The organism is Phytoactinopolyspora limicola, from assembly GCF_011320225.1.
In the GTDB taxonomy this organism is placed as follows: domain Bacteria; phylum Actinomycetota; class Actinomycetes; order Jiangellales; family Jiangellaceae; genus Phytoactinopolyspora; species Phytoactinopolyspora limicola.
The window spans coordinates 872,094-986,911 of the sequence record NZ_JAAOEN010000001.1 but is presented as its reverse complement, the minus strand read 5'-3'; the positions used below and the strand labels follow the sequence as shown (position 1 = coordinate 986,911).

Below are 114,818 nucleotides of genomic sequence, written 5' to 3'. Positions count from 1 at the left end.
GGCGATCCGGCTACGGCCCCATCCCTTTTCCGTCGTCGGCCCGGAGAATGCGAAACCCGGGATTGATGGGATGACTAGGTGGAACGCCATAGACGGGTCGCCACCGTGTGCCCGCGGGTCGGTGAGCGGTCCGATGACGTCGAGGAACTCGACGATGGAACCCGGCCAGCCGTGGGTGAGGATCAGCGGGAAGGCGTCCGGCTCGGGAGACCGGACGTGGAGGAAGTGCACGTTCTGGCCGTCGATCTCGGTGGTGAACTGCGGGTAGGAGTTCAACGTGGCTTCCCACTCGCGCCAGTTGTATCCGTCCTTCCAGTAGTCCACCAGCCGGCGCACGAACTCGACCGGGACACCGTAGTCCCAGCCGGCATCGGGGAGTTCCTGGGTGAGGCGGGTGCGGACCAGCCGGCTCTGGAGGTCGTCGAGTTCGTCCTGCGGGATGTTGATGGTGAAGGGGTGGATCTGCGCGGAGGCGGTGATGTGCTGGGGAGTAGCCGTGGAGTTCGTCATGTGAAGAACGGTAGAAGCCATTGCGGCAAGGTTCTTTCCGCAATAGCTGGCATTCTTGAAGAATGTTGGAAACATCGGCTCGGCTACTCCGGTTGCTGTCACTCTTACAGGCCCGGCGGGAGTGGACCGGTTCGCAACTGGCTACCCGGCTGGGCGTGAGTGCCCGCACCATCCGCAACGACGTGGAGAAGCTGCGCTCGCTCGGCTATCCGGTGAACGCCGCCCCCGGAGCGTCCGGTGGGTACCACCTCGGGGCCGGCGCCGACCTGCCCCCGCTGCTTCTCGACGACGAAGAGGCTGTCGCGGTGGCTATCGGGCTGCGCACGGCGGCCGGCGGCGCGGTCGACGGCATCGAGGAGACGTCGGTACGGGCGTTGGCCAAACTCGAGCAGGTGCTGCCGTCGCGGCTGCGCCGTCGAGTGAACGCGCTGCAGAGTCAGACCGTCGCAGTCCCATACGACCAGCCCGCCCCGGTGGTGAACGCGGAGGTCCTGGCCGCCATCTCACTCGCCTGCCGGGACCACGAGCGGCTCCGATTCGGTTACCAGAGCCACGGCGGGGAGGCGACCAGCCGGTCGGTGGAGCCATATCGGTTGGTTCGGTGGGGCCGTCGTTGGTACCTCGTCGCTTGGGACCTGGCCCGCGCCGACTGGCGCACGTTCCGGGTCGACCGGATCACCAGCTGCCATCCCGTCAGCGCTCGGTTCATGCCTCGTGACCTTCCCGACGACGATCTAGCCGCCTACGTCGCGCGGCAGGTGTCCGTCGCACCCCGCCGATATCAAGCCACGTTCCGCCTACATGCATCGGTCGAGCAGATGCGGGCTCGGCTGCCGGCCGCCGTCGGGACACTGGAAGAGATCGACGCGTCGACCTGCCTACTGCGCAGCGGCAACGATTCCCTCGACGAACTCGCCGTGCACATCGGGATGGCCGGTGTCGACTTCGAGGTCCTCGAACCACCCGAGCTGATCGACCACGTCCGTACGCTGGCAGAACGCTACAGTCGGGCAACCCGATCCGGGGATGCGCGGTGAGGGGCGGCTACACCTGGCGGCGGACGTTCTCGAAGGGCGAAGCTGCGCCGCACACCGGCGTCACGGCTTGCGGGCGATCCCAGCCCAGTAGTATGCGGCGTTCGGGTCGGCCGGCGGTTCCCCGTCCGGACGCCACCCCAGCACCGGCACGACACCTGGGTCGACGACGTCGAGTCCGGCGAAGAGCGACCCTTCGATATCCACCTTGCTGCGGCTGGCGAGGGTGATGCCAGCCTGCCCGGCGGCGGCCGCCGCGGCGTCGAACGCCGCGCGGTCGAAGTCGGCGCTCGGATGGGTGATGGCCAGGTAGCTCCCGGACGGTAGCGCGTCCAGCAGAGTCGACACCCACCGCTGGGGCTGCTCGGCGTCGGTGAAGTACATGAGGATAGCCACCATGATCAGGCCCACCGGCTGGCTCAAGTCGAGGGTCTTCGCCAGCGCCGGATGCTCCAGGATGGCTTCGGGCTCGCGCAGGTCGCCCAGGATGAATTCGGTCCGGCCCTCCGGTGTGCTCGTCATCAGGGCTCGAGCGTGGGTCAGCACCAGGGGGTCGTGATCGACGTAAAGGATCCGGCAGTCGGGTGCGACCTTCTGGGCCACCTCGTGAACGTTACCGGCGGTGGGAATGCCGGTGCCGATGTCGAGGAACTGGCGGACGCCGGCCTCGGCCGTCAGGTAGTGCACAGCGCGGCCGAGGAACGCCCGGTTGGCGCGGGCCATAGCCGGCAGAGTCGGGATCACCTCGATCATCGCCTCGCCGAGGGCCCGATCGGCTGGAAAGTTGTCTTTGCCGCCGAGCCAGTAGTCGTAGACGCGGGCCGAGTGGGCGACGGATACGTCGATGTCCGGGCGGGATGGGTCTAACGACATGGTGAGACGTCCTGTTCCTGCGGGGCTTCACAAATACCGTGGACACATATACAAGCAGACGAACCGCGCCAAACCAAGATCAGATCGTCCGGTATCGCATCGCCACCTCCCGGTGATCGTCGCCGGTTTCCGGTCGCTCTAGCGCCAGTTTTGGGTTCGACGAACGGCGGGGAGCGACGCGAAAGCAGCAACGATCACCGAGGGTGACCCTCCACGGCCGGACGGGCGGAACTCAAGCGGTTGATGGAGCCGGCGGATATCCGGCCCGCGACACCCGCACGGCGTGCCGCAGGACGTCGCGGGTTCGGGGGTCGTCCATCGACAGACCCAGCTCCACGGCGACGAGGTCGACGACGTGGTCTTCACGCCGGTTCAGTCCGTCCGACTCGACCCAACGGGCCAGCCCGGAAAGCTCCCGACAGGTGTAGTCGGAAAGCTCGCGACCCGCACCTATGGACGGCCGTGCACCTACACGTCGCGGACCCGTAGCCGTGAGGCCGGCCGCATCCGATAGACCGTCGGCCGGCTCACCGTCGACCTCGCCGCCGTCGACCTCGCCGCCGACGACCTCGCCGCCGACGACGTCGGACCCGCCGGAGGCTGAACCGGCGACAAGCTCACCGTCGCCGGCAGCACCGCTGTTCACGTCAGCCTCGTGGGTTGCCTCTCCAGTGTTGGGCGGCACCACTGCGGCAGTCGGTTCCAGTTCGGCTTCCTCCGGCATCCCGGCCACGACGTCAGCCTCGGCCGCCGCCACCGCCCAGTCATAGGCGTCCGCTGCCGCAACCGCGTCTTCGTACGCTCGGACCAACCGCTTTCCCTCGTTCTCCGGATCGGCCGACCACGCCGCCGCCCATACCCGGTGCACGCTCCACCCCAGCCGCTCGAGCTGAGCTGGCCGGATCCGCTCACGTTCCCGCGCCGGCCGGGCGGCCGCTCCTCCTGGCGAATCGGTCTCGACGGCCAGCACATACCGGTCTTGGCGGGTGGGGTGCCGGGCCGCGACTGCCACACCGCCCGGCCCGCCGTAGCCGACCTCGACCACTGCACCGGCCTGCCGTAGGCGATGGGCGATCGCCTCGGCCAAAGCATCCGCCGATGGCGCCGGCCCGTCCGGGACGACCCGGGCGCCGCTTTCGACGTACGTCAAGAACTCGCCGAGCGCCTGCGCACCCGGAGTGGTGAGCCGGCGCGGGCTGAGGTCGTCAGCGCCGAACGTCGACACTACGGTCAGGCGTTCCCGCGCTCGAGTGGACGCTGAGACCAACCGGCGTTCTCCACCGGGCCGGCCCAGCGCACCGAAGCGGTAGAGGATACGGCCGTCCACCGACCGTCCGTAGCCGAGGCTGAGGATGATGGCGTCTCGGACGTCGCCGGCCGCACGTTCGACGTCCTTGACGAAGAACGGCTCAGCACGGTCTTCACGCAGTAGCGGAGCGACGTCTGGCGCGCGGACCAGGCTGCGCCGCAGCGCCGCGTCGAGCCGCTCGGCATGCCGCGGCCCCAGAGTGACGATCCCCAGGCTCTCGTGCGGGCGGTTGCGCAGGTGCTGCAGCACCAGTTCGACGACGCGCTTGACCTCCGCGGACGAGCTGTCGACGGGGTCGTCGCCGCCGGCCGGCGCGTCCACCAGGTCGAGGAGGACCCGCTCGTTGCCCCCGGCGCCGGGGACGGTCACGAGCCGGTTGGCGTAACCTGCCTGGACGGCGAAGCCCACCAGGCGGTCGTCGCGGAACCGGTGTTGTCCGTGGAGGTGGCGGGTTGGCAGCACCGGCCGTAGGACCTCGGCCACTGACGCCGGCGGGTCTCCGGCCCACGGTCCTTCCAACTCGTCCGGATCCGGCGCCGGCTCGAACGCCGTGGTAAACGCGGGCAGTGCTACGTCGTCGTCGGCGATCACCACGACGCGGCTGCCCCGGGCGATCGCCGGGACCGCCTGGGCCACGGTCAGCCGGGCGGCGTCCTCGATGATCACCACGTCGAACAGCGGGCGGGGTGGCAGGATCCGGGCCACGTCCAATGGCGACATCATCCAGCACGGCACCGCGGCCAGGGCGACATCCGGCGCGGTCTCGAGCAAGGTCTTCGGTGCGGATGCCGCGTCCAGGGCACCGCCGACGGCACCGGCCAGAACCTCGGCCTGCCCTTCGTAGTCTTCGCAGACCGCGGCGAAACGTTCCGCTCGTGCGCTGCGGACCCGCGTCGCTGCCGCCAACACGTCGGCGACGTCGGCGCCACGGAACTCCTCGATGGCACGCCGGTGCGCGGCGTCGTCGAAGCGGCTCAACGCGGCGTCGGTGGCCTTCCACTCGTCGAGTAGCGATGCGAGCCACGCATATTCCAGCACCTGCTCGACACCGTCGGGGCGGGTCTTTCGCCGCCGCAAGTCGGCCAGCAGCTCGTCGAGACCAGCCGCGGACAGTTTGGCTTCTAGTTTGAGCAATCGGGGCATCGCCCGGAGATGCCGCTCGTCCGCGGCCAGGGCGGCCAAGCGTCGGCCGACCTCGACGAATGGTAGTCCTTCCAAGCCCTGGGTACGCGGGTTCGCCGCAGCCAGTACCCCAAGGCGGCGACGGACCGTGGTGACCGCTTCGGCCGCACGGGGCAGATACTCGCCGGTGCGCGGAGGCCGGCCGTCGCGGGACCATTTCTTCCAGCGGGTGAGCTGATCGGACGCCTCGACCAAGGCGGCGTGTACGGACTCCCGGTGCTGCCGGCCGTACCGACCGGACAGCTCAGCGGCACGTCGGCGGAGCCGCCGGCGAGCCAGGAACCCGGGGCGGCCGGCGCCCTCCGATGTGCCCGTGCGGGTACCGGTGGCCGCGGCGAGGTCAGCCAGGGGCTCCGACCAGATCCCGGGGCCGAATATCTTGAGTGTGCGCTCGACGGACAGGAGCAGGTCGACCACGTCGGCGCATTCTTCGACTGAATTCGGCCCGGTCAGCCCCACCTCGACCGCCGCGCGCGTAGCCAGGTCGCGCAGCTGGCCCAGGTGGGTGTCGCGCAGCCCGACCACCGTCATTCCGAGTGAGTCGGCGGTGTCGGCACTTGGGATGTCCGAGCCATACCAGGGCGAGCCGTCTTCGGTGAGGGTCAACCCTTCCAGCTGGGCGTATTCGAGCAGAGCTGACGTGACGTCGGCGAGGCCAGTCTCACCCTGGATGGCCCCGGTTGGGATCCGCACCGACGTGCGTGCACGCTGAGGCGCGGTAGCGGTACGGACCAGCGCCTGGTAGGCGCTGATGCCACCCGGCTGCCGGTTGCGGTGCATGGCGTCGCGGTAAGCGTCGAGTTCTGCGGCCAACTGGCCGGCGTCGGGAGCGCCCGGTGGCGGGTGACCAGGTTCGATAGCGTCCTGGTCGAGCGCCTCGCGTAGCTCACGTGCGGTCTCGGTGACGTGGCGGACCGCCTCGGTCGACGACGTTACGCCGGCGTCGAGGAGCACGTCGTCCAAGCCAGCGGCCGCAAGCCGGGTGGCGATATCGCCGAGGGCGGCCCGCTTCTGCCCAACGATCAGGACCTTCTGACCGCGGCCGACGAGTTCGGCGACCATCCCGGCCACGACCTGTGTGCGCCCGCTGCCGGGCGGGGCGTCGACCAGAAGGTGCCCACCACCGGCTACGGCCGAGATCACCTCGCGCTGGTGTATATCGGTGTCGAAGGCGAGGTAGCGCGGCTGGTCGGTGGTGAGCGTCGCGCCGAGGCGGGCTCCGGCTTTCTCGTCGCCGGCCAGCGCTGCCACGACGTCATGCTGCCCAAGCTCCGCGCTGAGGTCTTCGATGTCTCGGCTGAGCAGAAGCGGCGCGGTGGCGAAGGTGGCGAGCACGGCTCGATGCGCGATGGAGAAACCGTCGACGACGTGCGCCGGCGCGAACTCACGTAGCCGCTCGACCACTGTCGGATACTTCAGGTGCCCCGAGTGATCGCGGAGGTCGTCGGCCTGGAAGCGCAGACCGAGCTGGGCGTCCAGGGCATGCAACAGCACCGGGTTGACGATGGACTCGTCGGCGACACTAATGACGAAGTCGGTCTCCGCGGGGTCGCGGGCGACCACCGTGGCCTGCCGCAACAGTACGGGAGCGGTGGGCCGGTGAGCGACGAACGGGTTCGACCAGGTGGCGACGCCGATGGCGAGCAGGCACGCGCCGATGCCGCGTTCTTCGGCCAGCTCCCGAGCCTTGTCCCGGATCGCGCGGATCGAGCGCAGCGCGGAGCTGCGCAGCGGCTCGTGAGGAAACAGCTTGGACAGCGCGACCTGGTCACCCTCCATCAAGAGGCGGCGCGCTTCCGGATCAGCGGCGGCAAGATCGAGCGTGCCGACCTTGAGATCCCGGAACGAAAGCAGCGGGTCGCGCCCACCGAGGGCGGCAAGCTCGTCCTTCCACCGCTGCACCACCTCGACGACACCTTCGCTCTGACTCGCGCTCACTCCGTCGAGAGTAGTTCAGAGACTCGCGGGAGCCACGCAGACAAGCCGGGGAGGCCGACGAAACCGGTGATCATCAGGACTTTCCCGTCCCCTCGGCGCACCCCGGGGTCAGGCCATGGGGAAGGGACGGTCATGTCCTGGCAAACCCGATGCCGACCGGCGTAGCCTTCGACGTGAACTTCGGTCCGGATCGGATCCGTCCCCCCGTCCACCCGTCCGCCCTGCGACACGGCCATGACCACCGGGGCACTGGACATAGGCGACGGACAGGCTAGAGTGGCGCGGCGTGACGGGGTATCACTACTCCGGCGTCCTTCGGTGCCGGACCTTCGCAGTCTGTGAGGAGTCTTGGTGAAACTACTCGAGGAAGTCAGCACAGCGCCGACTCCACGACCGTCGGGCAAGCGAGTCGTCGTGACGATGACCGCGACGCTGCTCCTCGTCATCGCCGCCACCTATTTCGGTTACACCATGCTGACGGGTCCCGGCTCCGAGGCGGACGAGAACGCGCCGGTGACGATGAGCGTCTGGGTAGAGGAGGCCAGCGCGGCCTGCCACACCGTCGCCGAGGAACACCCCGTCCTCACCCAAGGCGACGACACTCGGGTCGACAGCGACAACGTCGTCCGAGTCGCCGCCGGCGTCCAGTCGCTCGACGCGAGGATCAACGACCTCTCGCCGCTGGCCGATACCGCCGACCAGAACGCGGTCGAGCCGATCATCGCGCTGGGTGCTCCCGCCCGAGACGCATGGAACGCCATTGAGGCCGACGACGCTGGATCCGCCGACGATCGCGCCGACGCGTCCCAGTTGACCAGTACTTTCGTGAACGGCTTGGTCGAGTTGGGCGCCGAATGCGGCGTCCTCGACTAAGCCAGTGACGAACATTCAGCACAGCCGCACAGGGCCAGCTGACCGGCCCACTCGTATCGATGTGATCGCCGATGCGACTGGTCCGTCCCAGGACTAGTACCCTGTACGAGCGCGCCGACGGCGGGCCTTCCCGGCCGTCGGGCGACCAACGGCCCCCGTAGCTCAGGGGATAGAGCATCCGCCTCCTAAGCGGAGTGCCGCAGGTTCGAATCCTGCCGGGGGCACCCACCCCGTTCCCGTGATCGTTGGCTTTTGACTACCGGATCCGGTAGTCAAAAGCCAACGATCACGGGTGTGGGGCTACCGTTCTCGTCGCTGTTCATTCCGGGATCGACAGCGTGTCCAGATGTGGCCAGACGGTGTTGGCGAAGTTGTAGCCGTTGGTGGCATCCCAGTTGATCGACCAGGTCATCGCACCACGGATGCCGGGATAGGTGGTGGGCGGCGTGAATCGTCCACACCTGATGCCGGATTCGAGGCAGTCAAGTGCTGCGTTGACCACCGCGGGATTCACGTACCCCCCGCCGGCTGCGGATCGCGTGGCTGGTAGCCCCAGACCAACCTGTTCGGGTGCCAACCCATTCTCGAGTTGGAGGCAGGCGAGCGCCGCGATGAACTCCACACTGCCCTGTGCATAGACGTTGCCGTCGCAGCCGTTCATCGTGCCCGAGTTGTAGTACTGGGTGTTCACCACGGTCAGGATGTCGCTGATGCTCAACGCGAGGCGGAAGTAGCTGCTGGTGGGAAACTGCATGTCCAGTGTTTGCGGGGCCATGGCGATCACGAGGTCCGGCCCGACCCGGTTGGACAATTGCCGCAGCGCCGATTCCAGATGGGTCGGGCTGATGCCGTGTTCGAGGTCGATGTCGACTCCGTCGAAGCCGTATTCCTGCATGAGCGCGTGGAGACTGTCGGCGAAGTTGTTGGCCCGTTGTTGGGTGTCGACGCGGACATTCCCGGCTTCACCACCAACGGAGAGGATCACCGCGGTGCCCTGGTTCTGCAGGTGCCGGATGTCGGCGATGAGGTCCGCGTCGGTGTAGCCGCCCAGGGCGTCCGAGACCTCATGAGAAACGGAGAACTCGACGCCGCCGGGGACGACGGGATCCTCCGTGCCGAAGGCGACGGCGACGAGGTTGTATTCACTCGGTATGTCCGCGAGCGGAATAACCGTGGAGTTGTTGTTGAAGTTGTGCCAGTAACCGGTGAGCAGCCGATCAGGTAATCCGTCACCAGGGGGTGTAGGCGTGGGAGTAGGCGTAGGGGTCGGCGTCGGTGTTGGTGTGGGCGTCGGAGTTGGCGTCGGCCCGCCCCCGTTTCCGGCGGGTGTCACCGAGATCGCCGATACCGTCGCGTAGTTGGCCCCACCACTGATGGTGAACCCCACCGACAACTGCCCACCCGTCGCTGACGCCTCGAACGAGCGGTCACACGCCCTCGCCGCTCCGCATTCGGCGAAGATGTCGAATCTGCGCAGCACAGTATTGCCGTCGACGTCGACGTCGAACACGCGTTGCCCTGGAGCGTTGGCCCAATCCTCGACCATCTTGACCGTTATCAGGTAGTCGCCGTCGGGCACGTCGAAGGTATATCCGGCGCCCGCGGCGAACAGGTTGTAGCTCTGGTACAACGCGTCGTCGTTGGTACCGGAGACCGGCGACGACATAGTTCCCGAGCCGAAGACGAGGCCGTGTCCCCAGCCTCCAGGGGAGTGCGGTTGATCAGCTGACCAGACCAGCCCGCCGGTGTCGGTGTACGCCCCGCCGTTCGCGTTGACGTGGACGGATGTGTCGCTGCTGGGGTCGGCGGACCCCTGCGCTGCCGAGACGAGGGCGCTGGATGCCAGCACACCCCCCGCGGCCACAGCGGCTACGACGACCGACGTCGTGGCCTTGCTCAGGAACGGACGGTTCTGGCCCAGGTTGGAAGAAGTGGGAGCGGCGGGTCTGTTCATGGCGGGTCCTCACTGGCCGGCTTGGTTCTGAACTGCGGCGATCCGGGCAGTCGGCCGAGCGGCCAGCGAAGCCGGACCTCGTAGCGGGGAGACTTCTCATCTCTTATTCGGACTATCAAGACCCGGCGAAGGCGGCGACGCCTTCCCAGGAGAATACTTATTCAAGAAGGTTTCTTAACAGATACGACATCGTGGCGCAGCGATGTCGATGTGTCAAGACTCGTGTTTACACCGGGCGATGACGGTAGTCGCGCCACGCGTCGCTCTCTCCAGGCCACTAAACCCGTGCCGCGAATCGACCCGGACCGCCCTTAACACCCGCTGATTCTGCAGGTCAGGCACCTATGACCGAGGGACAACACAGGAAGCCGCCCATCCGAGCGGGCCAAGTTTCAGCGGTCGGGCTGGACAAGGACCTCGAACGCCGTATCCACGGTCTCCTCCGCGACGTACAGATGAAACCCCATCCGCAACCTGCCCCGCCGGACCGAGGCGCGTACGCCTGCTCGATCCAAGCGGGCAAGGACATCGTCGGGTGTGTCGACGGCCACGCTGACGACAGGGCTCGGCAGATCTCCTTCGACGACCGGCAGACCGGCATCCGCGAGCCGCGCCCGAAGCCTCCCGGCCAGCCGGAGAGCGTGCTCCTCCCGGGCCGCGACGGGAACGCCACCGAGGAATTCGAGGCCGGCCCGCGCGCCGATCCAGCTCAACCACGCCGGAGATTGATCGAGCCGGGCCGCTCCGCTGAACGGAAGCAGCGGCGGCCCGTAGGAGCCGATGGCGGCCGTATCCGCCATTCCATACGGGCTGGGCTGCATCGGAACATCGTCGGTCAGGTCCGGCCGGATGATGCCATAACCCGTACCTCGTGGTGCGAGCAGACCCTTGTATCCCGCCGCCACCATCGCGGCGGGTCGGTCAACGGGGACGTCGAGCGCGATCACGCCGAGGGATTGGGTCGCATCCACGATCAGCTCAGCGCCGACGTCATCACAGGCACGCAGCAACGCGGGCAGGTCGATCCGCGAGCCGTCGTGGGAACTGACGGTGGATGCGACCACGGCGGAGACATCGCGCTCCAGGGCGTCGGTGAAGGTCGCCGCGCCGTACGGGCCGTCAACCCAGCGAACCCGATCCTCGCCGTACGCCTGCATCGCCGGCAGCAGCAGGGAGCGGAACTCACTGCGATGGGCCAGCAGGACGCCACCTCGCCGAGCCAGCTGGGCACTCACATAGGACACCGCCGGGACCACCGAGGGAATCAACGCCACGTTCTGCTCGGCGGCCCCCACCTCCGATGCGATCAACGCCCGGCAGTGCTCGTACGTCGCGTCCCAATCCTCGAACCTGGCCGTGGCCGCCGACCACGAGCTCAGCGCCTGCTCGATCGCGGCCACCACACCCTTCGGGGGGATCCCCATGGAAGGTGTGTTCAGATAACCCGCGGCTGTCGTGGAGAAGGCCCGCTGGGCCCGCCGGATGGGGTCATCCATTGATCAGCTCGGGTATCCACATGGTCAGCGCCGGAACGAACATGAGCAGGAGCACGACCACCGCGCCCACCGCGAAGTACGGCACCAGATCCTTGGTGACCTGTTCCATCCGGATCTTCGCCAGATGGCAGGAGATGAACAACGTGGTGCCGATCGGCGGGGTGAAGAGCCCGAGCGCCAGGGTGCACAGCATGACGATGCCGAAGTGCACCGGATCCATCCCGAGTTCGAGGGCGATCGGGAAGAAGATCGGGATGAAGATGAACAGGTTCGGCACCAGATCCATCACCGCACCGGCCACCAGCAGGATCAGCACCAGAGCGACCTTGATGCCCCAGTCGGGTAGCCCCATTCCCAGCAGCGCGTCGGAGATCAGCTGTGGAACCCGCTCGCTGATCAGGACATAACTGAAGATCGTCGAGGTGCAGACGATGAGCATGATCACCGTGGTGCCGTACGCCGCCCCCTTCACGGCCCGCACCAAACCGCGCAGACTCAGCGTCCGGTAGATGACGAAAGACACCAGGAACGCGTACACCGCCGCGATGGCCGCGGCTTCCGTGGGAGTGGCAACGCCGGCGACGATCACGTAGATCAGCACGATCGGCAGCAGTAGCGCCCAGAACGCGCGCCGCGCACCAACGATGAACTCCTTGAACGTCGGGCGGTCCCCACGGGGATACCCACGGCGCAGCGAGATCACGATGGTCAGCGCCAAGTAGGCCAGCCCGATCAGGATCCCGGGGATGATCCCGGCCAGGAACATGTCGGCTACCGATAGGTCGGCCAGCCAGGCGATAATGATCATCGTGCTGCTCGGCGGGATGATGATCCCCACCACCGAGCTCGACGCGTTGATAGCGGCCGCGAAGGACGCGCTGTAACCCTTGCGCTTCATCTCCGGGATCAGCACGCTACCCACTGACGACGCGTCCGCGACCGACGAACCCGACACACCGGCCATCCCCATGCTGGTCACCACCGAGACGCAGCCGAGGCCTCCGGGTAGTCGGCGGACGCCGGCATGGATCACATCGATGATCCGTTGGGCTATTCGCCCCTCGACCATCAAATTGCCCATGAAGATGAAGAACGGTACGGCGAGGAACGCGAACGACTGCGTGTTAGAGAGAAAGCGCTGCGCCACGATCTCCAGGGGCACACCCTCCACCAGGATGTAGAGCAGGGCGGAGGACCCCATGGCGAAGGCCACCGGCATACCCAGGGCGATGAGTACGAAGAAGGTGGCGATCATGATCCAGATCATTCGACACCTCCGACGGCGCCCTCGGCACGCTGGGCGAGTTCACTGTCATCCGTAGATTTACGCAGGTGAGGGAAGAACAGATCAACGACGATCTGCACCAGTAACACCCCGCAGATGCCGACGAACGCCACGGCCACCGATCCGTTCAGCCAGCTGGTCGAGATCTGCAGGGCGGGCAGCCTCTGGTCGGCCAGGGCAGTTGTGAGTTGCAAGCTCGAGTACGCCAAAAAGCCGGCGAAGACCAGCATCAGCACCTTCATCGCCGCCTCGACCAGCCGTTCGGCCAGTGCCGGCAGTTTGGAGCGGAAGTACGTCACCGCGATGTTGTCCTGCCGATGAGTCACCGCGATCGCGGCCAGGAAGACCAGCCAGGCGAAGATCAGGCCGGACATCTCCGTCGTCGACCGGATCGGCAGGTCGAAGGCATAACGGCTCACGACCGCGGCGGTCACGACGCACGTGAGGGCCACCATCAGCAGACCGGCGATCGTGGCGAACACTTCGACGATCCGGTCGACCAGGCGCAGCAACGATTCCATAGAACACTCGCTTCACGTCCGGCGCAGCAGCGCCGCGAAGGGGTATCCGGCTCAGGGTTCCGAGCAGGGCGTTATTCGTTCCCGGCCCGGTAGTCTTCGACGAAGTCGCGCGCCTCTTGGATCTTCTCCGGGGCGACGATCTGCTCGAATTTACTGAGGGCCGGCTCGACGGCGGCCCGGAACGCTTCCAGGTCGGCATCCTCGACGATCTCGTCGAACTCCGGGCTTAGCGTGTCGAGCATGTCCTCGTGGTTGTTCTGGGTCAGTTCCCGCGACACCGCCTGAGCCTCGTCAGCCGCGTTCTGGACGATGTCCTGGAGTTCGGCATCGAGATCGTCCCAGACGTCGGGGTTCATGATGAAGTTGACGTGGTAGTAGAAGATGTTGAGCAGGGTCAGGTAGTCCTGGACCTCGTGGAAGTTCGTCTCGTAGATGGCGTCCAACGGGTTGAACTGGCCGTCGACGACGCCCTGTTGCAGCGCCGGATACACCTCGGTGAACGGCAGCGTGCTGACATTGGCGCCCAGCGCCTCGAATGTGGCGATGGAGGTCGGTTCCTCGGGGCTACGCATAGCGACGCCCTGGAAGTCCTCGGGTGTATGGATCGCCCGAACGTTGTTGGTGACCTGGGCGAAACCGAGGTCGTGGTACGAGAGCACCTTGTAGCCCTGCTCCTCGGCCAGCTCTTTCCACTCCTCCCCGACGGGGCCGTCGAGAAGGGCGTACGCCTCGTCGAAGCTCTCCACCACAAACGGCAGCGTCATGATCCCGTACTCGGGCACGATGTTCTGCATGCTGCCGCCGCCGGCCATCTGCAGGTCTAGGCTGCCGGTCTTGATGCCGTTGAGCATCTCCTGTTCACTGCCCAGTGCCTCCGCGGGGAAGATCTCGACGGAGATGCGGCCGCCGCTCTCCTCCTCCACGACCTCTTTGAACTTCTCGGCGGCGGCGCCACGCACCGAGCTCTCGTTGGTGTTGAAGCCCAGCCGCCAGGAGTAGGACTCGCCGCCGTCGCCGGAGCCGTCGTCATCGGAGCCGCCACAGGCCGGCACGGCCACGAGTGCGGCCAGAGCGCCAGCAACCACGAATAACCGCGTCCGGTGGTGGTTCCGAGACGTGCGCATTGATCCTCCTAGAGCTTTCTCACGGGTTCAGCGGACTTCCGAAACCCAAACACATGGTCTAGCCATAGTCAACAGATTGTTAGCTCTATCCCAGCAACACGGAACGTGACGAAGTCAACAGCCTACGAATTGATGATCTCATCGGCCTCTGCGGCTGGTTCAGCAAAAGCACAGCTCAGAGGCTCAACAATGCGCACCGTGAATAGCTACTCCGCACGTGGGACACACTTGATGGTTGTCTAGCCAAACTAGACCTGGGGAGCCTATTGTCTAGTCCTAGTCCACTTAGTCCCACTCATCTAGAACTACATGGAGTCGCGATCTTGGACGTCCTGGAGCTCACCCACACCCTGGTCGCCATCGATTCTCAGAACCCGGGGGTCGGGGAGCGGGAGATCGTGGCACATCTTGGTGACCTCTGCGCCACGTTCGGGCTGCCGGCCCGGGTCGTCGAGCCAGTCAGCGGCCGCCCGAATCTCATCGTCACCGTGGACCGTGGTCCTGGTCGGCATCTCGCCTTGTCGGGGCATGTCGACACCAAACCGGTCGGGGATACCCGCGAGCAGTGGCGCACCGACCCGTTCGAGCTCACCGTCGTCGACGGGGACGCCTACGGCCTGGGTTCGTCGGACATGAAGGGTGCCGTCGCCGCGATGCTGCTGGCGCTGCGCCGCTTCGCGGAGAGCGGCCCCTCCGGCAGCCTCTCTCTGGTCCTGACCGCCGACGAAGAGCAGGGATCCGCCGCGGGCGCGCAGGCACTCACCACCGGCACGAGCCTGCCGGAGATCGACGCTATGGTGATCTGCGAGCCGAGCGGGATCAGCGAACCCTGGGAAGCGATACATCTGGTCTCCCGCGGCATCTGCTGCTTCGAGATCGACATCTGGACCACCCAAGGCCACAGCGGGTTGTCACCAGCGCTGGGCCGCAATGCCATCCTGGTCGCCGCCGACGTGCTCCACGCATTCGAGTCGTTCCAGCCAACGGTGTCCGAACCGGGGCGGGTGCCGTGCGAGGTCACCGTGAACCCTGGGATGTTGATCGAGGGCGGGGTAGCATTCGGCACCTGGCCGGGGCTCTGCACCGTGGGAGTAGAGCTGCGGCTTGCCCCTGGCATGGACCGCGATACTGTCCGTGCCGAGATCGAGGGTTTGGTGAAGCAGACGGTGGGAGGCGCCGCGCGGGTGGACGTGCGTTACCGACCGGGATCCCTCGGCTGGATGCCGGCCGTAGAACTTGATCCCGGGCACGAAATCGTGGCTGCCAGCCAACGTGCCGCCGGCCGGGTACTCGGCCGCGAACTCCCGGTGCGCGGCTATCCCGGAGGTACCGACGCCTCCTACTTCATGCGCGATGCCGGGATCCCCACCGTGACCAGCCTGGGACCTGGCTGGTTGAGTGTGGCGCACGGCCCCAACGAGCGGGTCGGCGTTGACCAGCTGTCCCAGGCAGTCGACCTCTACGAGGTGCTCGCCGACGAGTACCTGCGAGGCAGGGTGCCGTGACGACGGCGACCCCGGGCGACAACTCCGCCGGATCGGACCAGGACACCCTGGCGACCGGCGACACGGAGAGTCCGGCGCCCAAGTATCTAGCGATCGCCGCCGAACTCGCCGACCGCTACCGTGCACTACCCTCGGGCACCCAGCTTCCAACCGAGAAGGAGTTGGCCGCCGAGTTCGGCGTGAGCCGGATGACAGTCCGGCACGCCCTCCAGCGTCTCGGCGAGCTCATGGTGGTCACGCGGTTACGCGGCCGAGGAACGTTCGTGCAACACCTGATCGTCGCCAAGGATCAGAACCTGACGTCGTTCACCGAGGACATGAAGACACGAGGCGTGGTTCCCTCCACCCGCCTGGTGGCCCTCGAGGAAGTCGAAGCAGCACTCGACGTCACCGGTGAGCTCGGCCTTCCCCCCGGCACCCGGATGGTACGGGCACAGCGGCTGCGGTTCGGTGGCGACGAAGCGATCTGTCACGAAACCGTGCACCTGCCCGGGGCGCTCGCCGCCCAGCTCAAGGCCCAGGACTACGAATCGTCGCTGCACGGCGCACTGCGGAACATCGGAACCGCGCCCGTCATCGCTACCCGGCGCACCTCAGCCATCGCCCTACCGTCCCACGTGGCCAGACTCTTGCAAGTCCCGGTTGGTTCACCCGCGTTGCGGGTGGTCCATGTCTTCCGGGACGAACATGCGACACCGCTCTATGTGGCGGAGTCGTACTACCGGGCGGACCGGTATGAAATCGTCACGACGATCCGACGGGATCGACCGTGACAGGTCGGCACCCGCCTGTTCGCCCACCCATCTCCGAGCAACCAGGAAGGACATCGAACCAATGACCAAGAAGGCCCTCGTCATCCCCACCCTGCCCGCTCCGGCCGGACCCTACAGCCAGGTCGTCGAGGCCGGCGGTTTCGTTTACACGGCAGGCTTCGGGCCGCAGGACCCACAGACCGGTGCGGTACCGGAGGGAATCGCGGCTCAAACCGAGCAGGTGCTCAACAACCTCCAGACCGCCCTGGAGGCAGTGGGGCTGTCCCTCGACGACGTGGTGAAGACAACGGTGCACTTGGAGCACCTGGCGCGAGACTTCGCCGACTACAACCGGGTGTACGAGCAGCGCTTCTCCAAGCCGTACCCGGTGCGCACCACGGTCGGCAGCACACTGGCCAACATTCTGGTCGAGATCGACGCCGTCGCCGTCAAACCGTGAGCGGGCGGGACAACCACCGCTGGGGTCCGGTACCGGAGGTCTTCGGTCACCGTCCGCCACCCGGGACACCGCTGTTAGGGGGCGCGTTCGACTCTCCGGTGATGGCGGTGCGCGCGAACGCCGTCCTGCACAACGTGGCGACCATGGCCCAGTACTGCCGGGATCGCGGAGTGGAGCTGGCGCCGCACGGCAAAACCACTATGTCCCCGGAGTTGTTTCGCCTTCAGATCGAGGCCGGCGCGTGGGGAATCACCGCCGCCACCGGAGCCCACGTTTACACCTACCGGCAGTACGGGGTGTCGCGGATCTTCCTGGCGAACCAGTTGGTCGATCCCGTGGCGATCCGTTTCGTGGCCAGCGAGCTGGCTGCCGATCCGGAGTTCGAGCTGATCTGCTACGTCGACTCGATCGACGGCGTCGACATCCTGGAGCGCGAACTGACGGCCAGCGGTGCCGAACCGACACGTCTCGACGTCGTTGTCGAGCTAGGTGTGCCCGCGGGCCGGACCGGTTGCCGGAGCGGCGCGGAAGCGCTGAAGATCGCCCAGCACGTCGCCACATCACCACACCTGCGGCTACGGGGCGTATCGGGATACGAAGGCGCGGTCGGAGGTGGTCGGTCGGAGGAAGGTGTGCGCGCCGTGGCCGCTTATTGCGCTGAGGTCCGTCGTACCGCCGAACGTATCGCCGACGAAGGTCTCCTGACCACCGAGCGTCCAGGCCTGCTCAGTGCTGGCGGCAGTCTGCTCTACGACCTCGTGGTCGACTCTTTTGCCGGTGCGTCGTTGGCCGGCCGGCCGGCTCAGGTGCTGTTGCGAAGTGGCGCCTACGTCACTCATGATCACGGCATATACCAGCAGATCTCACCGTTCGAGCAGGCCGGCTCCGCGTATCGGTTCGAGCCCGCTCTCCAGCTGTGGGGGCGGGTGTTGTCCCGTCCCGAGCCCGAACTCGCCGTCGTGGACTTCGGCCGCCGTGACGCCCCGTTCGACCAGGGGTACCCCATCCCGCTGGAGGTGCGGGCCGCCGACGGGTCGGGAGGTGAGCCGGCCACTGACCTGACCGTGACGCAGCTGAACGATCAGCATGCGTTCGTGCAGGTGCCCGCCGATCGCCGGCTCTCGCCGGGTAGCTGGCTGGGCTGCGGCATCTCGCACCCGTGCACCGCCTTCGACAAATGGCGCACCATGCTGGTCGTGGATGACGACGAGACGGTGATCGGGGGGATCGAGACCCATTTCTAGTGCCCTGCGCATCGCGGCTGGCTCGGACACGCTCTACTTCCGGGCCTGAGGTTGGGTGAAGGCAGCATTCCGGGCGGTCATCCGGCCGTTACTTCCAGGGGGATCGATCCCATTCCGCGGCGAGCATGGCGTAGACGAGTTCTTCACCCCAGGCCCCTTTGAAGATCTCGTTGCCGACGAAGTGGGCTTCCTTGCGTAACCCGAGGCGCTCCATGACCCGCTGCGACGCGGTGTTGCGCGCGTCGCAGCGGCCGATGATGCGATGCAGCTTCAAGCGCTCGAACCCGAGCCGCAGCATCTCGACCGCGGCCTCGGTGGCATACCCCTGACCGCTGTAGGACGGGTGCAGGACATAGCCGAACTCGCCCTGCTGATGCTGCCGGCTCAGCCACGTGAGCACCGTGTACCCGATGACCGTGCCATCGAGTTCGATGGCCGGGATCAGGGTGTCGCCCTGGTTGCGTAGCGCCGTCTTCGTCTGCCGGGCGGCGAGTTCGCGGGTGTTGTCCTCCGGGCTGCGTGGCTCGTTGTACAGGTATCGGGCCACGTCCTCCCGGGACTCGAAGGCGAACATGTCGGTTTCGTCGCTGGTGGTGAACGGACGTAGGACGAGTCGTTTGGTCTCGATCGGCTGGAGGTGGTCGATCATCCACATTCCTTTTACCCGGTTGGTCCCGTGGAGCTGCGCTGCCGTGCGCGAAATGCCGCAGCCTTGACCCGATTCTGACACGCAGTGGAGCAGAACCTTCGAGCACCGTTACGGGAGGTGTCGACGAACACGCGGTCACACGACGGAGCTGTACACACCCCTAACCGCTCGAACATCGGGTTACCCAGGACGACCGCCAGGGCGGTCGCCATCGGTGCTGCCCAACTGGTAGCCCACGCGGCATCGATAGCGTGAAAGTGCAGGTGCCAGGGTTCGTGGTCGTGCCGGGTCAGGACGGGCGCCGCACGAGTCTCGCGAAGCAGCGTGTTGACGTACTCACATGCGTCGTCGACACGTCCGTCGTCAACAGCGACGAAGACCTGGCGCAGCCGCAAGGCGTACTCACGTAATTCTTCGACGTCGGTGTCGGAAACGTCGGGTACCCGGTTGGAGCCGCGCGGGAGTAGATCCGCTCGGACCTGGCCGGTGATGTCAGCCGCGTCATACTGGCGGCCGCGGGCATAACCCGGGGTCAGCAGGTTGACGACACGCACCGCCGACATCACCACATCACTCGTGTGACTGTCGAAGTCCACTTGACCAGTTACACCCCCTCATCTAGGCTCGTCACTGGCATTAGATTAATCGACAGTGACGGAGTCGCGTCATGGAACGTCCCACCAATCAGACGACGGTACCGGCTCACACCGCGGCCACCTGGCTACAACGGTGGGACGCACAACAGGAGTTCTATATCGCCGACCGGGAGGAACGCTTCGCGGTGATCGCGGACGTCGTCACCCACGTGGTGGCCAGCGTCGACCACCCCGTCGTCGTCGACCTCGGTTGTGGACCAGGCTCGCTGGCCGCGCGGCTACACGAACGCCTACCCAGGGCCACCATCATCGGCGTCGACGCCGACCCGCTCCTCCTCGGATTGGCCCGCACCCACTACGGCGACACCATCGAGTGGGTCGACGGCGACCTCGCCGGCTCCACTTGGCACCATCACCTGCCACCCACCATCCATGCGGCCGTGTCCACCACCGCACTGCACTGGCTGAGCCGCCACCACGTCGCCGAACTCTACCGATTCCTCGGCACCACGCTCGCACCCGGTGGTGCGCTGGTCAACGGTGACCACCTGGGGCACGACGACCAACGGATGAACACACTGGGCACGCACGTCCGCGACCAACGCGCACAGCGGGCCGGAGTACGGGAGAACGAGCAGTGGGACACCTGGTGGGACGCCGCCCTCGCCGACCCCGAGCTCGCCGAACTAAACCGAGTTCGCGCCACTCGACTAGCGACGAGGGCCGCAGCGGACGGCACCACCACTGGTGACGAGACGGCCGACGGGCACACCCACCACGGCAACGGGCTCAGCGTCGAAGGACACACCCGCCTGCTACATGCCGCTGGCTTCGGCAGTGTCGCACCGGTCTGGCAGGTGGGCGACGACCACGTCCTCGTCGCCATCCGGTAGCCGACCAGCACGTCCGGGCATAAGCCGCGGCGCGCCCGAACCGTTCCGGCCCAGCTTGTCTCCGGGGTTGATCAGCTCACACTGCTCGAACGACAAGCAGCCACACCCGATGCACTCGGTAAAGAGGTCGCGCATCCTCTGGAGTTGCTTGATACGGGCGTCGAGGATGTCACTCCAGCATGACGACGCCTGCACCCAAAACTCGCGGGTGGGAGCGGCGCCTTCGAGCATGGCCAGCACTCCGCCGATGTCGGCGAGCGGAACCCCGACCCTCTGTGATGCCCGGATGAAGGCCACTCGACGCAACGTCGCTCGGTTGTACCGGCGCTGATTGCCCGAGGTGCGCTCGCTACTGATGAGCCCTTGCCGTTCATAGAAACGCAACGCCGACGCGGGGACGCCACTACGCTCCGACAGCTCGCCGATGGTCAAGACCTCGGCATCCGCGGGAACAGATGTCATGCCGATCACACTACTTGACCTCAACCTATGTTGAAGTCAGAGGCTGGGAACAGCTGGCCCGTCGTGGGCCCGCCGTCGGCCGGGCCGAAACCACGGTTGGTCGACATCGACGAAACCTTCACGGAGGCATCCATGTCCGTCCCCGGCACCATCCTCGTCACCGGCGCCACCGGTCACGTCGGCCGACACGTCGTCACCGGCCTCGTCGCAGCCGGCGCCGACGTCCGCGCCGTCGTGCGCCATCCTGAACGCGCCCAACTTCCCACCGGCGTCGACGTCGTTCCCGGCGATCTCACCCAACCCGACACACTTGACACGGCGCTCGACGGGGTCGGGTCCATCTTCCTCATCTGGCCACTGCTCTCGGCCGACGCCGCACCACCAACCGTTGCCCGGCTCACCAAAGCCGCCCGCCGCGTCGTCTTCCTCTCCGCACTCGAGGACGCGGCCAACCAACGCCCGACCGGCTTCTGGGGCGAGGTCGAGGAACTCATCGAACAATCCGGCGTCGAATGGACTTTCCTGCGTGCCTCCGGCTTCACCTCCAACACCCTCGAATGGGCTCAAAGCATCCGCACCGACGGTGTGGTGCGGGCCCCCTACGGCGCCGCCCGTCGTTCCCTCGTCCACGAAGCCGACCTCGCGGCGGTGGCCGTCCATGCCCTGCTCGAGGACCATCATGTGGGCCGGGCTTATCCGCTGACCGGGCCGGAACACATCAGCCAGGTCGAACAGGTGCGCACCATCGGCGAGGCGATCGGCCGTCCAGTGCGGTGGGAAGAGATGTCCCGCGACGCCGCCGAACGCCAGTATCTCGCCGAATGGGGCGACCCGGAGTTCGTCCAGGCGGCCCTCGACGCGTGGGCCTCCATGGTGGAGAATCCGGAACCGCTCACCAACGAGATCGAGGCCGTGACCGGCGCACCGGCGCGCACGTACCGCCAATGGGCCGTCGAACACGCTGCCGCCTTCCGCTGACCCGTTGTGCACCTGATCTCCGTTTGTGCACCTGATCTCCGCTTGTGCGCCTGATCGTTTTTGTGGCGACGATCAGATGCGCCGCGCGTGGGCGATTGCGAGGCAACGGCCGACCGGTGTGCATCTGATCACGTCTCATCATGCGGATGGCGGACGATCAGATGCACGACGGACCGAGATCCGGTGGCTTATGCATCTGATCGTGGCCACCTCGTCGGGGGGAGCCGTTGTCGGAGCTTTGGGCGCACGGGTATGCGGACGACGACGGCGAGCGCATGTGCGGTCCGCCGGTGGGTGTACGGCGGCTGTAGAGACCTCCGGGGGGGGAGCACCCGGCACCACCGACAAGCGGCAGAGCGCCCAGCGGATCCGCGACGATGTGGAACACGGACGAATGATCAGATGCGCTACCGGACGTCATCCAACGGTTGGCGCATCTGATCGCCAAGCGTTCCACATCGCATCCACATCGTGGCGACGATCAGACGCCGCAACCGCCCGTCGGCGCTGGACGTCGCCATCCCCCTGCACCTGATCGTCGCCACAAAAACGATCAGGCGCACAAACGGAGATCAGGTGCACAACCGGGGGTGGGGGCGGAGCGCTAACGTAGGTCAGGTGCGGGTAGCGACGTGGAACGTGAATTCGGCCAAGCAACGGCAACCCCGCCTGTTGACATGGCTTCAACAACGCCAGCCGGACGTGGTGTGCCTCCAGGAGACCAAACTCGCCGACGACGCCTTCGCCACCATGTTCGGCGAACCGTTGGCCGAGTTGGGGTACACCTTCGCCCACCACGGAGAACCACGCTGGAATGGGGTGGCGATCTTGTCTCGGGTCGGGCTCGACGACGTCGTACCCGGACTTGAGGGGGCTCCGGGTTTTCCCCATCCGGAGGCCCGGGCGCTGGCTGCGACCTGTGCCGGGGTCCGCGTCCATTCGATGTATGTGCCCAACGGCCGGGAGCCCGACTCCGATCATTACCACTACAAGCTGGCCTGGCTCGACGCTCTGCGCGCCACTGTGCAGGCCGGGCCGGCCGATGCACTGGTGTGTGGTGACGTCAACATCGCCCCGACCGACGCCGACGTGTTCGATCCGGAGGCTTACGCCGGGCAGACCCACGTCACGGCGCCCGAGCGTGAGCATTTGGCCGCCTTGCGGGGCGTCGGCCTGCACGATGTCATCCGCGAGCGCTGGCCCGACGAGCGGATCTTCACGTACTGGGACTACCGCGCCGGCATGTTCCACAAGGATCTCGGCATGCGGATCGACCTGATTCTGGCCACTACCCCGGTTTCGGCGCGGGTGGCCGCGGCATGGGTGGATCGGCAGGCCCGGAAGGGTACCGGTCCGAGCGACCACGCCCCGGTGATCGTCGACCTCGACACCGCCCCGGACGGCGACATCGGGCCGGTGGTTCCGCCGCCGTCGGCACCAGCGGCACAGCGCGGGTCGGTGAAGCTGCCCCAGGCCCGGTGAACGGTGACCTACCCCAATGAACGGCGACCCGGGGGTGGTTCATCCGCTGCTCCACATGATGCTCGCGGCAGCCGACGGCCGGTTCCCGCCGGTGGACGGCGCGGTAGAGGTGGTGCCACCTCCGGCCGGCGGGTTGGAGTGTTCGGTGGCGTTCACCGGGCACGCGGTTGTTGCCACCGCCCTGTCTCCCACCATGGTCGCGGACCAGCACCCGGATGGCTTTGGCGGCTCTCTGAGTCCGGATTTCCTGCGCTGGCTGGCCGGTGGCGGCGGAGAAGTCGGCACGATCGACGTCACCCTCGTCGCCACGGGTACTGGCGGTGGTGGTCCTCCCGAGCGGCACGATGCCGTCAGCCACCCACGGGTACGGCACGCCGCCCGGCTGCGCACCGGGGTCCGGGTCTTCGGTGACGAACGTGGCGTCGTGACGGTCGCGGCCGGCCTGGCGGGCCGCCGAGAGTTGAGCGTCGAAGCAGTACACGACGGGCAAGGCCGCGGCTGGGGACGTTCGCTGCTCGCCGACTCCCTCGGCCTCGTCCCGGCCGGTGAGGTGGTCTTCGCGGCGGTGTCACCGGGTAATGCCCGTTCGTTGCGGGCCTTCCTCAGCGTCGGATTCCAACCAGTCGGCAGTGAGGTGATCCTCCGCCCGCGCCGAAGAGTACGCTCCCGTGCCGCCGACGTCCGGTTCCCGGGTGCTACGCACCACACACCGCCTCAGCGGTAACCCGTGGGATCCGCCGGCAACCCGCGATCTTGCACTTCGACGAGGTAACGCCAGGCGTCGGGCTGACTGCCGTCCACATCGGTGAATCCGTACTCACGAGCGAGCTGACCGCTGGACAACGACTGTCCGGACCAGCGCGCCACGTCGGGGTCGGCCGCCAGCGCGGCGACGGCCCGGCCGACGAAGGCGGGGGTCTCCGAGATACCGAAATGTGGCACCCTCTCCAGTGCGTCGCGCCAGGTGGTCTCAGTGACGCCGAACGCGTCGAGCATCATCTCCGAACGCAGCCAGCCCGGAGTCAACGCTACGGCGGTGCCGCCGAGTGGCGCTAGCTCCTGCGCCTGGGAATACGCCATACGCAGCACTGATGCCTTGGCGAGGTCGTAGAAGAAGGTGGCGCGGTAGTTGGCCGCGTTGTATTCCGCCGTCCCATCGGTGACCTCGACGACGAGCGCCCCGGGGTTCCGGATGAGCAGTGGAAGCGCATAGTGGCTGGTAATGATGTGGGTGTCGATGGCCAACCGGAGTAGGCGGAACCCGTCGTCCAGTGAGTGTTCCCAGAGCCGGTCGGTCCAGCTGAACAACTTCTCGCCGCCCCAGATATCGTTGACCAGGATGTCGAGGCGGGCGTGGGTGTGGTCGATGCGTTCGATGAGCTCGTGCACCTGATCACGTTCGAGGTGGTCTACCGGCACCGCGATGCCTGTTCCGCCGGCCGCGGTGACGAGTTCGGCGGTCTCTTCGATGGTCTCGGGGCGGTCCAGCTCCGAACGTTGCCGGCGGGTGCTGCGGCCCGTCGCGTACACCGTGGCCCCGGCGGCACCGAGTTCGACCGCGATGCCCCGGCCGGCACCTCGGGTGGCTCCGGCGACCAGGGCGACCTTACCTGCCAGTGGTTGTGTCATGCCCCGACGCTACCCACCTATTCTTGCCACCCTGTGTCAGCTATTCGGGGAATTCTTCTCGGGCCTCCCCGCTACCGCGGACCACCCGACTCCGCACACACGCATCACCCGGACACTGGTCACCGGGATACTGGTCACCCGGACACTGGTCACCCAGATACTGGTGCTTCCCGGCGCTACCGCCGGGGCAACGTCACCGGGCCTCGGTGTGGCTTTCGCGTTCGCGGAGCGACCCGGCCGGAGGAGGGATGGTTCCATGCCCCGTTCCGCCCACAACACCGCCCCGCCCGATCACGCCGAGGTCGTCATCATCGGCGGCGGGGTGATGGGCGCCAGCATCGCGTTCCATCTTGTGGAAGCCGGCATCACCGACGTCGTCCTCGTCGAGCGGGACGAACTGGCCAGCGGCAGCTCGGGTAAACCCATCGGCGGGGTTCGTGCCCAGTTCTCCGATCCGCTCAACATCGAGTTGGGCGCGCGAAGTCTGACCGCCTACGCGGACTTTCCGCACCGCCCCGGCCACGACATCGGACTGAGCCAGGTCGGCTATCTCTTCCTCCTGACCACCAACGATCAAGTGACGGCTTTCGAGGACAGCATCGCCGTCCAGCGCCGGATCGGAGTACCAGCCCGCTTGATCGACGCGGACGAGGCCCGGGGCCTATGCCCGTTGATCGCCACCGACGGGATACTCGCCGCCGCCTTCTCTCCCGACGACGGGCATGCGCGGCCTACCCGGGTGATCGATGGCTACACGAGTGCGGCAGTCGGGCAAGGTGCGACGATCGTCACCGGTACCGCGGTGACCGGTATGGACATCCGCGGCGAGCGGGTCACCCAGGTCCACACCAGTGGTGGCACCATCAGCTGCGCTGCGGTGATCTGCGCCGGTGGAGCGTGGTCGGCCGCCCTCGGCGAGATGGCCGGCGTGCATCTGCCGGTCCGGCCGGTCCGCCGACAGGTCGGTATCACCGCGCCGCTGCGTCCGGCACCACCCACCATTCCGTTCACCATCGACACCGGATCGACGGGCTATTTTCACAACGCCGACGACGACACACTCCTCATCGGGCTCGCCGACCCACGCGAAGAGCCGGGGTTCGACACCACATGGACATCGGACTGGCTGACACCGTTCCGCGCGGTGATGTCCGATCGTGCACCGGCGCTGGCCGAGGTGGTGGTTACGTCTGGCTGGGCGGGCCTCTACGAGATCACCCCAGATCACAACGCCCTTATCGGCCGGGCCGACAGCCCGGAGAACTTCCTCTACGCCACCGGCTTCTCCGGGCACGGGTTTCTGCAGGCGCCGGCGGTCGGCGAGGTGGTTCGCGATCTCTATATGGACCGCGTGCCGGTGGTCGACGTCGGCCCCCTTGATGCCGGGCGGTTCGCCGCGGGGCGCACCGGTCGGCCGGAGCGGCACGTCGTGTGAAGACGGCCTACCAGCTGACGAGCCCACAACGCCTACGAGCTGACCGGACCAGGGGTGGTCGCCTCCGGACCGTCGTCGGCAGCTTCAACACCGGACGCCCCGTTCGCGGCGATGCCCTGCCGGGCCAGTGGTGTGGACAGCACCATGGAACTCGACGGCCGACCGTAGACCCCCAGGCGGTCGATGAGTGCCTCGAACGTCTCCATCGACTCGGCGACCACTTTGAGAATGCTGCACACGTCGCCGGTGACCCGATGGATCTCCTGGACCTCCGGCCATTGGCGTACGTCCGGGTCGCGTAACACGCAGCGCGGGCCGTAGCAGGACAGCCGGATGAAGGCGGTGATCACCCAGCCGACGGCACCGGGGTCGATGTGGGCGTGGTATCCGGTGATGACGCCGCTCTCCTCGAGCCGCCTGGCCCGTTCGGCGACGGCGGGCGGCGACAGATGTACTCGGCGCGAGACCTCGTTGTACGAGAGCCGCGCGTTGTCCTGAAGCTCCCGCAGAATGGCCCAGTCCATCTCGTCGACCATCAGTCCACCTTTCGTTCATCAAGTCCCGACGACGATACGCCATTCGATGCCCACCAGATATAGGCGAACACCGTTCGATCTGCATTCCCTTTTGCTGTCTTGGATAGCGATGATGGTGTCGAGTGCAGGGCACTGCCTTCCACGTGACACTCACGTGGCCACCGCGCTGAACCAGGGAGGGGAGAGCGCATGGATACCACCCACAGTCGGCCCGCCCTCCGGCCGGCGTCGGAACAGGAACGCGTCGAACGGGCCGCAGCTACCGGCGGCGCTCCCACCCTGGAGTTCACCGGCGATGTCCCCTACGACGCCTACGTCCACGCCAGCACGTTGCACAGCCTGCAGCAGACCATGACCGACGACCCCGGCGAGATGTCGTTCTTGATGATCTCGCAGGTCATGGAGCTGTACTTCAAGCTCATCTGTTTCGAGCTCCGTGCCGCACAGGGCGAACTCCGCTCCGACCGCACGTGGAACGCGGCGGCCGCGCTGGATCGAGCCACCCGGCACCTCGCCTCGCTCACCGCGAGCTGGCAGAGCTTGACCTGGATGAGTCCGGTCGACTTCAACCGGTTCCGCGACATGCTGGGAGAAGGTTCGGGTTTCCAGTCGGCGATGTACCGCCACCTGGAGTTTCTGCTGGGGTTGAAGACGGCGTCGCTGGTCCGCCCGTTCAAACGGCAGCCCGACGTCCATGCCGAGCTGACCGAAACGCTCGAACAGCCGAGTGTCTGGGACGACACCATCGCGCTGCTCGCCCGGCAGGGGCACGACATCCCGGCCGAGCACGTCGACCGCGACGTCACAGCCGACTACCAGCCGCACCCGGCCGTCGAGGCCGCCTGGGTGGCCATCTACCAGGACGACACCCCCGGTCAGCCATTGCGGATGCTCGGAGAGTCGCTCACCGAGGTGGCCGAGCAGTTCAACGAGTGGCGGCACCAGCACCTGCGGGCCGTGCACCGGACCATGGGCGCCAAGGCGGGATCCGGCGGGTCGGACGGACTGCGGTGGCTGGAACGTAGCCTGGCCCGCCCGGTGTTCCCCGAGTTGTGGTCGGCCCGCACCAGGATGTGACGTATCCCCTTATGGCAGCAACAACGGAGTAGGTGAATCGATGACGGCAGCGCCGACGACGGGCCCCGACGCCACCACCGAGCAGGCGGCGCTCGACGCCGACGGGTCCGATCCGGGCTGGCGTGAGCTATTCGTGGTGCCGCCCGCGGAAGGGGGGCCGTATCCGCAGGCGGCTTATCTCGTTGGCAATTCCCTGGGGTTGCAGCCCGTGGCGACCCGAGCGGATATTCTCGCGGACCTGGACTCGTGGGGGCGGTTCGGCGTCGAAGGGTTCTTCGACGGGGAACGGCCCTGGCAGTCTTACCCGCAGCGGTTCGCCGCGTCGATGGCCGGCCTGATCGGGGCCGGTCCGGCCGAGACGGTCATCATGAACAGTCTGACGGTGAACCTGCACCTGATGATGGCGTCCTTCTACCGTCCGCGGGGCGAGCGGGTGCGGATCGTCGTCGAGGACAACACGTTCCCGTCGGACAGCTACGCGGTTCGCAGCCAGGCCCGGTGGCACGGGTTGGACCCCGACGATGCCGTCGTCCGGCTACGGCCTCGCCCGGGGGAACACCATCTGCGCACCGATGACGTGGTGGACCTGCTCAGGCGCGAGGGGCCGACGGTGGCGCTCGTGCTGCTCGGCGCGGTCAACTATCACAGCGGGCAGCTCATGGACATCCCGGCGATCACCCGCGCCACCCGCGAGGCCGGCGCCGTCTCCGGCTGGGATCTCGCCCACGCCGCCGGAAATATCCCGCTCCAGCTACACGACTGGGACGTCGACTTCGCCGTCTGGTGTATGTACAAGTACCTCAACTCCGGCCCCGGTGCACCGGGGGGAGCGTTCGTCCACGAGCGACACGTGGACGATCCCGCCATGCCACGGTTGGAGGGGTGGTGGGGCACCGACGCCGCGGTGCGGTTCCGCATGGACGCCATCCCTCAGCCGCCGCCCACCGCCGACGCCTGGCAGGTCTCTACCCCGTCGGCCCTGGGACTCAGCCCGATGCGAGCCGCCCTGGACCTCTTCGAGACGGTGGGGATGACCACCCTCCGGGAACGGAGCATCCGGCTGACCGGCTACCTGGAGCGCGTTCTCGACGACATCGCGGCCTCGCGTCCGCTGACGGTGATCACCCCACGCGATCCGCAGCAGCGAGGCTGCCAGCTATCGGTCCGGATCGACCAGGGGGATGCGGGTGAGGTTGCCCGGCGGTTGCGGCACGAGCACGGCGTGATCACCGACTTCCGAGAGCCAGATATCGTGCGGGCCGCCCCGGTGCCGCTCTACTCGACGTACCACGATTGCTGGCGCTTCGCGGACGCCCTCACCCGCCTCCTCCCATGATCATGAACACTTTGCCGTGCGATAGCACGGCAAAGTGTTCATGATCAGCGGGTGGGGTTGAAGCTGAGGCTGACGCCGCCCCGGTCGCCCGCCCCGGACCCCGGCCACCGGCTGGTCACCACCTTGGAACGGGTGAAGAAGTGCACCCCGTCGGTGCCGTAGGCATGGGAGTCGCCGAACAACGACGACTTCCAGCCACCGAACGAGTAGTACGCCACCGGGACCGGGATCGGTACGTTGACCCCCACCATGCCGACCTCCACCTCACTCTGGAAACGGCGGGCTGCGCCGCCGTCGTTGGTGAAGATCGCCGTGCCGTTGCCGTACTGGTTCCGGTTCACCAGCTCGAGTGCGTCGTCGTAGGAGTCGGCCCGGACAACCGAGAGCACGGGCCCGAAGATCTCGTCGGTGTAGATAGACATCTCGGGGGTGACCCGGTCGAACAGGCTCGGCCCCAGCCAGAACCCGCCGTCGGCGCCATCGATCGGGTACTGGCGCCCATCCACCACCAATTCGGCGCCCGCTGCCACGCCGGCATCGAGGTACGACGCCACCCGGTCCCGGTGCTCGGCGGTGATCAACGGGCCCATGTCACAGGATCGTCGGCCGTCGCCAACACGGAGCCCGGCCATCCGCTCCCTGATCTTGTGGATCAGGGGGTCCGCCACCGGTTCGACGGCCACCAATGCGCTGATCGCCATACACCGTTCGCCCGCCGAACCGAACCCGGCGTTGACGGCCGCGTCCGCCGCGAGATCGAGATCGGCATCCGGCAAGACCACCATGTGGTTCTTCGCCCCGCCGAGGGCTTGGACCCGCTTTCCGTGCCTGGTGGCGGTCTCGTAGACATACCGCGCCACCGGGGTGGAGCCGACGAACGACACCGCTTTCACGTCGTCGTGCTCCAGCAGCCGGTCGACGGCTTCTTTGTCGCCATGGACGACGTTGAACACACCCTCCGGCAGCCCGGCCTCGGCCCACAGCCGGGCGATCAGCAGGCTGGCCGACGGATCCTTCTCGCTCGGTTTGAGCACGACGGGGTTGCCGCAGGCGATGGCGATCGGGACGAACCACAACGGCACCATCGCCGGAAAGTTGAACGGCGAGATGACAGCGACGACACCCAGCGGCTGCCGCAGCGAATACACGTCCAGGTTGGTCGAGGCGTTCTCGCTGAACCCACCCTTGAGCAGGTGCGGGATGCCACATGCGAACTCTGCCACCTCGAGGCCGCGCTGTACTTCGCCGGCGGCGTCGGACAACACCTTGCCGTGCTCGGCGGTAATCGCGGCGGCGACGTCGTCGGTGTTCTGGGCGAGGAGCTCACGGAAGCGGAACAGCACCGCGGCCCGTTTGGTCAGCGACGCGCGCCGCCAGTCGGCGGCTGCCCGGGAAGCCGCCGCCACCACCTCGTCGACGTCGGCCGCGGACGCCAGTGCCACCGTGCCGGAGACCTCACCCGTGGCAGGGTCGTGCACCGTACCCGTCCGGGTGGAGGTGCCGTCCCAGGGTTTGCCTCCAGCCCAGTGCGGGATGGTGATGCGGGCGTTCTGGTCGGTCGGGTGATTCATCGGTTCAGCTCCCCGTCGGCGTGCTCGATGGCGGTCAGCAACATCCGCAGCCCTTCTTCGGTCTCGCCATCGGTGAGGGTCATGGGCGGGGCCAGTCGGATGACGTTTCCGTGCAAACCTCCCTTGCCGACCAGCAGGCCCGCCGCCTTGGCGGCTTCCAGTACCGCGGTGGCCGCGCGCGGGGACGGCCGCGTCGTGCCCGGCTCCACCAGCTCGATCCCGAGCATGAGGCCCTTTCCGCGGACATCTCCGACAATGGCGTGCCGCTCGGCCGCCTCGTGCAGCGCCGCGAGCAGTTGACCACCCTGCTTGGCGGCATTGGCCTGAAGATCGTGGTCGAGGACGTACTCGAGCGTGGCGCGGGCACCCGCCGCGGAGAGCGGGTTGCCGCCGAACGTCGAGATGGAGTTCGCGCTGACGCTGTCGATCAGGTCTCCGCGGGCGACCACGCCGCCGATCGACAAGCCGTTGCCCAGCCCCTTCGCGAACGTCATCACGTCCGGCACCACACCGTGGGCTTGAATACCCCAGAAGTGTTCGCCGGTGCGGCCCCATCCGGTCTGGACCTCGTCCGAGATCAGCGGGATGCCGTACTCGTCGAGCACCGCTTTGAAGGCGCCGAACAACCCGTCCGGCGGCATGGCGAAGCCACCAACACCCTGGACCGGCTCGACGATCATGCAAGCGACGTCGCCTGCGGTGGCGGTCTCGATCACGTCCCGGAGGTCTTCGGTACAAGCCCGGATGTACGCCGCGTCGTCGAGCTCGCGGAAGGGGCTTCGGTATCGGTAGCCACCGTGGACGTAGCTGACGTTGATCGGGCTCAGACTGGACGCCGACCATCCGCGGTTGCCGGTGATCGCCATGGTGGCGAAGGCACGACCGTGGTAGGAGTTGCGTAGCGCCAGGACTTGGTGTGAACGGCGGGCCTGGGTGGTGAACAGCAGCGCGGCTTCGTTCGCCTCGGTTCCGCTGGTGGTGAAGAACACCTTCGCATCCGGGATTCCCGACAACTCGGCGATCCGCTCGGCCAGCCGCACCTGTTCGCGGATCAGGTAGAGGGTGGACGTGTGCAGGATGCCGGTATCGACTTGGCGTCGGATGGCGTCGCTGATCTCCGCGATGTCGTAACCGACCGCGTTGGTGAGGATCCCGGCGAAGAAGTCCAGGTAGGTCCGGCCGTCGGCGTCGGTGACGTGGCGGCCCGAACCACGGACGATCTCGATCGGCTCGTCATAGTAGAGCGCCATCCATGCGGGTAATACCGCCCGATGCCGCTCCAGCAGCGTCTCATCAGCCATGTCGTGCCACGCCCTTCCTCACCACGCGTCGTCGAGTGTCTCCATGCAAGTACTCACCCGCCACTTCCGGTACCGACGGATCGTAAGGATTTCGACGAGTATCCTTATGGTCCGTAAACCAACCGGAGATGCCATGCTGCCCACGATCGGCGAGGTCCTCGCCCTGCCCGCCATGCGCAGAGGCGCCCCCACCGTCGTCGCCGGACGCGCCGGTCTGGCTAACCACGTCCGGTGGGCGCATTCGGCCGAGCTGTCCGACATCGCCCACCTGTTGCGCGGCGGCGAACTTCTCATGACCACCGGCATCGCCCTGCCGGGCGCGGATACCGAACTCGCCGCATACGCAAACGAGCTGGCGACCGTCGGCGTCAGTGGGCTCGTGGTAGAGCTGGGCCGCCGGTGGAGTACGGCGCTGCCACCCGCACTTGTCGCCGCCTGCGACGCCGCTGGCCTCCCACTCGTCACGCTCAGCCGCGAAGTCGCGTTCGTCACCATCACCCAGGCCGTCGGGGAGCTCGTCGTCGACGCTCAGCTCGACGAGCTACGGACCACCGAACGTGTCCACGAGACCTTCACCGAGCTCAGCGTCGCCGGTGCCGGCATCGACGAGATCCTCGCCGAGGTTGCCCGGATCTCCGGGCTGCCGGTTGTCCTCGAGTCGATCCGGCACCAGGTCCTCGGGTACGACGCAGCGGACGAACCCGCCCGCGAGGTCCTCGCCGGCTGGGCCCGTCGCTCACGAGCCGTCGAGTCCACCCGTCGCTCCACGTACCACCAGGCCGAAGGGTGGCTGGTGACCACCGTCGGAGCACGTGGCGACGATTGGGGGCGGCTCGTGCTGGTCTCCCCCGAGCCGCCGCCACGCCGCCATCTGGTGCTGTTGGAACGGGCCGCGTCGGCGCTGGCGCTGCATCGGCTGCTGGCCCGAGACCGGGAGAGCCTGGAACGCCAGACCCACCGGACCCTACTGTCCGCCCTGACCGCCGCAGCACCGGAACCCAGCATGATCGAGCGGTGCGCCGACGCCGGAGTCCCGCTCAACGATCGCCTGCTCGTTGGCCTGACCGTCCTGCCGCATGCCCGAGGGGGCGAGCTCACGGCCACCGTGGCGGCGCAGGAACTCGTGCGCGATCTGGCCGAGGCAACCGCCAGTGCGGCTCGCTCGGCCCGGATCCCAGCACTCGTCGCTGTTGCCGGAGACGACACCGTGAGCTGCCTTCTCTCGCTGCCACCTGAGCAACCGGACCGGCCGCCGGTCGACCGGCTCGCCGCCGAGGTCCACCGCGCGGCGGCTGAATTGCCGCATGGCCTACCCGTCCTGGTCGCGGCCGGGACGCCGGTGGAAGGGCCCGGGCAGGCCTGGCGCACCCTCACCGAGGCCCGCCACGTCGGATCCGCGGCCGCACGCTCGCCCGCTCACCGGCCCTGTCACCGGCTCAACGACGTCCATCTCCGTGGCCTCCTACACGTACTCGGCGACGACGATCGCCTGGCCGCCTTCACCGAACGCGAACTCGGCGCCCTGGTCACCTACGACGAGGAGCATGGCGGCGCGCTGCTCGCATCGTTGCGCACCTTCGTCGACCACGGTGGCAACAAGACGGCCGCCGCGGCCGCGTCACATCTGTCCCGGCCGGCCTACTACGAGCGGTTGACTAGGGTGGAACGGATCCTCGACGTCGATCTGTCCGACCCGGAGACGATGACCTCGCTGCATGTCGCGCTCCTTGCCCGGGACATCCTCGCGGCCGGCTGACCGGCGCCGTGTTCTCGCTACGGCCAATCAGCCGTGTTCTCGCTGCCGGCAGTCACTCGACCCCGGTGGCCTCCGGGGTGGACCGAGCCAGCGCGGCCAGCACGTCCAGCGCACGAGTCAGCGTCTCGACCGGCGGAGCGGCAACGGCCAGGCGGACCGCGTTCGGGGCGTGCCCCGGGCCGACGGTGAAGGCGGCAGCTGGGGTGATCGCGATCCCGCGCCGAGCCGCGGCCGCCACGAACGTCTCCGCCCGCCACGGCTCCGGAAGCCGCCACCAGCAGTGGTAGGCACGGGGGTCGGCCTGGACGGTGAATCCAGCCAACCGGTCCGCGGTGATGCGCTGGCGGGTTGCGGCGTCGCGCTGTTTGGCCGCCTGCACCGTCGCGGCCGTGCCGTCGTTGACCCATTCGACGGAAGCGTCGAGGGCGAACCGCTGGGCCAGCCAGCCACCCGACCGCAACGCCGCCGCGACCCGCTCGGTGAGCCACGGCGGGGTGATGGTGAACCCGACCGTCAGCCCCGGAGCCAACCGCTTCGACAAGCTGTCGACGACGATCGTGCGTTCCGGTATCCGATGCGCCAGGGGCGGCTGGTCGTCCCGGAGGAAGCCGTAGATCGCGTCCTCGATCACCACCAGGTCCAAGCGTGCCAAGGTTGCGGCGAGTTCGACCTGACGCCCTTCCGGCATGGTGCGGCCCAGTGGGTTGTGGAGGGTCGGCTGAACGTAGACGGCGCGCAGCGGGGTAGCACGATGGGCGGCTGCCAAGGCGGCTGGATCCAACCCGTCGTCGTCGACGGCGATCGGCACCAGCGTGACCCCCAGGCGGGCAGCGATACCTTTGACCATGGGATACGTCAGCTCTTCGACGCCGAGCCGCTGTCCTGTGGGGACGAGTGCGGCGATCGTCGCGGCGATCGCTTGCCGACCGTTCCCGGCGAAGAGAATGTGGTCGGGCTCCGGCGCCCAGTCCGGCCGGGCCAACAGCGCCGCCGCCGCTTCTCGCGCGGCGGGTGTACCCCCGGCGGCACCGGGCCACAGACTGGTGGCCAGTGTGGCAGGGTGCAACATCCGGGTCAGGCTGGCCGCGATCAAGCCGGCCTGCTCGGGCAATACCGAGAAGTTCAGTTCCAGATCTACCTCGACTCGGGCCGGTTCGGCCAGCGCCACGTCCGGCTCCGGGGCACCCGCCCGGACGAACGTGCCCCGACCGACCTCGCCGACCACTAGTCCACGCCGGATCAACTCACCGTAGACCCGCGCTGCCGTCGAGCTGGCGATGCCATGCTGCCGGGCGAACCGCCGCTGCGGCGGAAGCTGGTCTCCGGGCCCCAGCCGGCCGGCGGCGATGTCAGCGGCGACGGTGTCCGCGACCAGGCGGTAGTCAGGCATCTCTGGCTCCACTGGACATAATTGCTCCGAGTGCATTATGACTATTGCACCGAGCATATTGCACCGAATAGCATCGGTGCGTCAATCCCGCGTACACCTCCAAGGCGGCACTCGTGAGCACAGCCCTCGTCGGTGGCATCACCCTCGGATATGACGACCACGGCGCCGGACCACCGTTGGTCCTGGTCCACGGCCACCCGTTCGACCGGACGATGTGGCGCCCCCAGGTGGAGCACTTCGCCCGAGCCGGCTGGCGGGTCATCACGCCCGATCTGCGCGGCTACGGACAGAGCACGGTGCAGCCGGGTGTCACCACCCTGGATACGTTCGCCGGTGACATCGACCGCCTACTGAACTGGTTGGGTGTCGACGGAGTCATCCTTGGCGGGCTGTCGATGGGCGGACAGATCGTCATGGACTTCTACCGCCAGTTCCCCGACCGGATCCGGGGCCTGATCCTCGCGGCCACATCGGCCCACGCCGAGAGCGATGCCGGCCGCCAATCCCGCCGCGAGACCGCTGAACGGCTGCTGCGCGACGGAATGGACGGCTACGCCGACGAGATCCTGCCCGGAATGATCACCCCGCGGACCATCACCCACCAGCCCGACGTCGCCACCCACGTCATGACGATGATGCGCCAGACCTCCCCGGCCGGTGCGGCGGCCGCACTGCGCGGCCGAGCCGAACGGCCCGACTACCTCGCCACACTCGCCACAGTGGCGGTACCTGCCCTGGTCATCGTCGGGACCGACGACGCATTCACCCCGCTCGGCGACGCACGAACCATCCACCGTCAGATACCCCACAGCACACTTGAGATCATCGAAGGAGCGGGCCACCTGCCGAACCTCGAACGCCCAACAACGTTCAACGCGGTGCTACAGCGCTTCCTCGAGGCACTACCCGCCGCTACCACACCACCAGGGGGTACAACGTGAATACCGCCGAGACGACGGTTCTCGTCACCGGCGCCAGCTCCGGCTTCGGGCTGGCCACCGTCCGACGTTTTGCCACCGCGGGAGCGAGAGTCATCGCCGCCGCCCGTCGGCGAGACCGCATCGCCGCGGCGGCGGCGGAACTAGGGCCGCGGGTACTCGCCCTGCCCCTCGACGTCCGGGACCCTGTTGCCGTGGAGCAGGCGATCAACGGCCTGCCGGACGAGTTCGCCCAGATCGACGTGCTGGTCAACAACGCGGGCCTGGCCAAAGGGCTCGAACCCGCACACCAGACGGATCTGGACCATTGGGAGCAGATGGTCGACACGAACTGCAAGGGCCTCATGTACTGCACCCGCGCGGCGCTCCCGGGTATGGTCGCCCGCGGGCACGGCCACGTCGTCAACGTGGGCTCGATTGCCGGCAGCTATCCGTATCCTGGGGGCAATGTCTATGGCGCCACGAAGGCGTTCGTGCACCAGTTCAGCCTCAACTTGCGCAGTGATCTGCATGGCACCGGAGTCCGCGTCACGTGTGTGGAGCCTGGCCTGAGCAGCGGAACCGAGTTCTCCACGGTCCGGTTCGACGGCGATCAACAGCATGCCGACGCCGTGTATGACGGTACGCAGCCGCTGGATGCGGCGGATGTCGCCGAGGCGGTGTACTGGGCGGCATCCCAGCCGGCCCACGTCAACATCAACGTCATCGAGCTGATGCCGACGGTGCAGAGTTTCGCGCCGTTCCAGGTGCACCGTCCCAACGCCCGGTGATTCGGGTGGGGCCGCTTCAGACGACCTGGCTGCGCCGCTCGAGCAGCACGGTGTCGCGCCACTCCCCACGGTGGCGGGTGATGCGCTCGCGGATACCAAGAGTGCGGAATCCGGCCGAGTGATGGAGGGCGAGGCCGGCGCGATTGTCCGGGAACGTCGACGTCTGCAGCGTCCACAGTCCCGCATCGTCAGCCGCCGTCACCTGCCGGTACACCAGTGCACGGCCAACACCACGCCCCCGGAAGGCAGCGTCGACGTAGACCGACGTCTCCGCCACACCGGAGTAACTCTCTCGGCTGGACATCGGGCTAGCCGCCGCCCAGCCGACGACGTGCCCGTCGACCTCGGCCACCCAGCGGTGATCGGGCAACCACCGGGCGTCCAAAGCGGGACGCTCGGCGACGTCGGCGTCGAAGGTCGCCTCACCCGCCGCGACGCCGGCGGCATACAGACGGACGACTACCCGCCAGTCGCGGTCCTCGAGTGCGCGCACCGTCACGTCGGCCGGAATGTCGTCGGGGCAGCAGGGCCGGGGAAGCAGAACTCCCATCACGACATCGGCGGCATGTGGCAGCCCGGTGCAGCACGCGGCGTTGACCGTGACCAGAGTGGTGGTGCCCTCCTTGCGGAGCAGCACGAAACCCACGTCGGCCAGCTTGCGGAGATGATGTGAGCAGGTGGACTGGCTGATGCGCAGCCGGTCGGCCAGCTCGCCGACGGTGATCGGGCCAGGCGCGGTAGCTACCGCGTGCAGCATCCGCACCCGGCTGGGTTCGGCCAGGCACGCGAACCAGTCGGCATAGGTGGCGGCTTCGGAGTCCGGCAACAGCTCCGGCTCACGCGCAGCCCGCACGGTTGTGGTCATGTCCCTATCATCGACGTTCTTCGATGGTTGCGTCAATCGACGGTCATCGATAAACTCGGCGGAGTTAATCGACGTGCATCGATAAAGGAGCCCACATGGCCACCGACGCGCTACCGGTCGTTGTTGTAGGTGCCGGCCCTATCGGCCTCGCCGCCGCCGCTCACCTGCTGGAACGGGGCATCGAGCCCCTGGTTCTCGAATCCGGCGACCACGCGGGCGACGCCGTGACAGCGTGGAACCACGTCCGCCTGTTCTCCCGGTGGTCGGAGCTGATCGACCAGGCTGCCGCCCGCCTCCTCGGCCCGACGTCGTGGCGGCAGCCCGACCCGAACCATCACCCCACCGGCGAGGAATGGGCGGGTGAATACCTGGCTCCCCTTGCGGCCGCACTCGGCGATCGAGTCCGGTTCGGCCACCGGGTCATCGGCGTGGCCCGTCGCGGCCGCGACCGCATCGTCGACGCCGGCCGAGACACCGAACCGCTGACCATCCACGTCCACACACCCTCCGGTGAGGTCCGGTTCACCGCCCGGGGTGTCATCGACGCGTCCGGTACCTGGAGCACCCCCAACCCGCTGGGCGGCGACGGCCTACCCGCCACTGGCGAACGCGCCGCGGCAGATCACATCACCTACCGGGTCCCGGATCTCACCGACCCACAAGAGCTCAACCGTTACGCCGGGCGGCGGATCGCCGTCGCCGGAAGCGGGCACTCCGCGCTGACCGCACTGGTGGCACTGGCCGGCCTGGCCGAAGACCACCCCGGAACCGAGATCACCTGGGTACTACGGCGTGGCGACGTCGGACAGGTCTTCGGGGGCGGCGATGCCGACCAGCTTCCGGCGCGAGGTGCCCTCGGCCAGCGGGCCAAGGCCGCTGCCACCGCCGGTTATGTGCGGACCGTCACCGGGTTCCGCACCGCCGCCGTCGAACGCCAGCTCGATGGCCGCTTGATCCTCGAATCGTTCGACGGGCACCGCCTCGAGCCCGTCGACGAGGTCGTCGCGCTCACTGGGTTCCGGCCCGATCTATCCTGGCTCTCGGAGATCAGACTCGATCTCGACCCGGTGCTGCAATCCACCCGTGCGCTCGCGCCCCTCATCGACCCCAACGTCCACTCCTGTGGCACCGTCTACCCGCACGGCGCACGTGAACTGGCCCAACCCGAACCCGGCGTCTACGTGATCGGCATGAAGAGTTATGGTCGCGCCCCGACGTTCCTCGCGCTCACCGGCTACGAGCAGGCCCGCTCCGTCGTGGCTGCGCTCGCCGGCGACCACGAGTCCGCGGCCCGGGTCGAACTGACCCTGCCCGACACCGGCGTGTGCGGCGGTTCCGGCCTGTTCGAGGAGTCGGCGGCCAGCGCCTGCGAGACCAGTGACACCTCCGCGGAGACCGGCTGCTGCGGTCCTGCCGACGTGGAGCTGACGCTGAGCGTGCCCAGCCGGCAGTAACCCGCGGGACGGCGTCCGCTCACCACGCGCGTATCGTGAATCCGGATCACACGTGGTGCGGGCGCCGGTCGGTGAGCAGGTCAGGAGCGCCCGGCTGACCAAGCCGAGGAGCTGATGACACCGGATGAGAGACGGGCCGCCCGCTGGTAGCTGGCTGCTCGTCGTCGCCATCGTCATCGTCAGTCTCAACCTGCGCGGCGCCATCGTGGCGGTTGCTCCCGTCCTCGAAGACATCCAGCGTGACCTGCACGTATCAGCTGGATCGGCCGGCTTGCTGACGTCCATTCCGGTCCTGTGCTTCGCTGTGGTGTCTCCACTCGTGGGCCTCCTGGCGCGCCGCATCAGTCTCGACGTGGCCATCGCGGCGAGTCTGGTCGTGCTGGGTGTCGGGATCGCGGTGCGCCCGTGGGCCGGTTTCGGCCTCCTGGCGGCCGGGACGGTCCTGATCGGCGCGGCCATCGCGGTGGGGAACGTCCTGCTCCCGGTGATCATCCGACGGGACTTCCCCAATCGCCCCGGGCCATTGCTGTCGGCGGCAACCACCTCGCTGATCGTCAGCGCCACGCTGCCAGCCGTGTTGACCGCACCACTGGCCGCGGTCGTTGGCTGGCGGTGGGCGCTGGCCGTCTGGGCGGCGTTCGTCGCGGTGGCGCTGGCGGTCTGGCTCGCCGCGACGCGACCGGCGGGCCACGCCAGCCAGGCCCGGTCCGCTCCTGGAGCCGGTGCCCGTGCCGGGCATCCACCTACTCGGGTCTGGCGTAGCTACGCCGCATGGGAGCTGGGCTTGTTCTTCGGCCTCCAGTCTTTCCTGTTCTACGCCTCCACCGCGTGGCTGCCCACCATGCTCAAAGACCGGGCCGGTCTCGACGCCACCGCCGCGGGCACCGCGTTGTCGTTGTTCCAGCTGCTGGGTATCGCGGGGGCCATCGCCGTTCCGGTGTTGATCCGGCGGCGCGAGGCACGGTATGCGGTCGCCGTGGCGTTGGCCGCGTTGTGGTTCGTGTTCTTCGGCGGGTTGCTCGTGGCTCCGCAGGCGTGGCCAGTCCTCTGCGCGTTGGGCGGCATCACTCAGGGTGGCTGCCTGGCCATGGGGCTGAGCCTCATCGCGATCCGCTCATCCAGCAGCGATGCCGCACGGCGGGTCTCGGCGATGGTCCAGACGGTCGCCTACTGTCTCAGCGCACCCGGCCCAGTGCTGATCGGCACCGCGTCCTCCGGCTCCGGCTCGTGGACCGCCCCACTAGCCGTGCTCGTGGTGCTCTCGTTGGCCTGCGGCGTTCTTGGGGTCCGGGCTGCCTCGCCACGGCTGATCAGCTGATCGACCGGCGCGGACGCACCGGAGCGGCCAGTGGCCGGTCAAAGATCAGGTGGGTCTGCGCGTGCCCCACCTCCGGCCGCGTCGCAAGCTGCTCCATGATGATTCGCTGCAGGTCAGCGCTATCCGCGACGGCCACATGGAGGAAGAAGTCCTCCGGCCCCGAAACGTTGTACAGCGCCAGCGTCTCCGGCAGGGTCAGCACCGCGGCGGTGAACGCGTCAACCAGGTCTCGACGGTGCGGGCGGAGCCGAATGGCGATGAACGCGTGCAGCCCGCGACCGATGGCGGCAGGGTCGACCACGGCTTTGATCCCCGTGATGACACCGGCTGAACGTAGCCGCCGGACCCGTTCATGACATGACGACGTCGACAGCCCCACCTCGTCGGCCAACGCCTTGTTCGTGATCGACGCGTCATCCTGGAGGATGGTGAGAATCCGCCAATCGACCGGATCGAGATGCTGTACTTCAGGCATGTTCCGGATGATATCCGGTGAAGATTGCGACACCCCGGATACCTGGAGCACGATCTGTCCGTGCTACGTCAGACCGGCCACGTGCTCCCCCATCACCCGGGGACGGACAGCCGCAGGGGCCCCCGGTGATCGACCTCCAACGCTGGCTGGCCTTCGTCGGCGTGTTGCTCGTCATCCTGTGTACACCGGGACCGGACTTCCTAGTGGTCCTACGCCATTCCCTCGAGCACAGCCGAGCGGGATACCGTGCCGTTGCCGGCATCATTACCGGCCTCGGCGCACACACCGCCATCGCGGTAGCGGGTATCACCGCCGCCGTCGCCGCCCACCCCTCGGCCCTCGCCGCCGTCCGCGGAGCTGGCGCCACGTACCTGGCCTGGCTTGGCATCGGTGCGCTGCGCAGCTTCCTGACCCACCGGCGCGAACCCCACCCGGTTGGCGCACCCGGCGCAGCGGCGACCACCCTGCCGCCACCACCGGCGGGCGGACGCCCGTACCGCACCGGCTTGCTCACCAACCTGCTCAACCCCAAGGCGGTCCTCTTCTTCGTCGGGCTCCTGCCTCAGTTCCTGGATTCCGGCGGCAATGTGCCCACGCAGGTCCTGCTCCTCGCCGCCACCACCATGGCTCTCGCAGCCGGGTGGCTGTGCGCCCTCGTCCGGGTGATCAACCGGCTACATGGCCCGCTGACCCGTCCCCGGATCCGGCGCGCCCTGGATGGGGTCACCGCGGTTGCCTTCTTCGCTCTGGCGCTGTCGGTGGCTTGGTGACGCGCGAGAGGCTGGACTACTCGTCCGCTGAGGCTGGCTATGGTAGGCGCAGAAGCGCCTGCACGGGCAGATGATCCGAGGGGAAACGGCCGTTGAGCGAGAACGGATTGATCCCGGCCACCTCGGATTCGATCCCGGGAGCAGCCAGAATCCAGTCGATCCGGTCACCACCGACCCGTGGCGGTGCGTACCCACCATAGGTGGCATAAGCCGGGGTTCGGCGCTCGGCGGCGGCCGGCCAGGTGTCGGTTAGCCCAGCCGACTCCGTCAACATCTGGTACGGCTCGCTGGCCTCGGCGGCGGTATTGAAATCACCGGTCAGAATCACCGGCATCGGCGCCATCAGCGAGATGAGTTCGGTCAGCTGCGCCGCCGCCTGCTGCCGCGCCGCAGCCGAGTCATTGTCCAGATGGGTGTTGACCACCACTAGCTCACCTGCGCCGCCGACCCGGAAGCGGACCCAGGTGGCCATGCGAGGAAGGACATTGCCCCACGTCGTCGAACCAATAACGGCTGGTGTGCTGGACAGCCACACATGGTTGTACTCGACCGGGGTTAACCGCCGGGCGTCGTAGAACACCGCGGCATACTCGCCACGGCTGCCGCCTTCACGCCCCAGCCCGATCCATTCATAACCCTCTGGAAGGTCCGCTGCTACGTCCGTCACCTGGCCGAACAGGCCTTCCTGAGTACCGATGACACACGGCTTCTCCCGGGTCAGAAGCTCGGCCATCGCGGGCCGGCGTTGCTCCCACAGGTGGGCCGGATCGTCGGCGGCGTAACGCAGGTTGTAGCTCATCACGTGCAGCTGTCCTGGGCCGGCGGGGCCGATGAGCGAAGCGACCGATCCGGTCTGCTGGGCACCTTCATGCACCCAGCGAGCATACGACGGGCGCGACTCGTCGAACCTGTGACCCCGGTGCGACGGACGTACCGATGCGGCCCTGCCACCCCGCCGGGGCGTCGCGTCACGCAGCGACGAGCACGTCCCATGCACGCATCGCCGAGTCGACGATCGCGTGTAGCCGCTCACGGGACACGCCATCTCGTGCCTCGATGGAGATCCCGTGCAGGACGGTGCCGTAGAAACCGGCGAGCCCGGAGACGTCGGTTCCGGCCGGGAGTTCGCCGTCGGCCACGGCTTGGTCGAGGCGCCGCTCGATCGAGGACACCGTCTCCCGGCGCTGCTCGACCAGGTAGTCGTGGATCAGTCCGTTGTCGGCGCTGACGTTGGTCGCGGCGAGGACGAACATACACCCGCCGGGACACTCGGGACCCATATACAGCTCGGCGTTGCCCCGCAGCATGGTTTCGATCGCGGTTCGAGCGCTGGTGAGTGCACGTAGCGCGTGCTCGGTCACGGCGCCGTCGGTAGCGGCATAGAGCGCGATGGCCTCTCTGAACAGTTGTTCCTTGCTGCCGAACGCCGCGTAGAGGCTGGGCGGGTTGATCCCCATGGCCTGGGTGAGGTGCTTGATCGAGGTGCCCTCGTAACCGTACGTCCAGAACTGATCCATCGCGCTGCGCAAGGCGGCGGAACGATCGAACACCCGCGGCCGGCCCCGTTCGGCCATATCCGCTCCTTCCGTGATAATTTATGTATCGATCACTACATAATATCAAGACGACCCCGGAGGTCCACCATGCCCAGCCTCAAAGGCCGTGTCGCACTCGTCACCGGCGGCAGCCGGGGGATCGGCGCCGCGGTGGCCACCCGCCTCGCCGCCGAGGGTGCCGACGTCGCACTGACCTACCGGGCCGGCGCCGCGGCCGCCGCCGACGTCGTCGAGCAGGTCAAGTTCGAAGGCCGGCGCGCCCTGGCGATGCAGGCCGACGCCGCTGACGCCGACGCCGTCACCGCCTCGATCTCATCCACCGTCGCCGAACTCGGCCGCCTGGACATCCTCGTCGCCAACGCGGGAGTTTTTCCGTCCGGGCCACTCGACGAGGTCACCTACAACGACCTCGACCAAACTCTGGCCATCCACGTCCGCAATGTGTTCGTCGCCGCCCAGGCAGCCGCCAGCCAGATGAGCGCCGGAGGACGCATCATCAGCATCGGCAGCTGCCTGGCCGAGCGGGTACCCACCTCGGGACTCACCCTGTACTCGATGACGAAGGCAGCCCTGACCGGGATGACCAAGGGTCTCGCCCGAGACCTCGGCGCCCGCGACATCACCGCCAACGTCGTCCACCCCGGCCCCGTCGACACCGACATGAACCCAGCCGCCGCCCCGGAGGCCGCCGCCGAGCGGGCCCTCACCGCCCTGGGCCGCTACGGCGACGGCGCGGACATCGCGGGAATGGTCACGTTCCTCGCCGGCCCCGGCGGGGCGTGGATCACCGGCGCGTCCATCGCCGTAGACGGCGGATACACCGCGTGAGCGCCCCTCGCCTAGCCGGCATTCAACGCCGGGCTCGCCGGTAACGGTGCACCGCAAGTGGAACGAAAACCACAAGCAGCAGGAGCGGCCAGCCGACCGCCAGCGGCAACGGGTGCTCAGCCAGCCAGGAGTCGCCCGGCACCGCGGGGTTACCGAAGAGCTCCCGAGTCGCTGCCACCGTTGATGACATCGGATTGGCCTCCGCCACCGCACCCAGCCAGCCCGGCATGAGGGCGGGCGGCACGAACGTGTTGGCCACCATCGCAAAGGGCAGTACCAGGGGATATAGAGCGGCAGCGGAGTCCGGCGAGCGAAGGACGAGGCCGATGTAGATGCCGACCCAGATCAGGGCGAACCGGAGGAGAAGCAGCAGCCCTACGGCAGCCAGCGCCTCCCACACGCTGCCGTGCCAGCGCCAGCCCACGAGGTAACCGCAGCCGAGCAGGACCACGAGATCCGCGCTAGCCCGGATGATGTCCGTGACACTACGTCCGGCCAGGATGGCCGACGACGAGATCGGCATCGCCATGAACCGGTCGGTGACGCCACGTTCCCGGTCGGTCGCCACCGCGCTGATGGTGTTCACCAGGCCGAACATCATCGTCATGCCGAACAGCCCGGGCATCAGGTATTCGCGGTAGTCCGCACCACCGGGAACCACCATCGCACTGCCGAAGACGTACCCGAACAACAACACGGAGATCAGCGGAAACGCCAGCGCGCCGATCATTTCCTCCGGTGAGCGCAACCAGTACGACAGGTTGCGACGGGTCATCGTCGCGGCATCGGACATCGCCGCGCGCAGCCGCTCCGACCGGGTCCGTGGAATAGTGATCGTGGTCATGCCCGGTCCTTCCCGGTGAATCGGACGAATACCTCGTCGAGCGTGGGCCTACGCAGCGCGATGTCGCGCACCTCGATACGGGCGTCGTCGAGGGCACGGGCCACCCGCGCTAGTCCGGCCACCCGATCCATGGCCGGAACACTCACCCGGCGCCCCTCGGGCCGGACCTCCGGCGCGGAGCCGGTGACGTCGGCGAGCAAACGAGCGACGACGTCCAGGTCGGCGATCTCGTCGACCAACACGTCGATGCGGTCACCGTGCAGCATGGACTTGAGCTCTTCGGGCGCCCCTTGGGCGATGACGCGACCTCCGTCGATGACTGTGATGGCGTCGGCGAGCTGGTCCGCCTCGTCGAGATAGTGGGTGGTCAGCAAGACCGTCGTCCCCTCGGCCACCAACGACCGCACGCCCCGCCACACCTCTAGACGGTGGCCCGGATCCATGCCGGTGGTTGGTTCGTCGAGGAATAGCACCGGGGGAGCCATGATGAAACTGATGGCCAGATCGAGGCGCCGGCGCATGCCGCCGGAGTACCCCTTCGGTCGGCGGTCGGCCGCGTCAGCCAGGTCGAATTGGTCGATCAACTCCCCCGCCCGCCGCCGCGCGGCAACACGGCCGAGCCGATAGAAGCGGGCGAACATCTCCAGGTTTTCCCGGCCGGTCAGCATGTCGTCCACGGCGGGCTGCTGGCCGGCCAGCCCGATGCGGTAGCGCACATCGACCGGATCTCGGACGACGTCGAAGCCGGCGACGCTTGCCCGGCCGCTATCCGGGCGCAACAACGTCGACAGGATGCGCACGGCCGTGGACTTGCCGGCACCGTTGGGTCCCAGAAGGCCGCACACCGTGCCTTCGGGGACCACCAGGTCGAACCGATCCAGGGCCAATGTGGCGCCGAACCGTTTGACCACACCTTCGGCGACCACGGCCGGCTGCCCCGGAACCACCCCCGGACGCGACGCCCCCGATTGCGTCAGAACGTTCACGACCTCACCCCTTCGCTAGATCTCATGAGCAACTCCCGCTAACTATACTTTGATGTATATACTTCAAAGTATAGTTACTGCGATCGCTCGTCAACCGCCGGACAACGAGCCCGAAGCACACGACAACTGCGAGCGCACGACAACTGCGGACAGAGCGGCCGACTCGCGGCACGGAGGTGGGAGAGAATGGGGCCGATGACGCCAGACAGCGCGGGCCCGGCCCCGCATTCCAGCAGCACCCGCGGTGGTCGGCGACTCGGCCGCGCGGAACGTCGCGAGCAGATCATCGACGCCGCCACCCAGGCGTTCTCACGCGAGGGCGGGTACTCTCACACCAGCCTGGATGATGTCGCGGCCGTGGCTGGTGTGACCCGGATGATTCTGTACCGGCACTTCAACTCGAAGGCCGACCTCTACGAGGCCGTCCTCGATCGCGCCGGAGAACGGATGTACCACGCCGCGGTAGTGGACGGCGAGATGGACGACGACAGCGTGGCCAGGGTGATCCACTGGGCCCGCGAAGATCCGGACGCCTTCCGACTCTTGTTCCGGTTCGCCGCCCAGGAGCCCGATTTCCGCGGCGAGATCGATCAACTCAAGGTCGGCATGTCGGCCCACATCCGGCCGTATCTCGAAGAGGTCACCACCGACGAGCGATGGGTCGAATGGACGGCGCAGCTCACTACCATGATCGTCATCGAGGCGATCATGGCGTGGCTCGACGCCGGCCAGCCCGATCCGGAGCATGCCACGGATCGGATCTTGCGCGCGGTGGAAGGCGCCGTCAACGCCATCGCATCCGTCTGACCCCGCCCCCCACCCCCCGTGATCGTCGCCGGATTTCCGCCCCCCACCCCCGTGATCGTCGCCGGCTTAGAGTCGCAATAGCGACCGAATCGTGACTTCGATCACGGGAGGGAGCGGCTGGATTTCGGCAACGATCACGGATTGCGCGACGACAGGACGGACGAAGACTACTTTCTTGACAATTTTTCTTTTCGGTGCCAGGCTCGACGTATGGACGACGTCAGGGTGATCGAAGACCCCCAGGCGGCCGAGGTGTCGCTTGATCCAGTACGTGCCCGGCTGCTGGCCGAGCTCGGCGAACCCGGCTCCGCCACCACGCTGGCCACCAAGGTCGGCCTCCCCCGGCAGAAGGTGAACTACCACCTGAAGACCCTGGAGAAACACGGCCTGGTCGAGCTGGTCGAGGAACGCCGCAAGGGTAATGTCACCGAACGGATCCTCCGCGCGTCGGCGTCGTCATACGTTATTTCACCGGTAGCGCTCGCCGCGGTTCAGCCCGACCCACACCGCGAACCAGACCGACTCTCCGCACAATGGCTGCTCGCCGTCGCCGCCCGCCTGGTGCGAGACATCGGCACGCTGCTGACTCGCGCCCGACGCGCACAGCAGAAGGTCGCCACCTTCGCCATCGACGGCGACGTGCGTTTCGCCTCGGCCGCCGACCGGGCCGCCTTCGCCGAAGAGCTAGCCGCGACCGTCACCCGCCTCGTCGGGCAATACCACGACGAGACAGCCCCCCGTGGCCGCACCCATCGCGTCGTGGTCGCTGTCCATCCCACCGTGAGGGAGTCCTGACATGGGCCACCATTTCGAGGCACCCCAGGACGCGGAGTTCGACGCCGACCCCGATCTCGTGTGGCAGGCGATCGCCACCGGCCCCGGCATCAACTCATGGTTCATGGGCCGGACCGAGGTTGAATCCGGCATAGCCGGCGCGGTTCGTACCGCCTTTGGCGAGCACACCCCGGAACACCGGGTGACCACCTGGGATCCGCCGCGTCGGCTAACCTACGAAAGCGGCCAGGCTCCGGACGGCCGCCGGATGGCCTACGAGTTTCTGATCGAAGGCCGCAAGCAGGGCAGCACTAGCCTGCGTATGGTGGTCAGCGGGTTCCTCCCAGACGACGACTGGGAAGCCGAATACGACGCGATGACCTCGGGCCTCCACCTCTTCTTCCGCACGCTCGTCGAGTACGTCACACACTTTCCCGGCCGCACCGCGGTTCCGTTGACCGTCTTCGGCCCCGCGGTGTCCAACTGGGAGCAGATCTGGCCGCTGGTGTACCGGGCACTCGGCCTGCCGGACCAACCTGCCGGAGGCGATCCAGCCCGATTCACCGGACCGGATGGGGTACCGATCGACGCCGTCGTCTACCACGTCAACCCCGACAGCGTTGGTCTGCGCACCGACACCGCGATGTATCGGTTCGTCAAGGGCTTCAACGGCCCACTCGTCGCGATGCACCACGTCTTCGCCGACATAGAGCCAGCCTCGGCCGAGACGGCCTGGCACCGGTGGCTCGACCAACAGCTCACCTGACCCCGCCGTCATTCCTGGAGGACACTATGCACGCGGTCACATCTCGTGACGGAACGACCATCGTCTACGAGAAAACCGGCAGCGGCCCACCACTGCTCATCGTCGACGGCGCGCTGTGCCATCGTGCGTTCGGGCCCAGCAAAGGGCTGCGCAACAAGCTGTCCGGCGACTTCACCGTCATCACCTACGACCGGCGCGGTCGTGGCGACAGCGCGGACACCCCTCCCTACGCCGTCGAGCGTGAGATCGAAGACATCGAGGCCGTCGCCAAAGACGTCGGCGGTGCGATCTTCGCGTTCGGCATGTCGTCCGGTGCCGCGCTCGCGGTGGAGGCGGCCAACAGCGGCGTCGGCATCACCAAACTCGCCACCTACGAGGCGCCGTATCTGGTCAGCCAGGACGCTCCACAGGAACCACCTGACTACGCCGGGCGCCTCAACGAGTTCATCGCGGCGGGTCGCCGTGGCGACGCGGTGAAGCTCTTCATGAAACTCGTCGGCACCCCCTCGTTCGCGGTCTTCGCCATGCAGCTCACGCCGGTCTGGAAGAAGCTCAAGGCGGTCGCCCACACGTTGCCCTACGATCACGCCATCCTGGAACCCGGCCGGCAGTACCAGCCGCTCCCGGAGCAGCGTTGGAGCGCGGCGACCATGCCGGCTCTCGTGATGGACGGCGGCAAGAGCCCCGACTGGATGCGGGATGCGCAACGCGCCTTGGCCGACGTTCTGCCCGACGCCGAATACCGGACGCTGGCTGGGCAGACCCACTTGCTCAAACCGGATGCCGTCGCCCCGGTACTAACCGAGTTCCTGCGCTAGTTCGTGGTGTCCGGCCGCACGTGGCGACGGGCCGGTCCACACGTCCGGCGGGCACGATAACGTCGTCCCCCATGACGATCGTCCATCCGATCCCGCAGGCGTGGATCACGGCGGGGAACACCGGTGCGCAGAACTACGACGAGTTCGCCGACGACGCCGAGATCACCGCGATCATCGACGCCAATCCAGACAGCGCCCTGGGGGTCGAGATGCCCCACCGCGCGCCGGATAGCCTCGGCAAAACCTTCGCCGACTCGTTGCCCGACGCGGTGGAGCGTCTAGCCCGGGCGCGAGCCCAAGGCCGCTATCTCCCGGCCGAGGACACCGTGGTGCTCTACCGGATCACCGAACCCGGCGGCCGGACCGCCCATGGCATGTTCTGCCTGGTCGACACCGACCAGATTTCCAGTCGTGCGGGCGAGCCGGGTTTGGTCATCCGCAACGAAGACGTCTTCATCGAGAAGGTTCGTGAGCGCGTCGCACTGGCGGAGGCCACCAGGACGCTGCTCTCACCGGTGCTGCTCATGCAGACCGGCAGTGGCGACGAACTCCAGGCCGAACTGGTCGCGGCCGCCACCACGGCCGGGCCGGCCGCGGCGTCGGACATCGATGGCGCCGGGCGCCGCCACGAGATCTGGCCGCTTCCACCCGGCGAACAGGCCGACCGGTTGCGGGCGTTGGCCGGCGGCGGCGAACTCGTCGTCGCCGACGGAAACCACCGCAGCCTCGCCGCGCAGATCGGCGGATTGGCCCGATTTCTCGCCGTGATCACTACGCCGGCGTCGGTGACCATCGATCCCTACCACCGACTCGTGCACGAGCTTGGTATGCCACCGGCCGCCCTGTTAGACCGGCTGCGGGAGGCAGGAGCCACGGTCGAGTTGCTCGCGGATCCCCCGGCTACGCCGCCGCGGACGGGAACCGTCCATCTGTACGCTGCCGGTGCCGGTTACGCGGTTGCCCTGCCCGCTCCGCCGGGTGCCACGGTAACCGAACGTCTGGACCATGCACTGGTTGAGCGGGTCCTATTCGGCGACGTCCTCGGGTTCGACCCGGGCGACAAACGGATCCGGTACATCGGCGGCGACTACCCCGCGGCGTGGTTGCGGGGCGAAGTCGATGGCGGCCGTGCCGAACTCGCGGTCCTCGTCGCCCCGGTGTCCGTCGACGACTTCATCGCCGTCAACCTGGCGCGGCGGAAGATGCCCCGCAAGAGCACATGGTTTACCCCGAAAGCCCGCGCCGGGCTCGTGCTGGCGCAGCTCAACCTCCCTCGCCCATGATCGTTGGCTTCTGACCACCGAATTCGGTGGTCAAAAGCCAACGATCATGGGGAGTGAAACGTAAGCGAACCTGCCGCGCAGAGTACGCGGGGATTTCGACGCCAATTCACCATTCGTTCACCCGGCTGGGGCTTCCTTTACTTAGGTGACGTCACACCGACGCACCGATGTCGAAGAAGGGTCCGACCGGCAGATGGCGACCAGCACAGTCGTCCGCACGGACGTCACTCGTGTTCCCGCAGCCGCGGCATCCGGCATTGCCGGGCGTGGCTCGCGTCGCATCACCACTGGCAACGCGCTGAACTGGCTTCTCGTCGTCGCTCTCATCTACCTGCTGATCTGTGCGGTCAGCATCATCAGCTCCGGGTTCCGCACCGCCACCGGTGGCCAGGCCGAAGAGTTGTTCCAGTTCGCCACCAACCCGTTCGTCGGGTTGATGGTTGGTGTGGTCGCCACCGCTCTCATCCAGTCTTCGTCCACCGTGACCTCGATCATCGTCGGACTGGTCGCCGGGGGTTTGCCGGTGAGTGTCGCCGTACCCATGATCATGGGTGCGAACATCGGAACCACGGTGACCAACACCCTGGTCAGCCTCGGCTACGTGCGGAACAAAGAGGACTTCAAACGAGCGTTCTCCGCCGCCACCGTGCACGACTTCTTCAACCTGCTCGCGGTCGCCATCTTCCTCCCGCTCGAGATCATGTTCGGGCTCATCGAGCGCAGCGCCCTGGCCATCGCCCAACCACTGGTCGGCGACAGCAGCTACTCGATGGAGAACACCAACGTCATCGGCACGTTGACCGCGCCGGTCACCGACACGATCAAAGGTGCCGCCGGCGCGCTGCCGACCACATTCGGTGGCGTTGCGATGATCATCGTCGGCACCGCCATGATCCTGCTATCCATCAGATACATCGGCAAGCTGCTGAAAATCCTCATGGTTGGCCGGGCCAAGCGAATCCTGCACACCGCGATCGGCCGTGGCCCGCTCAGCGGCATCGCCTCCGGTGCGGCCGTCACCGTCTTGGTCCAATCGTCGACCACCAGCACCAGCTTGATGGTGCCCCTCGCCGGCTCGGGTGTGTTGAATCTGCGGCAGATCTACCCGTTTACCCTGGGAGCGAATGTCGGGACCACGGTGACCGCTCTGCTCGCCGCGACCGCGGTGAGTGGCCCCAACGCCCTCGCCGCACTCGAGATCGCGCTTGTTCACCTTCTGTTCAACATTTTCGCTCTCGTGCTGATCTTCTCCGTGCCGTTCCTCCGAGAGATACCCATCCGCGGCGCTCAATGGCTGGCGGGGCTGGCCGCTCAGCGCAAGGTGTACGCGGCGGCGTGGGTGATCGGTGTGTTCCTCGCCTTGCCCGGTGCGCTCATCCTGGCGACTTCCATCCTGTAACCAGAGCGTGCCAAGATGGCAGGCATGGAGGGCAGGCGCCCCACCGAGCCCGACCGCGATCTCGAGCAGATCATCGCCGAGACCGAGGCGTACCTGTCCGAGCTCAAGAGCGAACTCCAGCGCCGGCGGGCTGAGGCGCGGGCCGCGGAGATCGACGACCTCGAGACACACCTGGCCAACGCGCGGGTGAAGTGGGACGAACTCAAAGATTTCCTGGAAGTCGTCCTGCAGGAGCTGAAGCGCTGATCCGGCTAGGTCCTAGTTAGCCTCTTCGACGCCGGCCTCATCCTCCGCGGCACCGGCCACGACTCGTCGTCGACGAAACACCCATCCAACAAGCACGGCACCAACGGCGAGGGCTATCACCACCGCGCCGACACCCCACACGCCGATCGTGTCGATGCTCCGCGACAACCAGCGCTGCACTGCTTCGCCAACGCCAATGACCGGGTCGTCCACCGCGCCGTCGCGGAGGACGCGGATCTCGTACCAGCCGTAGTAGGCCACGTAGGCGCCGGCGACGAGGAGCAGCCCACCGCTGATCCGGGAGATCCGCGGCGCGAGCCCGCGCAGCCGGGTCACCAGCGCCGTCCGGGCCAACGCCACGGCTAGGGACACCGCCGTCACTACGAGCCCCATACCAGCCGCGTAAGCGGCGAACACCAGCACCCCACCAGCCACCGTCCCGGTCCGGAAGCTGGCCACCACCGTGATCAGGAACGGGGTGATGGTGCAGCTCAGCGAGGCGATGGCATAGACGGCACCGAACAGCGTCATCGATCCCGCCGACCTCGTCAGTTGGGGGCCCCGCACGGCGAATCGCAACCCGGGCAGCGCACGCCCGGTGAGCAGCCAGATCCCGAGCCCGAGCAGCACCAGTCCGAGAAACGCCGTGAACCATGGCAGGTACCGCTGGATCGCACCTGCTGACAACGACACCGACAGCAGCAACCCGAAACCACCGAAGACCACCGAGAAACCCGCCGTCATGGCGGCGGCGAACGCCATCGCTCGACGGATGGCAGCGGCCCGATCCGGTTCGTCTCCCATGACCAGGAACGACGCGTAGGCCGGCAGCAAAGCGAAGCCGCATGGGTTGACCACGGCGAGCATGCCGGCGGCGACCGCGAGGGCGATGGGTAGGCTGTCCACCCCCGCAAACTATCCCGGGCCGCGGCCGGTTCCGCCTTACGAGATGCTTACTTGTCGTTCACCCTGCCCCTCCCCCCGGGTATGCCGGGGGGAGGCGACGAACTCACCGCTCAGCCCGAGGTGCTCGCCGACGTGAGGTGGAACCCTTCGTCGAGCCACCCGGTGACACCACCAATCATCTTCTTGACTGGCCGGCCGAGCCGAGCCAGCCGGTAGGCGGCCTTGTCAGCGCCATTGCAGTGAGGCCCGGCGCAGTACACGACGGACAGGGTCTCGTCCGGATACACCTCGAGGTTCCGCTTCACGAGCCTTCCGTGCGGCAGGTTCACCGCACCCGGAATGTGACCGGCAGCGTAGAGATCCGGGCTACGGACGTCCAGTAGGACGAAGTCCTGCACGCCTCGGCTCATGGCGTCGTGGACGTCCCAGCAGTCGGTCTCGAAGGCGAGCAGAGACGCGAAGTGTTCGGCGGCGACGGCAGGATCGGCGGGACGCACGGCGGCTACGGATGACCCCACCAGGGGGATGGCACCGTCGGCCGTGGAGCCGGTGTCGGTCGACACGTCGAAGGCAGTCATGTCATCCACGGTAGAAGATGGTGGACGGACGCGGAACACGTCGGCAGCCCGAGCTCACCGGGTGCGGCGGCAGATCATCAACTCCGTGGTGGGGCTGGTGTTCAGCCGCCGGACGAGTTGTCGCTCGAGCGGATACAGCGCGGCCCCGGCCAACCAGCCGGTGGGTGGGGTCAACGTGACCGCCCGCAACGCACCACCCCAGGCCTTGCGCACCACGGCGGGGGCGTCGACGAGGGCGTTCATCAGCACCAGCATCGGCACCTTACGTTCGATCTCGAACCCGGCCCGGCCAAGGACCGACGTGATCCACTCCTCGGTGCGGCTGACCTGGTGCGCTGAGTAGTCGGGGGGCCGACGCAGAAAGTTCTCCGAGAACACCAGGTACCCGCCCGGGCGGACCAATGTGGCCAGGTGATCGATGGCGGCGATGTAGGCATCGTCGTCGGTGATGTGGAAGAGGACGTCGATGCACGAGGCGGCGTCGAACGACGCGGCGGGCCACGGCCCGGCCGGCTCGGTGATGTCCATCTGGACCACGTCCGTACCGAGTTCGTGTTCACGCAGCCGAGTGACTGCCGCTTCGGTGAGGTCGCTCCCGATGACTTCACCTACCCCAAGCTGCTTCCAACAGCGCAGGTAGACGCCGGTACCCGAACCAACGTCGAGGACCCGGTGATCGGGCCCCAGCCCCAGCGTGCCGGCCTGTTGAAGGAACACCTCACGGCGGACTTTGTACACCCAGGTGTTGAAGGGCCGGCCGAGCGCACGATAACCGACGCCGCTCTCCGTCCAGTCCGCGGCGAGCCGACCTTCCCAGAAGTTCTGATGATCGTCTCGTGGTTTCATCAACGCCATCATTCCCAGATAACAGAATGGTAAACATTGCGCTCCACATGGCGGACCGGTCGAATATTCGGACAGCCGGCCGTCATACGTATGTGTCACCACCACGAACGCCCGGCCCTTCGTCAGGAGGAACCATCATGAAATACATGCTTTTGCTGTTCGAGCCGGACACCGACTGGTTGTCGGTGCCGAAGGAGCAACTCGACGCCGAATTGAGGGCACATGGGGAGTTCTGCCGCTACCTCGACGAGCATGGCATTCCGTACTCCGGCGCGGCATTACGCCCGTCCACCGCCGCCACGACGCTGCGCCCGGACGGTTCCGAGACGATCATCGCCGACGGCCCGTACATCGAGCTCAAGGAGAATCTCTGCGGGTACTACATCATCGACGTCGACGACCTCGACCAAGCGTTGGAGGTCGCCCGACGCTGTCCGATAGCCAGCGGTATCGAGATCCGCCCGACGTGGGACACCACGACATGACCGGCCGCCCACCACGATGCATCAGGTAGTGACAGCTCGATGACCCGCCACGAGCACCACGACATCGCGGCCGCCGTCGAGGATGCACATCGACACCACTGGGCTCAGGTGCTCGCGTCGGTCGCCCGGGTCACGCGCGACCTCGATACCGCGGAGGACGCCACACAGGAGGCATTCGCCGCCGCGCTCGAGGTGTGGGGCCGCCAGGGGGTGCCCGGTACACCGGCAGCCTGGCTGACCACCGTGGCACGGCGCAAGGCACTGGATAACCGGCGTCGGGCGGACACGCTGGCGCGCAAGCTGCCACCACTCGTGGTACCGGGCGACGACACCCCGCCCGATCCCAGCACCATCCCCGACGATCGGCTGCGGCTGATTTTCACCTGTTGCCATCCGGCCTTGGCGATGCCGGCGCGGGTCGGGTTGACGCTGCGACTGGTGTGTGGGCTGACGACGCCCACGATCGCCCGGCTGTTCCTGATCCCGGAGGCCACTATGGCCGCCCGGATCACCCGGGCTAAGAAGAAGATCCGGGCTGCGGGAATCCCCTATCGGGTCCCCACGGACCCCGAGTTGCCCGACCGGCTGCCGTCCGTGCTTGCCGTCGTCTCATTGCTGTTCACCGAAGCACACACCGCATCGGCCGGTGCGGAGCTGGGGCGTGCGGAGCTGGCGGCCCGGGCAGATGATCTCGCGGCCACGCTCCGTCTACTGATGCCGGACGAACCCGAGGTGCTTGGCCTGCTGGCGATGATCCGCCTGGCGCGGGGGCGGTCCCGAGGACGGGTCGACCCCGACGGTGGGTTCATACCGCTGCGCGACCACGACCGCTCGCAGTGGGACGCTGCCGATATCGACGAGGGGCGCGCGTTGGCCGAACAGGCGGTACGACGCTCGGCCAACGGCAGCCCCGGACCGTACACACTGCATGCGGCCATCGCCGCGGTGCACTCCGAGGCGCCGAGTTATGAGGCGACCGATTGGCCGCAGGTCCTGGCACTGTACGACGTTCTGTTGCGCGTTCAACCGTCACCGGTGACGCGGCTGGCACGGGCGGCGGCCCGCGCCATGGTCGACGGGCCAGCCACAGCGTTGGCCGACATCGATGCCCTCGCTGGAAATCAACATTTAATGAATTACTATGGGGTCCCCGCGACCCGAGCCGACCTGTTGCGCCAACTGGACCGCCCGACCGAGGCCGCGGCCGAATACCGCCGCGCCGCCACACTGACCGGCAACGCGGTAGAGCGGAAGTTCCTCCTCACGCAGGCCGACATCATGGATCACACCACCCAATGACTGGACATGAGAATCACTCTCATCTAGGCTGGAGATCGTCGGGGCGCGGTCGGTCTCATGCCCGGGTGGACCGCGCCCCGCGTCCACTTCCTGGATAATCACCCCCGGCGCCGTACACTGGTGCCGTGCCGACGTATGCGTATCGCTGCCGAGCCTGTGGCTCCAGTTTCGACGTCTCCCGCCCTATGACGGATGCCAGCGCGCCGGCCCAGTGCCCAGCCGGCCATGACGACACCGTCAAACTTCTCACCACGGTGGGCCTCGCCGGCCGTGCCGACTCCGGGGGCGCTCCCGGAGCTGGCGGCGGCTGCTGTGGGGGCGCCTGCGGGTGCGCTGGCTAACCCACCCGCACAATCAACAGCGACACAGCCAACACACCCACCCGGCTTAACGCTCCGGAGCGGCTAAGGCACCCGCACGGCGACTACCAGCTCGACTTCGTCACTCCCGGAAGCTGACCACGGTGCGCCATCTCACGCAGCCGGATCCGGGACACCCCGAACTTGCGATAGACCGCACGCGGCCGGCCGTCGACGATGTCGCGATTACGCAGCCGGGTGGCACTGGCGTCGCGCGGTTGGCGGGACAGTTCGCGGCGGGCAGCGCGTCTCTGTTCGTCGTCGATCCGCGGATCAGCGAGCAGCTTCTTGAGCTCGGCACGCCGCTCCGCGTACCGGGCAACCACCAGCCGGCGCTGCTGATCGCGGGCGATCTTGCTCTTCTTGGCCATCTCAGCGCTCCTCGCGGAATTCCACGTGCCGGCGCACCACGGGGTCGTACTTGCGCAGCACCATGCGGTCCGGGTCATTACGGCGGTTCTTTCGGGTGACGTAGGTGTAACCCGTACCGGCCGTGGAGCGCAGCTTGATGATCGGCCGCAGGTCAGCCGCCTTCGCCATCAGAGCCGCTCCCCTCGGGCGATGATCTCCCGCACCACGGCGTCGATGCCGCGTCGGTCGATGGTTTTGATGCCACGCGCACTCACGGTCAGCCTGACATGCCGCCCGAGAGATGGCACCCAGTACCGCTTGCGCTGGATATTGGGGTTGAACCGGCGTTTGGTGCGGCGATGTGAATGGGAGATGTTGTGCCCGAAGCGGGGCACCGCACCTGTGACCTGACAGTGAGCGGACATGACGGGCTCCTCACGACGTGTTGACCGGAATGCGCGCGGCAAGTGCCTGGCGATCCCAGATCCCTGCGTGCGGCGCCGGTCCATGGTAGCTTAATGAGAGTAATTATCAATACCACTTCCCTTCTGCACCACAACCCCGAAGGGCTACCGTGTCGGAACCACTTCCCATCACCGTCATCTCCACCATCGATCCGCTGCTGCGCGACTCCACGACCTTGGCCGTCGCTCTCGACACACCCGGGGCGGTCACGCTCAGCTACACGATGGGCCGCCACTCGATCCGGCGGATCGTCGCCGATCTCACCGGAGTGCTCGAAGACCACGAGATACCGCTGGATCACGTGTGCCTCAACTGCGCCCTACGCGAGGACGTCATCCCCACCCTGGAGGGGTTGGCCGATCTCGACCGATGGCGCTACGCGGTACTCGCGGCGCCGGTCGGAGCCGAACCCCAGCCGGTGGCGGAGGCGCTGGCCCTGGCCGGCCCCCAACTACGGCTCGCTAGCGTCGCCGCCGTGGCCACCCTCGCCTCACTCGACGACGACGTTCTCGGCGCCGATCTACTCAGCGACCGCGGCCTGGCCCTCACCGATGACGACGAGCGGTCCGTCGCCGAGGCCCTGACCCACCAGATCGAATACGCGGACATCGTTATCACGCCGGACGACGACCCGGCCGGTCGCCAACTTCTCGACCACATCCGTGCGGCGGACGGGCAGCACTGGACCGGACTACATCATTTCGACGCCACCCGGCTGTTCGACCAGCATCATGATCCGATCCGAGCAGCGCGGCGCACCGACCCCAGGTATACCGAGCCCATCCAAGCCGGCACGTCAAGCCAGGCTGACCACGGACTAGGCACGCCATGGACACTAGACCTCCACTCGCCCCACCCATTTCATCCCGTGCGGCTGATGGCGTCGCTGGAACGCCTCGGCGCTGGACGCCTCCGGGCCCGTGGCCGCTTCTGGCTGCCCACCCGGCCGGACATGTTGTGTGTCTGGGACGGCGCCGGAGGGCAGTTGGCCATCGGCACCGGCGGCCCCTGGGATGGCATAGAGCCCAGCACCCGGCTGGTCGTCACCGGAACCGGCAACGAACGGCCACGCCTGCGTAACGCCTTCGCCGACACCCTGTTGACACCGGCTGAGATGAGCGGCGGCATCACCCGCTGGGTGGGCGCGGACGACGGCTTCGATCCGTGGCTGGGCGAGTCGGCGGCGGCTGCGTAGAGGCAGCCGAGCTCCGGCGGTGGGCCGTCGAGGCGGAGATTCCCGGCCGACGGCCGAGGCGGGCCGGCCGAGACGAGCTGGCCGGGGTCTGGCCGACACCTGGCCGACACCTGGCCGACGGGCCGATCGCTCCGGGCGAACACCTCGCTGGAATTGAGTCACCTTCACTCAAGTTCTACTTGTTAGACCTGGTCGCCACCGGCGCCGGGTATGGCCCAGAGAAGGAGATTCCAGCATGACCACCACACTCGCATTCCGGCCGTTCACCGACCTCGACCGCGTCGTCCAGTCGTTCTGGGGTGTCCCGGCCGACTCCGGCCAGCACGCTCCGGCCGCCGATGTCCATCGAGCCGGCGACGACCTCGTCGCACGCTTCGACCTACCAGGCGTCAACCCGGACGAGGACGTCACCGTCGAGGTCCACGGCCGCAGCCTCGTGGTCCGGGGCGAGCGCAAAGACACCCGAGACGAGCAGGACGGCGGCAGACGGATCCGCGAGGTCCGCTACGGCAGCTTCCGGCGCGCGGTGGCGCTTCCAACGGCCGCCGACCCCGCCAAGGTGACCGCGACGTACGACGCCGGCGTCCTCACCGTCACCATCGCCGGCATCTACACCGGCACCTCGCCCCACCAGGTGGAGATCACGAAAACCGCCTGACCCGCTTCCACACTGGGTGGGGTGGCATGGCGCTGCCCCACCCTCCGAGGCGAATTGACACATCGCTTCGCCGGTCGCTATTGTCTTGTGCTCTTCGCGACCGGACCGGATTCCCGGGCCGTCGGAACGTTTCTTCTTCCGCCGAGCCCCAGGAGGTCCGTATTTATGGCTGCCGACGCGCCTACCGCCCGCACCCTCGCCGCCGAGAGCCACTACCTCAAACGCGCCCGCGAACATCTGCGTGCCATGCGCGATCGGACCCTGTCGCTTAATGCCCAGGGCGGTGACGCCGTATCCACCGAGTACCTCAAGGCGTCACTACATCGCCGCGCGAAGGCACTGGAGGATGATCCGTCGTTGCCCCTGTTCTTCGGCCGGATCGATCGGGTACCACCCGATGACGATCTCCCCGAGGAATCCAGCGTGCCGGCATCCGACCATGCCCAGCCACCACCGGAGACGTTCTACATCGGTCGCCGCCACGTCATGGATCAGGCCGGCGATCCGATCGTGATCGACTGGCGCGCGGAAGTATCGCGCACGTTCTACCAGGCCAGCCTCCGCGATCCGCAAGGGCTGACCCTACGCCGCCGGTATGGCTTCGCTGACGGTGAGCTGACCTCGTTCGAGGACGAGCACCTGCTCAATCCCACCGAATCACCGGCCACCAGCCGCATTCTCACCGAAGAGATCGAGCGCCCACGCGTCGGCCCTATGCGCGACATCGTCGCCACCATCCAGCCCGAGCAGGACGACGTCGTACGGCTCGGGCTGGACGAGTCGGTCTGCGTCCAGGGAGCACCGGGAACGGGCAAGACGGCCGTGGGACTACATCGAGCCGCCTACCTCCTCCACGCTTACCGCACCAGGTTGTCGCGCAATGGCGTGCTGGTTATTGGCCCCAACCGAGCGTTCCTGCACTACATCGGCCAGGTCTTGCCCACCCTCGGGGAGGTCGACGTACGCCAGACGACCATGACCGAGCTGATCGACGCCGTCCCCGTGCGCACCGAAGACCCACCCGCCGTCGCGGCTCTCAAGGGCGACGCCCGAATGGCTGAGGTGATCTACCGGGCGGTGTGGTCACACGTCGCCCAGCCCACCGAGACCCTGGTGATACCGCGCGGCACCCGCAACTGGCGAGTGCCTGCGACGGAGGCGGCCGAGGCGGTCACCACCCTGCGGGCCCGTGGCGACGGATACGACACCGCGCGGGCGCTGCTACCGCAACGGCTCGCGCACCGCGTTCTCCTGCGCATGGAGGCCGCGGGCGAGATCACCGATGACCGGGTGCAGAACGCGGTGGCCCGATCCCGGCCCATGAAGGTGTACGTCGAGTCGCTCTGGCCCACGCTCGATCCGGTCAGGGTGATACTCCGGTTGTTGGGCGACGCCGACCACCTCGCCGCGGCGGCGAACGGCATCCTCACCGCCGACGAGCAGCGAGCGATCAGCTGGAAGCGGCCCGCACGAGGGCCGAAGTCCGCCCCGTGGACACCCGCCGATGCGGTCCTCGTCGACGAAGCCGCTGGAGTCTTGGAACGGGTCGCGGGCGCCGGCCATGTCGTCCTCGACGAGGCACAGGATCTGTCGCCGATGCAACTGCGGGCGGTCGGCCGGCGGGCGGCCGGCGGTTCGGTCACCGTCCTCGGCGATATCGCTCAGGGCACCACCCCGTGGGCGACGGCATCGTGGCCGACAGCGCTGGCGCATCTCAAGCAGTCCGACGCACACATCGAAGTGCTGCGTCGCGGGTACCGGGTGCCGTCCACGGTTGTGGAGTTCGCCGCCCGGTTGTTGCCATCCATCGCACCCAACATCGAGCCACCTCAGCCGGTGCGGTCCAATCCCGGTCGGCTCGACGTCGTCCCGGCCGAACCCGCCACCCTCTCCGCGGTCCTCGCGGCCGCATTGCTCGAGGTCGCGCAGCGGCCAGGATCCGCCGGCGTCATCGCCGCGGACGACATGCTCGACGAGCTGGCCACCCAGATGGCGGCGGCCGGTGTGCGGTACGGACGGTTGGCGGACGACGCACCGCTGACGCTGGTTCCGGCGTCGCTGGCGAAGGGGCTGGAATACGACCACGTGGTGGTCGTCGAGCCAGCACGGATCGTTGCCGCCGAACCCCAGGGCTTGCGGCGCCTGTACGTGGTGCTGACTCGTGCCGTCTCGACGCTGACCGTCGTCCACGCCGAACCCCTGCCACCCGAGTTCGCCTGATCCTGCCCCCTGCCCTGACACCTGCCCCGACACCTGCCCCGACACCTGCCCCGACACCTGCCCCGACACCTGCCCCGGGCCAGGCAACCGGGCCAGGCAACCGGGCCAGCGCCCGTGGGTTACTCGCCGGAGAGGAGCTCCTCGGCGTCGGCGATCTGGTAGGCATACCCCTGCTCGGCCAGGAACCGCTGCCGGTGCTGGGCGTACTCCTGGTCGATGGTGTCGCGGGCGATCACCGAGTAGAACCGGGCAGTCCGGCCGTCGGACTTGGGCCGCAAGATCCGGCCCAGCCGCTGGGCCTCTTCCTGCCGCGATCCGAACGTCCCGGACACCTGGATCGCGACGCTGGCCTCCGGAAGGTCGATGGAGAAGTTGGCTACCTTGCTCACCACGAGTGCCGTCAGTTCACCAGCCCGGAACGCGTCGAACAGCCGCTGCCGCTCGCGCACTGGTGTCTCCCCCTTGATGACGGGCGCGTTCAGCCGCTCACCGAACTCGTCGAGCTGGTCGATGTACTGGCCGATGACGAGTGTCTGATCGGCCTTGTGCAGCCGAACCAGCTCCTCGACCACGCGGGTTTTGGACTCGGTGCACGACGCCAGCCGGTATCGCTCGTCCGCCTCAGCCGTCGCATAGGCCAGCCGTTCCCCCTCCGAGAGGGTGACTCGGACCTCGACGCAGTCGGCCGGCGCGATGTAACCCTGGTTTTCGATCTCCTTCCAGGGGGCGTCGTAGCGCTTCGGTCCGATCAAGGTGAACACGTCGTCCTCGCGTCCGTCCTCCCGCACAAGCGTCGCGGTCAGTCCTAACCGGCGCCGTGCCTGAAGGTCGGCGGTCATTCGGAAGATGGGAGCCGGCAACAGGTGGACCTCGTCGTAGATGATCAAGCCCCAGTCGCGCGCCTCGAACAGTTCCAGGTGGGTGTACGTGCCTTTGCGACGAGTAGTCATGACCTGGTATGTGGCGATGGTGACCGGGCGGATCTCCTTCTTCGATCCGGAGTACTCGCCGATCTCGTCCTCGGTCAGGGAGGTTCGGCGGATCAGTTCGTCGCGCCATTGCCTGGCGGCGACGGTGTTGGTGACGAGGATCAGGGTGGTGCTGCGGGCCTGGGCCATGGCGGCCGCGCCGACGAGGGTTTTGCCAGCGCCGCAAGGGAGGACCACGACACCCGAGCCACCGTGCCAGAAACCGTCGGCGGCTTCCTTCTGGTAGGTCCGCAGCTGCCAACTGGCCTCGTCGAGATCGATCTCGTGGGCCTCGCCGTCGACGTAGCCGGCCATGTCTTCGGCCGGCCAGCCAAGTTTGATCAGCGCCTGCTTGAGATTGCCTCGTTGCGATGGGTGCACCACGACGGTGTCCGCGTCAAGGCGCGCCGCGACCAGCGGCTTGATCCGTTTGGATCGCAGCACCTCTTCCAGCACCGGCCGGTCGCTGCTGTGGAGGACAAGCCCGTGCGCCGGGTGGGTCTCCAGCCGTAACCGGCCGTATCGTGCCATGGTCTCGGCGACGTCGACCAGCATGGCGTGCGGCACCGGGTAACGCGAGTAGGTCATCAGGGTGTCGATCACCTGCTCGGCGTCGTGCCCGGCGGCCCGTGCGTTCCACAGGCCCAAGGGGGTCAACCGGTAGGTGTGGACGTGCTCCGGTGAGCGCTCTAGTTCGGCGAACGGCGCGATGGCCCGCCGGCAGGCCTCGGCGTCGTCGTGGTCGACCTCGAGCAGCAGCGTTTTGTCGCTCTGCACGATCAGCGGTCCGTCAGTCACGCGACCCATTGTCCCCCCGGATCCGGAAACACGCACACTCGGCGGGCACGCTGTTGCCGGCGGTCATTCACCACGGGTCCGCCGACGGTGGGCGCGCACTTTGGCGATGCTGCCGCACGAGCGCCCGCCGGGGCCACCCGCCGTCATCAGGCACCACCTCTTGCCAGCGTTGCGGGTGTGGTCGTAGAACACCCACCGGCAGTCCGGGCAGGCTTTCAGCCGGCGCCACCGGCCGGCGGCCACCGCATCGAGGCAGGCGACCACGAGCTGCCCGACGGTCCCGGCCCGATGCTGGTAGCCGATCCCGTCCGGGCCGACGGCGGGGCGGACGTCTAGCCGCTCGATCCAGCCATTCAGGATGCCCGGTGCGTCGTCGGGACGTTCGACGGCGATTCGCAGCTCGTCCCGGAGCCGCCGGATCTGGTCACGTTCGGGGGGCGCAAGGTGCTGTTGGGTGGCGTAGGCGTCGAACCGGTCTTCGGGGGTTCGGGTGTCGTTGGGGATCAGCCAGGTATTGAGGAGCTCACGTACCGCTTCCAGACGGTCGGGTGCCGCCTGCCCAGGCCCGTCGTTAACCATTCACGAAGTTTACAGGTTGCATATGCTCGCCAGACCTTGTTAACTGACTATTAGATTTACCGGTTAGCGTCGAGCTCGACGCGAGCGCTCGGCGGAGAACAGGGAGGTCGCCATGTACCAACCACATCCCACATCCCAGTCCAGGCTGAACCGCGAACTGCTCTGGACACCTCACCGCTGGCCCGGCGCCGAACATCTGTCCGTGCACTCCGACGGCCACACCATCACCGCCGACGGCGTCATCATCGCCGCCGAGGCCCGGCCCACCCGGATCGCATACGAGATCAACTGCGACACCGCTTGGCGCACCTGGCGTCTCACCGTCCAGGCAGCCGGCGAACCACCGCTGGCCCTCCTCCGGGACGACACCGACGGCTGGAAACACCCGGACGGCACACCGCGCCCTGACCTAGCCGGCTGCGTCGACGTGGACATCGCACTGACACCGTTCACCAACACCCTGCCGATCCGCCGGCTCGGCCTTGATCCCGGTCAGTCGGTCGACATTCGCGCGGTCTACGTCCAGTTCTACCCACACCTGTCGGTCACCACATCCAACCAGCGGTACACCAGGCTCGATCACGGCGCCGGCTACCGCTACGAGTCCGGCGACTTCAGGGCCGATCTTCAGGTCGACTCCGACGGCGTCGTAACCGAGTATCCAGGGCTCTGGACGCTGAGCACCACCACGTGATCACCCCAGCGGTGATCAACAAAACAGACACGTGCTGTCCGTGGCCCGAGCGGGTCCGGCAGAATGACAGCAATGAGCCGACAAGATCGCTCGAGCGCCCGGAGCGGCGGGGCAGGGTCAACGCCACCGCCGAACAGTGCTGGGTACGGCCGCTTCCTCGGCCGCTCCGTCTTGGGCGTGATCGTTCCCGGCCTGGGGTTGATCCTGGCCGGACGGCGTCGCATCGGCTATCTCGTTCTCGGCATCTTCCTCGCCGGCGTGGCGGCCGTCGTCTTCTACGTCTGGCAAGCCGGGCAGACCCGGCTGGTCCGGCTCGGCACCGACGCGGATCGCGTCAACGTCATCGGCTACGGGCTCATCGCCGTCGCCGCAACCTGGCTGCTCGTCGCCCTCGTCAGCTTCTATCTGCTGGAACCACGCGGACTGTCGGCACCCCGGCGGTGGCTGGCCGCGTTCCTGGTCATCGTGGTCGCCTCGGCCGTGCTCACCCCCATGGGGATCGGTTCGCACTACGCCTTCACCCAACGCGACTTCATCCAGTCGGTCTTCCCTGACGAAGAAGAACGGCACAGCCTCACCATCCCGGAAAACTCAACCGACGAAGACCCATGGGCCGGAAAAGACCGCGTCAACGTGCTCATCCTCGGCTCCGACGCCGACGAGCACCGCGAGGGGGTGCGCGCCGACACGATCATGGTGGCCAGCATCGACACCGGCACCGGCGACACCGCCTTGTTCTCGATCCCACGCAACCTCCAGCACACCCCCTTCCCGGACGGCCCCCTCCGCGACGCCTACCCGGATGGCTTTCGTGGCACGCCGGAGGCCGAGTACTGGATCTCGTCGATCTACAACAACATCCCGCCGCAGTTCCCCGACTACTTCGACGGCATCAACGACCCCGGTGCCGAGGCGACCAAACTCGCGGTGGGCGAGGCACTCGGCCTCGATATCGACTACTACGTCATGGTCAACCTCGATGGCTTCAAGGCTCTCGTGGATGCACTCGGTGGTGTCGTCATCGACGTGCCGTACGCGATCCCCATGGGTACTCGTGCCACCCCGTGGGGCACCTGCACAGAGCCTCGGGCCTGGATCGACGAAGGTGACGAGCAGCGGCTCACCGGCGGCGAGGCCCTGTGGTTCGCCCGGGCGCGCTGCGGCCCACCGCCAGTGTCCGACGATTACGAGAGAATGCGCCGGCAGCGCTGCCTGATCGGCGCTATCGCCGAGCAGACCGACCCGTTCCGGCTCCTCACCCGCTACCTACAACTGGAGTACGCGGTGCGGCAGAACATCAGCACCGATATAGGGCAACGACGTCTCGAAGACTTCGCCGAGCTGGCGTTACGCGTCCAGAAAGGCGAGATGCGTAGCCTCCCCTTCACCGACGAAGTCATCCAGTACCGTTCTCCCGATTTCGAGCTGATGCGGCAGTTCGTACGGGAGTCGCTCGAACCTCCGGAGGAACCCGCCGGCGGGTCAACCACACCACCAGACGGTACCGACGAGGGCGACACCCCGATCACCGACATCGGAGCAGACACCTCCGGCGATACCGACCTGACGGACGGCACCGACCTGACGGATGGCACCGACGCTCCGGCCGAGCACGGCACCGAAACGGGAACCATCGATACCGATCAACCCGCTGAAACCGGGACCGATCAGCCCACAGAGGCCGAGGGCGCCCAGCTCATCGACGAGGTGTGCTGATCCCGGCCACCCGCCTGTCCCGCCCGCTCCTGACCCACCCCTTTTGCGCGTTGTCAGGCCGGACAAACTCATCGGCCTGGGCCGATGCGCCGGCGGAACCTGACAACACACCCATCTCACCGGAGTGTCAGGCTGCCGCCGCACATCATGGCTGGTGAGTAAGATGTCCGGCCGGACAACTCACGAAAGGATCAGGAGGCGACGGGAGCGACGCCGCTGATGCGGTGGACCGCGAAGGAGCGGATCTCGTTACTGCGATGGTCGAACGCGGCCAGCCATCCGCCCTCCAACCGCACCGGGTCGACCACCCGCTCGCTCGTGGAGCCGTGCTGGTCGACATACCCGATCCAGATGGTGGCGCCATCGTCGAGCGCCTGGCGCAGGTCGGCCAGAGTCTGAGCGGAGGCACTGCGGCCGAGCCGCCCCGGCACCGCGTCCGGTGGCCGTGCCGCCGACGAGCGTTCACCCGCCCGCAACGCACGGACTGCCGCGCCCAACACCGTCTCGGTCGGACTTGGCCGCTCGGCCAGAGCAGGCTGCGGTACTGGCCCGGCCGGGGCCCGGCGCGGCTGCGAGCGGGCGATCACTATGGACCCGTCGGCAGCCTCCGGGGTGGGCGCGAAACCCATCTGCCGCAGCCGCTCGAGGAGTGTGATGCCGTCAAGGCTGGATACGAGCACCGTGGGGGCGAGCCGGCGAAGCCCGAGCGCCGACGCCTGAGCCGCGGCCAGGATCTCGGTCAGGGTGGTGTGGTCGTCAGAACGGATAAACGACGACGCGGCGCCGACCCGCAACAGCCCGTGCCGCCGGGCGACGTCGTCGACGAGGTACGTCAACGGTTGGGGCACCGGCGTCCGGGACACCGAGCTGAGGAACTGGTGAATGTCGGCCGCGGCTCGCCCGGCATCAAGCGCGCGCCGCACGGAGTCCGCGGTGAATCGGTACACCGACGCACCTCCACGACTTTCCACGTCGGCGAGCAGGCCCAGTTCGCGGGCCACCTCCGACCGCAGGGGCCCGGGGGCCACGGCGGTGAGATCGGCTTGCAGCAAGACGTGGCCCAGCGACTCGGGGAGCAGAGCGCGCAAGGCGGTCACCGCGGCTTCGGCGGCGCCACCACCGGTGAGCAGGAGCCGGCCATACGATGCCAGCGCCCCACGCCCGGTGAGACCGAGTGATTCCGCCTCGCGCAGCGTCCAACCCACGAGGTCGTCCCGCAACCGGCCGCCGCGGCGGGGCCGCCGCCAGCGGACTGACTCGGCCATCGATTCCGGGTCTGGTGCAGCGCCGCCCGGCAGACCGGCCATGACTTCAAGCACCTGGCGGCGGATCTCTGGCGCTACCGGACGGTCGAGGTCGCCTCCCAACGCGGATACAAGCCGGTCTCGATCGTCCCGGGTGCCGACCAGGCCGGGGGTGCGGCTCGTGCCCAACCAGGTATTGGCCAACATGGCCCAACGGTCTGCTATCGACTCACGGCGCCACGAGTCGTACTCATGGGTAGGCAACCAGACCTCATCGTCGCCACCACCCGAGCCGAGCAGACCGGCAGCATAGCCAAGTTCCACCACCAGCGCGGCACCAGCCTCATCGGTGTCGAGCAGGGCAGGCAGCCGTCTGAAGTCGCGGGCGGCGAGGCCACCTGTCCGCAAGACCGGTGGTGGATCATTTGCCCATGCGTCGAGCAGCGACTCCATAGCGCGCACGATGTCGAATGCCCTCGCGCCGGCGGCGCGGTCGACCATCTCGGGGTCGCGGTTCGTGACGGCCGGTTCCGGTGGGGTGACCCGGATGTCACCCCGGACTGTCCCGCCCCGAAGATGCAGTCCGACCTCGCGCGGCAAGACGACCGCGTCGCCGTCCACCGGCACGAGTAGACCGGTGGCCAGCAACTGGTCGATCGGGCTGCGGGCGCGGGTGCGGTCGACATCGCGCCATGCGTCCTCGATGCGCCCGGTCGGTGGACCGTCGGCGAGGCTGCGCAGAGCCGCGACCGCCTCCGGGCTGAGTTCTCCGAGAAGGGGTTTCAGCGTTTCCGGAGCGGCGAAGAACGCTGCCACGGCGTCCGCGTTCGACGCGTGGTCGCCGGCGGTGGGCAACCCCAGGTCCGTGGCAACCGAGACCAGCCGGGATGGCGGCAGCGCGAGCAGCAGTTGCCGGGCCGGCGGGCCAAGACCGGCTGGGTGGGGACCAATGATCTCGCCTACCACCCGGACAAGATGGATCTCGCGCCCACTTCCCCAGGTCAACGCCCGCTGCCGGAGAGCGGCGAGGGCGGCGCGTACGGCTCGTGGTGGGGCGCCCAGCAGCTGCTGCACGTCTTTGCCGGTGGCGGGGTCCGGGAGGACCACCAGAGTGTCGACGACGTGCAGGGTGAACTGGTCGAGACGGTCAAGCGCACGCACGACGGAGGTGCGGGTCGCGGCCCGAGACGCGAGCTGGGTGATATCGGCCGGGACGGGTACGACGAGGTCTGGGCGGGTACGCAGCAGCCCCGCCAGCTCATCGTCAGTTCGGGCCCGCAGATCCTCCGCGAGGCTCCGCGGCGCCGCACTCGTCCTTGGCATCAGCTCTACACTACGATGTCTCGGCCCAGCTGGTCGGCGTCGCGAATCCGGGGCCGTAGACGAGCGACCGTCGAAGGTGGGCCGACGGGGCCATCTTCGTGTTCTTCGACGTCCGTCGTTGACGTGTCAGTTGAGTTAAGCGGCGCACCCGTGAGGCGATCGACTGGACCGCGCACAAGTTTCGTCGGATATTAAATTACCTGTCCAGACCGTGTAAATCGAACAGATGTTTGGTATGCTGTTGGTAGTTGCCGGCAGAGTTGGTCAGGCTCTGCGAGACGGCGTGTTGACGAGTGAACGGCCCCAGGTCCGCCCTGGGCCGACAGCAGGAACCCTGCCCTTTTGTGTGTCGTCGTGCGGTGTTGAGCCGCCCGAGGCCGCAGGGTCCCCATTCTTGGACATGGGAGTGCTCGTCATGTTCGTCTCCGACCAGGACGGCTATGCCTATCGCGCAAGCGGGGTTGGTGTGGCGGTACCGATCCCTGACGGGTTGGCCACCATGCCACCCGGCCCCCACCTGGCGGCGCTGCTGGCTCAGATTGCGGTCCAGCGCGTGTGTGGTTACGACACCATTGAGGTCTTGACCGCGGCTTACCGGCAGGCCAACCATGACCGAGCGGTGTTCTTACGCGCCATGCTGGAGACCGGCATGCGCCACCCGCACAGCCGTGACACCGTAGCCCGTCTGGCACACCCCGCAGAGTTCGCCGCCGAAGAGGCCCGCGCAGCCTTGACATGGTCACGTCGACGTTCAGATACCACCTTTACGTTGGCCTACGACGTGCATTCACGCCTACCGATGCTGGGCGAGGCGATGCTGGCTGGTGAGCTCGACGAACCCCGCGCAGTGGCATTCACACAATGGACCATTGGGCTCACCGACGACCAAGCCGCCCAGATCTGTCATGAGCTGCTGCCTACCGCGGCACACATGCTCGTTGGTGAACTGATCGATGCTCTCAAACGAGCCGCTATCGCTATCGACCCGGATTGGGCACAACGACGCTACCAACAAGCAGTCAAAGGACGACGAGTACACGGCACACGCAACCCCGACGGCAGCGCCAACATATCCGGACTAGACCTACCAATCGACCGCGCCGCCGCAGCGTGCCACCGAGTCGACACCCTCGCCAGACGATGCAAACACGCCGGAGACACCCGGCCCATCAATCACATCCGGGCCGACCTCTACCTCGGGATGCTCGACGGAACATTCCAGACGATGAACGACGAACAGATCACCGCCCACATCCTGACCCACCCATTCATCCAACCCACCGAAACACCCAGCCCCGCCGGTGGTGGTGATGATGACCCCGGTCCTGCCCCCGGCCCCGGTCCTGCCCCCGGCCCCGGTCCTGATCCTGGCCCCGCCCCCGACCCCGACCCCGGCCCCGGCCCCGGTCCTGATCCTGGCCCCGCCCCCGACCCCGACCCTGACCCCGACGCTGGTCCCGACCCCGGCCCTGCCCCCGACCCTGGTCCTGCCCCCGACCCTGGTCCTGCCCCCGACGCTGATCCCGACCCCGGCCCTGGTCCCGACGACGATCACCCTAGCCCCACCCACGGCCCTGATCCCGACCGCAGCGACGGCTCTGGTACCAACGACGACGGAGGTGCTGAGCCCAGTTCTGGTGATGGTGATAGGTGGACGCCGGACGAGTTGCGGGTTGGGCTGGCGTCCCTGCTTGGTTTGGACGAACGTCCGGCTGAGCTGGTGGGTTGGGATGTCATCCCGGCGGCTACCGCTCGCCGGATCATCACCACCATGACTCGCGCCGAGTTCAGATGGGTCCTGTGTGACCACAATGGTCACGCGATCATCACAGGCACTACGCGGGCCCGCCCACTCCTGCCCACCCAGGCCACGCAAACCGCCCCAGCCTCGGGAACAGCACGCGGAATTGTGGAACTACAGCTACGCAGCGGCGATCTTCATCGTCTCGCCATCGCAGCACGAACCACACATCCGGAATACAAGCGCGTCGTCGACGACATCATGACCCACGTGGGTGGCGCAGCATCCGCCGGTGGGTTGGTGGATGTCGGCCCACTCGACGGCGCCGACACGAGACACGCGACTGTCGGGCGTGCCGGTCCTCATGATGAGCGGCGACGCACAGCGCGGGCACGGCTACGCCGGTGGGTACAGATCCGGGATCGGACCTGCACACACCCGGCCTGCCGGGCTCCGGCCAGACACACCGACCAGGATCACGCTATCGACTACGCCGCCGGTGGACTCACCACCGACGCCAACCTCGGATGTTGCTGCCGTCACCACCACAGGTTGAAACACTGTGGTCGGTGGGCAGTCATAAAACCGGATCCGTACACCACAATCTGGGTCAGCCCGCTCGGGCACCGCTATGTGCATCGGGCGCCGCCCATCATGCCCGCTACCCCCCGCCCCCGTCCGCAGACCAGATATCCGAGCGAGTCCACCCATCCGCCCAGACTCGACTGCGGCTGTCTCAGCTACTGCGGCTGCGGCCCCACCCTGCCCACCATGGGCACATCCACAGCAGCGGGACAGGTCACCGAGTCACACCACCCCGCACCCGAACCTGACGCCCCTGACCACCACGATGTGCCGCCGTTCTAGACGCACCTCGGCCGCTTGCGATGTCGCTCTCGCAGCCGTCCGGCTAACCGACAACAACAACCACGCCACATAGCCATGACCCAACGATCCCCATGAGGCTCACCGACCGACGCCGAGCCAGAACGGGACGCCTGACCAGCACGGCTACTGCGCCGCGCACGATGGACAAGGCGCGCAATGTGGCTTAGATGCCGGCACAGGTTGGCTTAGAGCCGGCGCAGCCGCTCCAGTAGCTCGACGCCGCGCTCGGCACATTCCTGCCGGGCGGCCTCGTCCGCTGCCCGGAGTTCGGCCGTGATCTCTGGATCGACCGGCATTTCTTCGCGTACTCGTCGCCCAAAACTCACATTCGCGAGATTACCCAACTCCGCGCGGCCGGCAACCCGAGGTAGCCGCTCGGCGGCGAAGATCAGCCGAACGGACGATGGCCGCGGCCCGCAGCGGCCAGGCTCACAGCCGCCGCGGACCTCCCGGTCGCCACCGACCTACGGTCGTCATATTGGTGCCCGCATTGGATCGTCACACCTGCCCTGAGTCGCCGGGTCTGCCCTTCGGCCAGCGCGGCACACCTGCGGTTCAGGGCAGGACGAGCCTCGGCCCCACGCCGTCCAGGGCGGCGATCTCCGCTTCGGCCAGAACGATGTCGCGGGCCACGGGCGCGGTGACCCCGCGTTCCACCATGCGCCGGGCGATCATGCCGGCGACGACGGGTGCCGCGAACGACGTCCCCGACCACAGGGCGTGGCCTTGGCTGAACTCCGCTCGGGTGCCGTCGAGGTACTCGTAGGTGCCGTTGGGGAACGGAACGACCGCGTTCTCACCGGAGGCGTACACGCCGACCCAGTGTCCGACGTTGGACCATCCAGCTCGCGAATCGCCCCCGTCGGTGAGCGCTCCCACGGCGATTGTCCAGGGGTATGCGGCCGGCCAGAACGGTGCGTCGGAGCCGTTGTTGCCTGCGGCCACCACGATCACCGTGTCCGGGTGGCGCCGGAGCACGCGCCGGTAGAACGCGTTGAACGCCTTGGGCGAGCAGCCGGGACGGGCATACAGTCCGGCCTGAACGCTGACGACGTCCACGCCCGCGCGCACGACGTGGTCGAGGTCGTTGACGATAGTCAACTCGTCGACCGCACCACCGACGAGGCAGTCGCGCACCTGCACCGTGACCGACTCCGATCCGGACACGGCCAGCAGCCGAGCGGCGGCCGCGGTGCCATGGCCGCCGTAGGGCCGGATGGTGCTGCCGTCGTCGAAGTAGACCTCGTCGTCGGGCTCGTGGTTGTCCTTGACGGCGCTGAACCGGGCGAAGCCGGATTGCTCGGCGACGGGTGGATGGTAGCCGGTGTCGATGACGGCCAGCCGAGGCCGACCGGGACCAACCGGCTCGCCGAGCACCGGCACCGGCGCGTTCCACGGTAGTGGCTCCGTGACCGGGCACATCACCGTGTTGCCCTGCGTGTCCAGGACATAGTTGAGCCCGACGACGTCTTCATCCACGACACCGAGCAATTGCTCGGCTAAATCGGCGGCGTCGCGATCACCGACATCGAGCACCTTCAGGCCCACGGGCCCATCGGTGATCGCTTCCGGTCGTTCAGCGCCGACCCGATCAAATGCCTCCAATGTCTCGTCGAGGTCATCGACATCGCAGATCAGTTGGTGATTGCGGTACAGATACTCAACTTCGTTTCCGCTTGGATCCCACCTCACCGCCAGTGGAAACTGGCGCCCCTGTGTACGAGCGGCGCAGTTGCGTTCCAACCGCTCCACCTCTCGTGCCAATTCCTCGCGTCGGACCCGCCGCCCACTCATATTGCCTAGCCTCCCCTTAGACTGCGTGAGAGCCTGTTCGACGATCGCCGGAGACGAACCATCGCTCCCCGGTCCGGCGACCGAACCTCATGAACAAACTTTGAGGACGATACCGAATTAACGCGACAAATACGATCATTCTTGGCGCAAGTTTCGGCGTACATTGAGGGTTGACGGGTGCGGGTCAGAGAAACGCAGGTCACAGCCGACGAGCTGCCGGCGCTCGCGATGTCCGCCCCGGACTCCGCGGCGTGTCACGCCCGGGCCATCCTCGGTGTCACCTCGCCTGCCCTCGACGTCACATTCGCGTTGCATGCGCTCGGCATCGTCGAGCGAAACCGCGGTCAGATCGGACGCGCCCTTCGTTATCTCCGCCGAGGACTACGCACCGCGGTCGACACCGGACTCACTGACCGGCGGATCGAGCTGAGCGCCAGCCTAGGTACCGCGCTCGGCCTGGCCGGCCGCAAGCGTGAAGCGCTGGCCGTGTTCGACGAGGCACTCGCGGACGCGGATCACCAAGCCCGTGCGCGGGTACTTGTCCGCCGTGGTGCGCTACGCGTTCACCTCGGTGATTTCGAGGGCGGCTACGTCGACAACGCTGAAGCAGCCAGCATCGCGGCTCAGCTGGGAGATGTCATCTGGGAGTGCCGGGCCCGTCAGAACACGGGCGCGGCTCTGCTCTACCTGGGTCGGTTCGACGCAGCGGACCAACAGTTGGCACATGCCCAGGCTATGGCAGAAGAACACGGCGACTCCTACAGCGCCACCGTGGCGTTGCACAACCGTGCCGACTGTGCCCACCGCCAGGGGCGTCTCCCGAAAGCACTTCACCTGCTCTACCAGGCACATCGTCGCTACGAGGACCTGGGCTCGATCCCGACGGAGATCGTCCGCGACACCGCCGTCATTCAGCTCGCGGCAGGCCTGACGGAGGAGGCGGCGACCACTGCTGATGTTCTCGTCGACCTCCTGGCACAAGACCGCAACGCAGTGCTCAACCGGATCGACGGATGCATCGCCGCCGCGATCGTCCACCTGGCTGCCGGCAACGCTCATCGGGCTATCGAACTCGCTCGCCGTGCCGAACGGTCGAGCCGTCGGCAGAAACACAGCGAAACGACCCAGCATGCACGTTTCGTGCTGCTGCGGGCCCAGGCAGCTGCCGGCTCGGTGACGCGCCGGCACGTGCTCGCCGCCGCCGAACTGGCCGCCAGCCTCAGCGACTGGTACTCGTCCGAACGGCTCGATGCTCAGGTGCTCGCCGGCCGGATGGCGCTGACCGCGGGACTCACCGAGTTGGCTGAGGTGTCGTTCAGCGCGGCCGCCGCGCAGCGAGGCCGTGGCTCGGCGCTACGCCGCGCCACGGCCTGGTATGCCCGGGCCCAGCTTGCCAGCCTGCGGGGCGACCGTCGGGGGATGCTTCGAGCATGTATGCGCGGGCTCGACGTGCTCGATGCCCATGCGTTGTCCCTCGGCGCCTTGGAGTTGCGGGCCCGGGCCACCGTCCACGGCACCGACCTGGCCGTCCTCGGCACCGAGGAGATCATCCACGACGGTAGTGGTCGGCAGCTATTGCGCTGGACCGAGCGCTGGCGGGCGACGGTGCACGCCCTGCCCGTTCCGGCCGAACGGCGGGACCCCACCCTCGTGGCCGAACTTGGCCGACTGCGGGCCGCCGGGCGACAACTTGGCGCTATGACCGGTGCCGCGCAAGAGACACACCGCCGGCTGATCGAGGACCGGATCCGACGGCACGTACATACCCGCGAGGGCGACGTGTCGGTCCGTCGACGGCGTTTCGACGTGGTCGAACTGCTTGATTCCCTCGGCGACGATCTCACGCTGGTGAGTGTCGTCGGCGTCCGAGATGGCCATTTCCATGTCACCGTCGCCAGCCGCGGCCGGGTCGCCAGGCGCGTCGCAGGCCGAGTCGCCGACGTCTATCCAGAGGTCGACTACGCCCGGTTCGCCCTGCGCGCGGCCGCCCTGGCACCCGAGTCCGCCGCGGCTGCGCTGCTGGATGGCCTGGAGGCCAGCCTCACCCGGCTGGAGGAGGTCCTGCTCGGGCCGGCAGTACGGATGATCGGGGATGGTCCGGTGGTCATCGTGCCGCCGGGAAAGATCCAATCCGCACCGTGGGGCGCGCTGCCGTCACTACGCCACCGGCCGGTCACGGTGGCTCCGTCGGCCACGGCCTGGCTGCGAGCTCGCACCGCTCGGCCGCCGTCGACCGCCGGCCGAGGACGCACGGCACTGATCGCTGGCGCGAACCTGGACACCTCTGGCGCCGAGGTGATCGCCCTGGCCGACCTGTACCCAGACGCCACCGTGCTCACGGGATCACGCGCCACGGTGGCCGAAACACTGCGGGCCATTGACGGCGTGGACCTCGCACATGTCGGCGCCCACGGCCGATACCGCGGAGATAGCCCGATGTTCTCCTCGCTGGAGCTGGCCGATGGGCCGGTGACCGTCCTCGACTTCGAGCAGCTGGAATGCCCGCCCTACCGGCTGCTCCTGACCGCCTGTGAATCTGGCGTGGGATCACCCACCGGTGCCGACGAGTTGCTCGGCCTCGCGACGTCGCTGTCCGCGTTGGGGACGGCCGGGGTGCTGACCAGCATCGTGCCGATCAGCGACACCGAAAGTGTGCCGTTCAGCCTGGTGGTCCATGAGCGGCTCGCCGCCGGAGCCGACCTCGCCGGCGCGCTCCTCACCGCCCGGGAGGCCGCGGACGGCCCAGTAGCTACTGCCACCGCGTGGGCTTTCCTCGCGCTCGGCGCCGCCTGAGACGCGTCCTACGTCTGGCCCCACCGCTCGCTTGCCTTCTGCCCGCATGTCCAACGGTGAAATCTACTCGGGGTACATCCCCTGGGGAACGGAGACCGCCGTGCCGAGAGGCGCCCGTCACCCTCGGTGATGCCCCACCACGTAAAGTGTCTGGGTATGAGCTTCGTCGTCGGATTCGACCTGGACCTCACACTTGTCGATTCCGCCGACGGCATCACGGCCTCATATGTCGAGGCGGCCCGCCGGGTCGGTGCACACATCGACCCGGCTGAGCTCCGCCCGTTGATCGGCCTCCCTCTGCCGGAAACCATGGCGCGGTTCGTCCCCGCCAACTCCATCCAAGCCGCCGTCGACCACTACCGCGAGGTATACCCACGGCTCGGCGTCCCCGCCTCCAAACTGCTCCCGGGCGCGGCGGATGCGGTCAGCGCGGTCACCGCCAAGGGCGGTCGGGTAGTGGTGGTCAGCGCCAAACTCGCCGCCGCGGTGCGGCTGGTCCTCGACCACGTCGGGCTGTCGGTTGCGGCCGTCGTCGGGGAGCGCTTCGCCGAGACCAAAGGTGACGCGCTGCGGGAGTACGGCGCCGCCGCACACGTCGGAGACCATCCCGGCGACATGATCGGGGCCCGTGCTGCCGGGGCATATGCCGTCGGGGTGACCACTGGCTCACACGACGACGTCGCGCTGCGCGAAGCCGGAGCCGACGTCGTCTTCCCCGACCTGCTCGACTTTCCGTACTGGCTCGACGACTTCGTCGCCGGCCTGTCCTGATACTTCTCGTCCTGGGAGACATACCGTGTTCCGGCGGAACGTCAGCTCTGGAAATCCGTTCGAGGAAACCTATGGGTATTCACGCGCGGTCCGGGTGGGTGGCCAGGTGTACGTCTCCGGCACTACCGCCAGCGGCGCCGATCTCGGCGGCGACGCCTACACCCAGACTCGCAGCGCGTTGTCGATCATCAATGGTGCTCTGGCCGACGTGGGCGCCAGCCTCTCCGACGTTGTCCGCACGACGGTCTACATCGTCGACATGTCCGACCTCGAGGGCGTCAGCAACGCGCACGCCGAAACGTTCGGCCACATCCGGCCGGCCAGCACCCTAGTTCAGGTCACGGGTTTGACGCCAGCGGCGGCTGTGGTGGAAGTGGAGGTGACCGCGGTCACAGACTGACGGGTTGGCCGCTCGCGGCCGAACGATACGCGGCCAGCGCCACCCTCGTCGCGGCTAGTCCGTCCTCACCGGTCACGCTGGGTGTCCGAGCCTCGCGGACGGCCGTGACGAACTCGTCGATCAGCCCCTGGTTGGCGTCCGATCCCCACCCCGGCCAGCCGAGCTGTCCGTGTACGCCGCCGTAGGCAGTCAGGTGTTGGCTGAAGCCGTCGATGCCGATCACACCCTCTTCACCGACCAGTTCCAGCGTCAACCCGCCCCAGCTCGGATAGGTTCGCGGCCGGCTCCAACTGGAGTCGATCGTGGCGAACATACCGTCGGCGTAGGTGAGCATCAGCAGACCGCCGGTTTCCACCGCCACCTCGTCACGGCCCACAACCCGGTTGGTCACGGCGTAGACCTCGACGGGGTCCTGACCGGTGTACCACCGCAACACGTCCGCGACGTGGACCGTGTGGTCCATGATGGCGCCGCCGCCGGCCAGGTCCGGATCGGCGAACCAGGCACCGTGGTGGGTCGGCAGCACACTCTGGTTGGTTCCGGTGCAGGCGTGGACCGTCCCCAGGGTTCCGGCCGCGAGGACCTCGGCGACCTCCTGGAATGGCGGGCTGAACCGCATCGGGAAGGCGGTCATCAGCGGCACCCCGGCCGCGGCGCACACCTCGACGATCGCCCGGGCGTCCGACTCGGAGGTGGCCAGCGGTTTCTCACACAAGACCGCCACACCCGCGGCGGCGGCCAGCTCGACGAGACGACGATGATGCACCGTCTCGGAGCACACGGCAACCGCGTCGACCCCGGCATCGAGCAACGCGGCCGGCTCACCCAGCCATGGGACGTCATGCTCGTCGGCCCAACGGGCCCCCCGCTCGGCGTCGTCGTCGGCAACCCCCACGACGTCTACTCCGGCGGCGCGGAAGTTCGCTACGTACGCGTCGGCGTGCACGTGTGCTGCCGACAGGAAACCGACCCTCATGCCGCCACCTCCATGTCGATGGCCCGGCCCGAGCCGATCGACTCGACGACCGCGGTGGCGATCCGCAGCGCGGCCAACCCATCCTCAGCCGTGACGATCGGTTTGGCGCCGTCCCGCAGCACCGTCAAGAAGTGCTTCAACTCCGTCGCGTACGGGGTCTCCGCCAACGGGCTGGCCGCCAGCGGTGTATCGCCGGCCTCCGGCTTCGTCCGCAGAAGCGGCCGCACCGGCGCGGTACGGTCGGAGTCGAACGTCAGCACCCCGGTGGTGCCGGCGACCTCGCCACGGGTCCGGAAGACTGGCGGCGGGAATGCCCACGACGCCTCCACGTGGCTGATGGCGCCCGATCGGTGCCGCAGGATAGCCAACACGTGGTCGGCGGCGGTATCGGGTCGGGCCGCGCGCAGGCTTCGGGCGTACACCGTCGAGACCTCACCACCCACCCACCGGGCGTAGTCGAGGTCGTGAATCATCAGGTCGAGGGCCAAACCGCCGGAGCGTCGTTCGTCGGCGAACCAGTTGCCCGCCGGGCGCTTCGGCTGGAAGGTGGCGCGGGTGAACCGCAGCACCGCCGGGTCGCCGATGTCGCCGCGGTCGACCGCCTCCTTCAACGTGGAGTACTCGGGGAAGAATCGCACGACGTGCCCCACCAGGAGCGGGACGCCCGCATCGCGGCAGGCGGCGATCATCCGCTCCCCATCGTCGGGGGTCCGGGCCAAGGGCTTCTCGCAGATCACCGCCCGCCCAGCGGCAGCCGCCGCCAAGGTGATCTCGAGATGGAGGTCGGTCGGGGCGCAGACGTCCACCACGTCCACCAGCTCGAGGAGTTCGGCGAGGGTGTCGCAGGCGCGCATCCCGTATCGGCGGGCCAGCGTGTCCGGTGGGCTGGCCGGCCCGGCCAGTACAGCGGTCAGCTCGGCGTCGGCGCAGGTAGCCCAGCCGGCCGCATGGATCGTGCCCATAAAACCGGCACCAACGATGCCGATCCGGGTCCGGCTCATTTGAGCGCCCCTCCCGTCAACCCGCGGACGAACTGCTTGGAGAAGATGATGTACAACGCGATCATAGGCAGCATCGCCAGGGTCAAGACCGCCAGCACCGCGTTCCAGTCGCTGACGAACTGGCCGAGGAACGCTTGCGCGCCTAACGTCACCGTGCGGACGTTTTCGGCCGGCGCCAGAATCAGTGGGAACCAGAGGTCGTTCCAGATCGGGAGCATCGTGTAGATACCGATGGCGGCTAGGCCAGGTCGGATCAGCGGTACCGCGAGGCTGAACACGCGGTACTCGTTGGCCCCGTCGATCCGGGCGGCATCCTTCAGCTCCTTGGGCACCTGTTTGAAGAACGACGTGAGCACGAAGACCGCCAGTGGCAACCCCATCGCCGTATAGACGAGCACCAACCCGGCAAGCGAGTTCACCAGACCGATGGTGACGAGCAACTCGAGGATCCCGACCGTGCCCAGCCGAATGGGGATCATGATGCCCACCGCCATGTACAAAGCCAGCAGGGTCATCCCAACGAACCGGTACTCGGCCAGCGCGAACGCCGCCATGGAGCCCAGCAACAACACCAGGAAGACCGAGCACACCGTGATGATGAAGCTGTTGAGGAAGTACAGCTCGAACCGGGAGCGGTCGAACACCGTCTCGAAGCCACTGAGATCAAACGTCGACGCGTTCGGAGGTGCGAAGGGTTCCCCGAAGATCGCCTGCCGCGACTTGAAGGAGTTCATGACGATCATCAGGATCGGACCGCAGGCGATCAGCACGTACGTGACCAGAATGACGTGTGGAACAGCGGCGCCGAGACGGGCCGGCCACGGCTTGCGCGGCTTCTCCCGCAGTGGTGGGCGGGTGGGTTGAGCGTCTACGACAGTCGTCACCAGATCCCCCTCATAGCTCGTAGTGCTCGACACGGCGCTGCCAGACGAAGAAGTACAGCAAGACGCCGGCCAGGATGAGCAGGAACATCAGTGTGGCCACCGTGGCGCCCATCGTGGACGAGCCGCGTTGTAGCTGGAACCCGAAGAAGGTGCGGAAGAAGAGCGTTCCCATGATGTCCGTGGAGAAGTCCGGCCCCGCGAGGGCACCTTTGACGGTGTAGATCAAGTCGAAGGCGTTCATGTTGGCCACATACGTGATCACCGACACGATCCCGATGGTCGGCAACACCAGCGGGAACTTGACCCGCCAGAAGGTTTGCCAGCCGTTGGCACCATCTACCTTGGCCGCCTCCAGCAGCTCGTCGGGGATCGCGATCAGCACGGCATAGAAAAGGATCATCGGGATTCCGATGTACTGCCAGACCGACATCAGCGACAAGGTGATCAGCGCCGTACTGGACTGCCCGAGAAGCGGGGTCTCTACCAGGCCCCAGATCGGGTTGAGGACCAGCTGCCAGATGAACCCGACGATCACCACGCTCAGCGTGGTGGGAATGAACAGCAGTGTCCGGTAGACCGACCGGCCCTTGAGTGTGGCCGAGCTGAGCAGTGCGGCCAGCAGCAACCCAATGGGGTTCTGGACGAAGAAGTGCACCGCGAAGAACACCAGGTTGTTCCACACCGCGTTCCAGAACCTGGCGGAGAGAAGGTCATCGGTCAGGAGGTGCACGAAGTTGTCGAGTCCCACGAAGGCCCGCACACCGTCCACCGGGGCGTACAGGCTCAGCCGCATCGAGTCGATCAGCGGGTACACCATGAAGATCGTGTACACGGCAGCCGCCGGAAGGAGGAACACCAGCAAATGCGGGCGGAATCGCTGCCGTGGCCGCCGGGGAACCGGCCGGACCACGGCTGTGGGTGCACTCTCGACGACGTCCGCGGGGGCGTCGTCGGGTGGACCCGAGGCCTGCGTGTGACTCATGGGGGTGCCTTTCCATGAGAGCGTGCCGGCGGGTGCTTCCCTCGGCCACCCGCCGGCACGCGGACCAGTGTGATTACTGCTGCGGCTCGTACCAGCGCTCGAGGCCGTCCTGCGCCCGTTCAGCGGCGTCGGCCGGATCGATGGTGCCGTTGATCACCTGTGCGCTGAGGTCCCACAACTCGTTCTCGAGGTTGGGCTCACCGCGAGAAAGGATCTGGTAGGAGTTGCGGATGGTCGACTCGCACTCGTCGCGCCAGCTCAGGAACTCCTGGGCCAGCGGGTCATCGAGCTGGACGTCGTGATCGGCCAACGGGAAGAACCCGGGCACCGAACTTGCGTACAGACTCGCGAACTCGGCGCTGGTCACCCACTCCAAGAACACCCGTGCCGCCTCGGAGTTGCCACCGTTGGGGTTCATGCCGATCGCGATGTCGGTGTGGTCGCTGATGTAGCAGGTGTCCTGGCCCTCCGGCAGCGGCGGCGGGAACACCCCCATCTCGAAGTCGGCCTGCTCCCGGAACAGTCCGATCTCCCACGAACCGGCCGGGTAGATGGCACCGTTACCCAGGGTGAACAGGTTCTGTGCATCCGGATAGGTAATCGCCTCATAACCGGTGGGCAAGTAGTCCGCCCACGCCGCCAGCTCCTCGAAGGTCGCCACGTAAGGCTCGTCGGCGAAGCTCTGCTCGCCAGCGATCAGCGCCTGCCGTCCGTCCTCACCGTTCCAGTAGTTCGGGCCGACGTTCTGGAAACCCATCGTGGCCGCCTCCCACTGGTCGGCGGTGCCCATGACCAGTGGTGCATACGTGCCGTCGTCGGAGATCTCCTGGAGCAGCTGGTGGAACTCAGCCTCGGTCGTCGGCTCCTCGACACCGAGCTCGTCGAAGATCTCGGCGTTGTAGATGAAGCCGTGGATCACCGCGGCCATGGGGACGCAGAACACGTCCGAGCCGTCGTCGGTCACCCAGGCGCTGCGGGCGACATCGCTAAACGCGTCCATACCCGGAAGGTCGTTCAGGGACGCGAGGTGACCGTCGTTGAAGAGGTCCAAGGCGACGTCGAACGGACGGCAGGTGATCAGGTCACCGGCGGTACCGCCCTGCAATTTCGCCTCCAGCGCGGCGTTGTATTCGTCTGGTGCGGTCGGCTGGAACGACACCTGGATGTCCGGGTACTGCTCGTGGAACGCCGGCAGGATGACGTCCTCCCAGATGCCAAGGTCGTCGTTACGCCAGCTCTCGATGATCAGCGAGCCGGAGACGTCATCACCGTTGCCGTCGACGTCGCCGTTCTCGTCACCGTTGTCGTCGTCGGCCGCGGCGCCGTTGTCCGGCGCCTCGGTGTCCTCACGCGGGTCGTCGCTGTCACCGCAGCTGGCGAGCACTAGAACTAGCCCCGCTATCGGGGCCACCCAGCGAAGTGGTTTCGACATGTGTTGCTCTCCTGTACGTAGGAAGGGATTCGCGCTAGGCGAGTCTCGAGGCCCGGCCGCCTCGGGGTGGCCGTGGTACCCAACCGTGCCCTCGGCCGCCGGCGCGGACGATGCCGTACCCGATGTGCCGCGGGTTTGGACCGCCGCGCTGCGGCTGCTCGTCGTCCTCGATGAGGTCGTTGATCGTACACCCGGCGAGCCGGGCGCGGATCGTTAATTCACTCGTCTGGCCGGCCCTCGTGGCCGGGACCGGAGCTGCGGTACCAGCATGCGGGGTTCGGTGGATGTAGAACAGGCGGGCATCCTCCACACTGTCGCCGACGTCGTCCGCTGGGACAGCGCTGCGAGCTCCGCCCCACGCCATGGCGCCGACCAGTACCGATATCGTCGTCGCTGGGAAGTTCGACACTGGTCCGGAACGCCTATCGATCATGATCTCGCCTCTTTGGTCCGTCCATCGCCCACGGAGTCGAAGATCTCGCTTACACTTACTAAAGAAACTTTCCTCACTATGTAATAGTCGAATCTGGCCTGTCAAGGGGTTGCTTTGGCACAATCTGGACACAGTGGAGGGCCCCAGCTCCTCCGGCAGCTCAACTGCGCCGCGGTGCTCCGTGCCCTGCGTGATACGGGTTCAGCACGGGTCACGGAACTGGTCGCCGCAACCGGCCTATCGCGCCCAACAGTCACTGCAGCGGTATCAACGTTGACTACCGACGGATGGGTCGAAGAGGTCGAGGCCACCGAGTCCGACACCCCCCGAATGGGACGACCGGCCCGAGTACTGCGCTTCCGCGCCGACGCCCGCCATGTCCTCGGCATCGACGTCGGCCCGCACAAGGTCTACTGCGCCGTCGCCGACTTCAACGGAACGGTCGTGGCCCATGTGCGGCGAGACATCACGTCCGTCACCACCCATGCCGACCTGCTCGACCACGTCAGGCTGGCCATCGTACGAGCTCTGGACGAGGCCGGCGTCGAACCGACATCACTCGCCGCCGTCGGCGTCGGTACACCCGGAATCGTCGACGAACGACGCGGAGCCATCGTCCAGGCACCGTCCGTGCCAGGCTGGAACTCACTCGAACTAGCCCGATGGCTCCGGCAGAGCGTCGACTGCCCCGTGCACATCGACAACGATGTCAACCTCGCGGTGATGGCCGAACAATGGATCGGCGCCGGCAGCGCAACCGACAACCTCGTCCTGGTGCAATGGGGATCCCGGGTCGGCGCCGCTGTTCTCGTCCAAGGCCAGCTCCATCGCGGCGCCCACGGCGCCGCCGGCGAGATCGGCTTCGTCGACCTCGCCGCCGAACCCCAGGGTGTGCAGCCAGATGGGCTGGGCCCCCTCGAGTCCGCTATCGGTACTGCCGCGATCGTGCGGCGGGCCCGCGAACTCGGCGACATCACGAGCCGCGGAGCTGCCGACGTCCTCGCCGCGGCGACCCAGGGCGAACAGCGCGCGCTCCAAGTAATCGACGAGGTGGCCGCGCAGTTCGCCCGCGGCTTCGCCCCTTTCCTCGCCGCCATCGACCCAGAACTGGTGATCATCGGTGGCCGGATCACCCTCGCCGGCGAAACCATCCGCAGCAGGGTGGCGCATCATCTCCAGGTGCGTGCACTAGCCACCCCCCGACTGGAATTGTCCGCACTAGGTGACGACGCCGTCGCCCTTGGGGCCGTCAAGCTGGCCGCGGCCGACGCCGAACAACGACTGCTCGACTCCTACATGTACCTCTCCACCGACGGTGCCGGGCGTCCGTGACCAGGAGCGCGGTCAACGTCCAGGCTGCCGGTGGGAGACCGGGGCTACTCGGACGAGAAGCTCCATCAGGCGATCGAGTTCATGGGCCGGATCGGTCGTCAGGCCCGGATGCACCGGGCCTGGTTGGACCACCGTGCTGCGTGGTGCCGCCATCCACCGGAAGCGTTCTCCGGCGCTTGTCGCCGCTGCTGGGTCGGCCGACGCCGCCCAACATGGTGCGACGTAGGCAGTAGCCGCCTCGGTCACCGTATTGGCGTCGGCGCCAGGATCAAGCGCCATCAACCGCCCTGGGTCGACGTCGACCGTCGCATCCAGGTACTCGAGCGCTTGGCAATACACAACAACACCAACATTGACGAATTCCGCCCGCTCGACCCTCGGGACGACCCGAACGGTGAGGTATTCGAAGGGATGCCACACGGTCATGACGCCGCCCCTGGCAACCAGCGGTCAGCCATGGCCAGCCGTTCGCCGAGGTATTCGGCATAACGTCGGCGGATCGCGTTTGGGCCGTCGACATCAGGCGGCACCGGCAGCCATTCGTCGGGCACCAACGCCATAACCTCCGATACCAACTCGTCGGTGATCATCGGCGCGAGCCGGCCATGCGCCGCCGACAGGTGGCCGGCGAACGGCGCCAATACATGATCGTCCAGTGGGTAGGCCCTGGCGGCGAACGCCGACACATCGGGCCAGCCATGATGGAAGACCAACGAGGCGCCGTGATCGATCGCCCACAGGTCGCCATGCCAGATCAGCAGGTTCGGGTTTCGCCAGCTGCGATCCACGTTCGCGGTGAAGGCATCGAGCCACAACACCGCGGCGGCGTCATCCGCTGGTGGCCGCCCGCCGCGCCCGTCGTACCCGAGAGCACGGGGCAGAAAGTCCATCCCGAGATTGATTCCCGGGCTGGCCAGCATCAACTGCTGGATATCCGGGTCGGGTTCGCGCCGGCTGATCGCATCGTCAAGATCCACGAGAGCCAGTTCGGGGACCCGCACCCCGAGGCGGCGGCCCAGCTCTCCCACCACGATCTCCGCCACGAGGGCGGCGGTGCCTTGACCGGCTCCACGGAACTTGACGACGTACGTCCCCAGGTTGTCGGTTTCCATCAACCCGGGAAGTGAACCACCCTCTCGCAACGCCTGCACATACCGGACAGCGCGGACGACGGGTAGTGTGGTGTCCGCCGTCGCCGTCGTGGCCATGCTCATGACACTACGGCACGGTCAAAACACGAGGCTCCACCAGTGCCGAGCCGCCGGCGGTCACCGCCGGCGCCGTGGTCGACGGCTGGAGTCGCGGCGGTCCGACATCCGACGACGAACGAGGTCTGCGGTGCCAACCGGCAAGGTCAAGTGGTACGACACTGAGAAGGGCTTCGGCTTTCTCAGCAAAGACGAGGGCGGCGACGTCTTCGTGCACTCTTCCGTCCTCCCGAGCGGCGTGAGCGCCCTCAAACCCGGCCAGCGGGTCGAGTTTGGCGTGGCCGCCGGAAAACGTGGAGAGCAGGCGTTGTCGGTGCGCGTGCTGGATCCGCTGCCATCGGTGTCGGCCGCCACCCGCAAGAAGCCCGACGAGATGGTCACCATCGTCGAAGATCTCATCAAGCTGCTGGACGGGCTCTCCAACAGCTACCGCCGCGACCGGCATCCGGATGCCAAAACCGCGCGGAAGGTGGCAACCGTCCTGCGTGCGGTCGCCGATGATCTTGAGCTCTGACCCCGCCGCGGAGTCCGTCCCGACCAGGCCGGCAAGGCTCGTCGTCCCCCACTCGTCCCGGTGATCATCTTGTCCCGGTGATCATCGCCGCGGGCGCTGGAGTGTGCGGTGGCCCTAGGCAGGCGGGGGCGACGGTGCCGCGCTGCTCTCCGGCGGCTCCACCGCTCGTGGCTTGACCTGCATCGCCCACACCACAGCGAAAGCCAGCACTGCAGCCGCGATCCCCATGCCCAGTGCCGGCAACAAAGGCAGCAAGATGCCGACACCGCCACCGACCACCCACGCCAGCTGTAACGACGTCTCCGACCGGGCGAAGGCGTTCGACCGGATCCGGTCCGGGATGTCGCGCTGAATGATGGCGTCGAGCGAGAGCCGCCCGAGTTGTTGACCGAACCCGCCCATAAATCCTGCGGCCAACACCGTCACGAGGTTCCACCAGATAGCGCCCACGAGGGCGACACCCGCCGCCAAACCAACCAGGACAAGGATCGCGCCGTCGGGACTGCGCGACTTGACCAGCGCCCCGAACGACGTCCCGGCAGCGCTGCCGAGCCAGGCCGCTGCCGCCACGATGCCGAGGAGGACCAGACCGTCGAGCCCGCCGACCGGTTCCTCCCGGAGCACGAAGGCAAAGAACATGATCATGAAACCAGAGAAGAACCGCAGGCCGGCGTTGGCGCGCAACGCCCGGACCACCGTCCCACCAACCCGAAACCGCCGGCCGGCCTTCTTCTGCCGGAGCTGCTGCACCCGCGCCTCAGCGGCCTCGGAGTCCACCTTCTTCGACAACAACACGGCGAAGATGGTGGTGCCTATGTACGCGAAGAACGCCGCACGTAGGGGCCAGTCGTCGCCGATCTGAGCCAGGCCAAGCCCGATGGGCGCCCCCACCGCCGTTCCGAACGTTGCCGCCAACTGCATCCGGGAATTCGCCGCCACCAAGGTGATGCCTTCCGGCAACAACCTCGGCACCGCGGCTGCCCGGGTCACCGCGTATGCCTTCTGCCCCACCAGGATGCCCAACGCCGCCGGGTACAACCACACACCCTCGTCCATCACCGCGTCGGCGGCCACCCAGGCCAGGAAACCGCGGGTACCCGCGGTGATACCGATCGCCCAACGCCGCCCGTGGGCGAAACGATCGAGGAAAGGCCCGATGAGCGGGGCCACCACCGCGAACGGAGCCATCGTCAGGGCTAGGTAAAGAGCGACGTTGCCACGCGCCTCGTCGGACGGCACCGAGAAAAACAATGTGCCCGCGAGCGCCACCATGACCATCGCGTCAGCGAAGGCGCTGAAAGCGTTCAACTCGATCAGGCGGGCCAAGCCGGTCTGCCCGGCCCCTTTCGCCTCGGCGGCGCGATGCAACCGGCCAGCACCGGCGCGGGTGACCCGAGCGGTCCCAACAGCCGCGCGCCGGGCGGCGCGGGCCGAGACACCAGCCACCCGCCGAGCCCGTCCACCCACCTGGTCCACCTGGCTGGGGCCGTGGATGGGGCCGTGGATGGGGCCGTGGATGGGGCCGTGGATGGGTGGGCCGTCGGACCTAGAGTCGCCTCCGGGCTCGCGCGCCGAGCCGCCACCGGACTGATCACCGTCGGCCGGTGGACGCGGTGGGGGCGGGACGTCGGACACGGCACCATCCAATCGCATCGCAGCGCCGAGGGCGATGCCGGCACCGCCCTCGGCACGAGCCGGTACCCACCTGATTCGGCGTCGACCTTACCTTTGCGCGATAATCGTCCCTCGTGAGTACCACCCGCCGTGCCCGAGCCCCCAAACCCGACGCCGTCGCAGCCGAGGCGGTCGATACCGCCCGCGCGTGCGCCGTCGAGGCCGGCGGCCCCGACGCCGTTGGCGAACACCTCGGCTGCCAGGCTGAGGGTGAGCGAGTCCTGACCCACTATTTCGGCTGTGAGCTGCCCGGATACGTCGGCTGGCGATGGGCGGTCACGCTTGCGCGGGCCTCTCGGTCCAAGCGCGTCACCATCGACGAATGTGTGCTGCTGCCCGGCGACGAGTCCGTACTGGCCCCGCCGTGGGTGCCGTGGGAGGAGCGGATCTCTCCCGACGACCTCGGCGCCGGCGACCTCATACCGGTGGCCGACGACGACACCCGGCTCGAGCCTGGCTACGTCGCCATCGGCGACCCCGAGGTGATGGGCGTGGTTGAAGAGTTGGGGCTCGGCCGAGAGTGGGTGTTGTCGCGCGACGGCCGGGATTCAGCGGCGGAACGCTGGCACGAAGGCGAGGCCGGGCCACACACCGAGATCGCCAAGGCGGCCCCCGGACGCTGCGGTACCTGCGGCTTCGCGGTTCCCCTGGCTGGTTCCCTCGGGCAAGCGTTCAGCGTGTGCACCAATGAACGGACCCCGTTCGACGGCCACGTCGTCAACCATGCCCACGGCTGCGGTGGGCACAGCGACGTCCGCCTGTCCGTCGGCACCGGCGAATCGCCCGAGCACGTCATCGACACCCTCACCTACGAGCTCGTCCCCCTGGAGCCGGACACCACGGGAGCCTGAGCCACGGCCGTTCCGCCTCCGTCACCAGCGAGTAGCTCCCCACGGTCCGACACGATCATGAAGCCCGGCGGGCGACCGGTGGGAGAGTTCGCCGGTGCAGCACACTGGGCGGGTGGACACGTACGGGACGGCCGAACTCAGAGACCAAGTGCTGCACGCGTGGGCAGCGGCGCCCGCACGATTCCGGGAAGACGCCAACGCCGAAGAAGAACTCACTCTCGGCGCCTACCGCGACCGCGTGGTCGTCGAACTGGCGCAGAACGCCGCCGACGCAGCGGCGCGGGCCGGCGTACCTGGCCGGGTGCTGTTCCGGTTGACCGGGTCGACATTGACCGCCGCCAACACCGGAGCGTCCCTGGACGCCGCGGGCGTGGCGGGTCTGTCCACCCTCAGAGCTTCACCCAAACGCTCGGCGGACACCGTCGGGCGGTTCGGTGTGGGCTTCGCGGCGGTGCTGGCGGTCAGCGACGAACCCGCCATCGTCTCGGCCCTTGGCGGTGTCCGGTGGTCACGGCAGGCCGCACGTGCCGTGGTCGCCGACATTCCGCAACTCAGCGAGGAACTCGCCCGACGCGGCACGTCGGTCCCCATGCTGCGGCTACCGTTTCCCGCCGGACCTGCCCGCACCACCGATGCCGACCTCATCACCGACCCCGCCCCGGGGGACATCCCCGCCGGCTACGACACCTCCGTGGTACTTCCGCTGCGCGACGACGAGGCTGTCGCCGGCGTCACCCGTCTGCTGAGAGCCGTGGACGACGCGCTCCTGCTGGCTTTGCCGGCATTGTCCGCCGTGACCATCGAGATCGACGGCGAGCACCACACGCTGACCGCGGAGCTACCCGACATCGTTGACGCTTCCCTGGGGTTGGCGGAGCGCCGCATCGGCGCACGTCGCTGGCGGCTGGTCCGTGCCGAGGGTGTCGCCGAACCTACCCTGATGAGCGATCGGCCGGTCGAAGAGCGCGAACGGCCGGGCTGGTCGGTGGCGGTCGCGGTGCCGGTGACGGACGTCCATCAATCCACCGGCCCGCTCGGAGGGTTCGGCGTATCCGACGACACCGGATCAGACACCGGATCCGACACTGCCGGCGCCGCCATTCCGGCCCCACTACCGTCATCCGTACCCGCCGTGATCCACGCGCCCACACCCACCGACGACACCATCGACCTTCCCGTCCTGGTGATCGCCACCCTGCCGCTCGATTCGGCGAGGCGGCGGACTGCCCCTGGACCGTTGACCGATCACCTCGTCGAACACATCGGCGCCGCCTATGCCCACCTGGTCGCGTCGTTCAGGACCCCCGCCGCCCTGGACCTCATCCCTACCCCGGTAGGAGTGGGCGAGCTGGACACCGCTGTACGCCGGGCCGCCGTCGGGGCGCTTTCTCGCACACCTTTCGTCCCCGACGCCGGTACCGCCGGTCGACTCCGGCCCGACGGTGTGGTCCTCGTGGACGGCCTGAGGCGGGCCACCGATCCGTCGCGGCTAGCGCCCTTCGTGCCGGGGCTTCCCGCACCCGGTTGGGAGCACGACGGCGTGCTGCAACGGCTGGGCGCTCGCCGCGTCACCATGTCCGAGCTCGTGGACCGGCTCGCCGGCACCGAGCTGCCGCCTTCGACGTGGCGGGACATCTACGCCGCGCTCGATGGTTGCGATCTCGAGGATCTCGGCGCCCTCCCTGTGCCCTTGACCGACGGGAGACTCGTGCAGGGACCCCGGAGTGTGCTCCTGCCCGGTGAGGTCGACGCTGACGTACTGGCGCCATTTCGGCTGCGAGTAGCTCATCCGGATGCGGTACATCCCCTTCTCGGCCGGCTGGGCGCCGCCGTGGCGACCGCCCGTTCGGTGCTACGCGATCCGGTCGTCCGGGCCACCGTGGACAACCCCGACGACGACGCACCTGAGGAGCCCACCGCGGCTGTGATACGGCTGGTCGCCGCCTCCGGCCTGACCGCTGACGACGAACCATGGCTACGTCGGATACCGCTGCCCGACGGCACCGGGGAACTAGTCCCGGCCGAGGAGCTGTGGTTGCCCGGTGTGCCCCTCCTCGACGCCCTCGACGCCGATCCCGCCGAGTGCACCGTCGCCAGCGACGTCGTCCACGACCACGGCACCACGACGCTTGAGGCCATCGGCGTTCGGACCGGATTCGCGGTTCTCCGTCTCCCCGACATCCCGCTCGACCAGGATCTCTGGAACGACCTCGACGACGAAGACCGTTGGGTACAAGAGACCCTCGCCACCCTGCCGGAGGAGACAGCGCCGCCAGTGATGGCGGAGTTCGCCGCCGTACGCGACCTCGACCTCATCCAACACTCGGCGTGGCCGCGGGTGCTCGGCTGGCTGGCCGGCGACCCCGCGGCGCGGGCCGCGGTGGTCGATCCGGTCCGGCTCCTGCTGGCCGATGGCACGAGCCGCGTCGCGCTCTCCTACACCGCCTGGTGGCTGCGTCGACACGTTCAGCTCGGCGGGCGACGCCTCGCGGAGTTCTGCGCCCACGGCGCTGATTCGACGGTTCGTGCCCTGCTCACTCCGCTCGACGCGGTGGCGGCGGAGATCGACGACACATTCATGGCGGCGCTCGGTGTCGCCGGCCGACTGTCCGAGGTCGCCGCCCAAACACTTGTGGCTCGACTGGGCGACCCGGCTCTGCGGCTGCCCGTTGCCGACCTGGCGGCGATCTACGCCGAACTGGCCACCCGGCATCCGTCGACGCTGCACCCTCCGGCGCACATCCGAGTGCCGGACGGCACCGGAAGCCGGCTCATAGACGCTGATCTCGCAGTGATCGCCGACGGCCCGCACTGGCTCCAGCTGGACCGGCCCGGACTCGTGCCCGGGCCACCCGAGCTGGCCGACGTGTTGGACCTGGATCTGGCGTCGCAGGCCCACCCGTGCGCACCCAGCAGCCCGGGCCAGCCCGCACCCGTCCCCGACATCACGAGGGAGTTACTGCCGGCCGCACCGGACAGTTACATCGAGCACGACGAGCTGATCGTCGACGGTCAGCCAGTCGACTGGTGGTTCGACGGTCGTGTCCACGCCGCGACTCTCGACGGCCTAGCCCGGGGGTTGGCTTGGGCGGGCGGCCATTGGGATCGCCGCTGGGTGCTGGCACAGGTGTTGGAAGACCCGACGAGCTTGCCGGTTCTCCTGGCCGAGGAGTCTTTCGGCCGGCCCGCGTGAGCCTCTCGCGGGCCGGCCGTCCGCCGTACGGATGTCGCGTACCGACGATCAGGAGATCCCGAGCAACATCTCGATCGGATGGATCGCGAAGTAGACCAGGAAGAACGCCGCCACCACCCACAGCAGCGGATGAACGTCGCGCACTTTGCCGCGAGCCAGTTTGACCAGCACGTAACCGAGGAATCCGGCGCCGATACCGGTAGTGATCGAGTATGTGAACGGCATCAAGGCGATCGTCAGGAACGCCGGGATCGCCAGCTCCAGATCGTCCCACGGGATGTTCTTGACCTGGGTCATCATGAGGAAACCGACCAGCACCAGCGCCGGCGCGGCAGCCTCGTTCGGCACCATTCCCACCAGTGGTGCGAAGAACATCGCCAAGAGGAAACACAACCCGGTGATCACGCTGGCCAGGCCGGTCCGGGCGCCCTCACCGACGCCGGAGGCCGACTCGATGTACGAGGTGTTGCTAGAGACGGCCGCGGTGCCGCCGGCCACCGTCGCGATCCCGTCGACGAGCAAGATCTCCCGCGAGTTGTGCGGGTTGCCGTCGGCATCGAGAAGGTCTCCCTCGGAGCCAACCGCCACCATCGTGCCCATCGTGTCGAAGAAGTCGGCCAGCATCAGCGTGAAGACGAACAGCAGCACGCTGACGACGCCCACCGACTCCCACGACCCGAGCAGGCTGAACTCGCCCAACAGCCCGAGGTCGGGAAGGTCGACGACGCGGTCTGGCACGGCAGGCGCGTTCAAGTTCCATCCGGCGGGATTGTCGTACGTCGTGCCGAGATCCGCGATCTGCTCGACGATGACAGCCAGCACGGCCGTTCCGACGATGGTCCAGAGAATCGCACCTTTGACCTTGCGGATATACAGCACGATCAGGGTGATCAGCCCCACCACGAACACCGCGACCGGCAGCGTCGACAACGCGCCGTCCGCACCCAGACCGATGGGCGGCGATGGGACCCCCGTGGACGTGACGAACCCCGCGTTCACCAGCCCCACTAGGGCGATGAACAAGCCGATGCCGACACTGATGGCGGTCTTCAGCGAACGGGGGACGGCGTTGAAGACGGCCTGCCGAAAGCCGGTGAGCACCAAGATCACGATGAGGATGCCCTCGATGACCACCAAGCCCATCGCGTCCGCCCAGGTCATCTGGGTGGCCAACCCGAACGCGACGAACGCGTTCAGGCCCAGCCCGGCGGCCACCGCCAACGGGAAGTTGGCGACCACCCCCATGGCGATGGTCAAGACCCCCGCCACCAGCGCCGTTGCTGCGGCGATCTTGGCCAGGTTCGGTTCCTCCCCGATGCCGACACCGAGGAACGCACCATCGACGTCGGGGGCATTGCCGATGATCAGCGGGTTGAGGACGACGATGTAGGCCATCGCGAAGAAGGTGACGACGCCGCCACGCACTTCCCGGCCGAACGTGGAACCGCGCTCGCTGATCCGGAAGTACCGGTCAAGCGCAGCGCGCGGCGAAACCACGGACATGGACACTCCTTGATGACGGCAGCTGGCAGGACATGGGAGGACATGGGAGGACATGGCCGGACGACGCCGGCCGGCCCGGCTGGCATGCGGGGATCCGGGCGGAATCGCCGCATGTCGAGGACAGGCTCTGAGCATGCCAGAAGGCATCCGGGCGCGCCGGGCGACCTCCGCCAAGGCCAGGTGAACGTTGGCGGCTTTCTGCCCTCGGCGGAGGGGAGCGCCGCCGAAACTAGTGTCGCCTGCACTAGCGCCGGTCACCTGGGTTGAGGGCAGGTTGATGACTGGATTTAGCAGTCGGTTCGCCGCGAACCGGACGGCCGACTAGTCTGTTGTCATATGGGGAAAGGACGGCGGCGTCTCCGTGACGTGCCCCACGTCCGGCCGTTGGACGTGGATGGCGTACGCACTGTCGCCATTCTCACCATCTTGTGGGCCGTGACTTTCGTGGTGCTGGCGTTCAACCGGGCCCAGCTGAACGATGCTGGCCTCGACTGGCTGCTGTGGACCTGCCTGGCAGGTGTTGGGCTGGGCCTACTCGGCATCGAATACACCCGCAAGCGCCGAGACGCCATCGCCGAAGCCGAGCTGGAGGCCGAAGCCGAAGCCGAGCTGGAGGCCGAAGCCGAGCTGGCCGACGAGTACGAGCCCGCTGCCGACGATCCCCCACGTCGGGGCCTTGAGCCTGCCGAGACGGACGTGGACCACGGTGCTTCACCCGCACCGGAGGCCAATCCCGCGATCCGGCACAATCCCGCCTCCGCTCAGCCCGCACCTTCCGCGCCGGTGCCGCCGGTGCCGCCGGTACGCGGTGCGGCTGGGGCGAGGCGACAAGACGAGCTGACCACCCGGCCCTTGCCGTCCCCGGGCCCCCGCGATCCACATGACACCACCGGCCCTCACGACCTACATGACACCACCGGCCCTCACGATCTACGCGACACCACCGGCCCTCACGATCTACGCGACACCACCGGCCCTCACGATCTACGCGACACCACCGGCCCTCACGATCTACACGACACCACCGGCCCACACGACCTACACGACACCACCGGCCCCCGCGATGCCGTGGCACACGCGAGCGACCCGCACCTCAGCCCCGGCCACCGGGCCGCCGCGCCCGAGCCGCCGCAACGACGCCGTCGCGCCTCCACCGACCCGCCCGCCACGTCGGCTGCCGTGACCGGTCCGGCGCCATCGAGACCAACGCCGGAACCCGCCCCCCTGCCCGACCCGATGGCCGCACCCACGCCCGACCCGATGGCCGCACCCACCACTCCCGGATACGAGACCGGCGACGTCGACACTGGCGAGGAGTCTGGCCCACGGCATGCGGCCCGCGACGGTGGAGAGCGCCCATGGCCCGCTTCACCGTCACTCGATGCCGTCGACGAAGCTCCCCCGCCGCGGCGCCGGCGCCGCCAGTCACAGGGTCCGGCGAGGCCCGGCCGGGTCGACGTCGCCAACGTCGACCCGTCGATGCCGTCCCCCGACTCCGGGGCGCCAGCCAGCGCCGGCCCGATGTGGTCGGAGCTGATCGATACGACCCCACCCGCCGAACCGTCGACACCTCCCACCGATCCCGCGGACACCGGCGATCTCCTGCTCGACGATTCGACGCTCAGTGGACGCCGGGCTCGACGCTATGACCTCACCGAAGAGATCCAGGAACTCACCGGCGAGATCCAGCAGATCACCGAAGGGGGCGGCACTGTGTATCGGGGGCGCCGGGCCCGGCGGCGACCCGACAGCGCCTGATCCGTTCCCAACCCGCCTCGAGGGCGCTCACCCGCGGTGCCCGGCTTGAGCCCAAGGAAACTTGTCGCGAGCTCGCTGCCACAAGGAACCTCGCTGTCGCCCTGACCACAACGAGGTGCCCTATGGCACGCGGACTCTTGCCCCGGGACGCGGCGGCGTTCAGACAGATGCGCTGCTCAGGCGGCCGCGTGGGGCGAGCTACCACCAAGGCACCATGCCGCCCTGACGGCGCGACGCGGCCGCACCCTCGCCAGCATCGGCGAGCGAGAGACCAAGGCGAGACAGGTGCATAGATCATTGACACGACTGGCACTTAGCAAAGGTAATGAGTTATAGTAACTAAAGTGCCTGCATCGAACCGTTCCCCGTCGTCCGCCTCGCCTCGGCCCAAGGCGGCTCAGCCCCGCACCCAGGCCGGCCTAGCCAGCTCGCTGCGCATCGCCATCGGCAGGCTCAACCGCCGCATCCGCAACGAGCGCGAAGACGACTCGCTGACCCTCAACCAGCTATCCGCGCTGGGGGTCCTCGAACGGCACGGGCCGCTTCCGGTTGGCGAACTTGCCGCCCTCGAACGGGTTCGTCCGCCATCCATGACCAGAACCGTCAGCGCACTGGAGGAGCTCGGCCTGGTAGTGCGGGAGCCACACCCCGTCGACCGCCGACTCGCCGTCGTCCGGATCACCGAGGCAGGCCTTGGCCGCACCGCGGCCGACCGCAAACGCCGAGACGCGTGGCTGACGCACCGGCTGCGCGACCTCACCCAGGAAGAACGGCGGCAACTGCGCGACGTATTACCCATCCTCGAGAAACTGACTCGCTCGTGAAATCTACTTTTCGTTCCCTCCGACATCGCGACTTCCGACTGTACTGGTCGAGCATGCTCGTCTCGAATATCGGGACGTGGATGCAACAGATCACTCAGTTATGGCTGGTCCTCGTTGTCCTGGACGGCGGCGCTCGGGCCACCGGCATCACCCTCGGCCTACAGTTCCTGCCGTTCCTCCTCGTGGCGCCGTTCGGCGGCCTGCTCGCCGACCGGTTACCCAAGCGCAACCTGTTGATCTTCAGCAACGCCTTCATGGGAATCATCGGGCTGGTCCTCGGAATCCTCACCCTCACCGGCGTCGCACAGATCTGGCAGGTCTATCTACTCGCATTCCTGTTAGGTGCCGGGAAGGCGCTGGACAATCCGGCACGACAGGCGTTCGTGTCCGAACTCGTCGGCCCTGAAGACCTACCCAATGCCATCGCGTTGAACAGCACCTCGTTTAACGCCGCCCGACTCATCGGACCCGCCTTGGCCGGGCTCCTCATCCACGCCATCGGCACCGGCTGGGTGTTCGTCATCAACGCGGTTACCTTCGCCTCGCCGATCATCGCACTGCTCCTGCTCCGGTACCGCCCGCCACACGGTGCGGTCGGCCAAGACACCGGTGGTGTCATCAGCAGGCTCAGTGAGGGCGTGCGCTACGTCCGCGGCCGCCCTGACCTGCTGATGATCATGTTGATCATCTTCGGGCTCGGGACGTTCGGGATGAACTTCGAGATGACCATGGCATTGATGGCCACCGAGGTCTATGAGAAGGGCTCCGGCGAGTACGGCGTCCTCGGGTCGATCCTGGCTATCGGCACTCTGACCGGAGCGCTGCTATCGGCTCGCCGTAAACATCCGAGACGCCGGCTGATCGTCGGTGGAGCGGTGATCTTCGGGCTGTTCCAGATTGTAGCGGCGCTCATGCCGAACTACGTGTTGTTCGCCATCGCCCTCGTTCCACTCGGTTTGATCACGATGACGGTCCTGATCTCCGCGAACACCTACGTCCAAACCACGGTTCCAGCCCACGTGCGGGGCCGGGTCCTGGCTCTCTACATGATGATCCTCATGGGCGGTAAACCCGTCGGGGCACCGGTGGTGGGCTGGGTCGCCGACCTATTCGGCGCTCAGTGGTCGTTCATCGGCGGCGGGATCCTCACCATCATCTTCGCGATCGCCGCCCTCGTCTTCATCGCTCCTCGTAGCGGAATTGTCGTGCGTCCCCGCTTCCGGCCGCGGCCAGGCTTGGCAGTGATCGTCGACCTGCCTCGACCGGCCGACACCACAGCGGGCACGGCACCGGACCACGTTCCTCCACGCGGCCCGGGCGCCGACACCGGTCCGCGCGCAGCGGCCTGACCCCGCCACCCGGGACCGGAAGCGCTCCATGAGACTGTTCGCCGCTGTTACCCCGCCCGAGGATGCCGTCACCCATCTCGCCGACCACATCGCCGCCATAAGGGACGCTGGGCTGCGTTGGTCGGATGCCACGACATGGCATGTGACGACGGCCTTCTACGGCGAGGTGGCGGACTCAGCGGTTGCCGAGCTCCAGGAACGCCTCGCCCGGGCTGCCCGGCGACACCACCCAATGTCGCTACGCCTCGGTGGTGCCGGACAGTTCGGCGGCACGGTGCTGTGGGTGGGCATCCGCGGCGACGTCGAGGAGTTGCGACGGCTGGCGGCCGCGACGGTAGCGGCGGGCCGTCGATTGGGCCTCGGTAGACGTGAGCCGCGCCGGTATCGGCCACACGTTACTTTGGCGCGTAACTCCGCCCGGCACAACGTGCGGCCCTGCATGGCGGCCCTGTCCGACTACGACGGTCCGACGTGGCGCGCCGACCATCTCACATTGGTGCGCTCACACCTCGGCGCCGGCGCTGGCGGACGAGCGCTACACGAACCCGTGGCACGTTTTCCGCTCACCGAGTGAGACCCAGTGAGCCGGGGCGCCCATGGTGAGCAGACTCAGATCAGGGCCGCCACAATGACGGCCGCCACCATAGCGGCCAGCACGAAGGCGACGATCCGTCGCGTGGTCCTCGGTTTCACGTTCTCCCTTGCCCGGTTGGCCGCAGCACGTCCGGCCGCGCCTCCAAGTCTTGCATGACGGAGATCTGCACTGGTCAACGCCCCTAAACAAGCCTCTGACCGGAGATCGACTAATCGAAAAGCTGAATGTCAAGCTCCGATAGGTCCAGTCAAATTCAGCCGAATGGGTGATCGCCGCGGGGATGGCCGCGCGCCTAATATCGTGTCAACGAACACGACGGGGGATTGAAGTCCTCCATACGGAGGCATTCGGGGTAGCACCCGGTCGCCTTCTGCGACCGGGTGTCCTCCGCTGTGATTCGTCGAACACACCAGCTTCTCCCGCTCCACTATGACCGGCTCTCTGGTGAAGCGGGAGACTTCCACATAGCAAGCGGCCCGGAACTCCTGACGAGTTCCGGGCCGCTTTGTGCACCTGATCTCCGCTTTGTGCACCTGATCTCCGTTTTGTCACCTGATCTTTTTCCCTGGGGCGATCAGGTGTATCAACGGCGGGCAACGGCACGGTGTGGCGCATCCGATTCCGTCTCAGAGTGCGGACGCCCACCGATCAGATGCGCGAACGCGGCTCGCCGGTCAGTTGATGCATCTGATCACCAGACATCGCGTCCCCCGCGCGAAGTACAGACGACGAGGTGCACACGCCCAACAACGACGCGACCATAAGGCCGCGCCAGACCCCGTCACCGATCACTTGCCGGACCTGTCACGGATCCGCTCACCAGACCCGCTACCGATCAGATGCACAACCAGCCCCACGAACGCCGACCATACATCTGATCGCCGCGCGTCCACATCACGGGACGCGATCAGATGCACACCGGTCCGCCGCTACCCCGCTATCGCCCACCCGCGGCGCACCTGATCGTCGCCACATAAACGATCAGGCGCACAAACGGAGATCAGGTGCACACCCGGGGCGGGCGCCCGAGGCGGGCACGCACACTTTGGCCAATGGCCCTAGCTGGTGATCTGCTCCACCACCCAGTCGACGCATGTCGTGAGCGCCTCCACGTCGGCAGGGTCAACGGCTGGGAACATCGCCACCCGCAACTGGTTACGGCCCAGCTTTCGGTAAGGCTCGACGTCAACGACACCGTTGGACCGCAGGGTCTTGGCGACCGTAGCCGCGTCGATCGACTCGTCGATATCAATGGTTCCGACCACCAACGACCGGGCTTGGGGGTCAGTCACGTAGGGGGTGGCGTACGACGACTTCTCCGCCCACCCGTACAGATGAGCGGACGACTCGGTGGTGCGCCCCACCGCGAAGTCGAGACCTCCGTTGCCGTTCAACCAGTCGAGTTGCTCCGCCAGCAGGAAGAGGGTAGCTATCGCCGGGGTGTTGTACGTCTGGTTCTTGCGGGAGTTGTCTACCGCGGTCGGCAGGTCGAGCGAGGTTGGGACGTATCGGTCGGTAGCCGCGATCTCTTCGACGCGGGCTAGCGCCGCTGGTGAGAACGCCGCCAACCACAACCCGCCGTCGGAGCCGAGGTTCTTCTGTGGCGAGAAGTAGTAAACGTCCACCTCGGTGGCATCGACCGGCAGCCCGCCGGCGCCACTCGTCGCATCGACGAGCACTAGTGCGTCGCTGGCGCCCTCGACGCGCCGCACCGGCGCCATGACACCGGTGGACGTTTCGTTGTGCGGCCAAGCGTAGACGTCGATCCCGTCTTCGAGCCGCGGCTCGGGGAGTGATCCGGGGTCGGCCTGAATGACACTCGGCGCTTCGAGCCACGGCGCCTTCTTCGTCGCGGAGGCAAACTTGGCGGAGAACTCTCCAAACGACAGGTGCTGCGATCGACTGCGCACCAACCCGAACGCCGCGATGTCCCAGAATGCCGTGGCGCCACCGTTGCCGAGGATGACCTCGTATCCGGCTGGCAGTCCGAGAAGCTCGGCTATGCCGGTCCGCACGCGGCCGACGAGATCCTTCACCGGAGCTTGCCGGTGCGACGTGCCCATCACCGCGCCGCCGCGTTGGGCCAGCGCGGCCAACGACGCGGGGCGCACCTTGCTGGGCCCTGCGCCGAACCGTCCATCGGCGGGCTTCAGGTGATCGGGAATACGCAGTTCGGTGGTCATGTGATCCTCTCCGTGTGCCGTTCAGGGCAGGACGATAGGTAATCGCTGACCACGCTGTCGTTATGCCATTGTGCCGTACGTAACTCTGTGGGCGACGGGCGGGTCAGGCCGCCCAGGCGGGGTTCCAGCCGTCGACCGCGTCAGGGCTCGACTCACCCGGGCCGGCATACACCGCCGAGGGGCGCACCAAGCGACCGGTCTTCTTCTGCTCGAGCACGTGTGCGCTCCACCCGGCGGTACGGGCACAGGTGAACATCGACGTGAACATGGACGCTGGAACCTCGGCGAAGTCGAGGATGATCGCCGCCCAGAACTCGACGTTGGTGGCGAGGACCCGGTCCGGCTTACGCTCGGCGAGTTCGGCGAGAGCGGCAGTCTCGAACGCTTCGGCGACCTCGTAGCGCGGCGCCGCGAGCTCGCGCGCGACCCGGCGCAGCGTTCGCGCACGGGGATCTTCGGCCCGGTAAACCCGGTGCCCGAACCCCATCAGCCGCTCACCGCGGTCGAGGACACCTTTGACATAACCCCGGGCGTCGCCGGTCCGTTCGATCTCCTCGATCATGGCCAGTACGCGGGACGGCGCACCGCCGTGGAGCGGGCCACTCATGGCACCTATCGCGGCCGACAACGCGGCTGCGGCATCAGCACCGGTGGACGCCACTACTCGGGCGGTGAACGTCGAGGCGTTCATGCCGTGTTCTGCCGCCGACGTGAAGTAGGCGTCGACCGCTTGGACGTGCCGTGGGTCCGGCTCGCCCCGCCAGCGCGTCATGAAGCGCTCCACCGTCGTTCGGGCCTCGTCGACCCTGGCTTCGGATACCGGCGGCTCAGCGCCGCGCGCCGACTGGGCGACGAACGACAGCGCCGTAGCGGTGACTCGGGCTAGGTGTTCACGGGCCTGCGTTTCGTCGACATCCAACAGCGGCGCCAACCCCCAGGCTGGCGCAAGCGTGGCGAGCGAACTCTGGACGTCGACACGGACGTCTCCGGTGCGCAACGGGAGTTCGAAAGGCACATCGGCAGGCAAGCCCGGATCGAACCGGCCGTCGACGAGAAGCCCCCACACACGCTCGAACGGCACCTTCCCGACGAGATCGTCGATGTCCACGCCGCGATATCGGAGAGCGCTGCCCTGCTTGTCCGGCTCGGCGATCTGTGTCTCGAACGCGATGACGCCTTCTAGCCCGTGCTGGACCTCCGCCATGCACACTCCTTCGTGTTGGGCCCATGCTCTCGAAGCCTTCGAACTGCGCGCACGGGACGTATCAAGGTCACACTCGACACCCATCATGCCAAGGACATGGTGACTCATGACAAGTTGAGACGCACCGAATGTGCTGTTTCCCACAGTTACCCCCTTCACCCCCATGATCATGAACACTTTGCCGGGTCATAGCACGGCAAAGTGTTCATGATCATGGGGAGGGGAGGTGTCTCGGTTACCCGACCCGCCGCGACGGTGACAGAGTGGCCATGTGAAGAGCACACTGGCCCGAATGCGACGCCGCTACGCATCGACCCGACTGCTCGAGGCCGACGTCGCCGACGACCCGTTCGTTCAGTTCCGCCATTGGCTACACGACGCCGTCACCGCCGGCCTGCCCGAGCCAAACGCCATGGTCCTGGCCACCGCTTCCACCGACGCGGTGCCCAGTACCCGTCACGTGCTGCTCAAGGAGCTTGACGCGGAGGGGTTCGTCTTCTTCACCAACCACGGCTCCCGCAAAGGCGCGGACATGGCGCAGAACACCCATGTCTCATTGTGCTTCCCATGGTTTGCCATGGAGCGCCAGGTCGTGGTCGGCGGAACGGCCGCACCGTTGCCGTTGGCGGATAGCGAAGCCTACTGGCGCACGCGGCCGCGAGACTCACAGATCGGAGCGTGGGCGAGCGCCCAGTCCGCGGTCATCTCGACCCGCACAGACCTGGAGGAGGCGGCCAAGGCGGTGGCCCGGCGGTTCCCGGACGAGATCCCATTGCCGGCTTTCTGGGGCGGGCACCGGGTCAAACCGCACACGATCGAGTTCTGGCAGGGCGGCCCAGGGAGGTTGCACGATCGGTTGCGTTACCGCCGCGCTGACGACGGTTGGGCCCTGGACCGTCTTGCCCCATAGAACCACCTGTGTTCACACCGTCAAATCAGGAACTGGCACAGGGTGTCGGAAAAGGGACAGCCCGTGGGCTACTTCCGCGAATACGCGGTCCAGGCGGACTGATCCTGGAAGCCCACGGGCCGGGTGACTGCTCTAGATTGCCAGCCGACCGGCCGGCGAACCGGGTGTCACCCCAGGTCCTGCGTCGAGCAGGCGGCTAACGAGCAGCCACCTCACGAGTCCAATAGCCATTCATATTCTTGGACCACCTCCTTTCCGTGTACTGAAAACGTTAGACCTCGACGGCCATGCCGGGCAATGGGTTTTCTGCCGGCGAAATCGGGCAGGTCGCGGCGGCGCCCCCAACAGGGGCACCGGTGGTGTGCGAACGCCGCACCCATGACCAGGAGCCGTCAGACCGGGACGCTGATCCATGTCGCGTGTGCCCGGCCCAGCTCGCGTCCATCGCTGCCAAACGCTGTTGTCGCGGTCCAGGTCTTACGTCCCTCACTACCCAGGAGCTGACCCATCACGACGCACTCTTCGCCTACCGCGGGGACATCGATCACTCGGGCTGTCATCCGCCCGAGCACCATCGGCCGGCCCTCGATCGGGGCGCTCCAGCCTCCAGGACAGTCCAGCGCCGCCCACACGAACCTTGGCTCGCCAGCTACATCGGCGGCGACGTTCCACAGGCAGGCCGTTCGACCGTCACCGAGCCGCCCTGGGAACAGCCGCAGGCCGTCCCCAGGCTCACGCTGCGGACCGCAGACGAAACACTCGGGGAAGGGATGCCGACGGAGCCCGGGGTAATCCGCCGACGCCCCTCCGGCGATGCTGGCGTCGACGGCCGGAACCGCATCGAGCTCGACCGAACCCGCGTCGACACCCACCGCCACCTCGGCGTCGCCGTCGAGCAGCCGCACCCCGGCGGGTTCCGCCACGAGCCGCAATGGGACCTCGAGCGGCGGTGGGGTGCGCAGGGTGACCGTTGCTGCTTGCACGCGGAGACCACCGGCGACGAGCGCCGCGACATAACCGCCGTTGCCCGACGTCGACGGGCCGCGAAATCGGCGGTCGATGGTGAGCTTCATGGCCTAGACCGTACCCGCTACCGTCATCCCATGACGTTGATAGTGGGCAGCAGAGTAGCGACTCCCGATGGTGTGGTCGACGGCGGCTGGATCCGCGTCGACGGAACCCGCATCGCGGCCATCGGATCGGGCCCACCACCTCATCCGGCGGACCGTGTGGTGGACGGCTGGATCGTCCCCGGCTTCGTCGACATCCACAGCCACGGCGGAGGAGGTGCCACCGTCGTCGGCGCGGACGCGGACCAGGTGCGGATCTTCGCCGACACCCACCGCCGGCACGGGACCACGACCCTGATGGCCAGCCTGGTCACGGGCCAGCCCGACCAGCTCGAACGCGATGTGCGTGGCCTCGTGGAACTCGTCGACGACGGACTTGTCGCCGGGATTCACCTGGAGGGCCCGTGGATATCACCGAGCCGTCGTGGTGCCCACGACCCCGACGCGCTGGCCGCACCCGAGCCGGCCGTGGTGCAGCGCATGCTCAGCGCCGGTGCGGGCCGGGTACGCATGGTCACCCTGGCGCCTGAACTCGACGGCGGCCTCGACGCGGTTCGATCGGTGGTCGATGCGGGGGCGATCGCCGCGGTCGGACACACGGACGGCAGCTACGCCGTCATCCATCAGGCGATCGATGCCGGCGCCACCGTGGCGACCCACCTGTTCAACGCGATGACGCCAGTACACCATCGCGAGCCAGGCCCCATCATCGCGCTCCTCGAGGACGAGCGGGTCACTGTCGAGCTCATCCTCGACGGGGCACATCTGCACGCCGCCGTGGCCGCACATGTGCTGCGCTCGGCGGGAGCCGGACGGGTGGCCCTCGTCACCGACGCCATGGCGGCCACCGGCGTGGGCGACGGCGACTACGTGCTGGGTGGGCTGGCGGTCCGGGTGACCGACGGGGTAGCCCGGCTCGTCGATGGCGGATCCATCGCCGGAAGCACGCTGACCATGGATGCCGCCTTCCGGTTCGCCGTAACTCAGGCCGGTTTCTCCGTCGACGAAGCCGTCCTCGCCACCGCCACAAATCCCGCGCGGCTCCTCGGGCTGGCCGAGCGCCGTGGCGCACTCGCCGAAGGGTACGATGCCGACCTCGTCATCCTCGACGAGGACTTCGCCGTACGCGGGGTCATGTCTCGCGGCAGTTGGGTCGAGTAGGCCGGCGGGTGGCCCGGTGTTCACAGCTCGACCTCAGCGGGCAATAGCTGGACAGGCGGCAATATGCGTCGGTGTTGTCCCCGCGGCGAGATAAGGTTGAAGTGGGATTCGGGACGACCAAGGAGAGCGGTCCGGTGAGCGACCTGATCGACACCACTGAGATGTACCTCAAGACGATCTTCGAGCTTGAGGAAGAGGGGATCGTGCCGTTGCGGGCGAGGATCGCCGAGCGACTGCATCAGTCTGGCCCCACGGTCAGCCAGACCGTAGCCCGCATGGAACGCGACGGTCTGCTCCATGTCGACGAAGACCGACATCTGGAGCTCACCGAGAAGGGGCGTGCGCTAGCCACCCGGGTCATGCGCAAACACCGGCTGGTCGAACGGCTGCTCGTCGACGTCATCGGGCTCGACTGGGAGTTCGTACACAACGAGGCGTGCCGATGGGAGCATGTCGTCTCCGAGGCCGTTGAGCGCCGGCTGGTCGAGCTGCTGCATGAACCGTCCACCGATCCCTACGGCAATCCCATTCCCGGTCTCGAAGAACTCGACAGCAAGATCAAGGTTGATGATTCCCGCACCGGCGTGTCCACGCTGAGACACGCCAGCACACCTGGCGGCGTGGATGTCACCATCCAGCACATTGGTGAACCACTGCAGGTCGACGAGAAACTGCTGGCCACTCTTCGGCGAGCCGAGCTGATTCCGGGCCGGACGATCCACGTTCACACCACTGACTCCGGAGTGGAGCTACGCGGCTCCGAACTGGTCGAGTTGGCCCCAGCGGACGCCGGCCACATCTTCGTCACCACTGCCTGACCACACGCCCGGCGATCCGCCGCGCGCCGGCGTGCCTCGGCAGCCGGCCGGCGGATCACCCCAGTGCTAACGTCATTGCCCGCGCCAGCAGCGGGCCTGCCCGCATCGTTCGTCCTACCCGTTCGGCCTACCCGCTCGGGCTGTTCGATGAGCCGGATCTCAGAGCTTGCGAACTTCCCGCACCAGCAGGCCAGGTTCACTCGGTCCTTCATCGGGCTCGGGCGCGGGAATACCCACGACCTCGACCTCATCACCGAGCTCGGCCGCGCTGGCGAACGGGCCTAAGAGTTCAACCCGCTCGTCGTCCGTCTCGAGTTCGAGCATCCCGCCGCGCCGCGCCGGCATCAACCTTCCCCGCCGGGTCACGGTGACGAGCACGTCCGAAAACGCGGGCCGCTCAAAGGAGTCGTCCTGAACGTCACTCATACGGCAGAGTATGGACCCCCGGGCGGTCCAAACGCACACGCAATTGGCGAATCGTTAGCCATGTCACGACAATGGGGACGTGCCAGACCTGCTCAGCCGCTGGACAGCGCTCGTCGGCCACACGGAGTCAGCCGTCGGTGTCGGACTGGACCTGCTCGACCGATGGTCGCAGCCACACCGCCATTATCACTCGGTGCCACACCTGCGCGCCGTGCTCGACGCCTTGGACATCCTGGACGCCGAGATCCGCTCGGCGACGGCCGTCCGGCTAGCCGCATGGTTCCACGACGCGGTCTACGACGGCCGCCCGGGTGACGACGAGACCGCCAGCGCCGCGCTGGCCGCGCAGCAGCTCACCCGGTTGGGCCGAAACCTCGCCGAGGTCGCCGAGGTGCAGCGCCTCGTGATGATCACCAGGGCCCACGATCCCGCGACGGACGATGCCGACGGTGCCGCGCTCTGCGACGCGGACCTCTCCGTCCTCGCCAGCGCCCCAGACGATTACCGGGCCTACGTCACCGCGGTGCGTCGGGACTACGCACACATCGACGATCACCACTTCCGGGCCGGACGGATCGACGTACTCGAACGGCTACTGAGTCACCGATCGCTGTTCCGTACCAAGACCGGGAGACAGCTATGGGAGGCTACCGCTCGGCGCAACATAACTGACGAGCTCGACCAGCTTCGCACCTAGTGTGGGAACTAGTGTCCTGCGCCGGTGGTCGTCGCCGGTGGTCATGATCGACGCCCGGGCCGCACCCGTTGCTCCACGGGTGCGAAAACGGCCACCAGCACCGCGAGCACAACCGCCGGGGCAACCAGCCAGAATGGCCGCAGAGCCCACCACTCGAGCGTCGGCTCCGCACCTGGGGTAAAGCCCAGCGCCTCCACACCCAGAAAGACGATCAGCAGCGCCGTCATGTGCCATAGGAAGATCGTCAGCAGGACCGCACCCAGCACGATCACGATGCGCCACGGCCAGCGTCGCCGCAACCACCGCGACAATGCCGGAGCTACCAGGGTGGCGAACCCCACCTGCGAGATCGCCAACGAGGCGATGACGGCCGTGGTCGGCAACATGTGGCTGATGTCTTCACCTGGCACCGAGACCATCGACCGCGGGTATACGTCGATGCCGGTCAACACCACCAAGCCAGCGAGACCTCCGAGAGCGAAGATCCATCGGCGCCAGGCCGCCTGGAGCAGGCCATCGCGCCACAGATATCCAAGCTGGTGGGCGAAGATCCACACCAGGGCGGTGTTGATCCACCCCATCCATTCCTGCCCGAGGCCGAACCGTCCGGCGTCGGCACCTATCACCACCACACCGATGACCGCCGCGGCGCCGATCCCGTACCGCCGGTGCAGGCGCGCGGTGATCGGCACCCAGAGGGTGACCCAGACGTAAGCGCCCAGGAACCATAGTGGCGTGAACAGGATCGGCATAACGGTCAGCGCGCCGGCATAGTCGTCGATGACGATCCGGCACACCGCGTCGATGATCACCCAGATCGCGGCGAAAACGATGGCGGGTACAAGCAACCGCGACAGGCGGCGGCGTAGGAACTCAGCGGCGCCGCGGCCGGCCCGCGTCACCGAGTCCCAGCCAGTCAAGTTGGCATAACCACCGATGATGAAGAACAACGGCATGATCTGGAAGACCCAGGTCAGCAACCACCCGCCGGGGACATCCTCGACCGGGTTGGGGTTGACCAGCTGTCCGTCGCGGCGATGGTTGACCGACAAGGTCCAATGCCAGGTGATCACGACGCAGATGGCGGCCACCCGCAGGAAGTCGACCGCACGGTTGCGATCCGGTGGGGTCGCGTCGACGCGCTCGTCCAGGCGCTCCATCGCGCTGGCGAGCCGGCTCCGAGACGCCATAGGACCAGTGTGCTCCGTTATGTGTCGTCGGTGCGGCGGGTCTTGCGTCGGCGCAGGCCGGCAGCGTTCAACCGGGTGACCAACTCACGTCCGGTGACGGCGGTGGCACCGGCGTCGATGGCCTGCTGGTACATCGACTCGGGCAGGTCGTAGTGATCACCGTCGAAGGCGCGTCGCGACAACCCCAGCTCGGCGGCGAACGTGTGCAACTCCGCATAGGACTCGTCGGACACCAGATGCGACCAGCGCCGACCATGGCCGGGCCAGATCGGCGAATCTATCAAGATCACAGCGCTGCGGCCACGGAGTCGTCGATCAGAGTCCGCCACGACCGAACCAAGCTGGCGTCGACGTACGCCTTCCACGACCGTCCGGGGCGGGCCGCGCCACCAATGTGGAACTTGCGCACCCCGGCCCGCGCCAACCACGGCACGTGATCAGGGGCGAGGCCACCTCCCGCCATCATCAACTGGGCCACCACGGCCGAGTCCGCGGCCCGTCGACACAGGTCGTCCAGACCAGCGCCGACGCCACGCGCCGAGCCTGCCGTGAGTACGGTGTCGATCCCGTGCAGGCCGATCACCTGCTGCCAGGCGTGATCGTGGTCGAGGGTGTGATCGATGGCGCGATGGAATGTCCACGGAGCATCGCCGAGCTCTTCCACCAGCCGTAGGGTGGCCTCGACGTCTACCTCCACCGCCGGGTTGAGGAAACCCAACACGAAGCCGTCGGCGCCCGCCGCGTACAGCTGGTGAGCGGCCCCCATGAGCCGGGACAGCTCCGATCCGCTGGTGGCGAAGCCGTCATTGGCCCGCAGCATCACGCGCAGTGGGAGGTCGCACTCGCGCTTGAGATCCCGGATCGTCTGCACGCTGGGGGTCAGGCCGTCAGCGGCCATGTCGGTCACGACCTCCAACCGGTCGGCCCCACCTTCCACCGCGCCGCGCGCGTCGGCGGGACCGAGGGCGATGACTTCGAGCAGCGGCTGCACAGAGCACAGTGTGCCACCTTCCCCCGGCTGCCGGTGACCCCCATGGGACGCGAATTCCGGCCCCGGCTGGCAAGATCGGGGCCGTGGACACTTTCAGCACACCGGATGGTGTCGGGGGCGAGGAACGCACCATACGGAAGAAGCGCGGGTATGTCGGCTGACGACGCCATCCTCGCTGCCCGGGCCCTGGTGCTACGTGACCTCAACACCAGGGGCATCGACTCCGCCGCCGCGGTGAACGTTCTCGACGACGCCGTCACCGCGCGCCGCTGGTGGGTGGAGCAGTGGCCGGCCGGTGCGGCGTACGTCGCCGGACAGGTCGCCCAGGATGTCCAAGAACGGCTCCTCGACGGCGGCCTCGGCCGCTGGCCGCTCTGCACCACCTGTGCCGACGCCACACCACACGAGCTGCGGATCGACCCCGACTTGGGGCCGGACCCACACTGGGTCTGCGTGAAGGGCGGCATCGTCGTGGCCGCCCTCGCCCCCTGGGCCCGGGCCCCCACCCCCCCCCCCCCGGTGATCGTTGCCGTCTTCGCGTCGCTATAGCGACGCGAAGACGGCAACGATCACCGGCTTGGATGAAGCTCCCGCCGCCGGCCGGGAACATCCGCGGGCACGGCGAGCGTTATACCCCTCCGCCCCAGCGCGACGACGACGGAAGAGGTTGTGCGTGCGAGCAGAGCTTCGACACTGCCAGGCCACCTTCGAACCCGCCGACCCACCCAGGAGCAGCCATCTCACCTTCAGGTCACCGGACACCGCCGACGTTCTCGTCGAGTTGCCGATGGCCGAAGCCATTCCCCTCCTCTGTGCGGCGCCACATCACCCGGCAGATCCCACCGTCGAGTTCTGGCGCCGGGCCGCCCGCTTCGCCGTCGGACTCGTACACGCCGGAAAGATCGCGCCGAACCCGACCGCGCGGCCAGTCACCTGGCACGTCGCTGGATTGGACGACACCGACACAGCGGCCGTGGCCGACCTGGAGTCGACTGTCCCGGACAGTGCCGGTCCGCCCGGGGCCTTCCTGGACGCGGTGGCGGACCTCCTCGCCACTCCCGACCTCGATGCGGGAGTGCGGGTGTCACTGCGGATCGAACTCCCGGGCGGGGTCGCGGCCTTGGAGCAGGACACCCCCGACGACCGCTTTCTAGCCGTTGTGGAAGTCCACGCGGTGGCCGACCCCGACCTGACCACCGACGCGGCAGAGTTGTGGGCCCACACCGACCGATACGGCCCGGCCGCACGTTCCGGCGCCATGCTCGCGCTACGCCGCGCGGCGCAGACGTGGCCGCCACTCGACCGGCTGCTGCGCCGGCAGGTCCCTGACCAGTTATGGCTGGACGACGACGAGTTCGCCGAACTGTTGGGTGGAGCGGCAGAACGGCTGGCGGCGGGCGGTACCGGCGCGCAATGGCCACGTGAACTCGCGCATGAGCTGACCGTCGCCGCTGTTGTGCCCACCCAAGGGCCACTGACCCGGCGTCGCAGTACCCGGGGTGAGCCCACACCCTTCGATAGCACTGAGTTGCTCCACCTGAGCTGGCGGATAACTCTCGGTGAGAGCGCGCTGACCGACGAGGAGCGGGATCTGCTCGCGACGAGCCGCCGACCCTTCGTCCGGCTCCGCGACCGATGGGTGCTGGTTGACCCGAGACTCGCCAGTAAGGCCAACGACGACGATCCGAAACCGCTCGGCGCCCTCGACGCACTCGGTGCGGCGCTGACCGGCACCACCGAGATCGACGGCGAACGGGTTGCGGTGACGCCGACCGGATGGCTGGAGGAGCTACGTCGTCGCATCGCCGATCCGGAGCGGGCCGTCGAACGTATCGATCCGCCGGCTTCCCTGAACGCGTCTTTGCGCGACTATCAGTTGCGCGGGTTGCGGTGGCTGCACCGGATGACCTCACTCGGCTTAGGTGCCTGCCTCGCCGACGACATGGGGCTGGGCAAAACCGTGACGCTCATCGCATTGCACCTACATCGGCAGGTGGACCCCGCTACCGCTGGCCGCACCCTGGTGGTCTGCCCGGCGTCGTTGCTGGGCAACTGGGAGCGGGAAATCGAACGCTTCGCCCCCGGCGTGGCGGTCCGCCGCTACCACGGGAGCGGGCGTGAGCTCGACGCCATCGTGTCGGACACCGCCGGCGGTTTCGTCCTCACCACCTACGGCACCATGCGCGCCGATGCGGGGGCCGGCGGCGTGCTGTCCACGGCCGACTGGGGGATGGTCGTCGCCGACGAAGCGCAGCACGTCAAGAACGCCCGATCCAAGACCGCACAGGCCTTACGCACCATTCCGGCCGCCGCACGGGTGGCCCTCACCGGCACCCCTATGGAGAACAACCTGGCGGAGCTGTGGGCCATCCTGGACTGGGCCACCCCCGGGCTATTGGGTTCGTCGCACACCTTCCGGGCTCGCTGGGCGGAACCAATCGAATCCGGGACCGAGCCAGCCGCATCAGACACCGCCGACCGGCTCGCCCGCCTCGTCGGGCCGTTCCTGTTGCGCCGCCGGAAGTCCGATCCTGGAATCGCTCCGGAGCTGCCGCCCAAAACCGAGTCCGACCACCCGGTGACGCTGACCGCCGAGCAGGTGGCTCTCTATCAAACGGTGGTGGACGAAACCATGGCCAAGATCGCCGCCAGCAGCGGCATAACCCGCCGCGGCCTGGTCCTGGCGCTCCTCACCAAGCTGAAGCAGATCTGCAACCATCCGGCTCAGTACCTCAAGGAGCCCCTGGGGGAGGCCGGCCGCTCGGGCAAGCTGGAGTTGCTCGACGAGTTGGTCAGTACGATCGTCGCCGAAGACGACGCGGTGCTGGTGTTCACCCAGTACGTCGGGATGGCCAACCTGATCGAGAATCACCTACGGAACCGGCAGGTGCCCGTTCAGGTCCTGCACGGCGGCACCCCGGTGGATCGGCGGGAACACCTGGTCCGCCAGTTCCAGGAGAGCCCGGCGGGACAGGCGCCGGTGTTCGTCCTCTCCCTCAAAGCCGCCGGAACGGGGCTCAACCTCACCCGAGCCGGACACGTGATCCACTACGACCGCTGGTGGAATCCCGCCGTAGAAGAGCAAGCGACCGACCGCGCCTACCGGATCGGCCAGACCCGCCCGGTCCAGGTGCACCGGCTGATCGCCGAGGGGACCGTCGAGGACCGGATCGCCGCCATGCTGGAGTCCAAACGAGAGCTGGCGGCGGCGGTGCTGAACCGCGGCGAGGCGGCTCTGAGCGAACTCTCCGATGCCGAGCTGAGCGAACTCGTCGAACTGCGGAGGACACCATGACCGAATTGGCCAAGGGGTTTCCGGCGTTCCCGGCTCGCAAACGCCGCACCCGACGCGCGCAGACGTGGTGGGGCAACGCCTGGATCGCCGCGCTCGAAGACACCTCCCTCGACTCCGACGCGTTGCGGCGGGGCCGCGCCTTCGCCCATGGCGGCCACGTCGGGACCATCACGGTCAGCCCGGGCCGGATCTCCGCAACCGTCTACGGCGAGGACCACGCGCCACATGAGACCGTCGTCGCGCTCGAAGAGTTCTCCGCCACCACCTGGGAACGGCTGCTGGACGCCGTCGCGTCCCAGGCCGGGCACGTCGCCGCGCTTCTCGAACGAGACATGCCGTATGAACTCGCCGAGACCGCATCCGACGCCGGCGTGCCCCTTCTGCCGGGTATCGACGATCTCGAACCGAGCTGCACCTGCGACGACTGGGGCCACCCTTGCACCCACGCGGCCGCGCTGTGCTATCAGGCGTCGTGGCTGCTGGACGCCGACCCGTTCCTGCTGCTCCTGATGCGTGGTCGCGGCGACGACGAGTTGCTGGCCGAGTTGCAGGCCCGCAACGCTGATCACGCCGCGGGACCTGCGGGCGCCGAAGCCGATCTGGATCCAGCGACGATCAACCGCGTCAAAGCCGACGCGGCCGCCCGTGCCGCCCTCCTGCTCGGCGAGATCCCACTGGCAGCACACAAATAGAGGTCGCTTTCTCCGATTAGCACACGTTACCTGCCATTCGCCTGTGGATAACCAGCTTGGCATTCTCGTGCGTGCAGTGGATGATGACGTGGAAAATCTCGGCCCAGGAGGGCACTATGACAACTATGGCGGTGATGCCCCGTGCCACGGACGACTGGACGGTCGACGACCTCACCCAGCTACCCGAAGACGACGGCCTGCGTTACGAGCTCATCGATGGAACGCTGATCGTGAGCCCAGCACCCAATTTCACACATCAGCGTGTCGCACGGCGGCTCACTTTGCTTCTCGAAGAAGCCTGTCCGCCGCATCTGGAGGTCTTCTTCGCTCCGCTCGACTGGCAGCCGGATAGGCGGAACTCGCTCGAACCCGACCTGCTCGTCGTCGCCAAGGATGACCTCGGTGACGGGCCGATCACCGCGCCACTGCGGCTAGCGGTGGAGGTGCTCTCGCCGAGCAGCCGATTACGTGACACGAAACTGAAATACGCCAAGTATGCCGAGGGTGGCGTGGCGTCGTACTGGATCGTCGACCCGGCCGAGCCGTCTTTGGTGGCGTATGACCTGCACGATGGTCAGTACGTTGAGGTAGCACGAGGCGCTAGCCACGACGCCGTCACACTCAACCGGCCCTACCCGGTGACCGTCACCCCGTCGTCGTTGGTGTCGCACTAGACCGAGATACGCATGCCCGGTGAGGCGGGATTTCCTCCCGCCCGACCGGGCTCCGCAATGACCGACGGTGCCCCGGCCAGTAGACCGGGGCACCGTCGTTGTTCGGTGGTGAAGCGGACTAAACGACCTAAGGGTCTAGAAGTCCATGCCGCCCATGCCACCGGTCGGGTCGCCACCAGCGGGGGCAGCGGCCTTCTCCGGCTTGTCGGCGACAACGGCTTCGGTGGTGAGGAACAGCGCGGCGATGGAAGCGGCGTTCTGCAGCGCGGACCGCGTCACCTTGGCCGGGTCGAGGACACCGGCGTCGAGCAGGTTCTCGTACTCACCAGTGGCGGCGTTGAGACCGTGCGCCTCCGGCAGCCCCTTGACCTTCTCGACCACGACGCCGCCCTCAAGGCCGGCGTTCACCGCGATCTGCTTGAGCGGGGCCTCGACGGCGAGCTTGACGATGCTGGCACCAGTCGCCTCGTCGCCCTCAAGCTCCAGCTTCTCGAATGCCTTGACCGCAGCCTGGAGCAGAGCCACGCCACCACCGGCGACGATGCCCTCCTCGACGGCAGCCTTCGCGTTGCGAACGGCGTCCTCGATACGGTGCTTGCGCTCCTTGAGCTCGACCTCGGTGGCCGCGCCCGCCTTGATGACGGCGACGCCGCCGGCGAGCTTGGCGAGGCGCTCCTGCAGCTTCTCGCGGTCGTAGTCGCTGTCGGAGTTCTCGATCTCGGCCCGGATCTGGCTGACCCGACCGGCGATCTGGTCGGCGTCGCCGGCACCCTCGACGATGGTGGTCTCATCCTTGGTGACGACCACCTTGCGGGCCTGGCCCAGCAGGTCGAGCGTGGCGTTCTCCAGCTTCAGACCGACGGTCTCGCTGATGACCTGGCCACCGGTCAGGATCGCGATGTCCTGCAGCATGGCCTTACGGCGGTCACCGAAGCCCGGCGCCTTGACGGCGACCGACTTGAAGGTGCCGCGGATCTTGTTGACGACCAGGGTGGCCAGAGCCTCACCCTCGACGTCCTCCGAGATGATCAGCAGCGGCTTGCCGCCCTGCATGACCTTCTCCAGCAGCGGCAGCATGTCCTTGACGTTGGAGATCTTGGACTCGACCAGCAGGATGTAGGCGTCCTCGAGGATCGCTTCCTGACGGTCGGCGTCGGTGACGAAGTAACCCGAGATGTAGCCCTTGTCGAAGCGCATACCCTCGGTGAGCTCAAGCTCCAGGCCGAAGGTGTTGCTCTCCTCGACGGTGATAACACCTTCCTTGCCGACCTTGTCCATGGCCTCGGCGATGAGCTCACCGATCTGCGGGTCGCCCGCGGAAATGGACGCGGTAGCAGCGATCTGCTCCTTGGTCTCGACGTCCTTGGCCGAGGCCAGCAGCTGCTCGGAGACCGCCTCGACGGCCTGCTCGATGCCCCGCTTCAGGGCAATCGGGTTGGCGCTGGCGGCGACATTGCGCAGTCCTTCACGGACGAGCGCCTGGGCGAGCACCGTAGCGGTGGTGGTGCCGTCACCGGCGACGTCGTCCGTCTTCTTCGCGACCTCCTTGACCAGCTCGGCCCCGATCTTCTCCCACGGGTCCTCGAGCTCGATCTCCTTCGCGATGGACACGCCGTCGTTGGTGATGGTCGGCGCGCCCCACTTCTTCTCCAGCACCACGTTGCGGCCCTTCGGGCCGAGCGTGACCTTGACGGCGTCGGCAAGCGTGTTCATGCCGCGCTCGAGGCCACGCCGCGCCTCCTCGTCGAAGGCAATCATCTTTGGCATGGGGTTGGTCCTCCCGGTTGCGGGTGGATGGCCCGGTACGACGCCCGCGACGGACGGCCCACGGATTCCCGGCTCCCTTCACCGAGTTTCCGGGACCTCGCCGACCCGGCTT

The 114,818-nt window shown here is 67.5% G+C and carries 107 protein-coding genes and 1 tRNA gene (1 of these 108 only partly in view); 57 read left to right on the top strand and 51 right to left on the bottom strand.

Features of this window, described 5'->3' with window-relative positions; genetic code table 11:
- Nucleotides 1-510, bottom strand: partial view of an epoxide hydrolase family protein gene (locus G8760_RS04805; protein WP_207782016.1) — the 5' portion only. It extends 645 nt beyond the left edge of the window; 510 of the gene's 1,155 nt are visible here — the first part of the coding sequence; the start codon lies at nt 508-510; its stop codon lies off the left edge, out of view.
- 62 nt (nt 511-572) lie between these two features.
- Here G8760_RS04805 and G8760_RS04800 point away from each other — a divergent pair, with 62 nt between their 5' ends.
- The gene (locus tag G8760_RS04800) at nt 573-1,547 is read left to right on the top strand and encodes a helix-turn-helix transcriptional regulator (protein WP_166347298.1); all 975 of its coding nucleotides are present in this window, start codon (nt 573-575) and stop codon (nt 1,545-1,547) included.
- Nucleotides 1,548-1,607: 60 nt separating this feature from the next.
- Here G8760_RS04800 and G8760_RS04795 read toward each other — a convergent pair whose 3' ends face one another.
- Both G8760_RS04795 and G8760_RS04790 read right to left on the bottom strand, forming a co-directional pair.
- Nucleotides 1,608-2,417 carry an SAM-dependent methyltransferase gene (locus tag G8760_RS04795; protein ID WP_166347295.1) on the bottom strand — a complete coding sequence of 270 codons (810 nt, stop codon included), beginning with the start codon at nt 2,415-2,417 and terminating at the stop codon, nt 1,608-1,610.
- Nucleotides 2,418-2,649: 232 nt separating this feature from the next.
- Nucleotides 2,650-6,846 (bottom strand): DUF4011 domain-containing protein, encoded by a 4,197-nt coding sequence (locus G8760_RS04790; protein ID WP_166347292.1) that lies wholly within the window; start codon nt 6,844-6,846, stop codon nt 2,650-2,652.
- A gap of 351 nt (nt 6,847-7,197) precedes the next feature.
- Between G8760_RS04790 and G8760_RS04785 the strand changes: the two genes are divergently transcribed.
- Nucleotides 7,198-7,719, top strand: coding sequence for a hypothetical protein (locus G8760_RS04785; RefSeq protein WP_166347288.1), 522 nt, complete (start codon nt 7,198-7,200; stop codon nt 7,717-7,719).
- 151 nt (nt 7,720-7,870) lie between these two features.
- Nucleotides 7,871-7,943, top strand: a tRNA-Arg gene (locus G8760_RS04780).
- Nucleotides 7,944-8,038: 95 nt separating this feature from the next.
- Here G8760_RS04780 and G8760_RS04775 read toward each other — a convergent pair.
- From G8760_RS04775 to G8760_RS04755, 5 genes are all read right to left on the bottom strand, one after another.
- A complete protein-coding gene (locus G8760_RS04775; RefSeq protein WP_166347285.1) occupies nt 8,039-9,673 on the bottom strand; it encodes a chitinase in 1,635 nt (544 codons plus the stop codon).
- A gap of 392 nt (nt 9,674-10,065) precedes the next feature.
- On the bottom strand, nt 10,066-11,169 hold the full coding sequence (locus G8760_RS04770; protein WP_166347282.1) for an aminotransferase class V-fold PLP-dependent enzyme: 1,104 nt from the start codon (nt 11,167-11,169) through the stop codon (nt 10,066-10,068).
- Complete coding sequence (locus G8760_RS04765; RefSeq protein ID WP_166347279.1) at nt 11,162-12,436, bottom strand: TRAP transporter large permease; 1,275 nt, start codon at nt 12,434-12,436, stop codon at nt 11,162-11,164. The genes G8760_RS04770 and G8760_RS04765 overlap by 8 nt, the downstream gene beginning before the upstream one ends.
- Nucleotides 12,433-12,975: a TRAP transporter small permease gene (locus G8760_RS04760; protein WP_166347276.1), complete on the bottom strand. Its 543-nt coding sequence runs from the start codon at nt 12,973-12,975 to the stop codon at nt 12,433-12,435. Before G8760_RS04760 ends, G8760_RS04765 begins: the two co-directional genes overlap by 4 nt.
- Before the next feature lie 71 nt (nt 12,976-13,046).
- Nucleotides 13,047-14,099 (bottom strand): TRAP transporter substrate-binding protein, encoded by a 1,053-nt coding sequence (locus tag G8760_RS04755; protein ID WP_166347273.1) that lies wholly within the window; start codon nt 14,097-14,099, stop codon nt 13,047-13,049.
- 323 nt (nt 14,100-14,422) lie between these two features.
- Between G8760_RS04755 and G8760_RS04750 the strand changes: the two genes are divergently transcribed.
- The 4 genes from G8760_RS04750 to G8760_RS04735 all read left to right on the top strand — a co-directional run bounded on the left by G8760_RS04750 (nt 14,423) and on the right by G8760_RS04735 (nt 18,060).
- Nucleotides 14,423-15,604: a M20 family metallopeptidase gene (locus tag G8760_RS04750; protein ID WP_166347269.1), complete on the top strand. Its 1,182-nt coding sequence runs from the start codon at nt 14,423-14,425 to the stop codon at nt 15,602-15,604.
- On the top strand, nt 15,601-16,377 hold the full coding sequence (locus G8760_RS04745) for a GntR family transcriptional regulator (protein ID WP_166347266.1): 777 nt from the start codon (nt 15,601-15,603) through the stop codon (nt 16,375-16,377). Before G8760_RS04750 ends, G8760_RS04745 begins: the two co-directional genes overlap by 4 nt.
- A 61-nt stretch (nt 16,378-16,438) precedes the next feature.
- A complete protein-coding gene (locus G8760_RS04740) occupies nt 16,439-16,816 on the top strand; it encodes a RidA family protein (RefSeq protein WP_166347263.1) in 378 nt (125 codons plus the stop codon).
- 101 nt (nt 16,817-16,917) lie between these two features.
- On the top strand, nt 16,918-18,060 hold the full coding sequence (locus G8760_RS04735) for an amino acid deaminase (protein WP_166347260.1): 1,143 nt from the start codon (nt 16,918-16,920) through the stop codon (nt 18,058-18,060).
- Between the two features lie 88 nt (nt 18,061-18,148).
- On the opposite strand, the gene G8760_RS04730 is transcribed toward G8760_RS04735, so the two are convergent.
- Together G8760_RS04730 and G8760_RS04725 are read right to left on the bottom strand one after the other, a co-directional pair.
- Complete coding sequence (locus G8760_RS04730; RefSeq protein ID WP_166347257.1) at nt 18,149-18,709, bottom strand: GNAT family N-acetyltransferase; 561 nt, start codon at nt 18,707-18,709, stop codon at nt 18,149-18,151.
- A gap of 11 nt (nt 18,710-18,720) precedes the next feature.
- Nucleotides 18,721-19,305, bottom strand: a complete 585-nt coding sequence (locus tag G8760_RS04725) for a CGNR zinc finger domain-containing protein (RefSeq protein ID WP_207782015.1) — start codon at nt 19,303-19,305, stop codon at nt 18,721-18,723.
- 71 nt (nt 19,306-19,376) lie between these two features.
- On the opposite strand from G8760_RS04725, the gene G8760_RS04720 reads away from it, so the two are divergent.
- Entirely contained in the window at nt 19,377-20,198 is an 822-nt protein-coding gene (locus G8760_RS04720; RefSeq protein WP_166347252.1) for a class I SAM-dependent methyltransferase, read from the top strand.
- Here G8760_RS04720 and soxR read toward each other — a convergent pair.
- Nucleotides 20,121-20,660 carry a redox-sensitive transcriptional activator SoxR gene (gene soxR, locus G8760_RS04715; RefSeq protein WP_166347247.1) on the bottom strand — a complete coding sequence of 180 codons (540 nt, stop codon included), beginning with the start codon at nt 20,658-20,660 and terminating at the stop codon, nt 20,121-20,123. The two genes, G8760_RS04720 and soxR, sit on opposite strands and share 78 nt — an antisense overlap.
- A gap of 132 nt (nt 20,661-20,792) precedes the next feature.
- Between soxR and G8760_RS04710 the strand changes: the two genes are divergently transcribed.
- The 3 genes from G8760_RS04710 (at nt 20,793) to G8760_RS04700 (ending at nt 23,844) form a co-directional block, all read left to right on the top strand.
- Nucleotides 20,793-21,638, top strand: coding sequence for an SDR family oxidoreductase (locus G8760_RS04710; RefSeq protein ID WP_166347243.1), 846 nt, complete (start codon nt 20,793-20,795; stop codon nt 21,636-21,638).
- A gap of 618 nt (nt 21,639-22,256) precedes the next feature.
- Nucleotides 22,257-23,120 (top strand): exodeoxyribonuclease III, encoded by an 864-nt coding sequence (locus G8760_RS04705; protein ID WP_166348135.1) that lies wholly within the window; start codon nt 22,257-22,259, stop codon nt 23,118-23,120.
- A 16-nt stretch (nt 23,121-23,136) separates the two neighbouring features.
- Nucleotides 23,137-23,844, top strand: a complete 708-nt coding sequence (locus G8760_RS04700; RefSeq protein WP_207782014.1) for a GNAT family N-acetyltransferase — start codon at nt 23,137-23,139, stop codon at nt 23,842-23,844.
- On the opposite strand, the gene G8760_RS04695 is transcribed toward G8760_RS04700, so the two are convergent.
- A complete protein-coding gene (locus tag G8760_RS04695; protein WP_166347239.1) occupies nt 23,835-24,749 on the bottom strand; it encodes an SDR family oxidoreductase in 915 nt (304 codons plus the stop codon). The two genes, G8760_RS04700 and G8760_RS04695, sit on opposite strands and share 10 nt — an antisense overlap.
- A gap of 256 nt (nt 24,750-25,005) precedes the next feature.
- Here G8760_RS04695 and G8760_RS04690 point away from each other — a divergent pair, with 256 nt between their 5' ends.
- Entirely contained in the window at nt 25,006-26,184 is a 1,179-nt protein-coding gene (locus G8760_RS04690) for an NAD(P)/FAD-dependent oxidoreductase (protein WP_166347236.1), read from the top strand.
- Nucleotides 26,185-26,216: 32 nt separating this feature from the next.
- Here G8760_RS04690 and G8760_RS04685 read toward each other — a convergent pair whose 3' ends face one another.
- Nucleotides 26,217-26,720 carry an Lrp/AsnC family transcriptional regulator gene (locus G8760_RS04685; RefSeq protein ID WP_207782013.1) on the bottom strand — a complete coding sequence of 168 codons (504 nt, stop codon included), beginning with the start codon at nt 26,718-26,720 and terminating at the stop codon, nt 26,217-26,219.
- A gap of 189 nt (nt 26,721-26,909) precedes the next feature.
- Between G8760_RS04685 and G8760_RS04680 the strand changes: the two genes are divergently transcribed.
- A complete protein-coding gene (locus G8760_RS04680) occupies nt 26,910-27,797 on the top strand; it encodes a tryptophan 2,3-dioxygenase (RefSeq protein WP_166347233.1) in 888 nt (295 codons plus the stop codon).
- 40 nt (nt 27,798-27,837) lie between these two features.
- Nucleotides 27,838-29,133, top strand: coding sequence for a kynureninase (kynU, locus tag G8760_RS04675; protein WP_166347230.1), 1,296 nt, complete (start codon nt 27,838-27,840; stop codon nt 29,131-29,133).
- A gap of 44 nt (nt 29,134-29,177) precedes the next feature.
- Here the strand turns inward: kynU and G8760_RS04670 are convergent, their stop codons facing one another.
- Both G8760_RS04670 and G8760_RS04665 read right to left on the bottom strand, forming a co-directional pair.
- On the bottom strand, nt 29,178-30,704 hold the full coding sequence (locus tag G8760_RS04670) for a CoA-acylating methylmalonate-semialdehyde dehydrogenase (RefSeq protein ID WP_166347227.1): 1,527 nt from the start codon (nt 30,702-30,704) through the stop codon (nt 29,178-29,180).
- Nucleotides 30,701-32,005: an aspartate aminotransferase family protein gene (locus tag G8760_RS04665; protein ID WP_166347224.1), complete on the bottom strand. Its 1,305-nt coding sequence runs from the start codon at nt 32,003-32,005 to the stop codon at nt 30,701-30,703. Before G8760_RS04665 ends, G8760_RS04670 begins: the two co-directional genes overlap by 4 nt.
- Nucleotides 32,006-32,138: 133 nt before the next feature.
- Between G8760_RS04665 and G8760_RS04660 the strand changes: the two genes are divergently transcribed.
- Entirely contained in the window at nt 32,139-33,761 is a 1,623-nt protein-coding gene (locus tag G8760_RS04660) for a PucR family transcriptional regulator ligand-binding domain-containing protein (RefSeq protein ID WP_166348129.1), read from the top strand.
- Nucleotides 33,762-33,813: 52 nt separating this feature from the next.
- On the opposite strand, the gene G8760_RS04655 is transcribed toward G8760_RS04660, so the two are convergent.
- Nucleotides 33,814-35,151 carry an aminotransferase-like domain-containing protein gene (locus tag G8760_RS04655; protein WP_166347221.1) on the bottom strand — a complete coding sequence of 446 codons (1,338 nt, stop codon included), beginning with the start codon at nt 35,149-35,151 and terminating at the stop codon, nt 33,814-33,816.
- Nucleotides 35,152-35,264: 113 nt separating this feature from the next.
- Here G8760_RS04655 and G8760_RS04650 point away from each other — a divergent pair, with 113 nt between their 5' ends.
- Together G8760_RS04650 and G8760_RS04645 are read left to right on the top strand one after the other, a co-directional pair.
- Nucleotides 35,265-36,092, top strand: a complete 828-nt coding sequence (locus G8760_RS04650; RefSeq protein ID WP_166347218.1) for an alpha/beta fold hydrolase — start codon at nt 35,265-35,267, stop codon at nt 36,090-36,092.
- Nucleotides 36,089-36,859, top strand: a complete 771-nt coding sequence (locus G8760_RS04645) for an SDR family NAD(P)-dependent oxidoreductase (RefSeq protein ID WP_166347215.1) — start codon at nt 36,089-36,091, stop codon at nt 36,857-36,859. The genes G8760_RS04650 and G8760_RS04645 overlap by 4 nt, the downstream gene beginning before the upstream one ends.
- Nucleotides 36,860-36,875: 16 nt before the next feature.
- Here the strand turns inward: G8760_RS04645 and G8760_RS04640 are convergent, their stop codons facing one another.
- Entirely contained in the window at nt 36,876-37,724 is an 849-nt protein-coding gene (locus G8760_RS04640) for a helix-turn-helix domain-containing GNAT family N-acetyltransferase (protein ID WP_166347211.1), read from the bottom strand.
- A gap of 95 nt (nt 37,725-37,819) precedes the next feature.
- On the opposite strand from G8760_RS04640, the gene G8760_RS04635 reads away from it, so the two are divergent.
- Both G8760_RS04635 and G8760_RS04630 read left to right on the top strand, forming a co-directional pair.
- Complete coding sequence (locus G8760_RS04635; RefSeq protein ID WP_166347208.1) at nt 37,820-39,178, top strand: FAD-dependent oxidoreductase; 1,359 nt, start codon at nt 37,820-37,822, stop codon at nt 39,176-39,178.
- A gap of 124 nt (nt 39,179-39,302) precedes the next feature.
- Nucleotides 39,303-40,496, top strand: a complete 1,194-nt coding sequence (locus tag G8760_RS04630; RefSeq protein ID WP_166347205.1) for an MFS transporter — start codon at nt 39,303-39,305, stop codon at nt 40,494-40,496.
- Here G8760_RS04630 and G8760_RS04625 read toward each other — a convergent pair.
- Complete coding sequence (locus G8760_RS04625; RefSeq protein WP_166347202.1) at nt 40,489-40,971, bottom strand: Lrp/AsnC family transcriptional regulator; 483 nt, start codon at nt 40,969-40,971, stop codon at nt 40,489-40,491. The genes G8760_RS04630 and G8760_RS04625 overlap by 8 nt on opposite strands.
- A gap of 125 nt (nt 40,972-41,096) precedes the next feature.
- On the opposite strand from G8760_RS04625, the gene G8760_RS04620 reads away from it, so the two are divergent.
- Nucleotides 41,097-41,741 (top strand): LysE family translocator, encoded by a 645-nt coding sequence (locus tag G8760_RS04620; RefSeq protein ID WP_166347199.1) that lies wholly within the window; start codon nt 41,097-41,099, stop codon nt 41,739-41,741.
- A gap of 37 nt (nt 41,742-41,778) precedes the next feature.
- Here G8760_RS04620 and G8760_RS04615 read toward each other — a convergent pair whose 3' ends face one another.
- Together G8760_RS04615 and G8760_RS04610 are read right to left on the bottom strand one after the other, a co-directional pair.
- A complete protein-coding gene (locus tag G8760_RS04615; RefSeq protein ID WP_207782012.1) occupies nt 41,779-42,615 on the bottom strand; it encodes an endonuclease/exonuclease/phosphatase family protein in 837 nt (278 codons plus the stop codon).
- Nucleotides 42,616-42,709: 94 nt separating this feature from the next.
- Entirely contained in the window at nt 42,710-43,315 is a 606-nt protein-coding gene (locus G8760_RS04610) for a TetR/AcrR family transcriptional regulator (RefSeq protein WP_166347196.1), read from the bottom strand.
- Nucleotides 43,316-43,384: 69 nt separating this feature from the next.
- Here G8760_RS04610 and G8760_RS04605 point away from each other — a divergent pair, with 69 nt between their 5' ends.
- Nucleotides 43,385-44,125 (top strand): SDR family NAD(P)-dependent oxidoreductase, encoded by a 741-nt coding sequence (locus tag G8760_RS04605; RefSeq protein ID WP_166347193.1) that lies wholly within the window; start codon nt 43,385-43,387, stop codon nt 44,123-44,125.
- A 22-nt stretch (nt 44,126-44,147) separates the two neighbouring features.
- Here G8760_RS04605 and G8760_RS04600 read toward each other — a convergent pair whose 3' ends face one another.
- A complete protein-coding gene (locus G8760_RS04600) occupies nt 44,148-44,969 on the bottom strand; it encodes an ABC transporter permease (RefSeq protein ID WP_166347190.1) in 822 nt (273 codons plus the stop codon).
- Nucleotides 44,966-45,955 carry an ATP-binding cassette domain-containing protein gene (locus tag G8760_RS04595; RefSeq protein ID WP_246222428.1) on the bottom strand — a complete coding sequence of 330 codons (990 nt, stop codon included), beginning with the start codon at nt 45,953-45,955 and terminating at the stop codon, nt 44,966-44,968. Before G8760_RS04595 ends, G8760_RS04600 begins: the two co-directional genes overlap by 4 nt.
- 195 nt (nt 45,956-46,150) lie before the next feature.
- Between G8760_RS04595 and G8760_RS04590 the strand changes: the two genes are divergently transcribed.
- The 7 genes from G8760_RS04590 (at nt 46,151) to G8760_RS04560 (ending at nt 52,048) form a co-directional block, all read left to right on the top strand.
- On the top strand, nt 46,151-46,762 hold the full coding sequence (locus tag G8760_RS04590) for a TetR/AcrR family transcriptional regulator (protein ID WP_166347187.1): 612 nt from the start codon (nt 46,151-46,153) through the stop codon (nt 46,760-46,762).
- A gap of 210 nt (nt 46,763-46,972) precedes the next feature.
- Nucleotides 46,973-47,557 carry an ArsR/SmtB family transcription factor gene (locus G8760_RS04585; RefSeq protein WP_166347184.1) on the top strand — a complete coding sequence of 195 codons (585 nt, stop codon included), beginning with the start codon at nt 46,973-46,975 and terminating at the stop codon, nt 47,555-47,557.
- A gap of 1 nt (nt 47,558) precedes the next feature.
- Nucleotides 47,559-48,302, top strand: a complete 744-nt coding sequence (locus G8760_RS04580) for an SRPBCC family protein (RefSeq protein ID WP_166347180.1) — start codon at nt 47,559-47,561, stop codon at nt 48,300-48,302.
- 26 nt (nt 48,303-48,328) lie between these two features.
- Entirely contained in the window at nt 48,329-49,120 is a 792-nt protein-coding gene (locus G8760_RS04575; protein ID WP_166347177.1) for an alpha/beta fold hydrolase, read from the top strand.
- A 71-nt stretch (nt 49,121-49,191) separates the two neighbouring features.
- Entirely contained in the window at nt 49,192-50,403 is a 1,212-nt protein-coding gene (locus tag G8760_RS04570; protein ID WP_166347174.1) for a DUF1015 family protein, read from the top strand.
- Nucleotides 50,404-50,596: 193 nt separating this feature from the next.
- Entirely contained in the window at nt 50,597-51,802 is a 1,206-nt protein-coding gene (locus G8760_RS04565; RefSeq protein WP_166347171.1) for a Na/Pi symporter, read from the top strand.
- A gap of 24 nt (nt 51,803-51,826) precedes the next feature.
- Nucleotides 51,827-52,048, top strand: a complete 222-nt coding sequence (locus tag G8760_RS04560; protein WP_166347168.1) for a hypothetical protein — start codon at nt 51,827-51,829, stop codon at nt 52,046-52,048.
- Nucleotides 52,049-52,060: 12 nt separating this feature from the next.
- On the opposite strand, the gene G8760_RS04555 is transcribed toward G8760_RS04560, so the two are convergent.
- From G8760_RS04555 to G8760_RS04545, 3 genes are all read right to left on the bottom strand, one after another.
- Nucleotides 52,061-52,954 (bottom strand): cytochrome c biogenesis CcdA family protein, encoded by an 894-nt coding sequence (locus G8760_RS04555; protein ID WP_207782011.1) that lies wholly within the window; start codon nt 52,952-52,954, stop codon nt 52,061-52,063.
- Nucleotides 52,955-53,064: 110 nt separating this feature from the next.
- A complete protein-coding gene (locus G8760_RS04550) occupies nt 53,065-53,532 on the bottom strand; it encodes a rhodanese-like domain-containing protein (protein ID WP_166347165.1) in 468 nt (155 codons plus the stop codon).
- A 54-nt stretch (nt 53,533-53,586) separates the two neighbouring features.
- Nucleotides 53,587-54,378, bottom strand: coding sequence for a class I SAM-dependent methyltransferase (locus tag G8760_RS04545; RefSeq protein ID WP_166347162.1), 792 nt, complete (start codon nt 54,376-54,378; stop codon nt 53,587-53,589).
- Between the two features lie 137 nt (nt 54,379-54,515).
- Here G8760_RS04545 and G8760_RS04540 point away from each other — a divergent pair, with 137 nt between their 5' ends.
- The 3 genes from G8760_RS04540 to G8760_RS30740 all read left to right on the top strand — a co-directional run bounded on the left by G8760_RS04540 (nt 54,516) and on the right by G8760_RS30740 (nt 56,503).
- Nucleotides 54,516-54,863, top strand: a complete 348-nt coding sequence (locus G8760_RS04540; protein ID WP_166347159.1) for a YciI family protein — start codon at nt 54,516-54,518, stop codon at nt 54,861-54,863.
- Between the two features lie 39 nt (nt 54,864-54,902).
- Nucleotides 54,903-56,162 carry an RNA polymerase sigma factor gene (locus G8760_RS04535; protein WP_207782010.1) on the top strand — a complete coding sequence of 420 codons (1,260 nt, stop codon included), beginning with the start codon at nt 54,903-54,905 and terminating at the stop codon, nt 56,160-56,162.
- 125 nt (nt 56,163-56,287) lie between these two features.
- Nucleotides 56,288-56,503: an FmdB family zinc ribbon protein gene (locus G8760_RS30740; protein ID WP_166347156.1), complete on the top strand. Its 216-nt coding sequence runs from the start codon at nt 56,288-56,290 to the stop codon at nt 56,501-56,503.
- A gap of 83 nt (nt 56,504-56,586) precedes the next feature.
- Here the strand turns inward: G8760_RS30740 and rpsN are convergent, their stop codons facing one another.
- The 3 genes from rpsN to rpmB are packed head-to-tail and all read right to left on the bottom strand — an operon-like array spanning nt 56,587 to nt 57,297.
- On the bottom strand, nt 56,587-56,892 hold the full coding sequence (gene rpsN / locus G8760_RS04525) for a 30S ribosomal protein S14 (protein WP_166347153.1): 306 nt from the start codon (nt 56,890-56,892) through the stop codon (nt 56,587-56,589).
- 1 nt (nt 56,893) lies between these two features.
- Nucleotides 56,894-57,061 (bottom strand): 50S ribosomal protein L33, encoded by a 168-nt coding sequence (gene rpmG, locus G8760_RS04520; protein ID WP_166347149.1) that lies wholly within the window; start codon nt 57,059-57,061, stop codon nt 56,894-56,896.
- A complete protein-coding gene (gene rpmB, locus G8760_RS04515; protein ID WP_166347146.1) occupies nt 57,061-57,297 on the bottom strand; it encodes a 50S ribosomal protein L28 in 237 nt (78 codons plus the stop codon). The genes rpmG and rpmB overlap by 1 nt, the downstream gene beginning before the upstream one ends.
- A gap of 149 nt (nt 57,298-57,446) precedes the next feature.
- Here rpmB and G8760_RS04510 point away from each other — a divergent pair, with 149 nt between their 5' ends.
- From G8760_RS04510 to G8760_RS04495, 4 genes are all read left to right on the top strand, one after another.
- On the top strand, nt 57,447-58,532 hold the full coding sequence (locus tag G8760_RS04510) for a CobW family GTP-binding protein (RefSeq protein ID WP_166347143.1): 1,086 nt from the start codon (nt 57,447-57,449) through the stop codon (nt 58,530-58,532).
- Nucleotides 58,502-58,771 (top strand): hypothetical protein, encoded by a 270-nt coding sequence (locus G8760_RS04505; protein WP_166347140.1) that lies wholly within the window; start codon nt 58,502-58,504, stop codon nt 58,769-58,771. The genes G8760_RS04510 and G8760_RS04505 overlap by 31 nt, the downstream gene beginning before the upstream one ends.
- Complete coding sequence (locus tag G8760_RS04500) at nt 58,768-59,190, top strand: Hsp20/alpha crystallin family protein (protein WP_166347136.1); 423 nt, start codon at nt 58,768-58,770, stop codon at nt 59,188-59,190. Before G8760_RS04505 ends, G8760_RS04500 begins: the two co-directional genes overlap by 4 nt.
- Nucleotides 59,191-59,355: 165 nt before the next feature.
- Nucleotides 59,356-61,410, top strand: a complete 2,055-nt coding sequence (locus tag G8760_RS04495; protein WP_166347133.1) for a HelD family protein — start codon at nt 59,356-59,358, stop codon at nt 61,408-61,410.
- A 119-nt stretch (nt 61,411-61,529) separates the two neighbouring features.
- Here G8760_RS04495 and G8760_RS04490 read toward each other — a convergent pair whose 3' ends face one another.
- Entirely contained in the window at nt 61,530-63,185 is a 1,656-nt protein-coding gene (locus G8760_RS04490) for a DNA repair helicase XPB (protein WP_166347130.1), read from the bottom strand.
- A 54-nt stretch (nt 63,186-63,239) separates the two neighbouring features.
- Entirely contained in the window at nt 63,240-63,755 is a 516-nt protein-coding gene (locus G8760_RS04485; protein ID WP_166347127.1) for a CGNR zinc finger domain-containing protein, read from the bottom strand.
- Nucleotides 63,756-63,867: 112 nt separating this feature from the next.
- On the opposite strand from G8760_RS04485, the gene G8760_RS04480 reads away from it, so the two are divergent.
- Nucleotides 63,868-64,449 (top strand): putative glycolipid-binding domain-containing protein, encoded by a 582-nt coding sequence (locus G8760_RS04480; protein ID WP_166347124.1) that lies wholly within the window; start codon nt 63,868-63,870, stop codon nt 64,447-64,449.
- A gap of 72 nt (nt 64,450-64,521) precedes the next feature.
- The gene (locus G8760_RS04475; protein WP_166347121.1) at nt 64,522-66,165 is read left to right on the top strand and encodes an LCP family glycopolymer transferase; all 1,644 of its coding nucleotides are present in this window, start codon (nt 64,522-64,524) and stop codon (nt 66,163-66,165) included.
- Between the two features lie 191 nt (nt 66,166-66,356).
- Here G8760_RS04475 and G8760_RS04470 read toward each other — a convergent pair whose 3' ends face one another.
- Complete coding sequence (locus G8760_RS04470; RefSeq protein ID WP_166347118.1) at nt 66,357-68,732, bottom strand: helicase C-terminal domain-containing protein; 2,376 nt, start codon at nt 68,730-68,732, stop codon at nt 66,357-66,359.
- Nucleotides 68,733-69,132: 400 nt separating this feature from the next.
- Between G8760_RS04470 and G8760_RS04465 the strand changes: the two genes are divergently transcribed.
- Nucleotides 69,133-71,340 (top strand): HNH endonuclease signature motif containing protein, encoded by a 2,208-nt coding sequence (locus G8760_RS04465; RefSeq protein ID WP_166347115.1) that lies wholly within the window; start codon nt 69,133-69,135, stop codon nt 71,338-71,340.
- Nucleotides 71,341-71,546: 206 nt separating this feature from the next.
- On the opposite strand, the gene G8760_RS04460 is transcribed toward G8760_RS04465, so the two are convergent.
- Entirely contained in the window at nt 71,547-71,687 is a 141-nt protein-coding gene (locus tag G8760_RS04460; protein WP_166347112.1) for a hypothetical protein, read from the bottom strand.
- Nucleotides 71,688-71,916: 229 nt separating this feature from the next.
- Nucleotides 71,917-73,155: a S8/S53 family peptidase gene (locus tag G8760_RS04455; RefSeq protein ID WP_166347109.1), complete on the bottom strand. Its 1,239-nt coding sequence runs from the start codon at nt 73,153-73,155 to the stop codon at nt 71,917-71,919.
- Nucleotides 73,156-73,332: 177 nt separating this feature from the next.
- Here G8760_RS04455 and G8760_RS04450 point away from each other — a divergent pair, with 177 nt between their 5' ends.
- From G8760_RS04450 to G8760_RS04440, 3 genes are all read left to right on the top strand, one after another.
- Nucleotides 73,333-75,948 (top strand): CHAT domain-containing protein, encoded by a 2,616-nt coding sequence (locus G8760_RS04450; protein ID WP_166347106.1) that lies wholly within the window; start codon nt 73,333-73,335, stop codon nt 75,946-75,948.
- A gap of 156 nt (nt 75,949-76,104) precedes the next feature.
- A complete protein-coding gene (locus G8760_RS04445; RefSeq protein WP_166347103.1) occupies nt 76,105-76,719 on the top strand; it encodes an HAD family hydrolase in 615 nt (204 codons plus the stop codon).
- A 25-nt stretch (nt 76,720-76,744) separates the two neighbouring features.
- A complete protein-coding gene (locus tag G8760_RS04440) occupies nt 76,745-77,119 on the top strand; it encodes a RidA family protein (protein ID WP_166347100.1) in 375 nt (124 codons plus the stop codon).
- On the opposite strand, the gene G8760_RS04435 is transcribed toward G8760_RS04440, so the two are convergent.
- The 6 genes from G8760_RS04435 to G8760_RS04410 form a co-directional block, all read right to left on the bottom strand.
- Nucleotides 77,109-78,095 carry a Gfo/Idh/MocA family protein gene (locus tag G8760_RS04435; RefSeq protein ID WP_166347097.1) on the bottom strand — a complete coding sequence of 329 codons (987 nt, stop codon included), beginning with the start codon at nt 78,093-78,095 and terminating at the stop codon, nt 77,109-77,111. The two genes, G8760_RS04440 and G8760_RS04435, sit on opposite strands and share 11 nt — an antisense overlap.
- Nucleotides 78,092-79,096 carry a Gfo/Idh/MocA family protein gene (locus G8760_RS04430; RefSeq protein ID WP_166347094.1) on the bottom strand — a complete coding sequence of 335 codons (1,005 nt, stop codon included), beginning with the start codon at nt 79,094-79,096 and terminating at the stop codon, nt 78,092-78,094. Before G8760_RS04430 ends, G8760_RS04435 begins: the two co-directional genes overlap by 4 nt.
- Nucleotides 79,093-79,941, bottom strand: a complete 849-nt coding sequence (locus G8760_RS04425; RefSeq protein WP_343074366.1) for a carbohydrate ABC transporter permease — start codon at nt 79,939-79,941, stop codon at nt 79,093-79,095. Before G8760_RS04425 ends, G8760_RS04430 begins: the two co-directional genes overlap by 4 nt.
- A 49-nt stretch (nt 79,942-79,990) precedes the next feature.
- Nucleotides 79,991-80,962 carry a carbohydrate ABC transporter permease gene (locus G8760_RS04420; RefSeq protein ID WP_166347087.1) on the bottom strand — a complete coding sequence of 324 codons (972 nt, stop codon included), beginning with the start codon at nt 80,960-80,962 and terminating at the stop codon, nt 79,991-79,993.
- 73 nt (nt 80,963-81,035) lie between these two features.
- A complete protein-coding gene (locus tag G8760_RS04415; protein ID WP_166347084.1) occupies nt 81,036-82,394 on the bottom strand; it encodes an ABC transporter substrate-binding protein in 1,359 nt (452 codons plus the stop codon).
- 34 nt (nt 82,395-82,428) lie between these two features.
- Nucleotides 82,429-82,827 (bottom strand): hypothetical protein, encoded by a 399-nt coding sequence (locus G8760_RS04410; protein ID WP_166347081.1) that lies wholly within the window; start codon nt 82,825-82,827, stop codon nt 82,429-82,431.
- 174 nt (nt 82,828-83,001) lie between these two features.
- Here G8760_RS04410 and G8760_RS04405 point away from each other — a divergent pair, with 174 nt between their 5' ends.
- Nucleotides 83,002-84,159 carry an ROK family transcriptional regulator gene (locus G8760_RS04405; RefSeq protein WP_281355131.1) on the top strand — a complete coding sequence of 386 codons (1,158 nt, stop codon included), beginning with the start codon at nt 83,002-83,004 and terminating at the stop codon, nt 84,157-84,159.
- 12 nt (nt 84,160-84,171) lie between these two features.
- Here the strand turns inward: G8760_RS04405 and G8760_RS04400 are convergent, their stop codons facing one another.
- Both G8760_RS04400 and G8760_RS04395 read right to left on the bottom strand, forming a co-directional pair.
- Entirely contained in the window at nt 84,172-84,585 is a 414-nt protein-coding gene (locus tag G8760_RS04400; RefSeq protein WP_166347072.1) for a DUF3037 domain-containing protein, read from the bottom strand.
- Entirely contained in the window at nt 84,582-85,367 is a 786-nt protein-coding gene (locus tag G8760_RS04395; protein WP_166347068.1) for a HipA family kinase, read from the bottom strand. The genes G8760_RS04400 and G8760_RS04395 overlap by 4 nt, the downstream gene beginning before the upstream one ends.
- 130 nt (nt 85,368-85,497) lie before the next feature.
- On the opposite strand from G8760_RS04395, the gene G8760_RS30735 reads away from it, so the two are divergent.
- Complete coding sequence (locus G8760_RS30735) at nt 85,498-85,881, top strand: cold shock domain-containing protein (protein ID WP_166347065.1); 384 nt, start codon at nt 85,498-85,500, stop codon at nt 85,879-85,881.
- Nucleotides 85,882-85,995: 114 nt separating this feature from the next.
- Here G8760_RS30735 and G8760_RS04385 read toward each other — a convergent pair whose 3' ends face one another.
- Nucleotides 85,996-87,516, bottom strand: coding sequence for an MFS transporter (locus G8760_RS04385; RefSeq protein ID WP_166347060.1), 1,521 nt, complete (start codon nt 87,514-87,516; stop codon nt 85,996-85,998).
- Between the two features lie 113 nt (nt 87,517-87,629).
- Here G8760_RS04385 and G8760_RS04380 point away from each other — a divergent pair, with 113 nt between their 5' ends.
- Both G8760_RS04380 and G8760_RS04375 read left to right on the top strand, forming a co-directional pair.
- On the top strand, nt 87,630-88,406 hold the full coding sequence (locus G8760_RS04380) for a DUF3027 domain-containing protein (RefSeq protein ID WP_166347057.1): 777 nt from the start codon (nt 87,630-87,632) through the stop codon (nt 88,404-88,406).
- A gap of 112 nt (nt 88,407-88,518) precedes the next feature.
- Nucleotides 88,519-91,599 carry a sacsin N-terminal ATP-binding-like domain-containing protein gene (locus G8760_RS04375; RefSeq protein ID WP_207782008.1) on the top strand — a complete coding sequence of 1,027 codons (3,081 nt, stop codon included), beginning with the start codon at nt 88,519-88,521 and terminating at the stop codon, nt 91,597-91,599.
- Between the two features lie 48 nt (nt 91,600-91,647).
- Here G8760_RS04375 and G8760_RS04370 read toward each other — a convergent pair whose 3' ends face one another.
- Complete coding sequence (locus G8760_RS04370) at nt 91,648-93,102, bottom strand: NCS2 family permease (protein WP_207782007.1); 1,455 nt, start codon at nt 93,100-93,102, stop codon at nt 91,648-91,650.
- Nucleotides 93,103-93,438: 336 nt separating this feature from the next.
- Between G8760_RS04370 and G8760_RS04365 the strand changes: the two genes are divergently transcribed.
- From G8760_RS04365 to thpR, 4 genes are all read left to right on the top strand, one after another.
- A complete protein-coding gene (locus G8760_RS04365) occupies nt 93,439-94,860 on the top strand; it encodes a DUF2530 domain-containing protein (RefSeq protein ID WP_166347046.1) in 1,422 nt (473 codons plus the stop codon).
- Nucleotides 94,861-95,204: 344 nt separating this feature from the next.
- Nucleotides 95,205-95,684 carry a MarR family winged helix-turn-helix transcriptional regulator gene (locus G8760_RS04360; protein ID WP_207782006.1) on the top strand — a complete coding sequence of 160 codons (480 nt, stop codon included), beginning with the start codon at nt 95,205-95,207 and terminating at the stop codon, nt 95,682-95,684.
- A complete protein-coding gene (locus G8760_RS04355) occupies nt 95,681-97,033 on the top strand; it encodes an MFS transporter (protein WP_166347042.1) in 1,353 nt (450 codons plus the stop codon). Before G8760_RS04360 ends, G8760_RS04355 begins: the two co-directional genes overlap by 4 nt.
- Before the next feature lie 28 nt (nt 97,034-97,061).
- Nucleotides 97,062-97,607, top strand: a complete 546-nt coding sequence (gene thpR, locus G8760_RS04350; RefSeq protein WP_166347039.1) for an RNA 2',3'-cyclic phosphodiesterase — start codon at nt 97,062-97,064, stop codon at nt 97,605-97,607.
- 1,079 nt (nt 97,608-98,686) lie between these two features.
- Here the strand turns inward: thpR and serC are convergent.
- Nucleotides 98,687-99,811 (bottom strand): phosphoserine transaminase, encoded by a 1,125-nt coding sequence (gene serC, locus G8760_RS04345; protein ID WP_166347036.1) that lies wholly within the window; start codon nt 99,809-99,811, stop codon nt 98,687-98,689.
- A 103-nt stretch (nt 99,812-99,914) separates the two neighbouring features.
- Nucleotides 99,915-101,015, bottom strand: coding sequence for a citrate synthase 2 (locus G8760_RS04340; protein ID WP_166347033.1), 1,101 nt, complete (start codon nt 101,013-101,015; stop codon nt 99,915-99,917).
- Between the two features lie 271 nt (nt 101,016-101,286).
- On the opposite strand from G8760_RS04340, the gene pdxH reads away from it, so the two are divergent.
- A complete protein-coding gene (gene pdxH, locus G8760_RS04335; RefSeq protein ID WP_211198936.1) occupies nt 101,287-101,925 on the top strand; it encodes a pyridoxamine 5'-phosphate oxidase in 639 nt (212 codons plus the stop codon).
- Nucleotides 101,926-102,317: 392 nt separating this feature from the next.
- On the opposite strand, the gene G8760_RS04330 is transcribed toward pdxH, so the two are convergent.
- Nucleotides 102,318-102,998 carry a hypothetical protein gene (locus G8760_RS04330; protein WP_166347030.1) on the bottom strand — a complete coding sequence of 227 codons (681 nt, stop codon included), beginning with the start codon at nt 102,996-102,998 and terminating at the stop codon, nt 102,318-102,320.
- A 30-nt stretch (nt 102,999-103,028) separates the two neighbouring features.
- Between G8760_RS04330 and nagA the strand changes: the two genes are divergently transcribed.
- Complete coding sequence (gene nagA / locus G8760_RS04325; protein ID WP_166347027.1) at nt 103,029-104,156, top strand: N-acetylglucosamine-6-phosphate deacetylase; 1,128 nt, start codon at nt 103,029-103,031, stop codon at nt 104,154-104,156.
- A 134-nt stretch (nt 104,157-104,290) separates the two neighbouring features.
- Nucleotides 104,291-104,974, top strand: a complete 684-nt coding sequence (locus tag G8760_RS04320; RefSeq protein WP_166347023.1) for an iron-dependent transcriptional repressor DtxR — start codon at nt 104,291-104,293, stop codon at nt 104,972-104,974.
- Nucleotides 104,975-105,133: 159 nt separating this feature from the next.
- Here the strand turns inward: G8760_RS04320 and G8760_RS04315 are convergent, their stop codons facing one another.
- Nucleotides 105,134-105,400, bottom strand: coding sequence for a hypothetical protein (locus tag G8760_RS04315; RefSeq protein WP_166347019.1), 267 nt, complete (start codon nt 105,398-105,400; stop codon nt 105,134-105,136).
- Between the two features lie 79 nt (nt 105,401-105,479).
- Between G8760_RS04315 and G8760_RS04310 the strand changes: the two genes are divergently transcribed.
- The gene (locus G8760_RS04310) at nt 105,480-106,097 is read left to right on the top strand and encodes an HD domain-containing protein (protein ID WP_166347016.1); all 618 of its coding nucleotides are present in this window, start codon (nt 105,480-105,482) and stop codon (nt 106,095-106,097) included.
- A 41-nt stretch (nt 106,098-106,138) separates the two neighbouring features.
- On the opposite strand, the gene G8760_RS04305 is transcribed toward G8760_RS04310, so the two are convergent.
- Genes G8760_RS04305 through G8760_RS04295 form a run of 3 tightly spaced genes read right to left on the bottom strand, consistent with a single transcriptional unit; the run spans nt 106,139 to nt 108,278 of the window.
- A complete protein-coding gene (locus G8760_RS04305) occupies nt 106,139-107,287 on the bottom strand; it encodes an acyltransferase family protein (RefSeq protein WP_166347013.1) in 1,149 nt (382 codons plus the stop codon).
- A gap of 17 nt (nt 107,288-107,304) precedes the next feature.
- The gene (locus tag G8760_RS04300; RefSeq protein ID WP_166347010.1) at nt 107,305-107,577 is read right to left on the bottom strand and encodes a DUF4031 domain-containing protein; all 273 of its coding nucleotides are present in this window, start codon (nt 107,575-107,577) and stop codon (nt 107,305-107,307) included.
- Nucleotides 107,574-108,278, bottom strand: coding sequence for a copper homeostasis protein CutC (locus tag G8760_RS04295; protein ID WP_166347007.1), 705 nt, complete (start codon nt 108,276-108,278; stop codon nt 107,574-107,576). Before G8760_RS04295 ends, G8760_RS04300 begins: the two co-directional genes overlap by 4 nt.
- A gap of 150 nt (nt 108,279-108,428) precedes the next feature.
- Between G8760_RS04295 and G8760_RS04290 the strand changes: the two genes are divergently transcribed.
- From G8760_RS04290 to G8760_RS04275, 4 genes are all read left to right on the top strand, one after another.
- On the top strand, nt 108,429-108,827 hold the full coding sequence (locus tag G8760_RS04290) for a hypothetical protein (RefSeq protein ID WP_166347004.1): 399 nt from the start codon (nt 108,429-108,431) through the stop codon (nt 108,825-108,827).
- 238 nt (nt 108,828-109,065) lie between these two features.
- A complete protein-coding gene (locus G8760_RS04285) occupies nt 109,066-111,573 on the top strand; it encodes an SNF2-related protein (protein ID WP_166348108.1) in 2,508 nt (835 codons plus the stop codon).
- Nucleotides 111,570-112,265: an SWIM zinc finger family protein gene (locus G8760_RS04280; RefSeq protein ID WP_166347001.1), complete on the top strand. Its 696-nt coding sequence runs from the start codon at nt 111,570-111,572 to the stop codon at nt 112,263-112,265. The genes G8760_RS04285 and G8760_RS04280 overlap by 4 nt, the downstream gene beginning before the upstream one ends.
- Before the next feature lie 116 nt (nt 112,266-112,381).
- Nucleotides 112,382-112,939: a Uma2 family endonuclease gene (locus G8760_RS04275; RefSeq protein WP_166346997.1), complete on the top strand. Its 558-nt coding sequence runs from the start codon at nt 112,382-112,384 to the stop codon at nt 112,937-112,939.
- 135 nt (nt 112,940-113,074) lie between these two features.
- Here G8760_RS04275 and groL read toward each other — a convergent pair whose 3' ends face one another.
- On the bottom strand, nt 113,075-114,706 hold the full coding sequence (groL, locus tag G8760_RS04270; protein ID WP_166346992.1) for a chaperonin GroEL: 1,632 nt from the start codon (nt 114,704-114,706) through the stop codon (nt 113,075-113,077).
- Between the last annotated feature and the right edge of the window lie 112 nt (nt 114,707-114,818).

Bases quoted from the DNA above. Each gene is read 5' to 3' on its own strand.
- G8760_RS04800 (WP_166347298.1), top strand. From the start codon at position 573: ATGTTGGAAACATCGGCTCGGCTACTCCGGTTGCTGTCACTCTTACAG.
- G8760_RS04795 (WP_166347295.1), bottom strand. From the start codon at position 2,417: ATGTCGTTAGACCCATCCCGCCCGGACATCGACGTATCCGTCGCCCAC.
- G8760_RS04775 (WP_166347285.1), bottom strand. From the start codon at position 9,673: ATGAACAGACCCGCCGCTCCCACTTCTTCCAACCTGGGCCAGAACCGT.
- G8760_RS04770 (WP_166347282.1), bottom strand. From the start codon at position 11,169: ATGGATGACCCCATCCGGCGGGCCCAGCGGGCCTTCTCCACGACAGCC.
- G8760_RS04765 (WP_166347279.1), bottom strand. From the start codon at position 12,436: ATGATCTGGATCATGATCGCCACCTTCTTCGTACTCATCGCCCTGGGT.
- G8760_RS04760 (WP_166347276.1), bottom strand. From the start codon at position 12,975: ATGGAATCGTTGCTGCGCCTGGTCGACCGGATCGTCGAAGTGTTCGCC.
- G8760_RS04755 (WP_166347273.1), bottom strand. From the start codon at position 14,099: ATGCGCACGTCTCGGAACCACCACCGGACGCGGTTATTCGTGGTTGCT.
- G8760_RS04740 (WP_166347263.1), top strand. From the start codon at position 16,439: ATGACCAAGAAGGCCCTCGTCATCCCCACCCTGCCCGCTCCGGCCGGA.
- G8760_RS04735 (WP_166347260.1), top strand. From the start codon at position 16,918: ATGGCGGTGCGCGCGAACGCCGTCCTGCACAACGTGGCGACCATGGCC.
- G8760_RS04730 (WP_166347257.1), bottom strand. From the start codon at position 18,709: ATGATCGACCACCTCCAGCCGATCGAGACCAAACGACTCGTCCTACGT.
- G8760_RS04720 (WP_166347252.1), top strand. From the start codon at position 19,377: ATGGAACGTCCCACCAATCAGACGACGGTACCGGCTCACACCGCGGCC.
- soxR (WP_166347247.1), bottom strand. From the start codon at position 20,660: ATGACATCTGTTCCCGCGGATGCCGAGGTCTTGACCATCGGCGAGCTG.
- G8760_RS04710 (WP_166347243.1), top strand. From the start codon at position 20,793: ATGTCCGTCCCCGGCACCATCCTCGTCACCGGCGCCACCGGTCACGTC.
- G8760_RS04700 (WP_207782014.1), top strand. From the start codon at position 23,137: ATGAACGGCGACCCGGGGGTGGTTCATCCGCTGCTCCACATGATGCTC.
- G8760_RS04695 (WP_166347239.1), bottom strand. From the start codon at position 24,749: ATGACACAACCACTGGCAGGTAAGGTCGCCCTGGTCGCCGGAGCCACC.
- G8760_RS04690 (WP_166347236.1), top strand. From the start codon at position 25,006: ATGCCCCGTTCCGCCCACAACACCGCCCCGCCCGATCACGCCGAGGTC.
- G8760_RS04685 (WP_207782013.1), bottom strand. From the start codon at position 26,720: ATGGTCGACGAGATGGACTGGGCCATTCTGCGGGAGCTTCAGGACAAC.
- G8760_RS04680 (WP_166347233.1), top strand. From the start codon at position 26,910: ATGGATACCACCCACAGTCGGCCCGCCCTCCGGCCGGCGTCGGAACAG.
- kynU (WP_166347230.1), top strand. From the start codon at position 27,838: ATGACGGCAGCGCCGACGACGGGCCCCGACGCCACCACCGAGCAGGCG.
- G8760_RS04670 (WP_166347227.1), bottom strand. From the start codon at position 30,704: ATGAATCACCCGACCGACCAGAACGCCCGCATCACCATCCCGCACTGG.
- G8760_RS04665 (WP_166347224.1), bottom strand. From the start codon at position 32,005: ATGGCTGATGAGACGCTGCTGGAGCGGCATCGGGCGGTATTACCCGCA.
- G8760_RS04660 (WP_166348129.1), top strand. From the start codon at position 32,139: ATGCTGCCCACGATCGGCGAGGTCCTCGCCCTGCCCGCCATGCGCAGA.
- G8760_RS04655 (WP_166347221.1), bottom strand. From the start codon at position 35,151: ATGCCTGACTACCGCCTGGTCGCGGACACCGTCGCCGCTGACATCGCC.
- G8760_RS04640 (WP_166347211.1), bottom strand. From the start codon at position 37,724: ATGACCACAACCGTGCGGGCTGCGCGTGAGCCGGAGCTGTTGCCGGAC.
- G8760_RS04635 (WP_166347208.1), top strand. From the start codon at position 37,820: ATGGCCACCGACGCGCTACCGGTCGTTGTTGTAGGTGCCGGCCCTATC.
- G8760_RS04630 (WP_166347205.1), top strand. From the start codon at position 39,303: ATGAGAGACGGGCCGCCCGCTGGTAGCTGGCTGCTCGTCGTCGCCATC.
- G8760_RS04625 (WP_166347202.1), bottom strand. From the start codon at position 40,971: ATGCCTGAAGTACAGCATCTCGATCCGGTCGATTGGCGGATTCTCACC.
- G8760_RS04610 (WP_166347196.1), bottom strand. From the start codon at position 43,315: ATGGCCGAACGGGGCCGGCCGCGGGTGTTCGATCGTTCCGCCGCCTTG.
- G8760_RS04605 (WP_166347193.1), top strand. From the start codon at position 43,385: ATGCCCAGCCTCAAAGGCCGTGTCGCACTCGTCACCGGCGGCAGCCGG.
- G8760_RS04600 (WP_166347190.1), bottom strand. From the start codon at position 44,969: ATGACCACGATCACTATTCCACGGACCCGGTCGGAGCGGCTGCGCGCG.
- G8760_RS04590 (WP_166347187.1), top strand. From the start codon at position 46,151: ATGACGCCAGACAGCGCGGGCCCGGCCCCGCATTCCAGCAGCACCCGC.
- G8760_RS04585 (WP_166347184.1), top strand. From the start codon at position 46,973: ATGGACGACGTCAGGGTGATCGAAGACCCCCAGGCGGCCGAGGTGTCG.
- G8760_RS04580 (WP_166347180.1), top strand. From the start codon at position 47,559: ATGGGCCACCATTTCGAGGCACCCCAGGACGCGGAGTTCGACGCCGAC.
- G8760_RS04575 (WP_166347177.1), top strand. From the start codon at position 48,329: ATGCACGCGGTCACATCTCGTGACGGAACGACCATCGTCTACGAGAAA.
- G8760_RS04570 (WP_166347174.1), top strand. From the start codon at position 49,192: ATGACGATCGTCCATCCGATCCCGCAGGCGTGGATCACGGCGGGGAAC.
- G8760_RS04565 (WP_166347171.1), top strand. From the start codon at position 50,597: ATGGCGACCAGCACAGTCGTCCGCACGGACGTCACTCGTGTTCCCGCA.
- G8760_RS04560 (WP_166347168.1), top strand. From the start codon at position 51,827: ATGGAGGGCAGGCGCCCCACCGAGCCCGACCGCGATCTCGAGCAGATC.
- G8760_RS04550 (WP_166347165.1), bottom strand. From the start codon at position 53,532: ATGACTGCCTTCGACGTGTCGACCGACACCGGCTCCACGGCCGACGGT.
- G8760_RS04545 (WP_166347162.1), bottom strand. From the start codon at position 54,378: ATGAAACCACGAGACGATCATCAGAACTTCTGGGAAGGTCGGCTCGCC.
- G8760_RS04540 (WP_166347159.1), top strand. From the start codon at position 54,516: ATGAAATACATGCTTTTGCTGTTCGAGCCGGACACCGACTGGTTGTCG.
- G8760_RS04535 (WP_207782010.1), top strand. From the start codon at position 54,903: ATGACCCGCCACGAGCACCACGACATCGCGGCCGCCGTCGAGGATGCA.
- rpsN (WP_166347153.1), bottom strand. From the start codon at position 56,892: ATGGCCAAGAAGAGCAAGATCGCCCGCGATCAGCAGCGCCGGCTGGTG.
- rpmG (WP_166347149.1), bottom strand. From the start codon at position 57,061: ATGGCGAAGGCGGCTGACCTGCGGCCGATCATCAAGCTGCGCTCCACG.
- rpmB (WP_166347146.1), bottom strand. From the start codon at position 57,297: ATGTCCGCTCACTGTCAGGTCACAGGTGCGGTGCCCCGCTTCGGGCAC.
- G8760_RS04500 (WP_166347136.1), top strand. From the start codon at position 58,768: ATGACCACCACACTCGCATTCCGGCCGTTCACCGACCTCGACCGCGTC.
- G8760_RS04495 (WP_166347133.1), top strand. From the start codon at position 59,356: ATGGCTGCCGACGCGCCTACCGCCCGCACCCTCGCCGCCGAGAGCCAC.
- G8760_RS04490 (WP_166347130.1), bottom strand. From the start codon at position 63,185: ATGGGTCGCGTGACTGACGGACCGCTGATCGTGCAGAGCGACAAAACG.
- G8760_RS04485 (WP_166347127.1), bottom strand. From the start codon at position 63,755: ATGGTTAACGACGGGCCTGGGCAGGCGGCACCCGACCGTCTGGAAGCG.
- G8760_RS04480 (WP_166347124.1), top strand. From the start codon at position 63,868: ATGTACCAACCACATCCCACATCCCAGTCCAGGCTGAACCGCGAACTG.
- G8760_RS04475 (WP_166347121.1), top strand. From the start codon at position 64,522: ATGAGCCGACAAGATCGCTCGAGCGCCCGGAGCGGCGGGGCAGGGTCA.
- G8760_RS04470 (WP_166347118.1), bottom strand. From the start codon at position 68,732: ATGCCAAGGACGAGTGCGGCGCCGCGGAGCCTCGCGGAGGATCTGCGG.
- G8760_RS04465 (WP_166347115.1), top strand. From the start codon at position 69,133: ATGGGAGTGCTCGTCATGTTCGTCTCCGACCAGGACGGCTATGCCTAT.
- G8760_RS04455 (WP_166347109.1), bottom strand. From the start codon at position 73,155: ATGAGTGGGCGGCGGGTCCGACGCGAGGAATTGGCACGAGAGGTGGAG.
- G8760_RS04445 (WP_166347103.1), top strand. From the start codon at position 76,105: ATGAGCTTCGTCGTCGGATTCGACCTGGACCTCACACTTGTCGATTCC.
- G8760_RS04435 (WP_166347097.1), bottom strand. From the start codon at position 78,095: ATGAGGGTCGGTTTCCTGTCGGCAGCACACGTGCACGCCGACGCGTAC.
- G8760_RS04430 (WP_166347094.1), bottom strand. From the start codon at position 79,096: ATGAGCCGGACCCGGATCGGCATCGTTGGTGCCGGTTTTATGGGCACG.
- G8760_RS04420 (WP_166347087.1), bottom strand. From the start codon at position 80,962: ATGAGTCACACGCAGGCCTCGGGTCCACCCGACGACGCCCCCGCGGAC.
- G8760_RS04415 (WP_166347084.1), bottom strand. From the start codon at position 82,394: ATGTCGAAACCACTTCGCTGGGTGGCCCCGATAGCGGGGCTAGTTCTA.
- G8760_RS04410 (WP_166347081.1), bottom strand. From the start codon at position 82,827: ATGATCGATAGGCGTTCCGGACCAGTGTCGAACTTCCCAGCGACGACG.
- G8760_RS04400 (WP_166347072.1), bottom strand. From the start codon at position 84,585: ATGACCGTGTGGCATCCCTTCGAATACCTCACCGTTCGGGTCGTCCCG.
- G8760_RS04395 (WP_166347068.1), bottom strand. From the start codon at position 85,367: ATGGCCACGACGGCGACGGCGGACACCACACTACCCGTCGTCCGCGCT.
- G8760_RS04370 (WP_207782007.1), bottom strand. From the start codon at position 93,102: ATGTCCGTGGTTTCGCCGCGCGCTGCGCTTGACCGGTACTTCCGGATC.
- G8760_RS04365 (WP_166347046.1), top strand. From the start codon at position 93,439: ATGGGGAAAGGACGGCGGCGTCTCCGTGACGTGCCCCACGTCCGGCCG.
- thpR (WP_166347039.1), top strand. From the start codon at position 97,062: ATGAGACTGTTCGCCGCTGTTACCCCGCCCGAGGATGCCGTCACCCAT.
- serC (WP_166347036.1), bottom strand. From the start codon at position 99,811: ATGACCACCGAACTGCGTATTCCCGATCACCTGAAGCCCGCCGATGGA.
- G8760_RS04340 (WP_166347033.1), bottom strand. From the start codon at position 101,015: ATGGCGGAGGTCCAGCACGGGCTAGAAGGCGTCATCGCGTTCGAGACA.
- G8760_RS04330 (WP_166347030.1), bottom strand. From the start codon at position 102,998: ATGAAGCTCACCATCGACCGCCGATTTCGCGGCCCGTCGACGTCGGGC.
- nagA (WP_166347027.1), top strand. From the start codon at position 103,029: ATGACGTTGATAGTGGGCAGCAGAGTAGCGACTCCCGATGGTGTGGTC.
- G8760_RS04315 (WP_166347019.1), bottom strand. From the start codon at position 105,400: ATGAGTGACGTTCAGGACGACTCCTTTGAGCGGCCCGCGTTTTCGGAC.
- G8760_RS04305 (WP_166347013.1), bottom strand. From the start codon at position 107,287: ATGGCGTCTCGGAGCCGGCTCGCCAGCGCGATGGAGCGCCTGGACGAG.
- G8760_RS04290 (WP_166347004.1), top strand. From the start codon at position 108,429: ATGTCGGCTGACGACGCCATCCTCGCTGCCCGGGCCCTGGTGCTACGT.
- G8760_RS04285 (WP_166348108.1), top strand. From the start codon at position 109,066: ATGGCCGAAGCCATTCCCCTCCTCTGTGCGGCGCCACATCACCCGGCA.
- G8760_RS04280 (WP_166347001.1), top strand. From the start codon at position 111,570: ATGACCGAATTGGCCAAGGGGTTTCCGGCGTTCCCGGCTCGCAAACGC.
- G8760_RS04275 (WP_166346997.1), top strand. From the start codon at position 112,382: ATGACAACTATGGCGGTGATGCCCCGTGCCACGGACGACTGGACGGTC.
- groL (WP_166346992.1), bottom strand. From the start codon at position 114,706: ATGCCAAAGATGATTGCCTTCGACGAGGAGGCGCGGCGTGGCCTCGAG.